Genomic DNA, 113,764 nt, shown 5'->3' with positions numbered 1-113,764 from the left:
GCATCATCGGGGTCACGGGTGACCCGCTCACCGAGCTGCGCGCCCGGGCCAGCGCCGGCATCGACGGCCTGTACTCCCACTCCGCGCTGGGCGAGGCGGCACATGCCCGCCTGGCGCATGAGCTGAAGACCGTCGAGCAGCTCGGATTCGCCGGGTATTTCCTCACCGTCGCCCGGGTGGCGGACATCATCCGAGGCATGGGCATCCGCATCCAGGCACGAGGGTCCGGGGTGGGTTCGGTCCTCAATTACGCCCTGCGCACCTCCTCCGTCGAGCCCATCTCCAACGGCCTGCTCTGGGAACGTTTCCTCTCCCCCGAACGGCAAACCCTGCCCGACATCGATATCGACGTGGAATCGGCACGCCGCCACGACATCTACCGAACGCTCTTCGACACCTTCGGCAGCGACCGGGTGTCGCTGATGTCCATGACGAATGCCTACCGCGGCCGGGGCGCGGTGCGGGATGCGGGCCTTGCCCTCGGCATGAACCACGAAGAGGTCGCCGCCGTCGCCAAGCAGATCTGGCGGTTCAACGCCCGGGACTTCCGGCGGGCCCTGGCCGAGAAACCCGAACTGGCCGACTTCGCCGCCGAGGTGCGGGCGTCCTCGCAGCTCGAGCTGCTCGTCGACCTCACCGCCAAACTCGACCGGTTGCCCCGGCACATTTCGGTGCATCCGTGCGGGGTCATCCTCTCCGACGCGTCACTGCTCGACCGCACGCCCGTGCAGGCGTCCGGCATGGGGCTGCCCATGTCCCAGTTCGACAAGCACGACATGGACCCGATGGGCCTGATCAAACTCGACATCCTCGGCGTGCGCATGCAGTCGGCCATGGCCCACGCCGTCGAGGAGCACCATCGTCTCTCCGGCGAGAGCATCGACCTCGACCGGATTCCCCTCGACGACCCGGCCACCTTCGAGCTGATCCGCTCCACCCGCACCCTGGGCATCTTCCAGATCGAGTCGCCAGGCCAGATGGAGCTGGTCGGCAAACTGCAGCCGCGGGTCTTCAACGACCTGACCGTCGAGATCTCCCTGTTCCGGCCCGGCCCGATGAAGAACAACATGCCTCTGAAATACCTTCAGGCCCGGCACGGCGAGGTTGCCCCCGACTACATCCACCCTCGGTTCGAGCCGTTCCTGCGGGAGACCGAGGGCGTGGTGATCTTCCACGAGCAGGTGATGCACCTGTTCAACGAGCTCACCGGGTGCGGGCTCGGCCGGGCGGACGTCTTCCGCCGTCACCTGGGCAAGCCCGAGCAGCTTCCCCGCATCGAGGAGTTCGTGCGCGAGCGTGCCGCCGAGCGCGGCTTCGCGCCCGACGTGATCGACCGGGTCTGGACGGTGCTCGCCGGGTTCGGCAGCTTCGGTTTCGCCAAGGCGCACGGCGCCGCGTTCGCCCTTCCCACCTATCAGTCCGCCTGGTTGAAGACGCATCATCCGGCGGTGTTCCTCGCCGGCCTGCTCACGCACGCCCCCGGCATGTGGCCGAAGGACCTGATCGTGGCCGAGGCGCGCAACCTCGGCGTGCCCGTGCTCGGTCTCGACGTGCAGAGCAGTGCACTGGACTACCGGGTGGAGCAGATCGACGGCGGCGGGCAACGCGGCATCCGCCTGGCCCTGCCCGAACTGGCCGGCTGCACGGCGGCCGAACGCGCCCGCATCGTTCGCCACCAGCCGTTCACCTCGTTGCAGGACTTTCGCGATCGGGTTCGCCCCCGGCGCAGCACCTTCGAGGCTCTGGCCCGGGTGGGGGCGCTCGACTCATTCATCGGCTACGACCGCGCCCGGCGCCACGAGCTGCTGGCGCATATCCAGTCGCTGCGCGGCACCGCGGTCACCATCCACGACGACCAGCTCGCCTTCGATGTGCCCCTGCCCGTGCTCGAATACGAGGGCTCCCGGTTCACCGCGGTGACCTCTCTGGAGCTGCGCGGGCGCACCCAGTCCGACCTCGAGCTGCAGAGCCTCGGCCTCGCGGTGGCCGGGCATCAGATGGCCCGCTACTACCCGCTCTTCACCGAACTGGGCGTCACACCCGCTGCCGAGCTGGTCAATCTGCCCGGCGGAACCGAGGTGCTCCTGGCCGGGGTTCGCCGAGCCACGAACACACCGCCGATGCGGGGCGGGCGCCGGGTGGTCTTCGTCAGCCTCGACGACGGCTCCGGACCGGTGTCCAATGTCGTCTTCTTCCACGACGCTCAGGAGCGCATCGGCGGCCCGGTGTTCCACACCCACCAGATGCTGGTGCGCGGCCGCACCCGCCGGTCGGGCGCGAAGGGCGTCTCGGTCACGGGCGAGAACCTCTGGGACCTCACGGATGTCTCCCGCCGGGTCGCGACGCGTCACGCCGCCGAAGCGGCCGCCCGACATGCCGACCGTGCGCACGATCTGGCCGACGAGTTGGCCGCGGAACTGGCCGCCATGGCCACCACGAATGTTCACCACCTCTGGCCCCGGCGCACCGCCTGATGCGCGCCTAAACTGATGTGCATGACCGAGAACCAGCGCTACGACGTGCTGCGTCAGTACGCCGATTTCGAACTGCGCCACTACCCCCGCACCGTGCTCGTACAGGTTGAGGTTGCCGGGGATTTCTCCGGGGCCGGCAATCGTGGCTTCGCACCGCTCTTCCAGTACATCAGCGGCAACAATGACACCTCCACGCGCATCGCGATGACCGCGCCGGTGATCCAGGAGACCACGACCCCGCGAAGCCACACGATCAGCTTCGTCCTCCCCGCGGGGATGCCCGCCGCGGAGGTTCCCGTGCCCCGCAACGCGCAGGTCAGCACGAAGGAGGTGGCCGAGCGCACCGTCGCCGCCCGTCGCTTCAGCGGCGGCTGGAGTGACGAGCGATTCACGCAGAACGGCGCCCTCCTCATCGAGGCCGTGCGCCGTGAGGGTCTCCTCCCGGCCGGCCAGCCCTACTTCGCCCGCTTCGACCCACCCTGGAAGCCGGGTTTCCTCAAGCACAACGAAGCACTCGTCGTCATCGCCGAGTCCTAGTCGTCGGCATCATCCGTCGAGTCATCGGTATCCCCGGCATCCGAGACCGGCACGACGACCGGGGGCGGACCGATCTCCTCCATTTCATCCCCGCCGTACTTGGCGTTGGCGACCGACATCACGAAGGGCCACATCCGGTGCCGCGCCGTGGCCGCCGGGCCGCTTGCGAAGCTGATCGACCGCTGACGAGCCTCCCCCGTGACGCTGACCACGGCCGCCACGGTCGCCACCTTGGAGCTGGCGCCGACCATCCAGGTGTCCTTGCCGCCATCCGTTGTCCCGGTCTTCCCGATCAGCGGCACCCGGGGTTCCGTGGCACCCCAGGACTGCTGCGCCGTGCCGTCGGTCATCACCCGGCGCATCGCGAAGACCATGCCGGCGGCCACCGACGGGGCCACCGACGGGGAGCATGCCGACTCCGGCGGCGGCACCTCGTCGCCGTCCGCGCCCACGATGCGGTCGATCGCGACCGGCGAGCAGGTCACCCCGCGGTTGGCGATACCCGCGAAGGCAACGGCCATGCTCAGAGGCGCCACCTCGTTCGTTCCGATCACGGACGCCGCCGACTGCGCCAGCGGGTCACCGTCGGCGCGATGCACACCGAATGATTCGGCCGTCTGACGGATGCCGCACAGGTCGAGCACCTTGGCCATCCCGATGAACCCCGTATTGATGGAGCCGAGCGTCGACTCGAGCGCGCTGTAGTTTCCGCCACTCTCCCCGGCGTCATTTCGTGGATTCCAGTTCTGGGCGTCATAGTTCTGCGGTCCCCGGCAACTGTCGTTGAACGTTCCCCAGTTGGCTTTGCGGGCCGAGTCGACGCGCTCGTCGAGCCGGTGCCCGGTCTTCAGCCATTCGGCGAGCGTGAATACCTTGTAGGTCGAGCCGGGCTGGAACCCCCGCGAACCGCCCTCGGCGTAGTCGGTGTTGTAATTGACGCCGGTGTAGGCGGCACTGGTGGCCGTGACGACCGGATCCTGGCTGTACAGCTTGTTCTGCGCCATCGCCAGCACGCGCCCCGTTCCCACCTGCACGCTCGTGACCACGCTGCCCACATCCCAGCCGGGGTACTCCATCGGGACATTCGCCGCGATGGTCTCCTCCGCCGCTCGCTGAAGGTCCAGGTCGAGGGTGGTGTAGATGTCGTAGCCGCCCCGCCGGAAGTTGAGCAGGCGGGTTTCCTCGTCGGCGCCGAACGCCGGGTCGTTCCGGAGCAGGTTTGTCACGTAATCGCAGAAGTAGGCGGCGCCACGGGCGGTCTGGCAGCCCGTGCTCGGCTCCTGGATGACCGGCTCGACCGGCGTGGTGCGGGCGGCCCGGAATTCTTCGGCCGTGATCTTCTGGTAACGGAGCATCTCACGCAGGATGTAATCCCGGCGGGCCTTATTGACCGCGTAGCCGTTGGCCGCTCCGTTGGTTTCGCTTGCAGGGTTGTCCAGGCGGAACTTGGCCGGGTTGTTCACGATCGCCACGAGACTGGCGGCCTGCGGCAGAGTGAGAGCGGCCGCGGTCGTGCTGTAGTAGTAGTTCGCGGCGGCCTCGATCCCATACACGGTTCCGCCGAAGCCGGTGATGTTGAGGTACTGGCGCAGAATGTCGTTCTTGGGGAACTTTTTCTCGACTCCGATCGCGAGACGCATCTCCTTGATCTTGCGGTCGGGGCTCGTCTCGGTCACGGCGTTGTAGCAGCGCTTCTGCAGCAGGATGTCCGTTTCGAGTTCGCATTTCTGCACCCGCACATTCTTGACGTACTGCTGGGTGATCGACGATCCCCCCTGCGTCACTCCGCCGACCGCGGTCGTCAGCGCCGCCCGGAGCGTTCCCTGGGCGTCCACGCCGCCGTGCTCATAGAAGCGCGGGTCCTCACTGGCGATGACGGCGTCCCTGGCGTAACTGCTGATCTCGTCCCAGCCCACCTCGATCCGGTTCTGATCGTAGAACGACGCCAGCAGCAGAGGCGTGCCGTCGTTCTGGGTGGCGTAGATGTTGCTCTTCTGCGACAGCTTGTCGATGGCCAGGTAGCCGGGCAGGTTCTCGAAGACCGTGATCGCGTTGGTCGCGCCGAGGCCGGTCAGCGCAACGACCGGGGTCACGCCGGCGGTGACGAGGAGCCCGGCGACCACACTCATCACCGTGATGCCCAGGAGGGCTGTGAGCACCCCGCCGACGGATCTGCGTTTGGTGAATCCCGACGTGCCCATTGCATCACCCCTACCCTCATCGGATCCCGAAGGGGACCCCTGAACCAGGGGCCCAGAAAATGGGTCCCATGGCATGCAAACCTGAGGTTCCCTCAAGGGCTAGGGGCTTGCTTAAACGAAAAAAGGGCCCGGCAGCCAAACGCCGCCGGGCCGCAGTAGCCGTGACTAGACGGTGGTGCCGACTGCCGGCTTGGTCGTCTTCGCCGACGGAGCGAGCGTGAGGAGGGCCCAGCCGAACAGGCCGACCAGAATGCCGACGCCCATCGCGAAGGCGGAGACGCCGAAGGCCAGAATCGACGTGAACAGAGACGCACGCAGGAGCGAGGCTGTCATGACGGTGGGGCGGGTCGGGTCGTCCTGCTCGAGCTGTGCATAGGTCTTGCCGCCGCTGGCCTTCATGGCGTGGTGGTTGATGATGTCGGCCTGAGCGTAAGCGGAGAAGGGGCCGACGACGGGGGCGCCGCCCAGGAACGAGGCGTCCTCAGCGACCGTAATGTTCTCTTCACCCAGCTGGCTGCTGACGGTGGCCCAGCCCACGCCGCCGACGAGCAGAAAGGCAAGGCCGCCAATGAGGCCGAGAAGCCCGATCAGGCGAACCACTCCGGCTTTCCTGGTGCTGATGGTGTCGGGGGAGGTTACCGTGACGGTGGTCATTGTGCTGCCTTTCGTTGAGACACGATTCATGTCTTTGTATGTATCTCAGCTTAGGGGATTCGAAGGTTTTTCCCAGCTTGGCTGGAGGCATCCTCTGGTTTAATGCGCAGAAAAGGCGTGGCATCTGGGGAGATGCCACGCCTCGTCTGATTCGCGGTGATGTGCCCGGTGAGAGGACGGGTTAGAAGACCGTCAGCCCGCGAGCTGCGAACTGGCCTCGCACCCGTTCCAGCAGTGCCTCATCCGGAGGATTCGACCCGTGCAGCGGATAGGGGATGTTCAACCGGTCCCATTTGTCTTCACCCATCTGGTGGAAGGGCAGGACCTCGACGCGCTCGACGTTCGGCCAGCGCGACACGATCTCAGCGACGGCGTCGACGTTGTCGACGGCGTCGGTGAGACCCGGGACGAGAACGAAACGCGCCCAGACGGGAATGTTCCGTTCGCTGAGGCGGTCTCCGAACGCGATCGTAGGTGCGAGTTCGCGGCCGGTCACTTCCTTGTACGTCTCGGGGAGGCCCGACTTGACGTCGAGCAGCACGAGGTCGAGATTGTCCAGCAGCTTGTCCGGCGCGCTCTTGCCCAGGAACCCGGAGGTGTCCAGGGTGGTGTGCACGCCGAGCTTGTGGCATTCCTCGAAGAGGCGTGTCACAAAGGCGGGCTGCATGAGCGGCTCCCCACCCGAGATGGTCAACCCGCCGCCGGTCGAGTCGAAGACGCCTTTATAGCGCTTGACCCGGGCGACAAGGTCGTCCAGCGTGGTGAGAAGCCCGTCCTTCATCTTCCAGGTGTCAGGGTTGTGGCAGTACTGGCACCGCAGGAGACACCCGGAAAGGAAGAGTGTCAGCCGCGTGCCGGGACCGTCAACGGCCGTGACCAGTTCCCACGAGTGGACGCTGGCAACTGTTCCGTTGTGGATGGCTTCCATCTCGAGATGGTGGAGTTTGGCCAGATCGGCCTGCTCACTGCTCACGGATGAGCCGTCCATCAGGGAGGTAGCGACGCCGGCGCTGGGTAGGCCGAGGTTTACTGCTGGCATTGTCTCGTCCTACTCAGCGTCGCCGCGTTGATATCAGTGGAAATTAGTGCGAGTGGAACGTGCGGCTGATGACATCCATCTGCTGCTCGCGGGTCAGGCGGACGAAGTTCACCGCGTAGCCGGAGACGCGAATCGTCAGCTGCGGGTAGTTCTCCGGGTGCGCCATGGCGTCCTCGAGCGTCTCGCGGTTGAGCACATTCACGTTGATGTGGTAACCGGTCGCCGACGTGAACGCATCGATGAGGCCGACCAGGCTCGTGATCTGCTCGTCCTTGGTGTGGCCGAGACCACTGGGAACGACCGTGTTGGTCAGCGAGATGCCGTCCTGCGCTTCACTGTAGGGAAGCTTGGCGACGCTGAGCGCCGACGCGAGCATTCCGTGGGTGTCGCGGCCGTTCATCGGGTTGGCACCCGGTGCGAACGACTCGCCGGCACGACGGCCGTCCGGCGTGTTGCCGGTGGCCTTGCCGTAGACCACGTTGGACGTGATCGTCAGGATCGACTGGGTGTGGATGGCGCCGCGGTAGGTCGGGTGCTTGCGGATCATCTGCATGAACCGCTCCATCACGTCGACGGCGATGGTGTCGACACGGTCGTCGTCGTTACCGAACTGGGGGAATTCGCCCTCGATCGTGTAGTCGACAACCAGGCCGGTCTCGTCGCGCACCGGGCGGACCGTGGCGTACTTGATGGCTGACAGGGAGTCGGCAACCACGCTCAGGCCGGCGATGCCGCAAGCCAGCGTGCGGATGATCTCCTTGTCGTGCAGCGCCATTTCGAGACGCTCGTAGGCGTACTTGTCGTGCATGTAGTGGATGCAGTTCAAGGCCGTGACGTAGGTCTCGGCGAGCCATTCGAGCGTTTCCAGGTAGGCCGGGAAGACGGTGTCGTAGGAGAGCACCTCGTCGGCGTTCGGCACGGTTTCCGGAGCGATCTGCTTGCCCGACACCTCGTCCCGGCCACCGTTGATCGAGTACAGCAGTGCCTTGACGGCGTTGACGCGTGCACCGAAGAACTGCATCTGCTTGCCGACGCGCATGGGCGAGACGCAGCAGGCGATCGCGGCGTCGTCACCCATCTCGGCGCGGATGATCTCGTCCGACTCGAACTGGATGGCGGACGTGTCGATGGAGACCTGCGCACAGAAGCGCTTGAATCCCTCGGGCAGAGCGTCGCTCCAGAGAACGGTGAGGTTCGGCTCGGGTGCTGCGCCGATGTTGTACAGCGTCTGCAGGAACCGGAACGTGGTCTTGGTGACGAGCGGACGGCCGTCTTCACCGATGCCGGCGAGCGACTCGGTGACCCAGGTCGGGTCGCCGGCGAAGATCTCGTCGTATTCCGGGGTGCGCAGGAAGCGCACGATCCGCAGCTTGATGACGAGGTCGTCGATGAGCTCCTGGGCACCCTCTTCGTTCAGGATGCCGGCGGCCATGTCGCGCTCGATGTAGGCGTCGAGGAAGGCCGCGTTGCGACCGAACGACATCGCCGCACCGTTCTGCTCCTTGACCGCACCGAGGTAGGCGAAGTAGAGCCACTGCACTGCTTCGCGGGCCGTGGTGGCCGGCTTCGAGATGTCGGAGCCGTAGGTCGCCGCCATCTGGACGAGTTCCTTGAGGGCCCGGATCTGCTCCGAGTTCTCCTCGCGGGCGCGGATGACGTCCTCGGTCGAGGGCTCCATGTCGATTTCGGCGCGGTCGTTCTTCTTGGCGGCGATCAAGGCGTCGACACCGTAGAGGGCAACGCGGCGGTAGTCGCCGATGATACGGCCACGGCCGTAGGCGTCGGGCAGTCCCGTGATCAGGTGGCTGCTGCGCGCACGGCGGACCGCGGGAGTGTAGACGTCGAAGACGGCGGTGTTGTGGGTCTTGCGGTAATCGGTGAAAATCGTTTCGAGCTCGGGCGACACGGGGTAGCCATAGGTCTCGAGGGAGGTGGCGACCATGCGCCAGCCACCGAACGGCATGATGGCGCGCTTGAGCGGCGCATCCGTCTGCAGTCCGACGATTACCTCGTTGGCCTTGTCGATGTAGCCCGGGGCGTGGGCAGTAATGGACGACGGCGTGGTCGCGTCGACGTCGTAGACGCCTTTACGACGTTCCTCGGGGAACATCGCGGACAGCTTGTCCCAAATGCCCGTCGTGCGTGCGGTCGCGCCGGCGAGGAAGCTTGAGTCGCCCAGGTAGGGCGTGTAATTGCGCTGGATGAAATCGCGCAGATCAATCGAATCCTGCCAGGGGCCGGAAACGAAGTCAGTCCGGCCGGCATCATCCGTTCCGCTGCGAACACCTTCAGTTATGGTCATGTAGATTGCTCTCCTCGTGGATCGAGACACCCTCCGCGAGAGTGTCTCTCCCACAGTCGGGCCGAGAGAGCAGGACCACGAGGCTCCGGCTAATGCGACGATGCACCGTGACTTGCCCTCTTTTTCAACACTACTCCGGTCTTGCAGGGCCAAACGCGAATTGGCCCTGTTCTGGCTCTGCGGAGTTTTTCCGCGTGTCACGCACGCGCGGTTAAAAGGATGCGATCCTCTCAGAGTTTCTTTCCGGGGTTCAGGATCGAGTCCGGATCAAAGGCTTTTTTGACGCGGCGCTGCAAGTCCAGCAGCACCGGACCGAGCTCGTCATCGAGGTGATCCTTCTTGAGCAGGCCGATGCCGTGCTCGCCGGATGCGGAGCCCCCGAGCGTGATGGCCAGGGCGATCACCCGGGCGAACGCCCGGTGGGCCGCATCGACCTGCGCCGGCACCGCGGCGTCGAAACCGATCACGGGGTGCAGGTTTCCGTCGCCGAGGTGTCCGCCGGTGCCGATCGGCACCGCCAGTTCGCGGGAAATCTCGGTGAGCCCGGCGAGCAGTGCCGGCAGTTGGGACCGAGGCACGGTCACGTCTTCGTTGAGGCTGGACCCGCGGGCGGCCTGCAGTGCGGGCTGGAGCAGCCGGCGGGCGCTCATCAGCTCGTCGAGGTGCTCGGGGTCGTGCGCGACGGAGACCGTGGACGCTCCCCCGGCCTTCAGGATCTGGGCATACTCCTCGACGTCCGCGTGCGCCTGACCGGCCTGGTCCGACTGGATGAGCAGCAGCGCGGCGGCATCGGCCGGCAGCCGGGACTCAGGGTCGAAGTCATTGATCGCGGCGATGCAGGGTCCGTCCAGGTATTCGAGCACGCTCGGGCGGCGGTTGGAGGCGACGATGACAGCCGCGGCAGCCAGGGCCGCCTCCGTCGTGGCGAACGTGGCCGACACTCCGGAGGCGTCGGCCGGAGCCGGCAGCAGCCCGACCGTGATCTCCGTGATGATGCCGAGCGTTCCCTCCGAGCCGACCAGGAGCGCCGTGAGGTCATACCCGGAGACGCCCTTGATGGTGCGCTGGCCGGTGTGAACGATGGAGCCGTCGGCGAGCACCACGGTCAGTCGGCGAACGAAGTTGCCGGTCACCCCGTATTTGACGCAGCGCATCCCGCCTGCGTTGGTCGCGACGTTGCCGCCGAGGGTCGAGCCCTTCCAGGACCCAGGGTCCGGCGGGTAGAACAATCCGACGGCCGCGGCAGCGCGGGCCAGGGCGTAGGTGCGCACGCCGGCCTGCACCGTGGCGGTCTGGTCGACCGTGTCGACGGTCACGATGGTGTTCATTTTGGTGAGGTTCACCACGATGCCGGCCTCGATCGCGTTGGCGCCGCCGGCCAGCCCGGTACGGGCACCCTGGGGCACGATCGGGATGCGATGGGCCGCGGCGACCCGCACGACGGCCGCAACCTGCTCGGTGCTGGCCGGGAACACGACCGCCAGCGGCGTGCCGGCAGGGGTGCTGTCCGACTGGTCACGCAGATAAGCGTCGGCACGGGGGCCGGTCAGGAGCTGGGCGGCCGGGAGGGCGAGGGCCAGTTGGGCGAGGGCGGTGGTCGGTTGCGGTGCTGTCATGGTCACCGCTGAATTCTATTGCGGGCGGATCGGGGCGAACCGGGGAGAATCGGGCGGCGCTCTCAATTGCATCTATTGATGCATCTATGGCTAGGATGAGTTCATGAGTTTTCTCCGGGATCCCCGCGGCACGACGTCCGCCGCGGCACCCTCGGCGGTGGACCGGGTGTACGCGAACGTCGCCGAGGCCATCATCACCGGCACCCTGGCCGCCAGCTCCCTGATCACCGAGGGCGAGGTTGCCGAAGCCCTCTCCATCAGCCGCACTCCCGTGCGGGAGGCGTTCCTGGCCCTGGAGGCCCATGGGCTACTGACGCTCTTCCCCAAGAAGGGTGCGGTCGTGACCGCACTGGGTGACACCGAGACGGCCGAGCTGCTGCAGGTGCGCGTGATGCTCGAGAACGCGGCGGTGACCCTTCTCAGCGCGCGGCCCGCCGACGGACCGCGCGTCGATGCCGCCCTCCAGGACCTGATCCGGATCCAGGAGGACGCCGCACAGGCCGGTGACCTGCTCACGTTCGCCCGCGCCGACCACGCCTTCCATGCCCGGATCGTCGACGAGACCCACAACCGGGTGATCGACGGGATCTACGCGCGGCTGGGCCCACGACTCGAACGCCTCGTGCACCGGGTGGCCCTGCGCGATCCGGAGAGCCTCACCCGCCTGGTTCAGGAACATCGCATCCTTGCCCACCACCTGCGCGGCGGGGACACTCTCTCCTATGAGGTGGCCCTGCGTCAGCACGTGGAAGACGGCCACCACGCCTTCCTGACGCCCTGACCCTCCTCCCCGACTCCCCCCACATCTCCTCGCGCCTCCAGCTCCTGTTCAGAAAAGACCCATGATTTTCCGTCGCACCGTTCCCGCCTGGCAACTCGCCGCACCTGCCATGTTCGTCATGGCCTGGGGCGGGAACCACTTCACCCCGCTCCTGCACATGTATGAATCCCTCGGTCACTATTCCGCGGTCATGGCCGATCTCTTCCTCGGCTTCTACGTGGTGGGCCTGGTGCCGGGACTGCTGCTGGCCGGGGCCCTCTCGGACCGTTATGGCCGCAAGCCGCTGGTCGTGGCGGGCGTGCTCCTGGGCATTCTCGCCAGCATCCTGCTCGGCGCGGGATTTTCCAGTGCGGTCATGCTCGGAACCGGGCGTCTCCTCGCCGGCCTGAGCGTGGGTGTGGCGATGTCGGTAGGGACGGCCTGGCTCAAGGAACTGTCGAGCCCGCCGTTCGACCGCCAGGCCGGGCCGACGGCCGGTGCCCGGCGGCCGGCCCTGACCCTCACCATCGGTTTCGGACTCGGGGCCGGTGTGGCCGGTGCGCTCGCGCAGTGGGGGCCCATGCCCACCCTGTCGCCCTATCTCGTGCACATCGTCATCAGCCTGCTGGTGCTCCCCCGACTGGTGAAGGCTCCGGAGACTGTTCCGCGCTACCGGGCCCACCGCCCGTTCTGGCGGGACCTGGCGGTTCCGCTGGCCGGGCACCGCCGCTTCGTTCGCGTGATCGCCCCGTCCGCCCCCTGGGTATTCGGCGCCGCCGGCATCGCCTACGCGATCATGCCCAAGCTGGTCGAAGACCAGCTCGGCAGCCTGAACCTCGCCTACGCGACCCTGCTCACGGTCGTGACGCTCGGCACCGGAGCGTTCGTGCAGCCGCAGGTGGCCCGGATCAACCGCCTCACCGGAGGCCGGGCGCTCACCGTCGGGATGAGCGTGATGCTGGTCGGGGTGGCGCTCAGCGCCGCGACGGCCATCGTGCTGTCCCCGGTGCTCGCGCTCATCAGCGCCATCGTTCTCGGCGCCGCGTACGGCGTCTGCATCGTCGCCGGGCTCGTCGAGATCCAGAAGATCTCGACGCCCGCCGACCTCGCCGGGATCACCGGCGTCTACTACAGCCTGACCTATCTCGGCTTCCTGCTGCCGGTTCTTTTCGCGTCGCTCAACGCCCTGGCCAGCTATACGGCGCTGCTGAGCGGACTGTTCGTGGTCTGCGCCGTCTGCCTCGCCCTGGTCGCCGTCGGGCTCCGCGGGAGCAGCCCCGCGAAATAGGGTGCGCCGGGTGGTTTATCGTCATCCCATGCCTTATTCGCTCCGACGCCTTCGCCCCACCGACACCGACACCGTTCTCCGGCTCAACAACGCGGCTGTACCGGCCGTCAATCCGCACGACGCGACCAGCCTGACCGCCCTGCTCGCGGTCAGCAGTCAGGCCCTCTGCGTGGTGCACGACGCCGCTCCGGACGAGGTGCTCGGCTTCGCCGTGCTTTTCGGCGCCGGCGCCGACTATGCGAGCGAGAACTACCGGTGGTTCTCGGCCCGGTCCGACGCCTTCCTCTACGTCGACCGCATTGTGGTGTCCGACACGGCCCGGAACCAGGGTCTGGGCCGGCTGCTCTACACCGCGATCTTCGCCGCGGCCGGCGAGTCCGAGGTCGGCGAGGTCTTCTGCGAGGTGAACGTCAAACCGGCGAACCCCGGGTCCCTGGCGTTCCACTCCCGACTGGGCTTCGTGCCGATCGGCGAGCAGTCCACGAAGGGCGACACGGTTGTGGTCTCCCTTCTGGCGGCTCCCGTGGCCGGCCCGGGCGTACTCTGACGCTATGACTGACGACGGTCGCGTAATCGCACTCCCGGACCACCTCAACCACTGGGTCGCGACGCAGCGATGGTTCGCCGGGCGGGGTGAGGTCCCCCGCCTCGTCAGCATCGGCCGCTGGGCGCTGCCGGCAACGGAGCCGGGCGTGAGCATCCGCACGGAGTTGATCTTCGATGCTGCCGCCCCGACACGCACGCTCTATCAGCTGCCGCTCACCGAGCGCCGGGCACCGCTGCCCGGCGGCGACGCCGCCCTGATCAGCGACAGCGGCGGCAGCTACCTGTACGACGGTCCCGGTGACCCGGCCTACGGCCGGGCCCTGCTCACCTTCATCCTGAACGAGGATTCCACCGTTCCCGGGCCCGCCGGCGCCCGCGCACGCGGCGAGCTCCTGGTCGACGCCGTTCCGGGTGAACGGCCGGCCGTGGTGGTCTCCAGCCGGGTGCTGAGCGGTGAGCAGTCGAACACCTCGATCATCCTCGACGGCGTCGACGCCGCCGGACGTGTCGTGCGTCCCGTGATCTGCAAGGTGTTCCGGATGCTGCACGCCGGCGAGAACCCGGACGTTTCCGTGCAATCGGCGCTGGCCCGGGCCGGCTCACGGTTCGTGCCCGAGCCGGTGGGCTGCGTTGTCGGCGAGTGGGTCGATCCGGAGCTGCCGGGTGTGCGCCTGACCGGACACCTCGCATTCGCCCAGGAGTTCCTGCCGGGCGCCCCGGATGCCTGGCGTGCAGCGCTGGCCTCGGCACGAGCCGGCGAGGACTTCAGTGAACAGGCGCGTGCGCTCGGTGAGGCGATCGCCGCGGTGCATGCCGATCTGGCCGCCGTGATGCCGACCCGGGAGGCAACTCCGGCAGTCATCGCCGCCGAAGTGGAACGCATGCGCGAGCGTTTCCATGGCGCCGTCCGCGACGTTCCGGCGCTGGCCGGTTACGGTTCGGCCGTCGAAGCGGTCTTCCTGCGGGCGGAGACGGCGTACTGGCCCGGCCTGCAGCGCATCCACGGCGACCTCCACCTCGGCCAGGCGCTCGAGGTTCCCGGGCGCGGCTGGGTTCTGGTGGACTTCGAGGGTGAGCCCCTGCGTCCCCTGGCCGACCGGACCGGGCCCGACGTCCCGCTCAAGGACGTGGCGGGGATGCTGCGCTCGTTCTCCTACGTGGCCGGAACGGTGGAGCGGTCCGCGCCCGGGAACCACCCGCCCGGCCGCCACCAGGGTGCCGCAGCGTGGGGCGCCGCCTGCCGTCAGGGATTCCTCGACGGCTATGCCGAGCGGTCCGGCCAGAGCCTGGCCGGACAGGAAGCACTGCTGGACGCGTTCGAACTCGACAAGGCCGTCTACGAGGCCGTGTACGAGACCCTCAACCGGCCGTCGTGGCTGCCGATTCCGCTCGCCGCCGTCCGGAGCCTGGTCGCGGCCGTCAGCGTTTGAGCTCGGGGAACTGGTCGTCTCGCCATTCATCGGGCAGGGTGTGCTTCCCGGCGGCCGCGGCATCCTCACGCTGGCGCAGTTCGACCCGGCGGATCTTGCCGGAACTGGTCTTGGGCAGCTCGAAGAACTCGACCCGCCGCACACGCATGTAGGGAGGCAGGCCGGTGCGGGCGTGGCGCAGCACCGACAGGGCGGTCGCGGCGTCGGATTCCCAGCCGGCGGCCAGGGCGATGTAGGCCTTGGCGATGTTCAGCCGGGTGTCGTCGGGCGCGGGCACGACGGCCGCCTCGGCGACGGCGGGGTGCTCCAGCAGCACGCTCTCCACCTCGAACGGGGAGACCTTGTAGTCGGAGGACTTGAAGATGTCGTCGGTGCGGCCGATGAAGGTGATGTACCCGTCGGCGTCGCGGCTGGCGACGTCGCCGGTGTGGAAGTAGCCGCCGCGGACCGCCTCCCGGGTGCGCTCGGGATCGCCGTGGTACCCGGACATCAGGTTGACCGCGGTGCGGGACAGGTCGAGGCAGATTTCACCCTCATCGCATTCCTCCCCGGTGATGGGGTCGAGCAGCGTGATCGCAACGCCTGGCAGGGGCAGTCCCATCGAACCGGCCTTGAGCGTGGACCCCGGGGCGTTGCCCACGATCGCCGTCGTCTCGGTCTGCCCGTAGCCATCCCGGATCGTCAGACCCCAGGACCGCTGGATCCGGTGGATGACCTCCGGGTTGAGAGGCTCCCCGGCCGAGAGGATCTCGCGCAGCCCCCCGGGCTTCTCCCCCACGTCGGACTGGATCAGCATGCGCCACACCGTCGGCGGGGCGCAGAACGTGGTGACCTTCGCGCGGTGCAGCTGGTCGGCGAGGGCGTGGGGATCGAACCGGGCGTAGTTGTAGACGAAGACCGTGGCCTCGGCGATCCACGGCGCGAAAAAACTGCTCCAGGCGTGTTTGCCCCAGCCGGGCGAGCTGATCGCCAGGTGCACGTCGTCCGGGCGGAGCCCGATCCAGTACATGGTGGTCAGGTGTCCCACGGGATAGGAGGTCTGCGTGTGCACCACCATCTTGGGCTTGCTGGTGGTGCCCGAGGTGAAGTAGATCAGCGAGGCGTCATCGGAGGAGACGACCACGCCGGGCTTCGCGGCCGGTGCGAGGGCGGCATCCGCGTAGTCGGCCCAGCCGTCCGTGGCGGCGCCGACACAGATGCGGGAGAAGTCGCCCGGGACCTCGTCGAATTTCGCGGCGTCGCCGACGTTGGCGATCACATGGCGCACCCCACCGCGCAGAACACGGTCGGCCAGATCGCCGGTCGCGAGCACCGTGGAGGTAGGCAGGATGACCGCGCCCACCTTCATGATGGCCAGCATCAGTTCCCAGAGTTCGACCTGGTTGCCCAGCATCAGCATGACGTGGTCGCCCTGCCCCACGCCCTGCGCGATCAGCCAGGTGGCCACCTGGTCGGAACGCGCCGACATCTCGGCGAAGGTGACCTTCAGCTCCCGGCCGTCTTCCTCGACGATCCACAGTGCGGTCTTGTCGTTGCCCTCGGCCATGACGTCGAACCAGTCGACGGCCCAGTTGAAGTTCGCACCGACATCCGGCCATTCGAATTCGGCCGCGGCACGCGCATGACCGTCGCGAAGCTGCAAGAGGCGATCGCGCGCGCCTCGGAAGAGTGTGGTGCTCGATGGGGTGGTCATCCGATCCATTTTCCTCGGAACGGATGCCCGAAACGGCATACGTCAGCGGTCAGCTGCGGTGGGGGTCCCAGCGGAAGAAGCGCACGGCCAGCGTGCCCGCGCCGGCGAACCAGGCGGCCAGCACCGCCAGGTTGCCCCAGGCCACGGTGGGCCCGGACGGGTCCCAGGCTGCGGTGAGCGCGTTCTGCAGGTTCTTGAGGGGAAAGACGGAGCCGACGACGCCGGTCCAGTCCGGGCCGATGCCGACCAGGAAGACGTCGGAGAAGAATGCCAGAACGAACAGGATCATCAGGCCCACAGCCCCGACGGCCCGCGAATTGGGCACCAGGGCGGCCAGAAGGAATCCGCAGGCGGCGAAGGACAGTGTGCCCACCACGATCACCCCGAATCCGAGGGCCAGGCCGGCCACCGGGATGCGCAGGCCGAAATAGAGTGCGCCGACCGACAGGACCAGCACTGCGACGAGGAAGGTCAATCCCAGGCCGGCGACCGTGCTGCCGGCAAGGTAGTTGCCGGCAGTGAGCGGCGTGCCGCGCAGACGCTTGAGCAGGCCGCGGTCGCGCGCCCGGGCGAGGGCTTCGGGCAGGTTCATGAACACGGCAGTGCCGGCTCCCCAGGTGATCATGCCGGCGGCGTAGAAGGTCGCGAACGGTATCCCGCTCGGCAACACCACGTTGCCCTGCACCGCCAGCAGCAGCGCGTAGAGACCGACCGGCACGACCACGAACAAGGAGGATCCCGGATCGCGCCAGGTGGCCCGGTTCGCAGCGCGTGCCTGGCCGAGGACCAGCCGGGCCGTGGAGGGACGCCGGAGAATCGAAACGGTCGTCATGCTCGTCGCGGTTGTCGCTGTCGTTCGTGTCGGCGCAGTCGTGCGTGTCGGCGATGCGTCGCGCGGACCGCGACGAGACAGGTGTGCCCGCGCCTCCCAGCGGAAGGCCCGGGTGGCCACGAACACGCCGGCCAGTGCCCACGCCGCCAGGATCAGGAGTGCCCGGACGTCCCAGCCGGAGCCGGTCGCAGCCGGGTCGAACTGGTCCTTCAGGGCGTCCGCGTAGGGCTTCAGCGGAAACACGGAGGCCACCCGGGTCAGCCAGGCCGGCAGGTCGCCGCCCACGAAGAACAGGCCGGAGATGAAGGCCAGCACGATGGCGCTTCCGATCGACAGGGCCTGGGCGAGTGCAGCGGTCGACGACACCGCCGCGATCGCCAGGCCCAGCGCGGCGAAGGTGGCGATGCCCAGGATCAGGGTCCCGGCCAGGGCCGGCAGGACCTCGCCCCGGAGCCGCACCTCGTAGAACGTGACGGCGACCGCGAGCGTGACGACGAGTGAGACGGCGGCGAAGATCATGGCGGCGCCGATCTGCCCGGCGAGGTAGGCCGCCGCCGGCAGCGGAGTTCCCCGAAGTCGTTTCAGGATGCCGGCGTCACGGGCCTCCGACAGGGCCGTGCCCAGGGTGGGGAACGTGGCGAAGAAGGTGCCCATGGCGATGGCGACGGGGGTGGCGTACTGCATCACCCGCACGCCGGCCACCGGATCGACGGCCTCGTTGCCCGCGACGATGCCGATCACGACCAGCCACACCAGCGACATCGCGAAGGTGAAGATCAGCACCGTCGGGGACCGCCAGAGCGCCACGAGCGCGTACCAGAGCTGGTGCCGGATCAACCGGGCGGCGGAGGGGCCAGACACCGCGCTCACGGCCGCGTCCCGGCGGGCGCGGCCTGCTCGATCAGGGCGAGGTAGGCATCCTCGAGGGACGGCCGGCGCACGCTCAGGGCGGGGAGCTCGCTGCCGCGCCCCAGCGCCCACCCGGTCAGGGTGTGCACCATCGCGGCGGGATGGTCGGTAGCCACCTCCCAGTCGGCTCCGTGGGCGATCGGACGGGGGCCGAGGACCGGCAGGTCTCCGATGGTCGCGTCGGGCGGAAGCCGGAAGGACACGACGGCGCTCTGCTGCGCGGCGGCGAGGTCGGCCGGCGTACCGAGCGCGACGAGGCGCCCGCGCACGATCACGGCGACCCGGTCGGCCAGATGCTCGGCCTCGTCGAGGTAGTGCGTGGTCAGCAGCACGGTCTTGCCCAGCTGGCGGAGGCCCTGCACCAGGTCCCAGGCTCGCAGCCGCGCTGACGGGTCGAACCCGGTCGTCGGCTCGTCGAGGAAGAGCAGCTCCGGATCTCCGACCAGGCCCAGGGCGAGATCGAGGCGGCGGCGCTGCCCGCCGGACAGGGTCTTGACGCGGGCCTTCGCCTTGTCGGCCAGCCCCACCTGCTCGATCACGGCGTCGGCGGCCAGCCGGCGCGGGTACAGGCCCCGGTAGAGGCGCACGAGTTCCGCGACGGTGAAGTCCTCGTCGAAGCCGGCCTCCTGCAGCACGATGCCGATCCGCTCCCGGAACGGGCGCCCACCGGTCTCGGGATCGAACCCGAGCACATCCACCGTTCCCCCGTCACGGCGACGGTGCCCCTCCAGGATCTCCACCGCCGTGGTCTTGCCGGCGCCGTTCGGGCCGAGCAGGGCGAAGATCTCCCCCTGCTCGATGCTGAAGGAGAGGTCGTCGACCACGCTCACCCCTCCGTACTGCTTGCGCAGACCGCTGACCTCTACCGCACTCATGGGTCCCCCTGTCGGTTGCGTGCCCGGCTGGGCTGCACGCGCGGCGGCTCCCCCGGCATCTTCGGATAGTCGGGCGGGAAGGGCAGTTCGCCCAGGCCGGCGGCCAGATCCCGCTGCCACCAGTCGAGCAGGGTGCGGATGCTGCCGGGGTGCCGGGACAGGTCGGCCCACGGATCGCCGCCGAGCGCCAGTCTCCCGGGGACCGTGCCGATCGTGAGGCTCCGGGGGTCGACGCGCTCCAGCTCGGACCACTCCAGCGGGCAGGAGACCGGGGCGTGCGCGAGCGGCCGCGGGCTGTACGCCCCCGCCAGGGTGCGATCCCGATTCGCCTGGTTGTAGTCGACGAAGACGCGGGCGCCCCGCTCCTCCTTCCACCACGCTGTCGTCACCGAGCCGGGCAGGCGGCGCTCGAGTTCACGGGCAGCCGCGATCACCGCGTGGCGCACCGCAAGGAACTCGTGCGTTGCCTCGATCGGCGCCACCACGTGCAGGCCGCGGTGACCGCTCGTCTTGACGAACGCCGTCAGGCCGGCCTCGGCCAGCACACGGCGGAGTTCAAGCGCAACCGGGACGGCATCATCGAAGTCGGTGCCGGGCTGCGGATCGAGGTCGATCCGCAGCTGGTCGGGATCGTCGGGGTTTCCGGCCCGCGACGGCCACGGGTGGAAGACGACGGTGTTCATCTGAACGGCCCAGACGGCCGCAGCAGGCTCGTCGATGACGAGCTGCGGATGCGAGCGCCCACTGGGATAGACGACGCTCACCGAGCGCACGAAGTCCGGAGCCCCTTTCGGCGGGTTCTTCGAGAAGAAGGATTCCCCCGCGATGTCTCCGGGGAACCGCTGGAGCGAGATCGGCCGGTCCCCGTTGGCAGCGACGAAGGGGGCGCCAACCTCCACGATGTACCGGGCGAGGTCGAGTTTCGTCAGGCCCGGCAGGGGCCAGAGGATGCGGTCCGGACTCGAGATCCGGATCTCGCGGATACCCTCTGGCCCCGGCACGGGGAGGAGGACTGCTGCGCCGACCATGGCGCCAACCTACTCCGCCGGAGCGACTCAGGGTGCGGTACGGATCGCCTTCACGAGAGCGGCGAGGCGCGGGTTGGCGGCCAGGTCGTCGATCAGGACGCTCGCGCCGTCGGGGCCGGCCAGCGGGACGCGCCAGTTGGGGTACTCGTTCGTGGTGCCGGGCTGGTTCTGCGTGCGGCGCTCGCCGACCGCGTCCACCAGCGCCACGCCGAGGAGCGACGACGGTGTCAGCGCGGTGTAGGCGTACAGCGCCTCGACCGTCTCCTGCACGGTCGGCGCCGGCTCGGTGCCGACCGGCGACAGCAGTCCGCGTTCGCGCAGCGCGGCCAGCATGGCGGACTGTTCGGCGTGGTCGGCGGCGCGCTCCTCGGCCACTGGCCGCCCGAGCAGCCCGAGCGACTCGCGCAGGGCCACGTGGTCACCGGCGAGGTAGCCGGCCGTCGGGGGCAGGTCGTGCGTGTTCACACTGGTCAGGCACGCCTGCCGGTAGCGGTCGGGGGCCAGCGGCACGTCGTTCTCGCGCTCGAACCACAGGATCGAGGTACCGAAGATGCCGCGCTCGGCGAGGTAGTCCCGCACCCACGGCTCGAACACGCCGAGGTCTTCGCCGATCACGATTGCTCCGGCCCGCTGGGCCTCGAGGGCGAGGATGCCGATCAGGGCCTCGTGATCGTAGTGAACATAGGTGCCCTCCCCCGGGCCGGCCCCGACCGGGATCCACCAGAGTCGGAACAGTCCCAGGATGTGGTCCACCCGGATCCCGCCGGCGTGGTGCAGGATGCTGCGGAGCATGTCCCGGTAGGCGGCGTAACCGGACTCGGCAAGCCGGCCCGGGTGCCACGGCGGCTGGGACCAGTTCTGGCCCTGCTGGTTGAACATGTCCGGCGGCGCGCCCACGGTCATGCCCGGCGCGAGCACGTCACGCAGGGTCCAGGCGTCGGATCCGGTGAACTGCACCCCGACCGCAAGGTCGTGCACGATGCCGATGGTCATCCCGGCATCCGTCGCCGCACGCTGCGCGGTCTCGAGCTGCTGGTCGCAGAGCCACTGCAGCCAGCAGTGGAATTCGACGCGGTCCGCCAGCTGCTCCCGATGCTCGGCGGCGAACGGGCCGCGGGGGCCTCGAGGCTCGATCGACCATTCCGGGGCATCCGCCGGGAACAGCTCGGACAGGGCGCACCAGAGTGCGAAGTCGGCGAGGCCCTGGCCCTGCTCGGCACGGAACGTCTCGAACCGGTGTTCGCGCGCGGCACTGCGCCGCACCTGGTGCACGGCTTCCAGCGCGGTCAGCTTGGCGGAGTAGGCGGAGTCGCGGTCGAGGTGGTCGGGCTCCAGGTTGGCCGGATGCTGCCGGGTCGCCAGCGACTCGACGACGGCCCGCGCCTCCGGGGTCAGGTAGGCGTACTCGGGCACGTCCTCCACACGGAGGTACAGCGGGTGGAAGAAACGCCGGCTCGACGGCAGGTAGGGGGACGGCTCGACCGGCGGGGCCGGCTCGGACGCGTGCAGCGGGTTGACCAGCACGAAGCCGGCACCGTACTGGGCACCGGAGATGGTGGCGAGGTCGGCGAGGTCGGCGAAATCTCCGATCCCCCAGGACCGCGAGGAGCGCACCGAGTACAGCTGCGCCATCAGACCCCAATCGCGGCGCCCGGCCAGGGCACGGGTGGTTTCCAGCATCGGCGGGGTCACGACGAGGGCGCAGTCCGCCTCCCGGCCGTCGGCCGCGGCGTGCAGCCTGTGCCAGCCGAGGGGCAACCGGGCGGGAACCGAGAAGGTCGCCTCGCTGATCGGGACGCCGTCGACCGTGTGCGGCGTGGTCCGGGTGCCCTGCTGCGCCACGTCGTGCCGGGTGCCGTCCTCGGCGATGACCCAGACCCGTGCCGTCGAGCCCGGGTGGGTGTGCACGGGGACGTCGGCCGCGTTGCCCGCACGCACGACGACGACGGGCGGCAGAAGGCGGCGCCGCGGAGCCTGGGACTGTTCCGTCAGCGAGGCGTCGATCTCGGCGGGTGTGCCGGCGGCCACTCCGAGGGCAGCCAGAACGGCGCGCAGGGTTCCGGCCTCGACGGGCCTCGAGGCGCCGTCCCAGCCGGTGACGGAGGTGTCGACGCCGAGGGATCGTGCCAGTTCCAGCAGTGCCGCCGCAGAACGGTCGGTTGGTTCAAGTTCCATGGAACCACTCTAGGTGCGGGACCTGCCCCGGACCGGCTGTCGCCTCACCGACCGAAGCGCTCGACGAAGGCCTTCATCAGGTTGGCCGGTTCGGTGACGATGGACGCGTCGATGGCGGCGATGACGTCTTCCATGGCGTCGGGATCGAAGTAGCCGTATTCCCGGTAGATCCGGATGCGGGTCAGGATTCCCGCATTGGTCAGCTCGGGGTGGAACTGCGTCGCGTACACGTTCCGGCCGACCCGGAAGGCCTGCACCGGACAGTTCTGCCCGGTGGCCAGCAGCACGGCACCCTTGGGGAGCGCCGAGCACGCCTCCTTGTGTCCGACGAAGGCCTCGAAGCTCGGCGCGAGCCGGGCGAAAAGCTGATCGGATGCCCCCGCGTCGGTGAGCGAGATCCAGGCCGGGCCGGCCTCCTCCGACCAGGTGCCGTCGAGCGTGCCGCGCAGGTGGCTCGTGATCAGCCCCACCCCGTAGCAGGCGCCGAGGAACGGGAAGTCCCGGTCGAGGACCCGGTCGAGGAGTTCGGCCAGCTCGCTCTCGACGCGGCGTTGCACGGGCGACTTGACCGCGGGAGCATCGCTCGCGTTGAACGGGCTGCCACCCACGATGATGCCCGAGTACGCGTCCAGGTCGATCGACGGCATCGGACCGGCCTCGAGTCGCACCCGGTGCAGTTGCTCGGGCAGCAGTGCCCCGGCCTCGAGGAAACCGGCGTACTCGTCGTCGGCGGCCTCGTCCTCGGAACGGGTGGCCAGCAGCAGGAAGGGCTTCACAGCCTCATCGTAGCGTCGGCCTGCACGTCAGTAGTCGACGGTGTACGCGGGAACCAGCACGAGCCTCACCTGCTTCGGGTCGAGTCCGCCGGCGCGCAGTTCCTGCTCCAGCACGGTGGTGTCCGGCAGCGGGAGGGAACCCTCCACGCTGACGACCACCGTATTGTCGGGGTCGGTCGTCACGCTGTCCAGCCGCCAGCCGGCATCCGTCGCCCAGCGCTGGGACACCGACAGCACGGATGCTTCGAACAGGTTCGAGCGGGCCACGCTCACGCTCGAGACGCTCAGGGGCACGAGCACGATCACGCCCATGGCGACGGCGACCAGGATGCCGTTGCGCCGGTGCGTGCGTCGCGCCCGCGGGGTGGCCGGGGCCTCACCCAAACGGTTGACTCCGTAGAGCGCCATCACGACGATGCCGGTGCCGAGGATCGCCGCAACGTTCGTCATGAAGAGGAGCAGTGCACCGAGCGATTGCAGCAGTGCACCGGCTTCGAAGGTGAAGCCCACCACCGAGAGGGGCGGCACGAGCGAGATCGCGATGGCCACGCCCGGCAGTGCGTCGGAGATGTCCCGGCGGACCAGGGCGATGGAACCGACCACCCCGGTGCCGAGAGCAGCGAGCAGGTCGATCAGGCGCGGATGAACCCGGGCGGCGACCTGCGAGTTGTTCTCCGCCAGGACGTCCACGGGCAGCAGCAGCCCGACCAGCACGGCGATGCCGATGGCGGCGGCGGCCCCCGCCAGCATCAGGCCGATCGACCGGCTGAGGTTCTTCGGGTCGCCGAGGACCGTGGCCAGCATGGTGCCCTGGATCGGGATCATCAGCGGGGCGATGATCATCGCCCCGATCACGGTCGCGGTGGAATCGGAGGCGACACCGGCAGCGGCGATGACCGATGCCAGCACGAGCAGGATCCAGAACCGGCTGACCCGCTCGCGAAAACGCGGCCCCTCGTAGAACACGGTCTCCCGCATGTAGGCCACATCGTTCATCGCGAGGCGGGGCAGCTTGATCTCCATCCGCCGCGGATCTACGCGGGTGCGGCGATGTTGACCATCCAGGTCACGCCGAATTCATCGACGCAGATCCCGAAGCTGTCATCCCACGGCGACGGCGACAGCGGCATGACGGTCGTGCCGCCGGCCGAAAGCTTGTCCCAATAGCCGCGCAGCACCGGTTCGTCGTCGCCGCTGAGCGACACGGAATAGTTGGTCCCCGGCCGATATTCCATCCGGTTCGGCGTATCGGAGCCCATCAGCACCAGGCCGTCGTCGGTGCTGAGCATGGCGTGCATGATCTTGTCCTGCTCGGTCGGATCATCACTGGCCTGGAACTCGCCGAAGGTGCTCAGGGTCAACACCCCGCCGAAGACCCTCTGGTAGAACTCCATCGCTTCCCTGGCGTTGTCGCGGAATCCCAGGTAGGGATTGAGCCGTGTCGTCATGGTGAACCTCCTGGCATCGGTGAGTGGATGCTCCGATTATGAGCCGGACCCCGCGCCAGCACGAGGCACGCCCGGAAGTCTTCTACGCTGGGGACATGGACGTCTCCCGGGCCGCTACTGTGCGGCCGATTCTCACCCTCACCGTCAACCCCGCACTCGACGTGAGCACGTCGACCGAGCAGGTGGTCAGCGAGCACAAGATGCGCTGCGGCCGGTCCCGCCTCGACCCGGGCGGCGGCGGCGTGAACGTGGCCCGGGTGGTGCAACGGCTCGGCGGGCAGGCCCTCGCCGTCTACACCGCCGGCGGCCCGACCGGGGAGGCCTTCCGCCGGTTGATCGAAGCCGAGCGCATCCCGACCCTGGCGGTGCCGATCCAGGGAAGCACCCGCGAAAGCTTCACCGTCGATGAGACGGGAACGGGCAAGCAGTTCCGCTTCGTGCTGGAGGGTCCCGAGCTCAGTGAAGCCGAGTGGCGGGCCTGTCTCTCCGTCGTCGAAGAGGCGATACCGGTGGGCGGCTATGTGGTCGCCAGCGGCAGCCTGCCGCCGGGAGTGCCGGACGACTTCTATGCCCGGGTGACCCGGCTCGCGAACGAGCGCGGCGCCCACTGCGTCGTGGACACGTCCGGCCCGGCGCTCGCTGCGGCGCTCGCGGAGGGTGTCTACCTGGTCAAACCCAGCGGACGCGAGCTGGGTGAGCTCGTCGGTGCAACCCTCGACACCGAGCAGAGCAAGATCGACGCGGCCGCCGAGCTCGTCGCCCGCGGATCGGCGCAGATCGTCGCCCTGACGCTCGGCGGAGCGGGTGCCGTGCTCGCCACGACCAGCGGGATCATCCGTCTCGGGGTGCCGCAGGTCGAGGTGAAGAGCACCGTCGGGGCCGGCGACAGCTTTCTCGGCGCCTTCGTCCTGCGGATCGCGCAGGGGCACCCGGTGGACCGGGCCTTCCGGGCTGCCGTCGCCGCCGGCAGCGCCACCGCCATGACCCCGGCCACGGAGCTCTGCCACCGTGCCGACGTCGAGCGGCTGGAAGCCGAGCTGGTGGCGCTCGCATGAGACTCACCGCGATTGATCCGCCCAGCCGCAGCTTTTCCCGCTGGCTCACCGACGAGGAGGTCGGGCAGGTGCTCGCCGCCAGCCGCGGGTGGCGGCTCGCCGCCGACGGCAGGGTGATGGCCGGCACGTTGCGCAAGACTCGCATCGCCCCGTCCCTGGCTGCGCTCGGCGCCACCGCCGCAGCCGAGCGCTGGGTCAGCCGCCCCGCGGCGCCCGGTAGCGACGGCAGCGGCCCGACACACATGATGTGGGGCGTCTTCAACGCCCGGACCGACGCCGAAATCGCCGCGAAGGTCGCCGCATGACCGCTGGCGGAGCACCTGGAACCGGTCGTACCGTGACCTCGATCGCCCGGTTGATCGCCCGGTTGGCCCTGGGATTGTTCCTGCTCTTCGCCGGGATCAGCCACCTGGCCTGGAACAGGCAGGCGTTCCTCGCCCAGGTGCCCACCTGGCTACCGCTCGAGGGCGATTTCGTCGTGCTCGCGTCCGGAGTGGTGGAGATCACCCTGGGCCTGGCGCTGCTGTTGCTGGCCCGGCGCCAGGTTCAGGTGGGCTGGGTCGTGGCCGTGTTCTTCCTGGCGATCTTCCCGGGCAATATCTCCCAGTTCGTGACGCAGACGGATTCGTTCGGCCTGGACACGGACGTCGCCCGCGGCATCCGCCTGCTGTTCCAGCCGGTGCTCGTGCTGTGGGCACTGTGGTCGACCGGAGCGTGGCGTGCCTGGCGTGCGAGCCGGAAGGACTCCTGACGCGCGGCTGATTCGCGACTGATTCGCGACTGATTCAGCCACGTATTCAGGATCCATGCGGCGAATCCGATACCCCATGGGGTATGTTGAGCAGACGAGTTCAACGAAAGGGATCAACAGATGTGCCGTCAAGTTACGTGTAAGAAGTGCGGAAAAACGACCTGGGCCGGGTGCGGTCAGCACGTCGACCAGGTGATGCGAGGCGTTCCGGGAGCACAGCGGTGCCGCGGCCACGAGAACGATGCACCCACCCCCGGTTTCTTCGCCCGGCTTTTCTCCCGCAGCTGAGCTCCGTCCGGCCGTCGGCGCCGGCGGCCGCGTCAGTAGTCGCTGGCGTCGGCGCCGATCGCCGCATCGTGCTTCAGCTTGAGCAGGGCCAGGTCGATGTGCAGGAACACTTCGGTGCGTGCCGCCCGGCGTTCCTCGTAGTCGGGATCCCGCCAGTCGATGTTCAACTTGATCAGGCGTGAGGACACCGCGTCGCTGACCTCGTCGCTCGCGGCGCGCTGGGCCCGGCGCACGAGACGCGCGACCCGATCGTCGTCCGCGGCCACTTCCTCCAGAGCCACCGCCAGCTTCTCGTGCACGCGCCGGCGGAGCTTGAGCTGGCTGATGTCGTGGATCTGGTCTTCCGAAAGGTCGGCGGTCCACCGTGATTTGATCAGCGCCCTGCGCATTTGCTTCACTCGCAGGGCGTATTCCTCGTTTTGACGAGTGAGCAGGTGCAACTCGTGCCGCGCCATCGCCGCATAGTGCTCGGGGTCGTAGTCGGAATGCTCGCCGAGCGCACCCACGATGATGTCGTTCTTGACCGCCATGCGAACGGCGGAGAGCGCGATTGTGAGCCCCTCATCGACGATCAGCTTGATAGCGGTCACGCTACAAAATCTTAGCGGGCAGACGCGCTGGAACCAGGGCCCTCCTCCTCGACGAAGGCCCTGATCCGGTGCGTGTCACTCGGTGTCGCTGGTGTAGGTGCTCTGCTTCTGCGCGGTGGTTGTCATCGCCGGTGTCGCACGCCTCTCCGCCGCCAGGGCGACTCCGAGCAGTGCCACTCCGGTCACGAGGTTCAGGACGTGATCGGCCGTGTTCAGCGCGAGATAGTTGAACTCGGTGCCGACGATGAAGAAGCCGATGATACCCATCAGCAGCAGGATGCCACCGACGGTTCCGTTGACGATCTTCGCCGCCCGGACACTGGCCACCCCGCCGATCAGCAGGGCCGCTCCGAGGAGCATGTAGACCACGTTGAGCATCGGGTTGACCTCGAAGGTGCCAAGGAGCAAGCCACCCTCCGTCGCAACGAAGCCGACGTTGCCTGTCGCAGTGAAGCCGAGCAGGCCGAGGAGGAGGAACAGTGCTCCGAGGACGATTCCGAACATCCGGTTGAGGGAACTAGTCATTGCGGGCCTCCTTAGGACCACATTTGTTGGTACACAAGGTGTTGGTGGAACATTCCCAGTTTTCGCCCGGTGCGGACAACGCGCAAGGCCCTACCGTGTGGGTTGCGGAACCGGCTGCGGCGAGGACAGCGGGGTGATGTACGAGAACCCCGTCGTGTTGTTCTTGGTCATCGAGAGCACCAGTTCCATGTGCGGCTCGAGCGCCGTGACCTTGTCAAGCGGGGAACCGATGATGAGCTGGAAGCCCAGCCCCTTCCAGGCGGCCACAGCCCGGCCGGCGAATTCGGAGTCCGATTTCACGAATCCCTCGTCGAGGAAGACCGGGGCGAAGCGCGGGCGGGTGCGGCTCTCGTCGCCGAGCTGGAACCGCAGGGCGGCTCCGACGACGAAGGCCACCAGCTCCTGGGACTCGCCACCGCTCTTGCCGCCGAGAGAGGAGTAGGTGCTGACCTCCACACCGTCGGGGGTGGTACGCACGGCGGTGATCTCCACGTGCCGGCGCACATCGAGCAGCAGGTCGCGCTGCGTGTCCTGCCGGGACCCGTCGGCGGGACGGCGGATCAGCCCCATGAACGCCTGCAGCCGGGTGAACCGGCTCTCGGTCTGCTCGTCGGTGAGGGCGACGGTGGATCCCCCGGACAGGGCCTTGAGCTCCTTGCGGAACGCGGTGGCATCGTCGCGGTGCAGGCGGCGCAGACTGATCTGGAGCCGGTCGCGCCCGGCGCCGAACGGCAGGGTGGTGAGGATCTCGTTGATCGGACGAAGCCGATCCTCGATCTCCTCGATGGAGGTGGTGAAGGCCCCGACCAGCGGAACCAGGTCCTGACCGCTCCAGAGCGCCAGGCGCCGTTTCCATTCCTGGCGTCGCTCATGAAGTCCGAGCGTGTAGACGGCGTCGAGGATGTCCCGGTAGCTCGGGTAGGAATCGAGCGAGACGCCGATATTGGGGTCAGGCCAGCGGCTCTGGAAGGTCTCGAAGATGCCGATCAGGGTGTTGCGGGCGCCGGCGGCGCTGTCCCGGTCCTGGCTGGACTGCTCGGTCAGGCGCTCACGCAGGCGTTTGATGGCCCCGTCGAACGCGTCGAGATCGTGCTGGTCGGCGACGGCCGCGAACTGCGCGTCGAGGTGGGTGGCATGCTCCTCGGACAGCTGCAGAGCGGCTTCCGGGTCACCGTCGATGCGATCGAGCCGGCTGGTGACGGCATCCTGCCGGTCCACGATCCGGCCCTGCTCGGTCACGAGGGCCTGCAGCGCTCCCTCGGTGGCGTGCTTCTGCTTCTGCGCGGCCTCCAGCTCGGCCGCCAGCCGCTCTTCCTCGTCTTTCAGCGCGCGAAGCACGTCACTGTCGGCGAGGACCCTCTCCCGTTCGGCCTGCTTGTCGGTGATGCGGGCGTCCGCGGCGGCCACGTCGATGACCGAAAAGACGGCGTCGGCGACGACCCGGTGCGCCGCGTTGCGGGCTCGCAGGTCGGCCAGGCGCGAACCGAGACCGGATGCCTCCCGTGCCAGGGTGTCGGCCGTGAGCCGCAGGCGGGCCAGCTCCCCGTCGATGTCCTGCAGGCGGGTGCGGCTGGAGAAGCCGATGATCGACTTCTGGTCGCTGTTCCAGCCGTGGGCGCCGCGGGAGCCGTTGCGGGTCTGCCCGCTCGGCGTGACCCGAGGGCCGTTCCCGCCCAGGTCGGCCGCCGTGGCGACGCACTCCGCGTCGAGGTTCGCGGCCTGCACCCGATCCTGCACCCAGCCGCTGAAGGGCGAGTCCGTGAAGACGAGTTTGCCCGACACGAAGCGGGGGTCGCCGTCGATCTCCTGATGGCCCCGCAGGGGAACCCCCTCGAAGTGGATGCGCACCGGGATGCGCAAAGGGTCGATGGCCAGGCTGAGTGCACGCAGGCGGGTCTCGTCGACAAGCATGACGCGCGAGACGGAGGCGAGGGTGACCTCGGCCGCCTGCCGCCAGGACTCTTCGCCGGGGGCCAGATCGATCAGCTCGGCCAGGAACGGCAGTTCCTCGGCGGGGATACCCGACGCCTCGGCGATCAGCAGCCGCGCGCTGTGCAGGTGCTGTGGGACCAGGCTGGCCCGGCCCGAGAGGAACGTGTGCTCCTGTTTCAGGACGCGGAGGTTCTCCTCGATCGGGTAGGCGGTGCGCTGCACCGCGGTGCGCTCATCCTCCAGGTCGGTCTCCGCGGAGGGAAAGCCGGCCAGGAACGCGTCGGCGTCGGCGCGGGCCCGGTCGAAGTCGTCGGCGGAGTCGATGGAGAGCCCGAGCGGCTGGATCCGCTCGTCGAACTTCGCCCGTTCGGCGGCCACGTCGTCACGTTTGTCTCTCAGCTGTCCGAGCTCGTTCTGCAGGCTGACGAGAACGTCTCCGCCGTTCTCGCGCTGCTGACGCTGGAGGTCGGCGACCCGAACCTTCAACTCGGTTTCGGCATCCCGCGCCGCCGTTTGCCGCACCTGGGTTTCACGGCGCTGCAGCCGGTTGGCGTCGGCGGCTCCCTCGAGCAGGGTGTGCTCGGTGCGCAGCTGCCAGAGCACGAAGGGGGTGTCGCCCGAGCGGTGCACGCCGAACGTGTCGATCAGGTCGGCCTTGTCGGTGGCCGTCTCATAGGCGTTGTGCAGATCGGGCAGGCGTTCGAGCACCTTGGCCTTCTGCGCCTCGGCGACCATGGCCCCGTAGGAGCGTTCCAGGTCTTCGAAGTGGGCGACGGCCTTGTCGGCGGCGGCATAGGTGGCCGGTTCCTCCAGCACCATCGACTTGTAGAGCCCGTCGACCGTCTTGACCTGCTGGCCGGCCTGGATGCGGGCGAGCAGCCGCAGGGCCTTGCCGCCCTCGCCGTTGGCGCCGATGCCGAGGCGGGTGTAGAGGGTCTGGGCGAACGCCGCGTAGGTGTCGAAGACATCCAGTTCGGGGAACCGGGATTTCAGGGCGCGCTTGTCGAACCGGGACTCGGTCACTTCGGCCAGGTCGCGCAGGTCGAGGTAGCCGTCGATCGTGGCCATCTTCATGGTGATATCGGCGAACCGGGTGCCGCCGCGAGGCACGAAATAGGCCCGCAATACGGTGAACCGGCGCTGGTTGTCGTCGATGAAGGTCATGGCAACCGCACCCCAGGTGGACTCGTTGGCACCGCGGAGCACCTGGTCCTGCAACTCCCCCGTGCCGGCCTCCCGGTTGGCGTCGGTCTTACCCTTGAGATAGGTCATCAGGCTGCGCTGGTCGGCGCTGCGCGCACGCCCCGAGCCGGCGTCGTTGGACGCGCCGTTGAACGGGGTGTCCGAGGGCATCATCAGGGCGAGGTAGGCGTCGAGCAGGCTGCTCTTGCCGGTTCCGGAGGCCCCGGAGACCAGGGTGGCCGTCGGCGCGAAGGCGATCTCGTGGTGGCCCTGGAATCCGCCCCAGTTGACCATCTGGAACGATTCGGCGCGCCACTGCGTGGTGCCCTCGGTCAGACCGTCGACGAAGAACAGCGGGGAGTCGGTCATGCGAGGGCCTCCGGCAGAGCGGTGAGATCGGCGAGGTCGAGGTCGGCGTGCTCCGGTAATTGCGCCGAAGAGCCGGGATCGGCGTTGTGGCTGACCAGCCATTCGAGCAGTTCACTCAGGCGTTCGACCGGCAGCAGCACCTCGATCACGGCGGAGACACGGAACCGGTCGGGGTCGCTCGTCTTCAGCAGCACCCGTGCCTTGGCGAGTGCGTCCACCGCTGCCGCGGCCCGGCGTGCGTCGCCCCAGCGGTCGGTGGCGTGCTCGGGCCGGAAATGCCCGACGTTCTCGACCAGGTTGACGCGGTCCACGATGACGATGTCCTGGCCGTTCGCCCGTTCGCTGCGGAAGCGCTGGCGCAGCAGCACCAGCAGAATGGTCTCTTCGCGCGTGTAGGACACGTCGTGCAGCAGGGTGGGGAACCGGTCACCGCCCTCGGCCACCGCCTGCCGTTTGAACGCCACCTCGTAGTGCCGGTCGATGTGCAGGTCGAGGAACATGTCGTTCAGGCGCGACGTGAGCAGGCTCTCGGAGCGCAGCAGGGTCTGCCACTCGGCCGGCTGCAGCGCAGCGGAGATGTAGCGGTGCTTCAGCAGCAGCACCAGGGTGCGGCGCTGCTCCACCGTGAGCCCGCCCTCATCGCCCTCGAACAGGGAAAAGCTGGGTGAGTCGAAATCGGTGGGCTCGTCAGTGTGCTCGTCAGTCATCGTCAGATCCGTAGTTCAGGGCGGACAGCGCCGCGGTTTCGTCGTCGTTGAGCATGATTCGGGGCACCGCGAAGCTGCGGGTGGAGCCGTCCGGCCGGACGGTTTCGAAGCGCTCGAGGGTTTGAGCCCGGCTGACCGCGTCGATCTGGGTGGCGATCTGCAGCATCCCCAGGATTTCGACCGGCCTGCGCAGGGCAGGGTCGAGCTCGTTGAACGCGTCGCCGACGGATGCCGCCTCGCCGTGACTGAAGGCCGTCACGATCGCGTCGCGCAGCTCCCCCAGCAGCGGGCCGCCCTGCTGGCGCATCTCGTCGAGACTCGGCGGCAGCGGGGCGTCGTCGGAGACATCCTGCAGCGCAGGCGGGGCCCGGTGGGCACCCGGATCGTAGAACCGCTCCCGGAGGTGCTCCACGTCGAGGGTTCCCGGCATGAGTTCGGCGGTGACCGTGGAGCGGGGCCCGGCGGTCTCCATCCAGAGGGCGAGTTCCTTGTTGATCTCGCGCAGCAGCCGTTCGAGCTCACGGTCCTTGACCACGTCGTGGTTGACGATGTGCTCGCGCAACGTGGTGGTGAGCCCGTTGCGCTGGGTGAGCACAGCGTCGATGCCCTTCCGGATCAGGCGCACGGTGCCCATGAAGCCGCGACGCTCGATGGAGCTGAGCTCGAGGGCGAAGGGGTGCAGCAGGATCGTCTCGAGGTCGTCGCCCAGTTCCTGCAGGAGGTCGTCGTTGCGGAGCAGAGCGAAGGCTCCCTCGAAGGCCCGGCCCTCCGGGGTCGACGTCATCAGAGCATCCGTTTTGGAGAGGTACTCGTCGAGGACCTCACTGATCGGGCGTTCCTCACCGCGGAAGTCGTTGACGATCTGCCGGTGCATGGCGGCAACGGACTCTTCGACGCGCTTGAAGTCGCTGGGCAGCTGATTGATCAGGTCGATCAGGTTGACATAGCCCTCGTGCATCTGCTCGTTCGAGGCAGCGGCGATCTCGCCGCCGGCCGCGAGGCGGTCACGCTCGGCCGTTTTCTCGGCGATCTCCTGGTCGAGGCGACGGATGCGCTCCTCCCGGTCAGGGTTGGCCTGCGTGGCGCGGTGGCGCACCGTGTCGACGATCGTGGTGAGACGGGATTCGCTGATCAACGCCCGATCGCGGGACAGGCTCTCGACCAGCAACAGCGCCTCGAGGGCGTGCGACGTGAGCGAGTAGTGCTCCTCATCGCCCTCCCCCGTTTCGCGGTAGAGCCACTGATCGTTCATCCACTGCACGCAGAGGGCGCGGCCGGTCTTTCCCGGGACGTCACTGCCGACCGACCGCAGGTCGGCGAGGTACGCGTCGACCTGGGCGTGCAGCAGGTCGGCCTGCACGCTGCGCCGGTCGCGGCTGAAGGAGGACTTGAACACGAAGAGCACGAACGGCGCCCACTTGCGGTCCAGCAGGCGCAGGGTGGGCTTGTCGAACGCTTCGCGCACCCGCGCCAGTTCGCCCGCAAGCTCGCTCATATAGAAGTTCCTTTCCGGGCCTCCTCAAGGGTAGCCGCCCCCGCGCACGGGCAGGGACGCAGTCTGACCGGCCCTGACGTGTGAGACTGTCACGACAAGCTGAAGGAGCGACAAGTGGACGACCCGCGCGCGAACATGGAGGGCAACAATCTGCTGGGTCTCGGGGCACCCCACCTGGACTGGTCGAAGACGCCGGGACGGGTGCCGGGTTTCTGGGTGTCGGTCGTCAGCGTCGTCCTCGCGGTCCTGTTGCCGCTCCCTGCCCTGTTCGTGGCTCTGATCGGGCTGTCCCTCTCCCTCCGGGCCTACGGTGTCATCCCGGCCGGCGCCCGCGGTCGCGGGCTGGTGCTGGCGTCGCTTGCACTGTCGGGCGTCGCGATTGCAGCTGTCGCGGTGCGTCTGGTTCTGATCTTTCTCTAGCCGGTTCGGCCTGGCCGGGAGGGTCAGGAGCGCAGGAGCTCCTCGAGCCCGGCGATCGGGTCGTACCAGCCGAGATCGAGGATGAACGACTGCAGCGTCTTGTCGAGCCCGAACAGAACGGCCATCCCGACCAGGATGAAGGCCACGCCGACGGTCCGGCGGAACCATCCTGCGGGATCGGCCAGCCAGCCCAGCCGCTTGGCGAAGGACCGGCCGAGGTACGCCACGAGCATCAGCGTGCCTGCCAGACCGGCCGCATAGACGACGATGTAGAGCAGACCCTCGCCGAAGGAGACCGGCAGCACGGTCGCGACGATGAGCGCGTAGGTCGGGCTGCAGCTGCTGAAGACCGGCCCGAGCGCCGCCCCTGTGAGAATGTCTCCGCCCAGGCTCTGGCGTCCGATCGACGCGTCCAGGGCGCGGTTGCTGCGGTTCTGCAGGCCGAGGGCCGAGGACACCCGCTCCCAGAGCGTGGGGACCAGCAGGTTCACGCCCAGCAGCACCACGATGCCGCCGGCGATCACCTGCCACACCTGCGGCGGAATACCCAGCAGAGCCGTGGTCGCCTTGAGCAGCAGGGTGAATGCGACCACGCTGACGGCGAGGGAGGCCGCGATGACCAGCGGGCGGAGGCGCGCCCGACGCGGATCGGCCTCCTCGCTCACGATCGATCCCCCCACGATCACGGGCAGAAGCGGCAGCACGCAGGGTGCCGCGACGGTCAGGATGCCCGCGGCCAGGCTGACCAGGAGCAGACCGTCCACTACGGGGCAGCCGCGACGAGTGCGTCGACGCTGGGGTCTTCGGCGAGGATCGTCTTGCCGAGTTCGGAACCGTCGTCATCGACGTAGACCACGGTCGTCTGCAGGGTGACGCCGTACTGCTGACGCAGGTCGACGGCATTGTCGAAGTCGACCTTGATGATGGTGAGCCCGGCCGGGAGCGGGCCCGCGTTGATGTCTTTCTCCAGCGCCCGGCAATTCGGGCACCAGGAGGCGTGGAAGAAGAGCACCTTGGTGCCCTCGGTCTTCGCGATGATTCCGTCGGAATAGTCGATGTAGGCGCCTGCTGCCGTCGCCGGGGTGGGGGCCTCGCCGGCCGCCGGTGTGGCCGGACTGGCAGACGTGCCTGCCGGGTTGTCGGCCTGGCTTTCAACCTGCGTGCCGGCGGTGCTGCTTGCGCAGCCGCTCACGCCGACGACCACCGCAACGGTCAGTGCCAGTGCGGCAGCGCTCCTGTGCATGTTCATGGGGTTCCTTTGGCCACGGCTCTCACCGATAGGGGCTTGTGTCTAGTGCTTCCATCGTTGCCGATCCAGTGTCCGTCAGGTCTTACGGATTGCTTACGGCGTCACGACTTCAGCCGGCCGACACCAGGCAGGAAACGCCCGACGCGGGCGCCGTAGTCGGCGTAATCGGGGTGCTCGGACACGAGCATCCGTTCTTCCCAGCGCGCTTTGCCGGCCAGGAGCAGCACCAGGGCGAGCCAGGTGAGAATGTGCAGGGCCGAGGCGCCGATCAACGCCAGGCCGAGGCCGCCGGTCATCAGTCCGGTGTAGATGGGGCTGCGCACGAGGCCGTAGACGCCGCCGGTGACGAGGGGCGCGTGTTCCCGCGGGATCGGGCTCGCCGTGAGGGCCGGGCCGAGGCCGAGCACTCCGAGAACGGCGATGACCGCACCGGCGAGGGCGAGCAGGATCGTGACGACGACGACGCCCGGACTCACCGGCCACAACGTGCTGTGAGGCAGGAAGGCCAGCGCCAGCAGAAGCACGAACTGGGCCGACACCAGGGCAACCGCGAGCGCACGTTTCATGGCTCGAGGTTACGCCCCGGCGCCGGTCACCGGTGTCAGGCGGCAGCGCCGTCGCGGTCGCGGTCGCCGACTAGTTCGGGTTGTGCTGCATTATCGACAGCGCCCCATGGCCAGGCGCGATGACACATTTCGCGGCGTAGAGCGGCACTCCGCCCAGACCCGCCGTCTGGGTGAGAATGAGGACCGCCACAGACGGGTCGATGTTCAGCAGTTTCGCTCGCGTAGGGCCGGCGTTGGTTGCGACGACCTGACACATTCCATTCGTGAAAACGTGGCCGTCGGCCTGCATGGATGCGAGGAGCGTGCGGGGTGCCGCGGCCATCTCCGGGAGTTCGGATGCGATGCGCGCGCTCACATCGCTGAGGTAGCGCCCAGCGGGGAGATGTTCCTGAACGAGGGCCAGGGGAACACCGTCCTGCAGCAGGACACTCTCGCGGATCCAGGCGTTGGCAGCCGGGTCGAGCGCGAGCCGGCTGGACACGAAGTCGGTGAAGCCCTCCAACTCGAAGCGCACCGGCTGCACGGTCATCGTCGTATTCGGTTCGGCCAAGGCGATCTCAAATGGCCGCATCTGTTCCAGACCGCCGTGCGGGATCGAGTCCGTGACGAATCGCCCGACTCCACGACGGGTGACCAGCAACCCGTCTTCTTCGAGGAGCATCAGCGCCTCGCGCACAGGTGTGCGGCTGACGCCGAGCAGTGCGGAGAGCTCGGTTTCCCTGGGCAGCATCTCGCCGAGCCGGAACACGCCAGTGCGGATCCCCTCGGCGAGCCGCGTGTAGACAGCGACTCGAATCGGCTGCCCGGCGGCGAGCTGGAGCTGCTGTCCCAAGAACGTGTGGGGATCCAAACGGGTCGTCACGAGACCTCCTTGTCACTCTGACGTTATCACGTTTCACATAGTACTTGAGAGGTGTAACTTCATACTGCAGTCCAGACGAAGGAGTCACCATGACCACGACCAGCACACCGCACATTGATCCGAAGGGAGTGGAGATCGCCGAGACCATCCTCCTTCCCGGCGATCCCCTACGAGCGAAGTTCATCGCTGAGACGTACTTCGATGACGTCCGCTGCTTCAACGAGGTTCGCAACATGCTGGGCTTCACGGGCACCTACCAGGGACGCCCTGTGTCCGTCATGGGCACAGGGATGGGCATTCCCTCCATCTCGCTCTACAGCTATGAGTTGATCCACCACTTCGGGGTGAAGAACCTGATTCGCGTCGGTACCTGCGGCGCCCTGCAGGAGAACATGGACCTCTACGATGTGGTCATCGCCCAGGGCGCATCGACCGACTCCAACTATCTGGACCAGTTCAACCTGCCCGGCCACTGGGCGGCACTCTCGTCGTTCCGGCTGCTGGAGCAGGCCAAGCGAGTCGCCGACGAGCGCGGTCACCGCACCCACGTCGGCAACGTCCTCTCATCCGACGTGTTCTACAGCGCCGATCCCGACGCCCTGAGCAAGTGGATGAAGATGGGCATCCTGGCCGTCGAGATGGAGTCGGCCGGGCTGTTCGCCAACGCCGCGGCCGCGGGCGTCGATGCGCTCGCCATCTTCACTGTCAGCGACCAGATCGTCACCAACGCCAAGACCACCCCGGCAGAACGGCAAACCGCCTTCACCGCCATGATCGAGATCGCGCTGGAATTGGCCTGATGAGTACCGCAACCCAAACCACAGCCCCGGCCCGGGTCTTCACGCCGAGCCGTGCCGTCCCCGTCCTGTTGTTCCTCTTCGTCTTCTCGCTGGTGCTGGACAACGGCTTCAAGTTCATGTCCCCGGCTTTGGCAGAGAGCCTCGATCTCCCGGTCAACACCGTCAGCCTGCAAGCCACCCTGGCCGGAATCCTGATCGGTATCGGGGCCGTGGTCTACGCCGCGCTGGCCGACTCGATCAGTATCCGGAGACTCATCATCTTCGCGATCATCGTGATGACGATCGGGTCACTGATCGGCTTCGTCTTCCAGGGCGACTTCTGGCTGATCCTGGTCGGCCGGCTGATTCAGAGCGCCGGCCTGGCGGCCGCCGAGACCCTCTACGTGATCTACGTCACCAAGCACTTCACGGGCGACGAGCAGAAGAAGTACCTGGGCTTCAGCACCGCTGCCTTCCAGCTGTCCCTGTTGATCGGCACAGTAGGCAGCGGGTTCATCGCCACCTACATCGGCTGGGCTGCGTTCTTCCTGGTCGCGTTATTGTCCCTGCTGGCCATCCCGGTCGTGTTGCGGACGGTCTCCACGGAGACGACGGGCGGCGGACGCGTCGATGTGTTCGGCCTCTTCCTGATCGCGGTGTTCTCCACCGGGCTCATCCTGTTCATGCAGAACTTCAACGCGTTGTACCTGCTGCCCGTCGGCGCGGGGCTGATTCTCTTCATCTGGCACATCCGGACCCATGACAACGCCGTGATCACGAGCGCGTTCTTCGCCAACGCCCAATACTCGCTCATGATCATCGTGGTGTTCGTCACCTACTCGGTGCAGCTGGGTTACACCTTCCTGTTCTCGTTCCTGATTTCCGACGTGTACGACTACAACCTCGGCGAGGTCTCCCTGCTGCTGATCCCCGGATACATCGCCGCGGTGATCGTCGGCACCGCAACCGGCAAGATCGCCCGGTTCCTCACCTCCAAGCAGGCCATCACCATCGCCCTGATCGTGATCGTCATCGCGATGCTGATTCCGGCTCTGTTGGTGGGCCAGTGGATCGGGATCTTCGTGATCTCGATGATCCTGTTCGGGATGGGGTTTGCGTTGATGTACGGCCCGCTCGTGTCGACCGCCGTCATGCGGGTACCGGTCGAGAACACCGGTATCGCCATCGGCTTCTACAACCTGACCATCAACATCGCCGTGCCGGTCGGGATCGCCTACACGGCAGCACTGATGAAACTGCAGCCCAACCTCCTGGGCGGTATCACCGGCACCGACCAGGCATCCTCCTACGGGTCGATTCTGTTGATCCTGACCGGGGTCGCTGCCCTCGGACTCGTGCTCTACCGCGTCTTCGTCGGGGTTCTGGAGCGCACGGACACCGAGGTGACCACACCAGGCGGCCGTGACGATCGATGAGGGAATTTCACGAGACATTGTGACCCCAACCAACCGCTCCGGTGCAGAACGGCCTAAAAGGGCGGCGGATCGGCCACGTCGCCCGGAGGCTCGAACGGGATCGCGGGTTCCGATCGGTAGTGCAGGCCGCTGGGCGCCGTCCAGTGCAGCTCGCCGCCTGGCGACTGGGTCACCGCCCAGTTGGTTTCTGTCTTCAACCGATGGTCGGGCGCGCAGAGGCTGGCGAGGTTGTCGTAGCGGGTGATCCCGTCGGCCTGCCACTCGTGGGTGTGGTCCATCTCGGCTCGGGCCGCCGGCCGGTTACAGCCGGCGAATCGACAGGTTTCGTCTCGGATCACCAGGAGCCGCCGGAGGTCTTTCGGCACGCGGTACTGATTTCGGCCGACCGACAGCATCACCCCGGTCTCGGGATGAACGAGGATGCGGGTGAAGCTCGGGGCTCCTGCAGCCAGCTCGCGGGCCGTCTCGGGGTCGATCGGACCGCATCCCTCGAGGTGACCCGGCTCGTCGCTGCGGCCCAGCAGGGTGAGCACGGGCACCGTCACATTGACGGTGGCGCGGATGCCCCGGCCGAGCCCCGCGGGAGTGACGCCGTCGATCAGGAGGGCCGCGAAGGCATCCGCCCGGAGCTGGGCCAGGGTGCGGGGTTCGTCGGGGCCTTGCAGGCTGGCCGCCATGTCGTTGACGCGGTGGAAAATCGCCTGGGCGACCGGCAGCTGCTGGTAGCTGTGCAGCCAGCCCATGCCGTCGGAGGCGGGCTCGAACACGAGGGTGCGGTCGGACTGGCACTTCGCCCGGCGGGCGGTGATCGACTCCGGGTGGGTTTTCTCACGCACCCGGCGGGCCGTGCGGTCGAACTGGGCCACGGTGAGCCGCTTCGCTTCGGGCAGCATCCTGGCCTCGAATTCGGGCCGGGCTGCCTCGGGCAGGGACGCTGCATGTTCCATCAGCAGCCGCACGTGCGCGTAGCTGATCTGGCCGGTGGCGAGGGCATTGCGAGCGGCCGTGAACGTGCCGGTGAGGGCCTCGCTCTGCGATATGAGGTTGGAGGCCGAGGCCTGCGAGATGTGCAGCGCACAGGCAAGCTCGGAAACCGCGGTGCGGTAGGCGATTTCGAGGGCGTCCCACCGGGTGCCGGCCACGCCCGCCGACACGGCCTCGCTGTCGGCGGCGCTCTCTGCCGTGCTGTCGACCGTGCTGTCGAGCGTGCTGTCGAGCGTGCTGTCGAGATCGGCCGCGAGCCCCCGCTCGGCGGCCTGGGCCAGCGTGGCCCGGCGGGCCCGATCACGTTCGGCGGCGAGTTCGTTGGCGAGGCACCAGGCCCGCACCTGGTCGACCGCCTCGGCCCGCGCCGCCGCCACCGACGCGAGCAGTCGATCGGCGGCAGCGGCCGCGGAAACCAGCTCCGCCAGCACGCGCATCCTCCGATCGAGGGAGGCAGCGTCGCCGGACGATTCGGCCGTGACGATGCCGAACGCGCCGCCGTCGTCGAGCTCCTCGATATCAATGCTCTCGACATCGACACGCCCACTATCAAAGGCCTCGATGTCGCTGAGATCGGCCAGGTTGTCCATATCAGAAGTTTAGCACTGTTAGAATGCATATTCTAGAGTAGAAGACACTAAGTTCTAATTTCATCGAAGTTACTTCATCTCAGGCCTGCGCATCCGAACGGGGCAACCGGATCCAGGAAAACCACCTGACTCTTGACGATAGTGTGCGGTGCACAGTATTGTGAGCTGCATGAAGGATAGTGACGACTTCGACCCGCAACTCCTTGAATTGCGGCGCGGCACGATCGTGCTCGCGTGCCTGCACCTTCTCCGCCATGCCGGCTACGGGTACGGGCTGCTCGAGGATCTGGCCCGGCACGGCTTCGCCGCCGACGCCAACACGCTCTATCCCCTGCTTCGCCGTCTGGAGAAGCAGGGCTATCTGACGAGCGAATGGAACACCGAGGAATCACGTCCTCGCAAGTTCTACCTCACCTCGGCCGCCGGCCTCCGACTGGCCGACACTCTCACAACCGAATGGGCCGCGCTGACCGAAGCGATCGCGTCCCTCACCCATGGGAGAACTGAATGACTGCCACTCTGACTGACCGTTATATCTCCGCGACCGTGCGCACTCTTCGACAGGACGCACAGGCGGATGTTCGCGCCGAGCTCTCGGCCGCCATCGCCGACGACATCGAAGCACGCCTTGAGCAGGGCGAAGTGCGGCAGGACGCCGAGCGCGCCGTGCTCACGGCCCTCGGCGATCCGGATGTGCTGGCCGCCAGCTACGCCGACCGCCCCCTGCAGCTCATCGGCCCCAGGTACTACCTCACCTAGTGGAGGCTGCTGAAACTGCTCTGGACCATCGTGCCCGTCACGGCTGTCGTGGGCGTGCTGATTGCGCAGCTCATCGCCGATGCGCCCATCGCGGAGACCATCGGCACCCTGTTCTCCGTCGCGATCGGAACGATCGTGCACGTCGGCTTCTGGACGACCCTGGTCTTCATCATCCTGGAGCGCACCGGGGCCGACACCGGCGAACGATGGACGCTCGATGCGCTTCCCGAGCCGCAGGAGACCGGTGCCGGGCGTGGCGACCTCATCGCCTCGCTGGCGTTCCTCGGCCTCGCCGCGGGCGCTCTGCTCTGGGACCGATCCATCGGATTCGTCCTCGTCGCCGAGAACGGCGTGGACATCGGCGTCGGCCTCGGATCGCAGACCACTGCGATGCCGGTGCTCAATTCCGAACTGTGGCCGTGGTGGCCGGGCGGAATGCTCATCCTCATCGCATTCGAAGCAGCCCTGGCGATCGCGGTCTACGCGCGCCACGGCTGGACCACCGGCTTCGCGTGGCTGAACACGGTGCTCGCCGTCGTCTTCTCGACGGTGATCCTGTACCTGCTGATCACCAGTCAGCTGTTCAACCCGGAATTCGTGGATTACACCCTCGGCCGAGGGAATGTACCGTCGGAAGTGGGCCGCATCCTGGCCATTCTGCTCGGAGCGGGAGTGGTCGGAGTGTCCCTCTGGAACGCTATCGACGGATGGTTGAAGTCCCGTCGGTCAGTGGCGCACTGACCGGTCAGTGCGCCACTGACCGGTCGGCGCGAGCGCGACCCGACCTCAGTACCAACCAGAGGCCACCGACTTGTTCCAGGCCCCGCAGGGGTTGCCATAGCGGTCCGCGATGTAGCCCAGACCCCAGGAGATCTGGGTTGCCGGGTTGGTGGCCCAGTCGGCTCCGGCCGAGGCCATCTTGCTGCCGGGAAGCGCCTGCGGGATGCCGGTGGCGCCGCTGGACGCGTTGTAGGCATTCACGTTCCAGCCGGACTCCTTATTCCAGAGGCTCACCAGGCAGCCGAGCTGGTCGGCCCCCCAACCGTACTTGGCCGCCATCATGTCCCGGGCGATGGCCTGGGCCCCACTGGGGTTGGTGGGGGCGGCAGGGCGGGCAGGAGCCGGAGCGGCGGGCTTCGGGGCCGGAGCAGAAGGCGGCGGTGTGGCAGCCCTGGCCCGGGCGGCAGCCGCAGCCTGCGCCTGGGCGGCGGCCGCGGCATCCGCCGCAGCCTTTGCGGCGGCCGCGGCCGCCTGCTCCGCGGCAACACGGTCGGCCTCCGCGGTCGAGGCCTTCACGACCTCGGCTTCGGCGTTGACCTGCTCCACCAGATCGAAGACCCGCTCGGGGGCCAGAAGCGTGTACTCGCTGAGTGAGGCGACGGTGCTCGAGAGAGCCGTCGCATCCGTCTTGCCCTGGGCGGCCGCGATCACGCCGCCGGCACCGGCCAGGGTGGTGCGCGCGCTTGCGGACGCATGGGCCGGGACGACGCCAGCGAGACTCCCGGCCTGCTCGGGGTGAGGCCCGGTGGCCTTCGCCAGCACGGCGGTCACGGCGAGGCGCTCTTTTTCTTCGGCTGCGGCGGCCTGCGCGGCGGATTGGGCGGAGAATCCGCTGACAACGACAGCACCGACGGCGAGGACCGAGCCGGCCATCAGAAGGCGGCTGCGTAAGCGCCGCCGGTGCGTTTCGCGGTGGCGAGTGAACCCGATATCGGTACCCAGAATGGCGATCGACTCGGTGGCAGGTGCGTCAGAATCTCCCATTGAACTGGGAAAAAGGTCGGAGAGTGGGTCAGTGTGGCGAGAAGACGAATCAGAGTTTGGCATAACTTTCACAGGGCGAATCGCTCGTGCGGCTGCGCTCACGGTTCTTGTTCGACGTTCCACGGTCGGGGTCCCGGCCGGGCGAAGTTGCAATACTTCACGCGGTTACTGGATAAATCCTCATTTAAAGCTGGCAAAGTACTGAGAGGGCGGGGTGGTGGGATTGCCCTTTTACCGATTCGGTGGGCGCCTGGGGTGGGCGTGCAGTGCGTGACTTCGTGGTCCAATGGTCGGTGATGTCAATCCGCACCGCACCATCGCACCGCTTCGTTTATTCGACCGATGGGGTCAACCTGGCCACCTACGAGTTCGGCGATCCGACCGCCCCCACCGTGCTCGCCGTGCACGGCTTCGCCTCCAGCGGGATCACCAATTGGCACGTGACCGGCTGGACGCGGGCTACTCGCTCGGCGCCCGGGTGGGCTGGCAGGCCGCCCGCGAGTTGGAGGGCCGCATCACGCGGGCCGTGCTCGGCGGCATCCCCGACGATGACCCTCTCAAACGTTTCAAAGTCACGGATGCCCGCGCTCACATCGAGCACGGCACCGAGGTCGACGACCGTCTCACCGGCGCCTACCTGACCATGGCCCGCGCACTGCCCGGAAACGACCTCACGGCCCTCGTGGCCCTGGTCGAGGGCATGCGTGGCGGCCCCCAGCCGGGTGCCGCCAACGCCCCCGCACAGCCGGTGCTGTTCGCCACCGGGAGCAAGGACAGCATCCTCGAGGCTTCACGGGCGCTGGCCGCGGCCACACCGAACGGCCAGTTCTTCGAGGTTCCCGGACGCAACCACGTCAACGCCCCGACGTCACGCGCGTTCCGGGAGGCGGCGATCGGGTTCTTCCGCGGCGGGAGCAGCGGCAGTGGCAGCACCGGCACGGTAACGCTCGACTGATATCCTTTGCTCATGGGGGCAAAGACTTTTGAACGCGGCGTCGGCCTGGTCATCGCGCTGGTCGCCGGTGGTGCGGCCACCCTGTTGTGGTTCGTCGTGGCGTCTGGTTCGCCGATCGCGGGCGAGGCGCCCTCCGATGTGCTGTTCCTCGACCGGTGGCGGGTCTTCTACGACTTCGCCGCTCCGACGCCGCGGGTCATTCTCGCCGCCATCGCCCTTGCCGTCCTGTTCGCCGCGGGGATCGCCGCACTGGAACGAACCGCCCTGAGCAAGGCTCGCCGCTCCTTCAACCGTCGAACCACTCCCCTTTCGGCCGGAATCGTGATGGAGCGAACGCGGGGGGTCTTCGCCGGCCCGGTGACAGTGACCGTGCTGGTTCCCGCCCACAACGAGGAGGCATCGATCTTCGCGACGCTGTCCTCGTTGCTGGCCCAGTCACACCGCCCCGAACGGGTCGTGGTCGTGGCCGACAATTGCACCGATGGGACCATCGCCATCGCTCGTTCGCTGGGGGTCGAGATCTTCGAATCCCGCGAGAACACCTACAAGAAGGCCGGCGCGCTCAATCAGGCCCTGAAAACCGTGCTTCCCGGCCAGGGCGACAACGACCTCATCATGGTGCTGGATGCCGACACGACCCTCGACGACGGCTTCCTCGCCGCCGCCGTTGCTCGGTTCACCAGCGATCGGGCGCTCATGGCGGTCGGCGGGCTGTTCTACGGCGAAGACGGGTCCGGACTGCTGGGCCAGTGCCAGCGCAATGAGTACATCCGGTATTCCCGCGAGATCAGCCGACGCCGCGGCCAGGTCTTCGTGCTGACCGGCACCGCCTCGCTGTTTCGTTCCGGCGCCCTGCGCACGGTGGCGGAAAGCCGTGGCGTCAGCATTCCCGGGCTCAACGGGGACGTCTACGACACGGCTGCGCTCACAGAAGACAACGAGCTCACCATCGCCCTCAAGTCGCTCGGCGCGCTCATCATCTCCCCCTCGGAATGCACGGTCGTCACCGAAGTGATGCCGACCCTGCGCACCCTGTGGATGCAGCGCCTGCGGTGGCAGCGTGGCGCGCTGGAGAACATCGGCGCCTATGGGATATCGCCACCCACGTTCCGGTACTGGGCCCAGCAGTTGGGCCTGGGCTACAGCGTCATCGCCCTCGGCTCGTTCCTGCTCCTGCTGCTGGTGACCATCCTGGCCATTGACTCCTGGGTTTGGTTCCCGTTCTGGCTCGGCCTCGGTAGTGTCTTCCTCGCCGAACGGGTCGTCACGGTCTGGGCGGGCGGTCCGCGTGCCCGGCTGCTGGCGCTGACCCTGCTGCCCGAGCTTCTCTTCGACGTGTTCCTCGACTTCGTCTACCTCAAAAGCATTTTCGACATCACCTTCGGCCGACAGGCGGAGTGGGTCCACGTCGCCCGCGACGCTCCCACCGAACAACTGCAGCGGACGGCCTGATCCCGATGATGAACGCACTCTCCCACCTGGTTCCGACCGGATTGATTCTTCCCTCGTCGGTGCTGCAGTCGGAGGAGTTCGCCATCCTCACGGCATTCGTCGCGATCAACACCGTGATGTACGCGGCACTCGCGGCCGCGAAAATCCTGCCCAAGCTGCACCCCTTGGAATGGCTTCCGGGCCGGAACCGGCGGCGTGAGACCCGGAGCATTCATCCGGACGAACTCGTCTAGAGCCTTCGCCCGGAGTCCCCCGATCCGGCTCAGGCCGCGGCGGCCGGGCTGAGGAGCACCGAGCGCCGATCGAGGTGGATGCCCGCGACCATGCACCGCACGGATCCTCCCGCGAGCTCGATGGTGGGCACGGAGAGCGGAAGGATCGCGCAGCTCTGCTCGATGGTGCGCCGCTGCGTGACCGTGAGGCTGGCCAGCGCCCGCTCGGACAGTGCCAGCATCCGGCCATTTCTGCCGTGCAGTTCGATGGCGTTGCCCGCGAAGTTGCGGATCTGTTCAGGCCCGAGGTCGATCACCACGCGGCCCTCCGCAGACAGGCGTTCGACCACCTGGCTGCGCCGGGTGGCCGACTCGATCAGGCCCAGACCCACCAGTGCGAAATCCGTGGCGATGCACATCATGACGTTGGTGTGGTAGATCGCGGTGCCCGCGCTGTCGAGGGCGTCGAAGGCCATCGGCTCGTAGCCGAAGTTCGTGCAGAAGCGTTCGAGCGCGATCGGGTCGGCCCGTCGTGAACGGGCCACGTAGGCGATGCGCGCCGCATGATCGAGCACCATCGCACCGGTTCCCTCGAGGAAGACGTCGTCGAGTTCGAGCCCGGAGTAGTCGACGACGTCCTGCACGCGGTAGCGCTGTTTGAGCATCTCGACGATGTCGCCCCGGCGCTCCGTGCGCCGACTCGGCGCGTGCATCGGGTAGAGCGCCACGTGTCCCCCGGCGTGGGTGGAGATCCAGTTGTTGGGAAACACGCTGTCCGGGCGGCCCGGGCCGTCGTCGTCGAACAGGTGCACGGCGATGCCGTGGGCTTCCAGCTTCTCGGCCACCGCGGTCACCTCGGCGTAGGCTGCCTCGGCCACCAGCGCGGCGTCGTGCCCGGCATCCCGGGATTGGAAGGCGTTATCGTGCGCCGTCTCCGGATTCGGCGTGAAGAAGTGAGGCCTGATCAGGAGAACGGCTGACGGAGCCTGAACGGACACCAGGGTCAGACGAGAACGGGCGCGCCGGCGGTGACCAGTCCGAAGAGGTCCTTCGGGTCATCGGGGTCGGCGACCAGGTCGATGTCCGTGTAGAACGGGGTCTGATCGACGGCATCCTGCAGGAAACGGAGCGCCGAGAAGTCCTCGATGGCGAAACCGACGGAGTCGAAGACCGTGATCTGCTCGGCCGAGGTGCGGCCGGCGGCCTCGCCGAGGAGGACCTGCCAGATCTCGGTGACCGGGAAATCGGGGTGCATCTGCTGGATCTCACCCTCGATCCGGGTCTGCGCGGTGAATTCCACGAAGACGTCGGCGCGGTGCAGGATGCCCGCGTCCAGTTCGGTCTTGCCCGGGCAATCGCCGCCGATGGCGTTGATGTGCACGCCGGGGCCGACCATGGCGTCGGTGAGCACGGTGGCGTTCGCTTTGTCCGCGGTGCAGGTGGTGATCACGTCGGCGCCGGTGACGGCATCCGTCGCCCCCGTGGCCACGACGATCTCGAAACCGAGCGGAGCCAGGTTGCGCACGAATTTGGCGATGGCCTCGGGATCGGTGTCCCAGACGCGCAAACGGTTGATGCCGAGCAGCCCGCGGAAGGCGAGGGCCTGGAACTCCGACTGCGTGCCCGTGCCGATCATGGCCATGGTGTGGGCGTCCGGGCGGGCCAGGGCCCGGGCGACCATGGCCGAGGTCGCGGCGGTGCGGAAGGCCGTGAGAACGGTCATCTCGGACCAGAAGGTGGGGTAGCCGCTCTGCACGTCGGCGAGCACACCGAACGCGGTCACGGTCTGCAGGCCCCGCGACGGGTTCGACGGATGTCCGTTGACGTACTTGAAGCCGTAGGTGACGCCGTCGCTCGTGGGCATCAGCTCGATCACGCCGAGCGGAGAATGACTGGCCACGCGCGGCGCCTTGTCGAAGATCGGCCAGCGCCGGAAGTCCCGCTCCAGGTACTCGACCATGTCGGTGAGGATGCGCTCGACCCCCGTCTCGGCGGCCCAGCGGTTGATGTTTCCTACGTCTACAAAGCGCACCACGTGCGACTCCCCTCGATCAGGCTTCCAACCCTAGACATGGGCGATGTGTAGCCGCCATTCGTTTTCTGCCGCAATCTGCGTAGAGGATCTCACATTATGCTCAGCGTCTATATACACTGTGAGCAATGTATGTCCTCGACGACCTCGACCGCCGCCTGCTGTCCGCCCTCCGGGTGAACGGCCGCGAGCCCGTGGCCGGCCTCGCCCGCGACCTCGGCGTCACGCGGTCGACCATCAACAGCAGACTGAAACGCCTGACCGATTCGGGCACCGTGGTGGGATTCGGCGTGCGGATCCGGGAGGATCGCGACCCGAACTCCATCCGGGCCATCGCCCTGATCGAGGTGGAGGGGCGCGCGATCACCAAGGTGATTCACTCCCTGCGCGGCTTTCCCGAGGTGAAGGCCCTGCACTCGACCAACGGCGGCTGGGACCTCGTCGCCGAGTTGCGCACCGACACCCTCGCCGACTTCGACCGCCTGCTCGGGCAGGTGCGCTCCATCGAGGGTGTGCTCAACAGCGAGACCAGCCTGCTGCTCAGCTCGGTGTCGACCGACGAGCTCCCGGGAACCCGAGGGTTCTCGCAGTCCTGACACCGTCCGCGCCGCCCTGCCTCACCCGCGCTACATTCATGCCAGCGTCTTCGACCACGGCACGGGGAGTGTGCAGACCATGAACCCACAAGAGACCACCATCCTGGTCGGATCAAGCCTGCTCCTGGTCGACCTGGTCATCCGTATCGCAGCGCTGATCATCATTCCCCGCGACCGCAAGCCGACCGCGGCGATGGCCTGGCTGCTGGCGATCTTCTTCATCCCCTTCGTGGGGATCTTCTTCTTCCTGCTCCTGGGCAGCCCCAAGCTGCCCCGGAAACGCCGGGAGAAGCAGACGGAGATCAACCGGATGATCGCCGAGGGCTCTCCGACCACGGACCTCGTCGACGACCGGGACTCCTGGCCGCCGTGGTTCGCCTCGGTCGTGGAGCTCAACCGCCATCTGGGCGCCGTGCCCATGGTCGGAGGTAACCACGCGACACTGATCGGGGACTACAACACCTCCATCGAGGCGATGGCCGCCGATATCCACACCGCGCGGGACTTCGTGCACGTGGAGTTCTACATCGTCTCGTTCGACGACACCACGAAGCACTTCTTCGCGGCCATGGAAGCCGCCGTCAAACGCGGAGTCCGGGTGCGGGTGCTGCTCGACCACGTGGCATCCATTCGCACCGTCGGCCACCGGGAGGCCTTTGCCGAACTCGACCGGATCGGCGTGGCGTGGAACTTCCTGCTGCCCGTGCAGCCGTTCAAGGGCAAGTATCAGCGCCCGGACCTGCGCAACCACCGCAAGATCGTCGTCGTCGACGGCCGGGTGGCCTACATGGGCTCGCAGAACCTGATCGACCGCAGCTATCTCGCGGAGAAGAACCTCAAGCGCGGGCTGCAATGGCAGGAACTGGTGACCCGGGTGACCGGGCCCGTGGTCGGCGGGATCAATGCGATCTTCCTCTCGGACTGGTACAGCGAAACCGACGAGCTCCTGCACGAGCTCGTTCCCGCCGACACCGTCTGGCGGGACACGTCACTGCACGCCCTGGACTGCCAGGTCGTGCCCAGCGGCCCCGGTTTCGAGGGTGAGAACAACCTGCGCCTCTTCCTCGCGCTGCTGTACTCCGCGCAGGAGCGCATCATCATCACGAGCCCGTATTTCGTGCCGGACGAGGCGATGATGTACGCGATCACGTCGGCGCGCCAGCGGGGACTGGACGTGCAGCTCTTCGTCTCCGAGATCGGCGACCAGGCGTCGGTGTACCACGCCCAGCGCTCCTATTACGGGGCGCTTCTGAACGCGGGCGTGCGGATCTGGCTGTACCCGGCGCCGTTTATTCTGCACGCCAAGCACTTCTCGATCGATGACGATGTGGCCGTGATCGGGTCGAGCAATATGGACATCCGCTCGTTCATCCTCAACTTCGAAACCTGTCTGATGGTGCGCGGAAGAACCTTCGTCGACCGGATGCGGGAGGTCGAGGCAGGCTACCGGGAGGTCAGCCGGGAGCTGACCCTGGCGGAGTGGAACCGGGAGCCGCGCAGCGCGACCGTGTTCGACGGCCTCGCCCGGCTGACCTCGGCCCTGCAGTAGCCTGCCTGCGCTGGTGCCTAGTCGCGGGTGATCTTCCAGATGCCGTCGGCGAGGTCCTTGTCGGGGTGCTGCACCGTGGCGAACAGTTCCTTCGGGTTCTTGCCGAAGTAGATCCCGGTGGTCTCCGCGCCGGCGTCGGTCAGCGAGGCGAAGAGTTCGACGCTGTCGGACGCTCCGTCGTGGTTCCGGTCCTTGTCGGCCCGGTAGATGTCACTGAAGGTGTTGTCTTCCGCGATCCACAGGGCGCCGTCGGGTCCCTCGGCGAGGTTGTCCGGGTTGTTGAGCCCGCTGATCCCGGCGGCTTTGTCCTCCACCGGCACGTTCACGCCGGCTTCGACGAAGCTGCTGACGGTGCGCTTCTTCAGGTCGATCGCGATCACGCGCTCCTCGGAGGTGTTGGCCACGTACAGGGTCTGGCCGATGATCTCGACGTCCTCCGGACGACCGAACTCGGTGGCGCCCACGGCATTGGCCGCAGCGTCTGCGTCGACACGCACCTGTTCCTGGTCGAGGGCTACCCATTCGAAGGCGCCCACCTTCTCGGTGAAGGTGGCCGGGTTCCAGGTCTGTGCGGCATCCGTCAACCCGGTGATCTTGAGAGCGTGCAGCTGGCCCGAGGAAAGATCGCCGCGGACGGTCGGCACGAACCTGAAGATCGAGCCGCCGTCGAGTTCGTCGATGACGATGACGGAGCCGTCGGCCGCGACGTCGATACCCTCGTGACGGAGCGCGCCGAGTTCGGTGCGCTCCTCGATACGCTCAACCGTGGTCGGGTCCTTCTTCGCGAAGAACAGCTCGAAGACCTTGCCGCCGGCGGTCTCCTCCGTGATGAGCAGGCTGCCCCACGGGGTCCAGCGGATGCCGTCGAGGTGTTCCCAGTCCGCGCGCTGCGCGATGACGCTGACCGCGCCGGTCTTCAGGTCGGTCACGGAGACGGCGCCGTTCGAGCCGACCTCGTGGGTGTTGTACAGGTAACGGCCGGCCTGGTGACCGGTCTCGTTCTGGGTGTTCATATCGTGCAGGTCGTCGGTACCGGGGTAGACGTCGAGCACGGTCTCGTCCTGCACAAGGGTCTGGGTGAAGCCCTCCGGAACCGAATAGGGCACCGTCCAGTCGGTGCTGCCGAGGTTGTAGGCGGAACCGGCGAGCGGCACGAAATCGAAGGCGCCGTTCGCGGCGAGCGCGGCGGGGGCGATGCCGACGACTGCCGTGGCAGTGGCGGTGGCGGTGAGGGCGAAAACAGCAATCTTCTTACGCAAGGCGAAACTCCTTCGTGAGGTGTGGGTGAATCGCCATCGACCGTAATCGGGCCGTCTGGCGGGCGATGGTCGAACGGCGTCCAGCGGGTGTCCACCCGGTGAATTCCGGGTGCCCCGTCGCGGCGCGTAACAGTGCCGGGCCGGTGCCGGGCGCTCGCTATTGTTGAGCGCATGAAGCTGACTGCACTCGCCACCCTGACTCTCGTGGGGGCGCTGGCATTGAGCGGATGCGCCAGCACTGTTCCCGAGACCGGCACCACCCCCACCGCCTCCGCCACGGCCGCACCGGGCGACGGCTCCTGTACCGGCGTGAGCGTCGTCGTCGATTTCGGCGCGCTCGACGCCCCCGAGATCACGGACTGCGTCGACACCGGCGCAGCTGAGACCATCGCGGCGAGCACGGTGATGGAGACCGCCGGTGTGACGACCGAGGGCACCGTGGAGTGGGGCGACCAGGTGGTCTGCCGCGTGAACGACCGCCCGTCCGCCGACGAGACCATCGAGGTGGCGGGCGAGACCCCGTTCACCGAATCCTGCGAGTCCATGCCCGCCGCGGCCGCCTACTGGGCTCTCTGGGTGAAACCGGCCGCCGACGCGGAGTGGGAGTACGCCCAGGAGGGCATCGGCACCCTGGCGCTCGAGCCGGGCCAGTCCGTCGGACTCGTGTTCACGACCGGCACCGAGACGCCCACTCCCGGAAACTAGTGCTGCGTTTCCGGATCGCTCCCCTGCGCGCGGCGGCGTTGCTCGCAGGGGCGTTCGTGGGCATCCGGGTCATGTACCGCGTGGCCTTCGGCGGGGCGTCCGGCGGCGGGCAGCTGCTGGTCGACCTGCCGCGCCTGCCGCTCGGCGGGCCGTTCAGCCACGTGGCGTTGTTCGGGCCCGTCACCACCGGCGGCCTCGGCAACGCAGCATTGAGTGCGCTGCCCTTCGCCCTGGTGATTCTCACGTTCGGCCTGCTCAACGCGCTGATCGACGTGCGGCGCCTCTTCGCCCGCGGCGCCGACCGGGGCCCGCTGCGCGCCCTGTCCCGGTCGCTCGTGATCGCCTGGGCGACGTTTCCCGCACTGATCGAATCCGTGCGCCGCGTGCGCACGGCCGGAGCCCTGCGCGGCGAACGCTCGGCTCCGGCCCTGCTGGTGCCCGTCTTCGAGCAGACCGTGGAACGGGCCCTCTGCCTGGCCGCATCGATGGAGGTACGGGGGTTCGCCGCAAACCGCACTGCCCCCGCCGAGTGCGAGAAGCCCGTGGTGATGACGGATGCCTTCCTCGGCTTCGAGGGCCCCGGCGAGAACGAGCACGGCTGGCAGCTGACGGGTCTCACCCTCGATCTCGCCCCGGGCACGCTGACTGTGATCGTCGGTTCGACCGGGTCGGGTAAGACCAGCCTGCTGCACAGTCTGAGCGGGCTCTTCCAGCATTTCGACGACGGCACCCAGCACGGCTGGGTCGTGGTGGGCGGCGTCGACCGCGCCGCCACTCCCCCGCGCGAGACGGCCGGCTTCGTCGGGCTCGTCAGCCAGAACGTGCGGCTCTCGTTCGTGGCCGAAACCGTGCGGGATGAAATCGGCTTCGCCCTCGCGGTGCGCGGAGTCGCCGCCGTGATCGTGGAACAGCGGGTGCGCGAGGTGGCCGAGCGGCTGCAGATCGAGCACCTGCTCGCCCGGGGTATCGACGCGCTCTCGGCCGGCGAGGCCAGTCTGGTGGCCATCGGCGCCGCCCTGATCAACCGGCCGATCCTGCTGCTCGTGGACGAGCCGCTGGCCGATCTGGACACCCCGGCCCGGGAGCGCGTGGTGCAGGTGCTCGAACGCCTGGCCCACGAGGCCCGGGTCTGCGTCGTGGTCGCCGAGCACAACACCCGAGAGTGGGAGAGCGCGGCGGATGCCTGGCTCGAGGTGCGCGGCGCGCGCGTGCACGCGCTCGGTCCCGGGGAACGGCCGAGTGCGCTGGTCGCAGCAGAGACCGCACAGGCGTCGGCAGCGACGGCGCAGTCGACGGAGGTATCGAGGACGCGGTCGAGGGCGACAGCCACCGGGCCTGCGGAACGGCTCGCCGGCATCCGTCACCTCACGGTGCTGCACGGGAGCGAGCGGGCGGTCGACGACGTCTCGCTGGAGCTCTGGGCCGGCGACCTGGTGGCGCTCGAAGGGCGGAACGGCGCCGGCAAGAGCAGCCTGCTGCGGGCGATCGCTCTGCCGTCGAACCCCGGGAGCGTGATAGTCGCCGGGCGGGACGTGGCCGCGATGCGCCGGCGGGATCGGCGAACCGCCGTGGCCCTGGTTCCGGAGAATTTCGACGATCTGCTCTTCGCCGTCACGGTGGCCGAAGAATGCCGCCGGGCCGACCGCCGGCTGCGGCCCGCGGCCGGTGCCGGGACCGCGGCCCGGTTCGCGAACCTGCTTGGGCTGGGCTCCGTCACGGAGGCGGCGCAACTGATGCGGCGGCACCCGCGGGACCTGTCGGCCGGAGAACGCCTCTGCCTGGTCATGGCCATCCAGCTGGCGGCCGAGCCGCGGTTGCTGCTGGTGGACGAACCCACACGCGGACTCGATCCGGAGGCCCGGGTGCTCGTGGCCGCCGCGCTGCTCCGCGCCTCCAGCGAAACCAGCGCGGTACTGTTCGCCACCCACGACCGGGACTTCGCCCGGTGCCTGGCAACCCGGACGGTCGTCATGGCCGCCGGGCTGCTCGCCGAACCGGAACCGGTGCGACCGTGAGGCACCCCCGCGAGACAGGCTGGACGGGCTGGGTGCTCGGCGGCGGCAGCCTCCTCGCCGCCGCGGGCTTCGCCTGGCCGCTCTTCGCCGCGGCCCTGCCGGAGCACGCCCAGGCCGCGGCCCCGATCGTGGCCTTCGCACTCGTTCCGGCCCTGCTCGTCGCCCTCGCCCTCACCCTCGACCGGGAGATGTACACGGCCAAGACCGTTGCCCTGCTCGGCGTGCTCTCCGCGGTGGGTGCGGCGGTACGGATCGCGGGCATGGGTGTGGGCGGCGTCGAGGCCGTGTTCATCCTGCTGATCCTGGCCGGGCGCGCCTACGGCGCCCGCTTCGGGTTCCTGCTCGGCCTGCTCACCATCGCGGTGTCCTCGGTGCTGTGGGGCGGGTTCGGCCCGTGGACGCCGTTCCAGATGTTCGCCTGCGGCTGGGTGGGGGCCGGGGCGGCGCTGCTGCCGCGCATCCGTCGTCCGCGTCTGGAGATCGCGGCGCTGGTGGCCTACGGTGTGGCGGCGTCCTACCTGTTCGGCCTGGTGATGAACCTCTGGTTCTGGCCGTTCGCCGTGGGCACGGGCACCGACGTGTCCTATGCGGCGGATGCCCCGCTCGGCGAGAACGTCGCATCCTTCGCCCTGTACACCCTGGTGACCTCGACCCTCACCTGGGACACCGTGCGCGCCGTGACCACCACGGTCGGGATCCTGCTGGTGGGCCCGGCCGCCCTCGCCGCGCTGCGCCGGGCGAAGCTGGGCAGGCCGGGCAGGCCCGCCCGAGCGGCTACACCGAGAAGTACTTCGCTTCCGGGTGGTGGAACACGAACGCATCCGTCGACTGTTCCGGGTGCAGCTGCAGCTCCTCCGACAGGATCACGCCCATCCGCTCGGGCCTGAGCAGTTCGACCACCTTGCGGCGGTCCTCCATCTCGGGGCAGGCCGGGTAGCCCAGGGAGAAGCGGGCACCGCGGTATTCGAGCTTGAACATGCCGGCCAGTTCGGCCGGGTCCTCCGCACCCAGGCCGAGCTCGCCGCGCACCCGGGAGTGCCAGTATTCGGCGAGGGCCTCGGTCAGCTGCATGGTCAGGCCGTTGAGCTCCATGTAGTCGCGGTACTTGTTCTCGGCGAAGAGCTTCGCGGTGACGGTGTCGACATTCGCGCCGGCCGTGACCAGCTGGAGGGCGACGACATCCGTCTGGCCGGAGTCTCGTGGCCGCACGAAGTCGGCCAGGCACAGGTGCCGGTCCCGGCGCTGCCGGGGGAAGGAGAAGCGCAGGCGCTCGCTGCCCACGGTTGCGCCCGACCCGCCGTCGGGGGCGAGCAGGCCGGGCACACCCAGCACGCCGGACGGGTCGTCGCCATGGTGCAGCACGACCAGGTCGTCTCCCTCGCTGTACGCGGGGAAGTAGCCGTAGGCGACGGAGGCGTCGAGGATGCCCTCGGCCAGGATGCGGTCGAGCCAGTAGCGCAGCCGGGGGCGACCCTCGGTATCGACCAGGTGCTGGTAGCTCGCGCCGTCCTCCCCCCGGCTGGGCTTCAGACCCCACTGCCCCATGAAGGTGGCCCGCTCGTCGAGGAAAGCGGAATACTCGGCCAGCGCGATCCCCTTGACGATGCGGGTGCCCCAGAACGGCGAAACGGGCACGGGGTTGTCGGCGGCGACATCGGAGCGGGCCGGCATGGCCTCCGGCTCGGTGACGGTGAGCAGGCTGCGCTTGTGGATGCGTTTCTTGAGCGGCGGCAGACCCACGGATGCCGGGTCGGCGCCGCGTGCGACGGCGACCAGCGGCTCCATCAGGGCCAGCCCCTCGAAGGCGTCCCGCGCGTAGCGCACGGTGCCCCCGAACAGCTCGGCGAGGTCCTCCTCGACGTAGGCCCGGGTGAGGGCGGCCCCGCCGAGGATCACCGGCCACTTTTCGGCCAGCCCGCGGGTGTTCAGTTCGAGCAGGTTCTCCTTCATCACCACGGTGGACTTGACGAGCAGCCCGCTCATGCCGATCACGTCGGCATTGTGCTCCTCGGCCGCCTGGATGATCTCGGTGATCGTCTTCTTGATGCCGATGTTGATCACGTCGTAGCCGTTGTTGGTGAGGATGATGTCGACCAGGTTCTTGCCGATGTCATGCACGTCGCCGCGCACCGTGGCCAGCACCATGGTGCCCTTGCCGGCCGCCGCGGACTTCTCCATGTGGGGTTCGAGCAGCGCGACCGCGGTCTTCATCACCTCGGCCGACTGCAGCACGAACGGCAGCTGCATCTCGCCGCTGCCGAAGCGCGCGCCCACCACCTGCATGCCGGCGAGGAGGTGCACGTTGACGATGTCGAGGGCGCTCTGCCCGCCGGCCCGCGCGAGGTCGAGGTCGCCCTCGAGCCCTTTGGCCTCACCGTCGATGATGCGGCGTTCGAGGCGCTCGCCCACCGGCAGGGCCGCGAGCTCGGCGGCGCGCTCGTCTTTCAGCGCGGCCGAGTCGACCCCGGCGAACAGGTCGAGCAGGGCCGCCAGGGGGTCGTAGCTCAGGTTGCCCTCGGCGTCGTATTCGCGCTTGTCCCAGACCAGGTCGAGAGCCACCTTGCGCCGGTCGTCCGGCACCGACGCCAGCGGCACGATCTTGGCCGAGTTGACGATGGCGGAGTCGAGCCCGGCCTCGGTGGCCTCGTGCAGGAACACCGAGTTGAGCACCGACCGGGCAGCGGGATTCAGGCCGAAGGACACATTCGAGACACCGAGGGTGGTGTGGATGCCCGGGTAGAGGGCCTTGATCCGGCGGATCGCCTCGATGGTCTCGATCCCGTCCCGGCGAGTCTCCTCCTGACCGGTGGCGATCGGGAAGGTGAGGGCGTCGACGATGATGTCCTCGACCCGCATACCCCACTCGTTCACCAGGGTCTCGACCAGCCGGGTGGCGATGCGCACCTTGTGCTCCGCGGTGCGGGCCTGGCCCTCCTCGTCGATGGTCAGCGCGATCACGGCCGCGCCGTGCTCCGTGACCAGCGGCATGATCCGGCCGAAGCGGGAGCCCGGGCCCTCGCCGTCCTCGAAGTTGACGGAGTTGACGACCGGGCGGCCGCCGATGAGCTCCATGCCGGCCTGCAGCACCGCGGGCTCGGTCGAGTCGACCACGAGCGGCAGGGTGGAGGCGCTGGCGAGCCGGGACACCACCTGGCGGATGTCGGCGACGCCGTCCCGCCCGACGTAGTCGATGCAGACGTCGAGCAGGTGGGCGCCGTCGCGCACCTGGGCGCGGGCGATGTCGACGCAGTCGTCCCAGCGTTCCTCGAGCATGGCGTCGCGGAAGGCCCGGGACCCGTTGGCGTTGGTGCGTTCCCCGATCGCCAGGAACGCAGCGTCCTGGTCGAAGCTGACGTGCTGGTAGAGGCTGGCGACGCCGGGATCCTCCTCGATGCGGCGGGCGCGCACGGGCGTGCCCCGCAGCCGGTCGACGACCGCCTGCATGTGCGCGGGGGTGGTGCCGCAGCATCCGCCGACCAGACCCAGGCCGAACTCCTTGACGAACTGTTCGTGCGCCGTGGCCAGCTGGTCGGGGGTGAGCGGGTAGCTCGCCCCGGTGGCGGTCAACTGCGGCAGGCCGGCATTGGGCATGCACATGACGGGCACGTGCGAGTACGTGGAGAGATGGCGGAGGTGCTCACTCATCTCGGTCGGTCCGGTCGCGCAGTTGAGGCCGATCGCGTCGATGCCGAGCGGCTCGAGGGCCGTGAGCGCCGCGCCGATCTCGCTGCCCATCAGCATGGTGCCGGTGGTTTCGACCGTGACCAGGGTGAAGATCGGCAGACGGATGCCCGTCTCCGCGATCGCCTGCTTGCACCCGTTCACCGCGGACTTGGTCTGCAGCAGGTCCTGGGAGGTCTCGATCAGGAAGGCGTCGGCGCCGCCGCGGATGAGTCCGCGTGCCTGCTCGGCGAACGTCGCCTTGAGGTGGGCGTAGGTGGTGTGGCCGAGGCTGGGCAGTTTCGTGCCCGGCCCCATCGAGCCGAGTACCCAGCGCATCCGGCCGTCGCGGGCCTCGAAGGCCTCCACGCTCCGGCGGGCGATCTCCGCCCCCAGGCGGGCGAGCTCTTCGATGCGGTCTTCGATGTCGTAGTCGGAGAGGTTCGACCAGTTCGCACCGAACGTGTTGCTCTCCACCGCGTCGATACCGGTGTCGAGGTAGGCGTCGTGGATGGCCTCGATCATGTCGGGCCGGGTGACGTTCAGGATCTCGTTGCAGCCCTCGAGCTGCTGATAGTCGTCGAGGCTGGGGTTGTGCTCCTGCAGCATGGTGCCCATGGCGCCGTCGGCGATGACGACCCGCTCGGCGAGCGCGTCGAGCAGGGCCTGGGCCCGGACCGGTCGCTCGGCGTTCACGAAGCCCGGTGCGGCGGCGTCGGGGAGCAGGGCGTCGTGGGCACGGGGTTGCGTCATCCGGCCAGTTTAGAGGCGTGGCGCGCGGGCCTGTCCCGTGTTACGCCGGGCTTCTTCCGCCTCAGGGCCTCGGGCACACTCCCCCCGGACGATCGCGGAAATCCATCTGTTTTCCGGCTACCCCGGCGAGTAGCGTGGTTGGCAGAAAGGAGAGTATTCCAGATGACCACTACAGAGGACGTCAGCAACACCGAGGGCGGGCCCCAGCCTGTCCGACCGGATTTCGTTTCCGGCCCCTGGCAGGATTCGATCGATCTGCGCGATTTCATCCAGCGCAATTACACACCGTATCTGGGCGACGCGAGCTTCCTCGCCGGACCCACCGACCGCACGACGGGGATCTGGGACAGGCTATCCGCGATGTTCCCCGAGGAACGCCGCAAGGGCGTCTACGACGTCGATGCGACCACGCCGGCCTCCATCACCGCTCACGCCCCCGGTTACATCGACCGGCCCAACGAGGTCATCGTCGGCCTGCAGACGGATGCCCCGCTCAAGCGGGCGATCATGCCCTTCGGTGGCTGGCGCATGGTCGCCACCTCGCTCGAAACCTACGGCTACCCCGTCTCGCCCGAGTTGGAGAAGATCTTCACGGACTACCGCAAGACGCACAACACCGCCGTCTTCGACGTCTACCCGCCGGCGGTGCGCCGTGCGCGCAACAGCCACCTGATCACGGGTCTGCCGGATGCGTACGGCCGTGGCCGGATCATCGGCGACTACCGCCGGGTGCCGTTGTACGGCGTTGACGCCCTGATCGCGGCCAAGAAGAACGACCGGGCCGAGTTCGACATGGAGCCCTCGACCGAGGACGTCATCCGCGCCCGCGAGGAGAACTCCGAGCAGATCCGGGCTCTGAAGGAACTCGTCCAGATGGCTGCAAGCTATGGTTTCGACATTTCGAAGCCGGCCGTCACGGCGAAGGAGGCCGTGCAGTGGCTGTATTTCGCCTACCTCGGTGCGGTCAAGGAGCAGAACGGCGCAGCCATGTCGTTCGGCCGGAACGCGGCGTTCCTCGACGCGTACATGGAGCGCGACCTGGCCGCCGGAGTACTGACCGAGGAAACCGCCCAGGAGCTCATCGACGACCTCGTGATCAAACTGCGGATCGTGCGCTTCCTGCGCACCCCGGAATACGACGAGATCTTCGCCGGTGACCCGACCTGGGTGACCGAGTCGCTGGGCGGGGTCGGAAACGACGGCCGTCCGCTCGTCACCAAGACCACGTTCCGGTTCCTGCAGACGCTGTACAACATCGGCGCGGCCCCCGAGCCGAACCTGACCGTGCTGTGGAGCCAGTCATTGCCGGACGGCTTCAAGCGTTTCTGCGCCCAGGTCTCCATCGATACCTCGGCGATCCAGTTCGAGTCGGACGAGATCCTCCGGGCCGCGATGGGTGACGACGTCGCGATCGCCTGCTGTGTCTCGCCGATGCGCGTGGGCAAGCAGATGCAGTTCTTCGGCGCCCGCGTCAACGCCGTCAAGGCACTGCTGTACTCGATCAACGGCGGCAGGGACGAGATGTCGGGCAAGCAGGTCGCCCCGGAGACCGTGCCGAACGCCGACGAGGTGCTCTCCTACGACACCGTCTTCCCGGCCTACCTGGAGACGCTCGAATGGCTCGCCGAGACCTATATCAACGCGCTGAACTGCATCCACTACATGCACGACAAGTACGCCTACGAGCGTCTCGAAATGGCGCTGCACGACAAGGACATCATCCGCACCATGGCGTGCGGCATCGCCGGCCTCAGCGTGGTCGCCGACTCCCTGTCGGCCATCAAGTACGCCACGGTCCGCCCGGTGCGCGACGAGAGGGGCCTGGTCGTGGACTACGACGTCGAGGGCGAGTTCCCCCTCTTCGGCAACGATGACGACCGGGTCGACTCCATCGCGGTGGACATCGTCGAGCGGTTCATGAACATGATCCGCAGCCACCCGACCTACCGCGACGCCATCCCCACCCAGTCGATCCTGACGATCACGTCCAACGTGGTCTACGGCAAAGCCACCGGCAACACACCCGATGGTCGCCGCGCCGGCGAGCCGTTCGCCCCCGGCGCCAACCCGATGAACGCTCGTGACACGCACGGGATCCTCGCCTCCGCGCTCAGCGTCTCCAAGCTCCCGTTCAGCGACGCGCAGGACGGCATCTCGCTGACCAGCACGGTCGTGCCCAGTGGTCTCGGCCACACCCGGGACGAGCAGATCACGAGTCTGGTCGGGCTGATCGACGCGTACACGTCGGCCACCGGGTACCACATCAACGTGAACGTGCTCAATCGGGACACCCTCGAGGACGCCATGGAGCACCCGGAGAACTACCCGCAGCTGACGATCCGCGTGTCCGGCTACGCGGTGAACTTCGTACGACTCACCCGCGAGCAGCAGATGGATGTGATCAGCCGCACGTTCCACCAGCAGTGACCGGCCAGCAATGACCGGCCAGCCATGACCAGCAATGACCGGCAGACACCACGCCTCCGACCCGGCGCATCCCGCTCAACGCGCCGTGGCCGGGGGCGTCGTGGGCGTGCCGGTCAGGCCTGCGAACCGCCTGCGATCTCATAGGACCACAGCTCGCTGCTGATACCCACGGGTCGAGCGGGGGCGTCGCCCTCCGTGGGGGCGTCGCCGCGGTGGCCCTGGGCGAAGGACGGCGAGGTCAGCCAGGCCTGGAAGGACTCCTCGTCGGCCCAGCGGGTGACGACCAGCCAGGTGCTGCGGTCGTCGGTGGGCTTGAGCAGCTCGAAGCCCTCGAAGCCCGGCCGGTCGTCGACCGCGCCGGCGCGGGCGGCGAAGCGGCGGGCCAGCTCGTCGCCGTTGTCGCCGGGCACGGTGATGGCGTTGATTTTGATGATCGTCATGGGGTTTGTCCCTCTCCTGGATGCGTTGACTTCTGTTCCATGCTGTCACTGCCGGCTGCGAGCCCGGTCCACTGCCCGGCAGGTGTAGTTTCCGTGTCGAGGTGATCGCATATGGCGCAGCTGGGAGGGTTGACCGCCGAGGAAGCCGCGGCCCGACTCGCCCAGGACGGACCGAATTCTCTCCCCCGGCTGGCGAGAGCCTCGCCCCTGCGGGCCCTCGCCCGCCAGTTCACGCATCTGCTCGCGGTGCTGCTCTGGGCGGCGAGCGGGCTGGCCCTGCTGGCCGGGACACCGGCCCTGGCCATTGCCATCGTCGTCGTGATCGTGTTCAACGCGGTCTTCGCGTTCGCCCAGGACTACCGGGCCGACCGTTCCTCCGAACGGCTCCGCACCCTGCTGCCGAGTGACACCCGCGTCTGGCGGGGCGGCAGCGTACGCACGGTCGACGCCCGCGACCTTGTGCGCGGGGACCTGGTGCTGCTGCGCTCCGGTGACCGGATCGCCGCCGACATGGAGGTGCTCGACGCGGAGGCGCTGGCCGCGGACGAGTCGATGCTGACCGGGGAGAGCGAGCCGGTGCGACGCGGTGAGGGAGACCGGCTACGCGCTGGCACGTTCGTGGTGCAGGGTGAGGCGCAGGCCCGGGTGGTCGAGACCGGTTCCGCGACGACTCTGGCCGCGATCGCCGAGCTGGCCCGCTCGGCGAAGCGACCGCCCAGCCCGCTGACCCGGGAACTGCGCAAGGTGGTCAGGACGGTGGCCGTGATCGCGGTGTCGACGGGCATCGGGCTGGGTGTGGCCGGGGTGCTGATCGGGCTGCGCCCCGTGGACGCGTTCCTGTTCGCGGTCGGAGTGGCCGTGGCTCTGGTGCCCGAAGGGCTCCTGCCGACCGTGACGCTGTCGCTGGCGCGCGGCGCCCAGTCGATGGCGAAGCAGCATGCGCTGGTGCGCCGCCTGGACGCCGTGGAGACGCTGGGCGCGACCACCTTCATCTGCACCGACAAGACCGGGACTCTGACCCAGAACCGGATGTCCGTGGTCGAGGTGTGGACGCCCGGCGGAACGGTGAGGGTGCAGGGTTCCGGCTACGAGCCCGCGGCGGTGTTCGAGGGATCGGCCGCGGCGCAGCGACTCGTTCCCCGGGTGGCGGCATCCGCCGTGCGCTGCGTCACCGGCCGGGCCGTGCTGCACGACGGGCGGTGGCAGGCCGAGGGTGCACCCCTGGACGCCGCCATCGCCTGCCTCGCCACGCGCAGCGGCTGGACCGACGACCCGGGCGAGGTCGCCACCCGCCTGCCCTACACGGCCGAACGGATGATGAGCTCGGCCATCGAGGACGGCCGCGTCACGGCCCTCGGCGCCCCCGAGAGCGTTTTCCAGCGCTGCCTGGCGGTGTCCGACGAGGCGCACGAGGAACTGAAACGGATGACGGCCCTCGGCCGTCGGGTGCTGGCGGTCGCCGGCCGGGACTGGGCGGAGGGGCCAGGTGACGCGAGCACTCGAACGGGGCTGGTCGAAACGGGGCTGGAGCTGCTCGGACTGCTCGGGCTGGAGGACCCACCCCGCCCCGACGTGCACCAGGCGCTGCAGGATTGCTTCGACGCGGACATCCGGGTGGTCATGGTCACCGGCGACCACCCGAACACGGCCGAGGCCATCGCCCGCGAGGTCGGCCTGCTGCGCCCGGGAGGCGTGGTGCTGGGGGCCGGTCTCCCGGCCTCCGACGACGAGCTCGGTGAGCTGCTGGACCACCCGGCCGGCGCCGTCGTCGCCCGGGTGACGCCCGCCGACAAGCTACGGATCACCCGGGTGCTGCGGGCGCGCGGGCATGTGGTGGCGATGACCGGCGACGGCGTCAACGATGCTCCGGCCCTGCGGGAGGCGGATGTCGGGATCGCGATGGGCCTGAGCGGCAGCGATGTGGCGCGGGAGGCCGCCGACCTGGTGCTGCTCGACGACCATTTCGGCACCATTGTGACGGCGGTGCGCCTGGGCCGGGCGACCTTCGCGAACGCGCGCCGGTTTCTCACCTATCACCTCACCGACAATGTGGCCGAGCTGGCGCCGTTCGCGGCCTGGGCGCTGACCGGCGGCCAGTTCCCGCTGGCGATCGGGGTGCTGCAGGTGCTGGCGCTGGACATCGGCACGGACATGCTGCCTGCCCTGGCGCTCGGCGTGGAGCCGCCGAGCAAGCGGGTGATGCAGGGTCGGGCGAAAACGCGCGCGCTGATCGACCGACTGCTGCTCTGGCGGGCCTTCGGCGTTCTCGGTCCGGTCGAGGCGGTGGTCACGCTGGCCGGGTTCGCCGCGGTCCTGCTCGCGGGCGGCTGGGGCTGGGGTGAACCGGTTGCCCCCGACCTGCTGGCCGGTGCGTCCGGCACCGCCTTCGCGACCATCACCGTGGCCCAGATGGCGAACGCCTTCGCGTGCCGCAGCCAGTCCGTGCCGGCCTGGCGGCTGCCGCTGATGGGCAATCGGGCGCTCGTCGTATCCGTTGCCGCGCAGCTGGCGTTGCTGGCCGTCTTCCTGGGCGTCCCCTTCGTGAGCGGCCTGCTCGGCGGCGCGTGGCCGCCCGCGCTGGCCTGGATCTTCCCGCTTCTCGCGGCCGTGCTGCTGATTCTGGCCGACGCGGCCTTCAAATGGCGGATGCGCCGGTCGCGCTGAGTCTCCCACCCAGCCCCGATGCCTATGCTGAGTGAACCATGCGACTCTTTCTGATCCGCCACGGGCAGACGCCCGCCAACGTTCTCGGCCAGCTCGACACCGCGCACCCGGGCCCCGGTCTGACCGCGCTCGGATCACGGCAGGCCTCGGTCATCCCGGAGGCGTTGCGCACCGAGCCCATCGACGCCATCTTCGCGTCGACGCTCGTGCGCACCCAGCTGACCGCCCGGCCTCTGGCGGCGGACCGGCGGCTCGACGTGCAGGTGGGCACCGGGCTGCACGAGATCGAAGCGGGCGACCTCGAAGGCAGGAGCGACCGGGCATCCATTCATAGCTATTTCGAGACCGTGCTGGCCTGGGTGACCGGGGACCTCGACACCCGGATGCCCGGCGGCCTGGACGGCAACAGCTTCTTCACCCGGTTCGACGCCGATATCGCGTCTGCGGCCGCCGGCGCCGACACGGCGGCGGTGTTCAGCCACGGTGCTGCGATCCGGGTGTGGACCGCCGCCCGCGCCAACAATGTGTCCCCCATGTTCGCGGGCACGACCGACCTCGAGAACACGGGAGTCGTCGAACTGTCCGGCTCCCCCGCCGGGGGCTGGACCCTCGTGTCGTGGGCGGGACTCAGCGTGGGCTCACCGGGCGGGCCGCAGCTTCTGGCCGGTTAGGACTCGGGGGCCCGCGGCACCTTGGGGCGCACCAGGGCATGGCTGTCCCGCAGCAGCTGCCTCACCAGGTCGTCGTCGACCGGCCCGCCCGGCACGATCGTGATCCAGTGCTTCTTGTTGAGGTGGTAGCCCGGAGTGATCTGCTCCGGGAGCTCCTCGCGCAGGGCCCTGCCCTCCTCGGGGTCGCATTTGAGCGAGACCGCGAGGGGCTCTGCGGCGAGGGCGCTGAGGGCGAAGATCTTGCCGTTTCCGCTGGTCTTGAACACGCTCGTCTCCTCACCGAAGGGGAACGTTTCGATCGCCTGCGGAAGGCTCAGACAGAAGTCGACGAGGTCATCGGGGGTCATGGTTACGACACTACGTCGACGGAGCCGAAAACCCAGGTCGCTGCCTAACGTGAGGTCTTCTCCGGACGATAGTCGTGACTGGAGTTCAGCTCCCGCTGATGTGTGACGGCCCCGGCCACTCCACCGCATTCACGACAAGGATACGAGGACACAGAGTGACAGTTTCCACCTCCCGGCGGCTGCGACCGCTGGCGATCGCGATCAGCACATCCGCTCTGCTCATACTCGGTCTGGGGGCCACCGCGCTTCCCGCGGCGGCGGCCGTGTCCGGGGTCGAGGTGAACTGGAAGAACACGAACGTGTGGACGACCGGGTTCCAATCGGAGGTGGGGGTGAAGAACGCGTCGACGACGGCGCTCCAGCCGTGGCAGATCTCCTTCACCTACGGAAACAAGGTGAACACGCTGTGGAACGGGACGCTGCAGGCGTCGAGCGGCGGATTCGCCGTGAAGGCGCCGACCTGGGCATCGAAGCTCGCCCCCGGCGCCGCCACCTCGTTCGGCCTCACGTCGTACAAGGTGGGCACCGCTCCGCTGTACCCCACCGCCTGCGCCGTGATCGGCCTTCCGGCCGGTGCCGCGTCGATCCCGTGTTCCGTGAACGGGGCCGGGTCGACTGTTCCGACGCCGACGCCGACGCCGACACCGGTGCCGACACCGACGACCACCCCGGTGCCGTCTCCGTCACCCTCGCCGACGGTCACACCGACGCCGACACCCACTCCGACGTCAACACCGACGCCGACACCCACACCCACACCCACGCCGACGTCAACACCGACACCCACTCCCACCACGACTCCCACGCCGACACCGGCGGGCAGCCTGCTCGTCGCCCCCTATGTGGACATGGGCCTGTGGCCGAGCGCTGACCTCTCCGCCTTCGCCACGGCCACCGGAGTCAAGGCCGTCACGGGGGCGTTCATCGTCGCCGACCGCACCAGCAACTGCAGCCCGACCTGGGCCGGCTACACCGCCTACACCGTGGGCGGCACCCAGGACTTCGTGGGATCGATTTCGACGTTCCAGAACGGCGGCGGCACGTTCGTCGTCTCGTTCGGCGGGATGGCGAACAACGAGCTCGCCCGGGTCTGCACCGACCCGGCCGCTCTCCTCGCCGCGTACACGAAGGTCATCAATCGGTACAACGTCGACCGGATCGACTTCGATATCGAAGGGTCCGACGTGAGCGACCCGGCCGCCAACAAGCGTCGCGTGGTCGCGATCGTCGAGCTTCAGAAGCAGCGGGCAGCAGCAGGTCGCCCTCTGCAGGTGTCCCTGACCCTTCCGGTGATGCCCTACGGCCTGGTCGCGAGCGGTCAACGCACGATCAAGGAGTTCGCCGAGGCCGGGGTGAAGCTCTCCGCCGTCAACGTCATGGCCATGGACTACGGCGACGGCACGGTGGACATGGGCACGGCGGCGATCAGCGCGGCCAACTCCACCGCGAAGCAGCTGGGCGAGCTCCCGGCGTACGCCGGCCTGAGCAACGTCCAGCGCCTGTCCATGATCGGCATCACGCCGATGATCGGGCTGAACGACACCGGTGAGATCTTCACGCTCGCCGACACGAACAAGGTCAGCGCCTTCGCCAAGGCGAACGCGCTGAACTACGTCGGCTGGTGGGAAATGACCCGGGACCAGCCCTGCACCGGAGGCATCCCCGCCTACATGTGCTCCGGGGTGAGCAGCCCGAAGTGGTCGTACTCCCGGGCGTTCGTGGCCGCGACCTCGTAGCCCGGTCACTCCGGAACGCAAACAACGGATGCACCTGCCCGGCTGGGCGGGTGCATCCGTTGTTTCGTTCGCTGAGCTGTTTCCTGCGCTGAGCTGTTTCCTGCGCTGAGCTGTTTCCTACGCTGAGCGCCGGGTCAGCGCCGGGTCACTCCGCCGAGGCGAAGATGTCGGTCAGCTTGCCCTCGTCGCTCAGGCGGGCAGCGTTGTCGACGGCGATCGCGGTGGCGTCGAAGAGGGTCTCGAGCGGGCTGACGAACCATCCGTCGCCCTCGCGCACGGCGATGACGCGCATGTCCGCGACACCGAGCTCGTCGAGGCCGGGGATCTCGTCGAGGCAACCGGTCTGGCTGGACGAGGAGGCGGCGCTGATCGTGCCGCAGACGCCGGCGATCTCGATCGAATCGGGGAGGTAGCTGCCGTCGCCCTCGAAGATGGCCTCGTCGATCATCATCCGGGCCCGGTCTCCGTCGGTCTTGCTGGTGACCGAGAACTCGGCCAGGGTGAGCGAGCCGTAGCCGTCGTACTCGAACAGGTCTCCGTAGAGGCTCATCAGACGGCGTTCGGGGAGGGGCAGGGCTGCGGCGAGCCCGCTGGCCTCACCGTCGCCCACGTAGGCGGCGATGGCCTCGGCGAAGCCCTCGGCGGCCTCTTCCGGCGTGGCGAAGGAGTCGGCGTCGCTCGGGGCGATCAGGCTGCCGCGGGTGACCGACGAGTCGGACTCGCTCTGGGTCTGGTAGAGGGTTTCGCCGAGGGTCAGCAGGGGACTCACGAACCAGTCGCCGTCTTCCTCAACGGCCACGATGCTCGGGTCCCGGCCCAGATCGTCGGCCATTTCGCCGGCCGTGAGGGAGTAGGGCAGGAAGTCCGTCAGCTCGTCCTCGGCGCTGTCCCTGGCGTCGGCCAGTTCCTGCTTGATCTCGGACTTGGAGTAGCCGTAGTCGGTCAGCTGGGCCGTCAGCTGGGGGCGAACCAGGTCGACGTAGAGTCCGGCGATGGTCTCGGGGTCGCCGTCCATCTTCAGCTCGCCGCTCTCGACGCTGACCGCGGCCACGCCGTCGGCGATCTCCTCGACGCTGAATTCCAGGTCCGTGACAGAGATGGTGATCTCCGCGATCAGCTCTTCGGTCAGGGCCTTGTAGTCGGTGTCGTCATCGGCATCCGCATCGAGCTTCACGTTGCCGAGGCGTTCCAGCGGGGCCTTGAGGGATTCGATCTCTGCGGGCGACAGGGCGCCGTAGACGGCGATGGGGTCCAGGTCGGCCGCACCGGTGAGCAGCTGCTCCACGGCGGCCTCCGGCGTCGCGGCGCCGCCCAGCTTGGAGAAGACGGCCCCGTAGGCCCAGATGCCGGCGCCGCCGACGAGGACCGCCACGAGGGCGATCGAGCCGCCGATGATCAGGCCCCGCTTGCGCCGCGCGGGGGTGGCCGCGGGAACCTGGTCGGCGGGAACCTGGTCGGCGGGAACCGAGACATCCGTGGGGGCATCCGTGAGCGTGCCGCTTGCGCGCATCCAGTCCAGCAGGCCTGGATAGCAGGCCGGGTTCGTGGCGATCACGGGATGCAGCTCGGGATGGGCCGCCGCAATCTCCGCCAGGCGCGCCTGGGGAGTCTGCGGGTCGGCCGCCTCGCGGATCGGATTGTCGATGTCGCTCACGGTGTGCGCTCTTTTCGTAGAGTCGTGGTTCTCGGTTTCAGGCAGGTCATCGTGCTGAGCGTTCGCCGATCGGGGCCGCGGGCGCGCGATCGGCACTCCGCCGGCCCACAGGCGGGCGAAACGCCGGCACCGAGTGGCCACGCAGAGGACCAGCCGGACAGGATCGGGGCGCAGAGGAATGACGACTCACCGCGTGTCCCCCGACCCGAATTGTATACATGCGTTGCACTGCCCCCGAGGCGCAGCACACGCCTCGGGGACCACTCTATCTACGCCCGGCCGTTCCAGTGCGGACCACGAAAACGCCGGTGGGTCCGAACGGGCGCAGGCCCGCTCTGCGCGGCGGCTACGCCACGTGGTCGCGCCAGCTGTGCAGGGGCGCGTAGCCCAGCATCCGTCGGGCCTTGTCGATCGAGAGCAGCGTGTCGTTCGGGCCGACCTCCCGCAGTTCCACCCCGGGGAAAACCTCGGCGGCCAGCTCGGCGTTGGGTCGGCTCATCACGGTGTCGGCGGCGGCGATGATGAACGCCTCGAAGCCGGGCTTCGCGTTCTCCAGTGCCCGCAACACGGCCTGGGCGCCGTCACGGCCGTCGATGTAGCCCCACAGATTCCATTTGCGCAGGGTGGCGTCGGCGTCGAAAGCGGGGAAGGCCGCGTAGTCCTCCGGGTCTTTGACGTTCGAGAAGCGCAGCGCCGTGATGCTGAGTTCGGGGTCCCACCGGGTGAGCTGGATCGCCATCGTCTCCTCGAGGTGCTTCACCAGGGAGTACGTGCTTTCGGGGCGGGCCGGGTACTCCTCGTCCACGGGAATGTAGGGCGGGTCGATGTCGAACGGCAGGCCGAGCACGGTCTCACTGGAGGCGTAGACCAGCTTCTTGATGCCCGCACGGCGGGCGGCCTGGAACACGTTGTAGGTGGAGAGGATGTTGTTGTGGAACGTGGCCACGTCCGGAACCAGGCCGGGGGCCGGGATCGCGCCCAGGTGCACGATGGCGTCGAAGCCGGAGTGACGGTCGTCGATACCGAGGATCGCGTCGACGACCTGGCCGTAGTCCGTGAGGTCCACGACGACCAGATCGTGGCTGCGGGCACCGTCCCGGTCGAGGTTCAGCACCTCATGACCCTCGGCGACCAGGTACTTCACCACGGTCCGGCCGAGCTTTCCGCTTCCACCAGTGACAACGATCTTCATGCGGGACTCCTCTGTGTGGGCGGTGCGTGGAACTACAGAACAAGCCTACGACTGCACCGCCGCTGGTCTGGCCCCGGCGGTCGAGCCCCGGCGGTGGTCGAGCCTGTCGAGACCCGGTGGTCGAGCCTGTCGAGACCCGTTGGTCGAGCCTGTCGGTGGTCGAGCCTGTCGAGACCCGGTGGTCGAGCCTGTCGAGACCCGGCGGTCGAGCCCCGTTGGTCGAGCCCCCCGGTGGTCGAGCTTGTCGAGACCCGGTGCGCCACTGCCTGGAGGCCGCCCCTGGGCATCCGTCGTCGCGCCAATCGCGGAGATTTTCGCAACACGCCGCACGGGCGGCCACGAATACCGGCGTTTCGCGAAAATCTCCTCCGTTAGGTGACGACGGATGCCCGCGCCCGGCGCCGCGACGGATGCCCCGCGCCTCCCCACGGTGACCACTTCTCCTCCTCCACAAACCGGGTTTGATCGGGTTATCCACAGGGCGCCGCGGGGTGTCGGCCGGGGCCTCTGAATGTCAGTGGTCGCCCGTAACGTGTCCCTCATGAAGACCTCGTACAGCGAGCAGCAGCAAACCCTCGGGCGTCACTTCGACGTCATCCGGGAGACGCAGGCGGACTCCGCACGGGTGGCCGCACGCCTGGCCGCGCAGGTCGATAAGGCGCGACGCTGCGCCGAGGCCGGCGCGGCCCAGGCCGCGCGGGCTGCGCCGGTCGCTGGGGTGCCCCTCGCCCGGTGGGACGCCGCGATGATCGCCGAACGGGAGTTCGTGACCGAGCTGGCCTGCACCCTGCGGCTGCCGGTTCGTTCGGCGGAGACTCTGATCGCCGAAAGCCGGACCCTGATGGAGGACCTGCCGGCAACGCGGGCCGCGTTGCAGGCCGGGTCGATCACGTACCGGCACGCGCAGGCGATCATGCACCAGGCGTGGTCGCTGCCCGCGGAGGCACTACCCGGGTTCGAACAGGCCCTCCTGAAGTCCGCACCCCATCTGACCGTGGCGAACCTGAAGTACAAGGCGCGCGTGCTGCGGGAACGGCTGCACCCCGAAACGATCACCGCCCGGCACCAGAAATCCGTCGCCGACCGGCGGGTGGTCTTCGAACCCGAGGCCGACGGGATGGCGTCACTGTCCTGGGTCGACTCGGCAGAAAAAGTGAAAGCAGCGTACGACCGCATCACCGTGATGGGGATCAGCTTGCTGGCCCCCGACGAGCCCCGCACCCTCACCCAGCTGCGGGCGGACACCTTCGCGGACCTGATCCTCGACGGGGTCACCGCGTCGGGTGTCGGCAAAGGTGTCCGCGGCACCGTGCATGTCACGGTCCCGGTGATGACCCTCCTCGGCCGCTCGGAGGAACCCGGCCATTTGGAGGGGTATGGGCCGATCGACCCCGACACCGCCCGGGAGATCGCGGCCCGGGCGCCGAGCTTCATCCGAATCCTGACCCACCCGGAAACCGGGGTCGTGCTGTCTGTCGGCCGCACCCGGTACAAGGTGCCGAAACACCTGAGACGGTACCTGCGAGTGCGGGACGAAACCTGCCGGTGGCCGGGCTGCCGCCGCGCGGCGGCGCATTCCGACCTCGACCACACCCTCGACTGGCAATTCGAAGGGATCACCGCGCACGACAATCTTGCGCACCTCTGCCCGGCCGACCATGCACTGAAATCGGAGACCCGGTGGAGTTACGTGCACCTGCCCGACGGGGCGTTGAAGTGGACCTCGCCGACGGGGCGCACGTTCGTCAGTGAGCCGGCCACGATCATCCGTGCACCGGAACAACCGCGACCCGCGAAGCCGCAGACGCGGCCGCCCGAGTCAGACGAACCGGCACCGTTCTAGGCTCGGGCTCGGGCTCGGGCTCGGGCACACCCGCACCCGCACCCGCACCCGCACCTGCACCCGCCTCACGCTAGAGCAGCGCACCCCACAGCACGTGCCCGGCCAGCAGGGTGGTGCCGAGCGTGACCAGGGTGATCTGGACGATCTCCTGGCGCTGCGGATGCACCCACCCGCCACGGCCTCTCCTGCCCAACCAGGCGTTGGCCCAGATGAGCGTGGCCGCAGCGAGCAGCGCGAGGGTGACGGTGCGCACGAAAAGTTCCGGAACGTCGCCGAGAACGCCGGCACCGATCTGGTAGAACGCGATGATGCCCCACGGAACGATGCCGACCATGGCCCCGAAGACGAACGGCCGGAGCGAGCCGCCGGCTGGTTCGCGCTCCTGCAGGGCCAGGAAGAGCGTTGCGCCCGCCGTGATCGCGTAGAGCGCCACCAGCGTGCCGACCTCCGTGACGCCGTTCAGCTGGGCGATCAGGAACACGGTGATCGCGGAAACCTGCGAATACTCGACCCATCGCAGGGGGTTGCGTGCCGCGTCAAGGCCGCTCCGGTACCAGCCGGCGACCGCGGGCAGGAGCCACGTGAACCGCAGGACGGCGGAGAACGCGAGCAGGATGACGACGGCCAGACCAAGGTCGACGTCGGCCAGCGCCACGGACTGCGGTTCGGCCGTGGCACCGACAGGTCCTGTGGGGAACCCGGCCGTGACAGGCAGCAGCACCGGGGTTTTTCGGGCCAGGACGACCACGGAGACCAGAACGGCCTGTGCACTGAGCACCAGGCCGGCGACGAGGTTCACGGTACGCAGGCGGGTGAATTGGGCATCCGTCACGAAATTCTGGGGGGCCGTCATCATGCGTTCAGCGTACTGGCCTCGGTGCGCCGACGGCTCGTGGAGACGCGTGGTTGAAGGGGCGAGAATGAAGGGGTGAGTGACGCCGGCAGCTTTGTGGACGCGACCCTGCAGGCCGAAGGGGACCCGTACCGGGCGGCGGCGGACAAGGCCCGCCTGGGCAGCGAGCTGCAGTTCTACGGTGCCTCGGTCGGCGCGGTGCGCGGCACGATCCGGGACGTCGCCCGCCGGCATCCCGGCCTGACGCACGACGACGTGACGGCACTGTGCTCGGAGCTGTGGGCGGTGCCGGTCTTCGAGCGTCGACTCGCGGCCGTCGTGCTCCTGCAATCGAACGTGCGCCGGCTGGACAACTCCGATCTGACCCGGATCGAGGGTTTCGTGCGCAGTGCCGGGCTGCGGGAACTGGTCGATCCGCTCGCGGTCAACGTGGTGGGTCCGCTGCTGGAGCGTCTGGATGCGCCGGGCCGGGCCCGGGCAGAGACCGTGCTCGAACGCTGGGCCGGCGACACCGACAGATGGTTGCGCCGGGCCGCCCTCCTGGCGACAGGGCGATCCGAGCCGCACCTCTGACTGCGCGAACCCGGACCGAAGAGGGAGGTCCCGGCGAACCGGGACCTCCCTCGAAGTAGTGCTCGAACTAACTACTGCAGGGCAACGAAGACCGGGTCGCCGCCGATGTAGGACACGGCCCAAAGGCCTGCCTCCGGCGCGGTCGCGGGCACCTCGATAATCAGGTTCGCGGTTGCGCTGGCATCCGTGTACAGATCAGCGACATCCGACATCTGGCCGTCCATGATGACGTATGCGTCATCGTAAGAAAGACCATCAGCGGACACGTAAGTGAAATCGAGGCTGAAGTTCGGGTTACCGGATTCCGTTCCGATGTACTTCACCGTCGCGGGAACAATCGCATAAGCGTTTCCCGCCTGCGGGTCGGGGTTGTACTCATTCGCCGCTTTGACCTGATCCAACGCGTTCAACGTGGCAGCACCGAGAGTAACCTCCCACGTCGGAGTACCGAACTCTTCAATGGTTATCGTCGACCCGAAGGGGGCCGGTGTGGCACGTGTGCCCACGTCGCCCGCCTCAGCGGGTTCCGCTGCGTCACCGGCTGCGGCGTCGGTGGATTCCGAAACGCTGGCGTCGCTCTGTATCGCATCATCGACGGCGGAGATGAAGACGGCCGCGTAAACAATGGACATGATGATCGCAGCGATGATCGCAACAAGCGAAACCGCGGTTCCGGCGATCGCGACCCCCCGCGACCTCCCCTTACGGAAAATGGCGATAACGCCGAGGACCAGGCCGACGAAGCCGATGAAGCCGGCCACCATGCTGATGGCCGGGATGAAGGCGAACACCAGCGCCACGAGGCCGACGATCAGAGCCGAGAGGCCGAGACCGTTGCGGGTCTTCACGGGGGTAGGGCTGTCGGAGATGTAGGGCGGGACTGAATTCTGCTGTGCCGGCGCTGCGGGCGGCTGTGAAATGGACATGTCTAAGACGTTTCCACAGGGAAAGGATCCATTCAGACGCAATGGCACCCCCAGTACGAGTGCCCCCCGAAAAATCGCACGTCGGCTGAGGTATGCCGGCCACCGACCAGCGCCGACTCAGAGCAGCGGCAGAACCTGCTCGCGCACCTGCTTGCGCAGGATCTTGCCCAGCATCGAGCGGGGCATCTCCTCGACCTTCACGATCCGTCGCGGGATCTTGTACGCGGCGAGCTGATCGCGGCAGTGCGCCCGCAACCCCTCCTCGTCGAGTGCCGCCCCGGGCTTGAGTTCGACCGCCGCGACGACCATCTCCCCGCCCCGTTCGAGAGTCTTGCCGATGACGGCCGCATCGACGACATCCGTGTGCAGTCGCAGCACCGCCTCCACCTCCGAGGGCGAAACGTTGAAGCCGCCGGTGATCACGAGTTCCTTGGCCCGGTCCACGATCGTGGTGAAGCCGTCGGCGTCGACGGTCACGATGTCACCGGTGCGCAGCCAGCCACCCGGCAGGAGGGTTTTCGCGGTCTCCTCCGGATTGTTCCAGTAGCCCTGGAAGACCTGCGGTCCCTTCAACAACAACTCACCGGGCTCACCCGGCGCCACCAGGGTGGTGGGGTCGTCCAGGTCGACGACCTTCATCAGGGTGGAGGGGAACGGCACTCCCACCGTTCCGGGACGGCGGGTGGGGTGGAACGGGTTGCCGAGCGCCACCGGCGAGGACTCTGTCATGCCGTAGCCCTCCACCAGGAGCCCGCCTGAAACCGATTCCCACAGTTCCACGACGTGGTCGGGCAGGTTCATGGCGCCCGAGATGCAGTATTTGCAGGAGCGCAGCGAAATCCCGCGCTCCTTAGCGACCACGGCCGTGCGCTCGTAGATCGGCGGCACCGCACAGTAGACCGTCGCGGGCGACTTCTTCATGGCGTCGAGAATCAGGTTGGGATCGAATTTGGGGAAGAGAACAAGCAGGCCCTGCTTACGGATGCCGTAGGTCAGGTACAGAGTCATGCCGAAGGCATGGAACATGGGCAGGATCGCGTAGAAGATCTCCTTGCGGTACTCGGCCCCGTGCATCCACGCCTCGCCCTGAAGGGCGTTGGAATACAGGTTGAAGTGGGTGAGCATGGCGCCCTTGGGCTGCCCGGTGGTGCCCGAGGTGTACTGCAGGGCCGCCAGGTCGTCGACCGACGGGTGCGGGTGCTCGGGGTCGATCGGGGCGTGGCTGAGCAGGTCCTTCCAGGGGATGGTGCCCGGCGCGGAACCCGAGAGCGCCTCGCGGGACTCGCGCAGCTTCTTCACCGGCAGGTGCAGGGCCAGGCGCTTGATGGCCGGGAACGCCGCCAGCAGGTTGACGGAGACGATGTGGTCGATCTCGACGTCGGCCGGAAAGGCGCGCACGGATGCCACGGACTTGTCCCAGGCGATCACGACACGGGCCTGGTGGTCTTCGAACTGGTGGCGGAGCTCGCGGGAGGTGTAGAGCGGATTGTGTTCCACCACGACACCGCCCAGGCGCAGCACCGCGTAGAAGGCGACAACGTGCTGGGGGCAGTTCGGCAGGATCAGTGCCACCCGGTCCCCCGCCCGAACGCCGAGTTGGCGCAGACCTTCCGCAGCCCGGTCGACCTGGTCGCCGAGCTCGGTGTAGGTCGTGCGGCGCCCGAAGAATTCCAGCGCCGGGTGGTCGCCGGCCTCGGCCACCGAGCGCTCGAGCATCGCAACGAGGGACTCCGTGGGCAGGTCGATTTCGGCCGGGACACCCGGTTGATAGTTCTTCACCCAGGGCTGCTGCTCAGTAGTCGACATGCTCTTATCTTCGCGCACGAACGGGGGGCGCTCTCCGATGGATTACCGTTGTAGTATGCACACCCCTGACACCACCACGCAGAGCGAGGCAGATACTGCCCGCGAGACGACAACCTTCGCCGACCTCGGGCTCAATGACGCGATGCTCAAGGCGCTCAAGGACGTGGGGTACGAAACTCCCTCCGCCATCCAGGCCGCCACCATCCCCCCGCTTCTCGCCGGGCGCGACGTCGTCGGCCTCGCCCAGACCGGAACCGGCAAGACTGCCGCGTTCGCACTTCCGATCCTCGCGCGCCTCGACATGGCGCAGAAGACCCCGCAGGCACTCGTACTCTCCCCCACCCGTGAACTCGCGCTCCAGGTCTGTGAGGCCTTCGAGAAGTACGGCGCCCACATGCGTAACGTGCACGTGCTCCCCGTCTACGGCGGACAGGGTTACGGCGTTCAGCTCTCCGCGCTGCGCCGCGGGGTGCACATCGTCGTCGGTACGCCCGGCCGCATCATGGACCACCTCGAAAAGGGCACCCTCGACCTGTCGCAGCTGAAGTATCTGGTGCTCGACGAAGCCGACGAGATGCTCAAAATGGGCTTCGCCGAAGACGTTGAGACGATCCTCGCCGACACCCCGGACGACAAGCAGGTCGCCCTGTTCTCGGCGACCATGCCGGCCCAGATCCGACGGATTTCGAAGAAGTACCTGAACGACCCCGAAGAAATCACGATCAAGAACAAGACCACGACCTCGGCGAACACCACCCAGCGCTACCTGATGGTGTCGTACCCGCAGAAGGTGGACGCCCTCACCCGCATCCTCGAGGTCGAGAACTTCGAGGGCATGATCGTCTTCACGCGCACCAAGAATGAGACCGAACTTCTCGCCGAGAAGCTGCGCGCACGCGGCTACTCCGCGGCGGCCATCAACGGCGACGTGGCCCAGGTGCAGCGTGAGCGCACCGTCAACCAGCTCAAGTCCGGCAAGCTGGACATCCTGGTCGCAACGGATGTCGCCGCGCGCGGCCTGGACGTCGACCGCATCAGCCACGTCGTCAACTACGACATCCCGATCGACACCGAGTCCTATGTGCACCGCATCGGCCGCACCGGCCGCGCCGGTCGCAGCGGTGCAGCGATCAGCTTCGTCACGCCCCGTGAACGCCACCTGCTCAATGCGATCGAGCGGGCGACCCGCCAGCCGCTGACGCAGATGCAGCTGCCGAGCTTCGAAGACGTCAACGTCACCCGCCTGGCACGCTTCGACGACGCCATCACCGAGGCCCTCGGCCAGTCCGAACGGATCAGCGCCTTCCGCGACATCATCGGCCACTACGTCTCACACCACGACGTGCCCGAAGCGGATGTCGCGGCGGCCCTCGCGGTCGTCGCCCAGGGTGAGACTCCCCTGCTCCTCACCCAGGCGGATGCCCGCGCGCAGCGCCCCGAGCGCGCCGACCGCGGCGACCGTGCCGAGCGCGCTCGCGCCGACGCCGGTCGTGGCGACCGCCGTGACGACCGCGGCGAACGTGGCGAACGCGTGGAGCGGGTGGAACGACGCCCTCGCGACAACAACCGGGCCATGGCCTCGTACCGCATTGAGGTCGGCAAGCGCCACAAGGTGGAGCCGCGCCAGATCGTCGGCGCTCTCGCCAACGAGGGTGGCCTGAGCCGTGAGGACTTCGGTCACATCCAGATCAACCCGGAGTACTCGCTCGTCGAGCTGCCGGCCGATATGCCCGGCGACGTTCTCGGACGTCTCGAGAACACCCGCATCAGCGGCAAGCTGATCGAGATCCGCGCCGACGGCGGCGGACCCGTGCGCCGCGAGGGCCGCACCGAGCGCCCGCCGCGCCAGCCGCGCAGCTACTAGTAAACGCCTACGGCGCACCGGGGAGGCATCCGCTCCCCGGTGCGCCGTAGGGCTATGCGACTCCGGTGCAGCGTGCAATCGTCGTAGGCGAACCGAATGGTTCCCGACGAAGGAGACTGCCATGTTCACCAGTTCTGACGCCTTCAGCTCTTTCTCCGTGGACGACATCGACAAGGCGAAGCGCTTCTACGACGAGACCCTGGGCCTCGATGTGCGGGACGGCATGATGGGCAACCTCGAGGTGCGACTCGGCAACGGCGCGCAGGTGTTCATTTACGCCAAGCCCGATCACGTTCCGGCGACCTTCACCGTGCTCAACTTCGTGACCGACGACGTGGAGAAGACGGTTGACGAGCTCAACGTCCGCGGCGTGACCACGAAGATCTACGGCGACGACGACCTGGCCGACATGCCGCCCAACGACGCGAAGGGCATCATGCGCGGCGACGAGAACCGGGCGGAAATCGCCTGGTTCACCGACCCGGCCGGCAACGTGCTCGCCGTTGTTGCGGCATCCGTGTAACGGGGGCTCAGGGCGGGAGATAGTCATGCACTCTGCAGTTGAGAATGCGGAGGCCACATGGGCCGAACGCTGGTCGGAGAGCTGGGACGGCTTCTACTCGAACTGGCTGGCGCCGCTGCAGTCCACCGGCCTGGCCATCCTCGGCCTGGCGCTGGCGGCACTGATCCTGGCCCGCCTCCTCGCGTTCGTGCCGCTGATGTGGAGCGGCCAGACCAGGCAGCAGACGATCGATCGGCTGAAAGGCTGGGGACTGGGACTGATCCTCGGCGGTTCGGCGCTGTTCGTGTTGTTCGCGGGAGGCCCCGGAGTGGTGTGGGTGCTGGCCTATCCTGGTGCAATCATGATCGGCGCGGGTGTGGTCGCCTTCTCCCGAGGCCTGGCCACCGACCGGAGGGTTGCTGTTGAGGTGCGCGATGCTGCGGGTCAACCGGCCGAGACGCACACCAGGAATGTCATGGTCCTGTTGACGACGCTGGCCGGGAGCAGACCCAAGGGACTGTATTTCACCATCGGGAGCGACGTCGAGTTCCTGTCCGATGCCGCACTGTCGGGCGTCGTTCCCAACAGGGTGCTGGCCGCACTGCAGGCCATCGCGACCTTCGTGATCGGAACTACGCCCTGGCGCCTGTCGGTCGACACGACGAGTTCGGACAATCTCGCCGTGAGCATGTCCCGGCACGGCCGGCAGATCGATGCGGCGACCATCAACCGCTTGGACCTGGGACTGTCCCGGTTGGACGGTGGAGACCACGTGGATCTCGACAAGTTCGTTGCGGCGTTCGCACTCATGGTCCTGTCCACGCAGTACACGGATGTCCAGGGTCTGGCCGGCACGGGATCGTGGCGTTCCCTGGGCCTCCACTTCGTGGCCTCCACCGAATTGCGCGACGACGACAGCGACGCCCGCGCCATCGCCGTTCTGAGCCACGCGGTGGATCTGGACCCCGGCAATCATCCGGCCAGTCTCATGCTGCAGTACCGCCTGCACCGCTACGGCACCGAGTTCGACGAACTCCGGCGCTATGCGGACTGGCTCAGCGCCGAGGCGGCGCACCTGGAATCGGAGCACTCCCCCACGCAGAATGCGGACTTCACCCTGCACTACCAGCGTGTGCTCCTGAACTACGTGATCACGGTCGAGAACCTCGTCTCCGTCGCCGACCATCCCGCCGACATCAGCACCAGCCCTGATGCGAACCGGGCGCGGGAGAGCGCCCTCGAACTCGTGCGCCTGATCGATGCCGGCGCAGGCGAACGGGACGCGGAGCAGGGCGAGGTCTCCCTGCTCAAGCAGAAGATGCGTCTCGTGGCCGCCACCGGCTATGTGGCGCTGGGCGGCACGCAGGACCTGCTCGAGATCGGCGGACGCATCAAGGAGGCCGGCATTTCCGCCTCGCCGTGGGTGCGCTACGACCTGGGGTGCATGTTCTACGCCCAGAGTCAGGAACAGACGAACCCGACCCGGAAGGCGGAATTGCGCGAGCTCGCCCTGGGGCATCTCGAGTACGCGATGATCGCTCCGCGGGCGCGGTCCTTCGTCTGGAAGGACCCGATGCTCACCCAGTTGCACGCCGATTCCCGTTTTCAGAAGCTGGCGGGTCAGCCCCGCACCGATTTCTGGGACCTGGAGCCGCTGCAGCCCTACCGCACCCGGTTCGCCGGAGTGGGGATCACCAGCCCGCTCCATCTGGCGACCTTCGTCGGAAGCCGGGCTGAGCTCGGCGACTACCTGGGGGCAGGGCGGCTGCAGACGCTGGCGATGCTGGGCGTCTCAGAACTGGCTAATCGCACGGAGATCCTGTCGCTTCTGCCGTGGGCCGAGGTGCTGCTCACCCAGTACAAGGTGGAGCTCGTGTCTGAGATCATCGCGGAGGGGATTCTCAGCGCGGAGGAACTCGGCAGGCTGAGCGAGCAGGAGCGCGATCTGCTCAGCGCCAAGGTCTTCCGCGCCTTGGACCGCCGGTTCCACTATGAGGGATTCGAGTTCCTGCGCGTGGCCGGCTGGGTGGATTCGCTGGTTCCCTGACTCCTCCGCGGTGCCGGGAACAGCGGCTTGCAGGTCGTGCAGACCTCGCCGTCCTCGCTGCCCGCGCTGCGGCCGGCGACGGCACGGTGCTCACTCCCCAGCCGCTCGAGCAGCGCCCAGAGGAGGAGTGCCAGCGCGGCGACGGCGACCACCGGGCGCACGCCCGAAGAGATGAGTGGCACGGATTCACGCAGTTCGGTGGTGAGGAAGAGCGCGATCAGACCGAGCACGGGCCAGCGCACGTCACACCGGGTGGCCTCCCCGCCGATCGGGGCGTCGAAATAGCTGGCGACGACCAGTCCGATCAGACCGGCCCCGACGGCCGTGACCAGGTAGGCCCACCACGCACCGGGGAACACCGGCGATGCCGCGACCACGGCCGCGGAGCCCGAGGCGACCGTGAGCCCGGCGAACACCGTCACGGCGACGCCGGCGGCGATCATCCGTCGGCGGCCCGGCCAGGTGCGCAGCTCGGTGAGCATTCCTGAAATTCTCATGGTCTGACTGATTCCTTGATTGCGATTGAGAGTTTATACCCCATGGGGTATTTTATACACATGAAGCCAGAACCGACGAAGCAGGACGATCTGCGCAAGACCGTGAACCGGTTGAAGCGTGCCCAGGGGCAACTCGCCGCGGTCATCTCCGCCGTCGAATCCGGTGCCGATTGCCGCGCGGTCGTCACCCAGCTCGCCGCCGTCTCCAGCGCCATCGACCGGGCCGGCTTCACGATCATCTCCTCCGCCATGAAGGAGTGCCTCGCCGACCAGCCGGGCACCGACCCGGACAACACCGGAGGCAAGAAGTCCCTCCGGGTGGAGGAACTCGAGAAGCTGTTCCTGGCGCTGTCCTAGACGGCGGTCCTACGCGGACAACGCGATCACGGCCTGCACGGCCACGTAGACCGCGACGATCAGCACGAGAACCGCGAATCCGCGTTTCAGCACCGTGTCCGACAGGCCGCGGGCGATCCGGCCGGCGATCAGTGACGCCGCCATGGCCGTCGCGGCGAACGCGGCGGTCACGGCCCAGTCGATCTCCACCGCGCCCAGGTGTGCGGTGAACCCGGCGATCGAGTTGATCACGATGATGACCAGCGAGGTTCCCACGGTCACACTCATCGGCAGCCCGAGCACCAGGGTGAGCGCGGGCACGATGAGGAAACCACCACCGACGCCGAGCAGACCGGTCAGGAAACCGACCACCGCGCCCGTGGCGAGGGCCCGGGGCAGGCAGCTGCGCCACTTGACGCCACCACCGGGCAGCGCACAGGGTCCCCCTCCGGCCCGGATCGGCAGGAACATCCGGATGCCGGCGATCACCATGATCACGGAAAAAACCAGCAGCAGAACGCCGGGGTCGAGCAGCCGATTGACCATCGTGCCCAGGTAGGCCGTGGCCACACCGGCGGAGCCGACGATCAGGGCCAGGCGCCAGTTGACGCCCCGACGAAGCCGCGGCAGCACGGCAACGGCGGAGGCTGCTCCGACCACGATCAGGGAGGTCGGGATCGCCTCGTCCAACGGCATCCCGACCCCGTAGACGAGGGCCGGCACAGCGATGATCGCCCCGCCGCCGCCGACCAGGCCGAGCAGCGCCCCGACGACGAGGCCCAGAACGAGGGCTGCGACGATCACGGGTGCTGGGGCAGGACAGTGGGCAGCCGCTCGGCGGTCCACTCGAGCATGCCGCCCGTCATCGTGTGCGCGTCGAATCCCGCGGCAGCCAGGTAGTCGGCTGCGCTGGCGCTGCGACGCCCGCTGTGACAGACCAGGATCACGGGCCGGTTCCGGTCCAGAGCGGCGGTGTTGTCCGGAATCGTGCTGAGCGGAATGTGCCGGGCCCCGGCGATCATGCCGCCCCGAAGCTCCGGGGTCTCCCGAACATCAACGATCTGAGCCTCGGCCAGGCGGCCGAAGACCTGCTGCGGGGTGAGTTCCATTATGGGTTCCTTTCCAGGGACAGGTTGGGGCGGAAGCGCCTCCAGAGAACCAGGAGAAGCCCGCCGAGCGCGAATACGCCGAACAGGACCACTCCCAGGTAGGTGAGGTCGACGGCGGCGAGTGAGTCGAGCGCGCCACCGCCGATTCCGAGGTCGGTGAGCATGGACATCAGGCCCATCCCGCCGACGAAGAACGCGACGAAAACGGATACGCCGGTGACGATCAGGTTGTAATAGACCTTCCGCAGCGGGTCGGTGGCGGCCCACTGGTAGACGTGGTTCATCAGGATCCCGTCCGCGCTGTCGAACAGGGTCATGCCGGCGGTGAAGACGACGGGGAGAACCAGGGCCGCATACCAGGGCAGCCCCGGGGTGAGCACCCCGGCGAAGACGAAGAGGCTGATCGAGGCAGCGGTATCGAGACCGAGACCGAAGAGCAGACCGATCGGCAGCATTTTCCACGGCCGGTCCACGAAACGGGACAGCGGCCGGAGCAGCCGGTTGATCACGCCGCGATTGTCCAGGTGCCCGTCGAGCTCACTCTGCACGAAGCGTCCGGACCGCACGTCTTTCACCACCTGCCGCAGCCCCCGCAGAGAGGACAGATTGAGCGCGCCCATCAGGATCAGGAAGACGCCGGAGACGGCGGCACCCCACACGCCCGTGATCTGCCGAAGGGCGGAGCCGTCATCCGCAAGGCTGCCGGCGAAGGCATTGATGCCGAGCACCAGCAGCACCACGGACACCACGACGACGGACGAATGCCCGAGGGCGAACCAGAACCCGACCGACACCGGGCGACGGCCGGCCGCGACCAGGCGACGGGTGGTGTTGTCGATCGCGACGATGTGGTCGGCGTCGAAGGCGTGCCGCACCCCCAGCAGGTAAGCGCTGACGGCCAGGCCGAGCATGACCGCGGTGTTGCCGCCAGCACCGGAGAGCTGCGGCAGCACCAGCAGGAACAGGGTGCCCCAGCCGACCACGTGCAGGGTCACCACGGCGGCACCCATGCCGAGAAGACTGCGCTTCTCGGCCGGGTGGACGGCCGTTCGCTTCCCCGTCATGGGGTTAGACGGTCAGTTCGGCCAGGGTGAGGCCTGCGGCCGCGGCCTGGTCGAAGTTCCCGTCGACGTGCACCACGTCGCGCCCGGCGCGCTGCAGCAGGCTGGCGGCGACGCCGGCCCGGTAGCCGGAACCGCAGTGCACCCAGATCTTCCCGGCCGGGATCTCACCCATCCGGGAGAGCAGTTCGTGCAACGGCACGTTCACCGCACCGAGCAGGTGGGACGCGGCGAATTCGTCGATGCGGCGCGTGTCCAGCAGAACGTCGGCCTCGGCCCGGCCCATCAGCAGTCCGTCCCAGCCCACGCGCGGGTAGGACGCGACCGGGGCGTCCGGCGCCAGGGCGTGCGGCTCGGTGCCGATGGCGGCATCCGGGGAGTCGATGCCGATGCGCGACAGGTCGCGGATGGCGTCCTCGACATCCGCCCGGTCGCCCACGAGCGTGAGCTGCTCATTCCAGGGCAGAACCCAGCCCAGGTAGGTGGTGAAGTTCGAGCCGTTGCCGTATTCGAAGCTCACGGCACCCTGCAGGTGGTTGCTCGAGAAGGCGACCCGGTTGCGCAGGTCGACGACCCACTCCCCCTCGGCCAGGCGGCGGGTGAGCTCGACGGCGTCGAGGGATTCCGGCACCTGCAGGTTTGCGGGGCCGGGACCCTGCGTGTTCGCGGGGGCCATGTGCGCGTAGTACGAGGGGTACGCGGTGAGATTGGCGATCAGGTCGCGCACGAAGTGCTCCTCGTCGGCGTCGGTCAGGGCATGGTTCGCCGTGATCTGCTCGCCGATGGTGGATGCGCCGGCGCCGGTTGCCGGGCCGCTGGAGCAGAAGGACCCGAACCCGTGGGTCGGGAAGAGGGCAGCGTCGTGCTCAGCCTCGTGCACGAGTCGACGCACCGAGGCGTACTGGTCGTGGGTGAGGCCGACGGTGTCGCTCGCGGCCACCAGGTCGGTGCGTCCGACCGAGCCGAACAGCAGGCTGCCGCCGGAGAAGACCGCCTCGTCGGTGCCATCGCTGACGATGTAGGACACGTGCGTGTGGGTGTGACCCGGCGTGGCCACCACGGTGACGCTCAGGTTGCCGACCTGGATGACCTGGCCGTCGGTGACGGGCTCCCGTTCGAAGGTGACAGGGTCGGCGGCGTTGACCAGGTATTTCGCGCCGTGCACCCGGGCGAGTTCGAAACCGCCGGTCACATAGTCATTGTGCAGGTGGGTCTCGGCGACGTGAGTGATGGTGACCCCGGCCGCGCGTGCCGTGTTCTCCACGCGGTCGGTGTCGCGCTGCGGGTCGATGACGAGCGCGACGGCGCCGTCATGCACCAGATAGCTGCGGTCTCCCAGCTGCGGGGTTTCGATAACGATAACGTCCATGGTTCGAAGTCCTCCAAGTCATGCGTGCGGATCGGATTGCACGTTGGACACGATACCCCCAGGGGTATCTGAGTGCAACCTGCCAACCGATCACCCGCCCTCGTCGCCGCTTGACCAAAATACCCCATGGGGTATATTCTGGTCTCATGGCAACCATTGACACCACCGAGAAAACCTTCGACCAGACCATCACCGACAACTCCATCGTGCTGGTGGACTTCTGGGCTGCCTGGTGCGGCCCCTGCCGCATGTTCGCGCCCACCTTCACCGCGGCGTCCGAGAAGCACCCCGACATCGTGTTCGCCAAGGTCGACACCGAGGCAGAGCAGAGCCTGGCCGCCGCCGCCGGCATCCGTTCGATCCCCACACTGATGGCCTTCCGCGACAAGGTGCTCGTGTTCTCGCAGCCCGGCGCCCTGAACGCCACCTCCCTGGAAGAGGTCATCACCGCCGTGCGCAGCCTCGACATGGACGAGGTGCACGCCAGCATCGCCGCCCGCGAGACCACCGCGTAGAGGTCGCCCGAGGCGTCGCCCTAGGCGTCGACCGGCAGTCGGATCGTGATCACGGTCCCCGCCCCGAGAACGGATGCCGCCTCGATCGTTCCACCGTGACTGCCCACGATTTCGCGCACAAGGGCCAGCCCGATCCCCGACCCGGCAACCTGCTCCGCGGCGCGACCCCGCCACAGCCGATCGAAGATGTACGGCAGCTCGTCGGCGGGGATGCCGGGACCGGTGTCGGCGACCCTGAGCACGGCCTGATCGCCTTCCGCGGTGACGCTCAGATTCACCGTGTCTCCCGGTCGGCAATACCGGGCCGCGTTGGCCAGCAGGTTGCCGACGGCCTGGTGCAGGCGGTCGGCATCGGCCCGCACGTGGACGGGCCGGCCCACATCGACGGTGAGGTTCACGTCCGCCGCCCGCAGCTCCGATTCGCGCACCGTCGACTCCTCCCGCACGACCTGCGTCAGGTCGACGGATGCGAGGCGCAGTGACAGCCCGGCCGTCTCGACCGCGGTCAGTTCGGCCAGGTCGGCCACCACCCGTCCCAGCCGCAGGGACTGGTCGTGCAGTCCGGCGAGGCCTTCGGGCGTGGGCTGGACCAGCCCGTCGCGCAGTTCCTCGAGTCCGGCCTGGAGCGCGGCCAGCGGCGTGCGCAGTTCGTGGGCCACGTCGGCCGTCATGTTGCGGCGATCCCGCTCGGAACGAACCACGGCGTCCGCCATGTCGTTGAGCGCGACCGACAGTTCGCCCAGCTCCCCCGGCGCCCGGCCGGAGACACGCGACTGCCGGTCCCCGGCCGTGAACGACTGGGCGGCATCGGTCATCTGGCGGATCGGGCGCACCAGGAGCCGCGTCACCAGCCAGCTCGCGGCGAGCGCCACGGTCAGGGCGACGGCGGCGGCCACCGCGATCCAGGCCCAGGCCACGTCGATCACCCGGGTGCCGGCCGTGCCCCCGAAGTTGATTCGGATCGAACCGACCTCGGCGCCGTCGACGAGGATCGGCGTGGTGACGACATTCTCGCTCTGGCCGGCCCCCTGACCGGGGCCCTGGCCCCCGCCCTGCCCCTCGGGGTTGCCGTTGCCGTTGCCGGCGCCGCTGGACGCGAGCGTCTCACCATCGGCATCCAGCACGGCCACGCGGGCGGATGCCACGCCGGCGATGGAGAGGGTCTGACTCAGATCGACCTTCTCCCATCCGCCGGTCTGACGGTACGCGTCGGCGGCCGCTGCCGCCGCTCGAGCCGCGATCTGTTCCCGGTCGTCCTGCTGCGCGACCTGCACGCCCCGATCCACCCCGACCAGGGCAGCCCCGGAGAGCACGAGCACCGACGAGACCGCCACCAGCACGAACGCCAGCAGGAGACGACGTCCAAGGGACCCGAGTCCCAAACCAGGACGGTGACCGCCCGGGACCTGACCGACGGGACTCTGATTGCCGGGACTCTGATTGCCGGGACTCTGATTGACGGGACTCTGATCGCCGGAGCTCATCGGGGATCGTCCTGCCGCAACCCGAGCCGGTAGCCCACGCCGAGCACGGTCTCCACCACGTCGGCGCCGTCGGGGCCGAGCTTGCGCCGAAGGTTCTTGATGTGGGAATCGATCGTGCGCTCGTAGCCGGCGTACTCGTAACCCCGCACCCGGTTGACCAGTTCATACCGTGAGTAGACCCGGCCGGGTGCGGCCGTCACCGCGGCCAGGAGCCCCCACTCGGTGGGCGTCAAGTCGAGCAGAACGCCGTCGAGCCAGGCCTTGTGCTCACTCTCGTCGATCCGCAGGCGCTGATGGCCGTAGGTCACCGGTCCGGGCTCGACCGGCACCCCGCTGTAGCGGTGCAGCACCGCCTGCACGCGCAGCACGACCTCGGCGGGGCTGAAGGGCTTGGTCACGTAGTCATCGGCACCCAGTTCGAGTCCGTGGATGCGATCATCGGTCGAGCTGCGCGCGGTGAGCACGATGACCGGGAGGTTCCCCAGCGCGTGGATCTCACGGAGCACATCCGTGCCGTCGATATCGGGCAGACCGAGGTCGAGGATCACGAGATCGGCCGAGGCCAGCAGGCGCAGCGCCTCGGCACCCGACCCGGTGGTGAGCACGGAGAAGCCGGCCCGCTCCAGATAGCGGCGCAGCACATCACGAATGTCACGCTCGTCCTCGACTACCAGCACGTTGGCCATACTTCACCTTAACGACGCGGACCGGGCACGGATGCCGCCGCTCCCGTTCTCCACGCAATCTCCACACGCTCCGCAGAGCGCCTTCACTCCGGGGCGGCAGCTTGTAATCAGCACGATCCACAAGCCGAATCACCAGCTCAAGGAGCACACCATGAACAAGAGAACCGTCGTCACCTCGGCGATCACCACTGCGGCCGTCGTCGCTGCCCTCATCGCCACGCCGACACTCGCCGCAGTTGCCCGTCCGTCCGACGCCCCGGAGGCCGGTCAGCCCATGCACACCAGCCAGCCGTACGCCCAGGGCGAGGGCCAGGGCCAGGGCAGCATGGGCCAGAAAATGGGCCAGAAGACGGGCGACCAGAAGATGGACGGCCAGCAGGCAGGCGGCCAGCAGATGAAAGGCCAGAAAATGGGCGGCCAGAAGATGGGTGCCGGCGATGGAACCGGCGGCGGCACCGGTCTCACGGACGTGGCCAGCGGCACCCTGACGGACGACCAGAAGACAGAGCTGGCGGCGATGGCCGAGGAAGAGAAGCTCGCGCACGACCTGTACGTCGCATTCGACGAGCAGTACGACGCGACGGTCTTCACCCGCATCGCCAAGTCGGAAACCAAGCACCTGGACGCCGTGCGCATCCTGCTCGAACGGTACGAGCTCACCGACCCGACCGTCGGACTGGCGGCCGGCGAGTTTGTGACCGACGACACCCAGGCTCTCTACGACACCCTGCTCGCCGAGGGTTCGGTCAGCCTGGACGCCGCGATGGAGGTCGGACGCACGGTCGAGGAGACCGACATCGCCGATCTGACGACGGCGAACGAGGACGTCACCGCCCCCGATGTGCTCACAGTCTACGAGCGACTGCTGGCCGCTTCGGAGAAGCACCTCGTCGCCTTCGGCGGCTAAGCGCCGTCATACGGCGAAAGGCACCCACGAACGTGGGTGCCTTTCGCCGTATACGGATGCGGATGCGGATGCCGCGGGGACTACGGGGTGGTGACGACCGGGAGGCCCGTGGTGACGGCGGCGGAGGACAGGGCGCCGGCATCCGTCACCGAGGTGAACCCGAGATCGGCCAGACGCGCCGCGGCGGCCGCCGAACGGTTGCCTGACCGGCAGTACACGACGTAGTCGCCGTCGGTCGGCAGTGTCGACACCTGGCTGTCGAAGCTGGAGGACTGCACGTCGATGTTCATCGCGCCCTCGAGGTGCCCGGCGGCGTACTCCCCCGGGGTGCGCACGTCGATCACGACGGCGTCGGCGGAGATGGCCGACTGAGCGGCGGGGGCCGCCGGGGCGGAGCAGGCGGTGAGGCCGAACAGGGCGGCACCGGCCAGGACGAGGGCTGCGACGAGGTTCTTCATGCTACCCAATATACCCCCTAGGGTATCTTGTGCACCACCCAGACGACTTAACCGGCTCCGGCACCGGGAGACCGTCTACTCTCGCAGTCATGAGGGAAACGAACGCCTGGGATCTGGTCGTCATCGGCGGCGGAACGGCCGGTCTCGTGGCCAGCCGCACCGCCGCCGACTTCGGGGCGCGGGCAGCTCTGATCGAAGACAACCGTCTCGGCGGGGATTGCCTGTGGACCGGCTGCGTCCCATCCAAGTCGCTCATCGCCGCTGCGGATGCCGCGACAACAGCGCGCGCCTCGGCGCGCCTCGGCGTCAGCGTCAGCGATGTCGTCGTGGACTTCGCCCGGGTGATGGAGCACGTGCAGGCCGCCATGCACGTCATCGCCCCGGTCGATTCCGCGGAGTCGCTCGCACGGGACGGCATCGAGGTGGTGATCGGCCGGGCACGCTTCACCGGCCCCGACACCATCGATGTGAATGGCCGCGAGTTGCGGTTCCGGCAGGCCCTGATCGCCACCGGAGCCTCACCCTCGCTGCCGGACGTTCCCGGAATCGGCGCGGTCGACCTGCTGACCAGCGGGACCTTCTGGGACCTGCGCATCCTCCCCGCGCGACTCGTCGTGCTCGGCGGCGGGGCGATCGGCTGTGAGATCGCCCAGGCGATGGCCCGCCTGGGTTCGACAGTGACGCTTGTGCACCGTGGGCCACGCATCCTGCCCAGGGAGGACGAACGGGCCGGCGCGATCATCCAGGCCGCCCTCATCGCGGACGGCGTCGATGTGCGGACGAACTCCACCGTGAGCGGTGTTTCCTCCATTGATCGCCGCTCCGGCACGATCACCCTCAGCGACGGAGGCACCGTTCCGTTCGACCGGGTGCTCGCGGCCCTGGGCCGCCGCCCGAACACGGCCGGCCTCGAACTGCAGCGCGTGGGCGTGCGACTCGACTCCCACGGTAACGTCGTCGTCAACGCTCGCCTGCGCACGTCCAACCCGCGCGTCTGGGCCGCCGGCGACGTCACCGGCCTGCCCCAGTTCACCCACATCGCCGGAGTCAACGCCAGCGTCGCCGCCACCAATGCGATCCTCGGCCTGACCCGCCGCTTCGACCGTGCGGCGATTCCCCGTGTCACGTTCACGCACCCGGAAGTGGGTGCCGTCGGCCTGCAGTCCACGGATGCTGCCGCCGGCGGCTACCGCATCGTCGCCCACGACCACGACCAGGTCGACCGGGCCGTGACGCAGGCGAAAACGGAGGGCTACACCCAGCTGGTCGTGGACAAACGCGGTCGGGTGCTGGGCGGCACCGTGGTGGGTCCGCGAGCCGGTGAAACACTCGGCGAGATCTCCCTGGCCGTGAAGAACCGGTTGACCACGAGCGATATCGCGACCACGACACACGCCTACCCGACCTACAACGACGGCCTGTGGAACGTGGCTGTGGCCGATGTACGGCACCGGCTCAAGTCCGGTTTCCTTCTGGCGGCGACCCGCACCCTGCGCCGGCTGCGGCGCGCACGCCTGCGGTGATCACCGGGAGTGGGTGGTGCGCCGCGCCCGGCGGGCGAGGAACAATCCGAGCACGGTCAGGCCGCCGAGAACGCCGACGGCGATCCAGAACGGCCAGCCCAGTTCCAGCCCGACGGCCCCGAGGGCGACGTAGGCGAGGGTACCCGGGATGATGCCGATGGCCGTGCCGAGCGCGTAGTCACCGCGCCGCACGGCGGTCAGGCCCGCGGCGTAGTTGATGGCGGTGAACGGTAGCACGGGGATGAGCCGGGCCCCGATCACCGTGGCGAGTCCGTGACGGCGAAGCAGCTCGTCGGCCCGGGCCACCCGCGCCCCCGTGAAACGTTCGACCGCGTCTCGTCCGAGCGAGCGTCCGATCACGAAAGCAAGGGTCGCGCCGAGCAGGGAGCCTGCGTAGACGAGCAGTGAGCCGCCGGCGAAGCCCCAGGTCAGTCCGGCCGCCATGCCGAGGACGTTCTTCGGCAGCGGCGTCAGCGTGAGTACCGCATAGCCCAGGAGAAAAGCGACGCCTCCCGCGGTTCCGGCACTGTCGGCGATGGCGCGGATCTGCTCGGGGCCGGGCACCGGCACCACGATCGCCACGATGATCGCGACGACGACGAAGACCGCGAGCACCACGAGTCGCGTCAGCACCCTGTGGTGCGCCCTCCTCAAAGCCGCTCCGGCGGCCGGAAGGGAATCCGGAGCAACCTCGAGGTCGTCTCTCTGGCTGCTCAACTGTTCCTCCTGGCGAAAAAGATGACTTCTTCCGCGGACAAGCCTAGTCGCGCAGTCCCCGTCTCGACCGCGGCGGCTGTGTCTGCGCCCGTCCAGCCGTCCATGACGGCTACTTCCGGGTCACAATTCGGCCCGCACGGGGATTTCTTCTCAAAAGAAGAAGAATCGCCAAAATTCTGCACCGAATCCCGGAGAAGAGCCCCTGTTCTTGCGTCAGTCTTCATGTAGCAGCCGAAAACGGGCCGCCGGAACAGCCGTCCAGCGCTCTGCACGTCAAGCCCTGCACAACACCAGCTCTGCACAATTCAACGTCGAAGGAATGCACATGACCCTCTATCAAGATGACACCAAGGCCGTCGAAGCTCTCAAGAACGCGGCCGGAAGCAGCTGGGATGCGATCAACCCGGAGTCGGTCGCCCGCATGCGTGCCCAGAACCGTTTCAAGACCGGCCTCGAGATCGCGCAGTACACCGCCGACATCATGCGCAAAGACATGGCCGAGTACGACGCTGACTCCTCCGTCTACACTCAGTCCCTCGGGGTGTGGCACGGCTTCATCGGCCAGCAGAAGATGATCTCGATCAAGAAGCACCTGAAGACGACGAACAAGCGCTACCTGTACCTGTCCGGCTGGATGGTCGCCGCCCTCCGCAGCGACTTCGGCCCGCTTCCCGACCAGTCCATGCACGAGAAGACCGCCGTTCCCGCGCTGGTCGAGGAGCTCTACACCTTCCTCCGCCAGGCCGACGCCCGCGAGCTGGACCTGCTCTTCACCGCCCTCGACAGCGCCCGCACCGCCGGGAACGACGCCAAGGCCGCCGCAATCCAGGACCAGATCGACAACTACGAGACCCACGTCGTTCCGATCATCGCGGACATCGACGCCGGTTTCGGCAACCCCGAGGCCACGTATCTCCTGGCCAAGAAGATGATCGAGGCCGGCGCCTGCGCCATCCAGATCGAGAACCAGGTCTCGGACGAGAAGCAGTGCGGTCACCAGGACGGCAAGGTCACGGTTCCCCACGAAGACTTCATCGCGAAGATCAACGCCGTGCGGTACGCGTTCCTCGAGCTCGGTATCGACAACGGCATCATCGTCTCGCGCACCGACTCGCTCGGCGCCGGCCTGACCCAGAAGCTCGCCGTGACGTACCAGCCCGGCGACCTGGGCGACCAGTACAACTCTTTCCTCGACGTCGACGAGATCACCGAGGCCGAGCTGGGCAACGGGGACGTCGTCATCAAGCGCGACGGCAAGCTGCTGCGCCCCAAGCGTCTCGCCAGCAACCTGTTCCAGTTCCGTCAGGGCACCGGCGAGGCCCGCTGCGTGCTCGACAGCATCACGTCGCTGCAGAACGGCGCCGACCTGCTCTGGATCGAGACCGAGAAGCCGCACGTCGCCCAGATCGCCGGAATGATGAACGAGGTGCGCAAGGTCATCCCGAACGCGAAGCTGGTCTACAACAACAGCCCGTCGTTCAACTGGACCCTCAACTTCCGTCAGCAGGCTTACGACAACATGCTCGCCGAGGGCAAGGACGTGTCGGCCTACGACCGCGCCAAGCTCATGAGCGTCAGCTACGACGAGACCGAGCTCGCTCAGATCGCCGACGAGAGCATCCGCACCTTCCAGCGCGACGGCTCGGCCGAGGCCGGCATCTTCCACCACCTCATCACTCTGCCGACCTACCACACGGCCGCGCTGTCCACCGACGACCTGGCCAAGGGCTACTTCGCCGACCAGGGCATGCTCGCCTACGTCAAGGGCGTGCAGCGTCGCGAGATCCGTGAGGGGATCGCAACGGTCAAGCACCAGAACATGTCCGGCTCCGACATCGGCGACAACCACAAGGAGTACTTCGCCGGCGAGGCCGCACTGAAGGCCGGCGGCACGAACAACACGATGAACCAGTTCGAGGAACCGGCTCTCAGCCACTCGTAACCGAGCCGTCACCAGAAGAAGCCCCGGTCACCTGGCCGGGGCTTTTTCTGTGTCACGACGACGGATGCCCGCGCAAACGGAGGTGTTGCGTCTCCCGCGAAATCCCAGCAAGCTCGGGGCATGGCCCTCCACCTTGATCGACAGGCAGAGATCGTCCGGATTCTCTCCCGCAACGGTTTCCACCTGCTCGTCGCGCACTCGGGACTGGCCCGGCGCATCCGGAAGCCCGGGTTCCTCGACGCGCTCATGCCGGAGGCGCTGAACATCGACGACGCCTTCAACTCCCCCGAGATCATCCGGCGCACGCTGCAGGAACTCGGCCCGACCTTCATCAAGCTCGGCCAGATCCTGTCGACCCGCCCCGACCTCGTGCACCCCGACGTCGCAGCCCAGCTGGCGTTGCTCCAGGACCAGGACCCACCGATGCCGATCGAGCAGACGCGTCGCCTGATCATCCAGGAGCTGGACGCCCCGATCGAGGAGGCCTTCGCCTCGTTCGACGACGGGGTGGTCGGCAGCGGATCACTGGCTCAGACCCACGGCGCCGTGCTGCCCGACGGAACCCGCGTGGTCGTCAAGATCCAGCGCGAGGGCATCGAACGCACGATCAACGCCGATCTTGAGATCCTCGGCAACGTCGTGCGCGAACTCGCGCGACGGTCGCCATCCGTCACCGAATTCGGCGTGCCGCGTTTCGTGGAGGAATTCAGCCGACAGCTGCGCCGCGAGCTGGACTTCCAGGCCGAGGGCCGCAACGCCGAACGCATCAGGGCGAACTTCGCCGAGAGCCCGGGGCTGCGCGTCCCCCGCATCGACTGGTCGCGCAGCACCGCTCGAATGCTCACCGAGGAGCGACTGTCCGGCGTCAAGATCACGGATGTCGATGCGCTCGACACGTTCGGAATCGACCGCTCGGCGCTGGCGGCTCGCGCAACGACCGTCATCCTCGACATGATCCTGCGCGACGGCTTCTTCCACGCCGATCCCCATCCGGGCAACATGCTGGTCGAGCAGGACGGCGTGATCGGGCTGCTCGACTACGGCATGGTGGGCTCACTCACCGACGACCTCCGCAACCAGCTGATCGACGTGGTGCTCGCCCTGTCGATGCAGCAGTCCGACCGGCTGGCCGCGATGCTGCTGCGGCTGGCCCCGCCCCGCGGCCACGTCGACCGTGCCCGGTTCACCGAGGCGCTCGGCCGCATCATCGAGCAGTACACGGGACTCACGCTGCGGGACCTGCCCGCGGGCGAGCTGGTCACCGCTGTCATGAACCTGATGCGGCGGTTCCATCTCCAGGTTCCCGCCGCGGTCGCCATGGTGTCCAAGATGCTCGTGATGAGCGAGGGCACCGGACGCGTGCTCGACCCCGAGTTCAGGATCACGAGCGCACTCCGGCCCTACGCGCTGGACCTGCTGGCACACCGGTTCATGCCGGCATCCGTCGCCCGGAGACTGCTGAGCTTCTCTCTCGACACGCTGGAGCTGGGCCTGCCGCTGCCCGAGCGGCTGTCCCGCATCCTGGATCGCTACGAGCAGGAGGGCATGGGCGTCAGCATCGACCCGGTGCAGCTCGAGCCCTATGTGCGGCGCGTCGAAGACATCAGCGAACGGCTGGTGGCCGGCATGCTGCTGGCGTCCCTGATCACCGCGATTGGCTCGCTGGGCGCCACCGACCGACACTGGCTGTCCACGGCCCGCGGCCCGCTGCTGGTGATCGGCTCGATCGCCGCAGCGGGCCTGGGCTCGTTCATCGCCATCAACGCGAGAATCGCCCAGGTGCGGCTGAACCGGATGCGCTGACGCGCCCGGTTTCGCCGGCTCCGGTTAGCCGCAGGTGTAGGTGACGCCGTCGACGAGGTGGGTGCCGGGGCCCAGGTCGCCGCACTGTGCGACGGCATAGCCGAGAACGACGACCATAACCACGACCGAGATCAGGCTGATCACAATAGTCACCGAGCTGATCACGACTCCGAGGATGCCGATCACCGGGGACCGCTTCTCCCGACGAGCCGCCCTGAGCCCGATGATCGACAGGACGAGTCCGACAATGTTCACGATCGGGAGGATCGCGAGGATGAGTCCGGCGATGGCCATTCCGTTGCCGGTCGTGGCAGGAGTGGGGTTCTGGCCCGGGAATCCGGCCGTGTTTCCCGTTTCCGTCTGAGTGGTCATTCTGTCCCCCGCTTGAGTGTGCTGTGGTTGGTCGTGCCGGATGGTCGATCAGCAATTGAACGCAACACTAGTGTGTATCCAGCCCGCCGCGTGACACCTGGATGCTCGTTAGGATCGACCGGATCTCCGGAATCATCGTGTCCGTTTCGGAGGCCGTGCAGGACGCAACGGCCTGCACGATATCCGTGAAGTCACCGTGTACGACGCAGATCAGGTACACGGCCTGGAAGATCGTTCCCGCCTCAGTCGAGTGGAAGCCGCCCTCCATCCGGAAAGCGTCGAACCCGGACACGGTCAGGAGCTCCCGCCCGACCTCCGCGAACTCGTCCAGACTCGCGAACTTGGCGATCAGGGCATCCGCCGGTTCGGCGATGCCGACAACGCCGGAAAAGCGTTCCATGGTGACGCAGACGTTCGGGCGGAAGAGTCCCGCCGGCACGATGCGGCCGATCGCGAGCAAGGCCGTACCGACATCCATCGGCTCCCACCCGTCGGGGCTTTCGAGCGCAATCGTCGGCAGAGCGGGGAATTCCGCGCTGGGAAACTGGAATGTAGTCATTCTCTTCTCACCTGGATCTTTGTTGTCGAGCATTAGAAACCGAACTTCTCGCGCACGTCATCGACCATCGCCCGCGGGTTGATGAACAGGTCCACCTGGAGCGACGCACCCTCACCCAGCGCGGCGCCGAGGTCGACGCTCGCGCCGAGCTTGTCGTAGGTAAGGCTGAGTTCCTCGTGAACATCAACACCGACACCGGCCACGGCGCCCACCTCGATGCCCATGGTCCCGTAGTCCGTGGTGAGTGACTGGCCGATGCTCGCTCCCACTCCGGCCAGAAGAGTGACGCCGGCCTTCACGCTCAGGCCGGTTGGGCCGATCTGAGAGACCATTTCGGCGCTCGCCTCAGCCTTGGCGTAGGCGGAAGCTTCGGCCGCGATGGTGACCTCGCCGACGGTCGCCTGTGCGTGGCCGGATCCTTCAAGACCCACCATGGCCTGGGCACTCAAGGCGTTTTTGACCCCGTTCTCGTCCAGACTGTACGTGGCGGCTGCGTTTGCCTTGCCACCAGCGAAACCCTCCGCCTTGGCCGCGCCCACCATTCCGAACGCGGAAGCTTCCACCGATGCTTCCCCTTCGGCACCATAGCTAGCCTCCGCACCGGCATCGAAAAACGCACCGTCCGTGCCCACGCGGTAGCGCGAATGGCTGTCGGCCTTTCCGCCGGCGAAGCCCGACGCGCTGCTATCTAATGTTGGGGTTCCCGCCGGGAACGTGCCGCCACCGCCGCGTCGGGAGACAGTGGGGCCGACGGCCGATCCTGCCGCACCGCCCGATCCACTCGCGTCGATCTGTTGGGTGACCTCGCCGGACAGGGATCGGATGAGCTCATCCGCGTGCGTCCGGGCCCTCTCCACCGCGACCAGGGCCAGCGCCACACCCGCGAAGGACCACGGCGCGAGAACCATCTGGCCGGGCAGGATGCCGTGGGCAAGGGGATTCATGGACAGGTCCCTGGCACGCCGGAGGGTCACCACCGCTTCGTCGAGAGAAGCCAGTTGGGAGCGGAGCACGGAGACCCTGCTCTGCACTTCCCCCGGGTTCATTCCAAGATGATCAGCCAACGCGTGCCCCCCAGTTGTTCGCAACCCCTGAAGACTACCGGCACCGGGCGCGTGCGGTCGATGGGGAGAACTCCCCACCGAGTCGGAGTTCACCCCGTGAACGCTGCTTCGTGGTGTCAGCTGAACTGTTCGCGGATCCCCTGAATAATGTTCTCGTAGCCGCCTGGCCGGCAACCTGGGCGGCGGCCACTAGCACCGGGGCTCCCCGACTCCCGGTGTGCACTGCAGAATGCGGCGCTTCTGGCTGAGAACGGGGCCGAACGCAAACGGATGGCGCGGCAGCCCTCTGGGGGCGCCGCGCCATCCGTTGATGTGACGTCGAGTTGACGAACTAGCGCTTGAAGACGTCCTTGACGTTCTCGCCGGCCTTCTTCGCGCTGGCGGACCGCTGCTCGGCCTGGCCCTCGGCGACCTTGGAGTCGTCGTTGGTCGCCTTGCCTACCGCCTCGGTGGCCTTGCCCTTGAGGTCTTCAGCGGCGTTCTGGATCTTGTCGGATGCACTCATTGGACTCTCGATTCGCGTCGGTGTCGTGTAGGCGGTGGCCTACACCTCTAAGACGTAACCCAGGCCGAATTCGTCACACCTGCACGCGAGGTCGCGGCCGCGCACCCGTCAGGCGCTGTCGTCTTCAGCGAGAAGCAGGTCGATCTGCCCCATGGCCAGACGCATGCCCTCTTCCATCCCCATCGCGGACATCTGCTGCATCTGTTCCAGATTCGCAAACGTCGACACCGTGGTCATCCGGGTGCGGCCCTCGGTCTCCTCCAGGGTGACCACGGCGCGCACCGACCCCATCTCGACCACCGGGTCGCCGTTCTCGTCGGCGAAGCCGTCCTCGAACTCCAACCGGGACGGCGGCTGGATCAGCGTGGTCACCCACCAGCCGGGTCCCTTCTCGCCCTCAGGCCCGGTCATCACATAGTTCGACCGCCCGCCGGGCACGAAGTCGTGCCGTTCGAAGGTCGCCGGCCAGGTCGGTGGACCCCACCAACGCTCCAGCTGGCGCGGGTCCTCCCAGAGCTGCCACACCCGCTGGGCACTCGCGTCAAACTCGGCCACGAATGTGAGGGTCAGCGCCTCGATGTCCTTGTTCGAACTGATCACGGTCATGATCTCTCTCCTTCTCGGTCTTCTCGGTCTTCGCGGTTTTCTTCTCGGTCTTCCGACAGGATGTCGCTGATGCTCTGGGCGCGAAAGCGCCACAGTTCCTCGAAATGCTCGAGCAGGCGAGCCGCCTCGCGCACGGTGCCGGGGTTCGGGTGCACGATCTGCTCCCTCCCCCGCCTCTCCTTGACGACGAGGCGTGCCCGCTCGAGCACCGCCACGTGTTTCTGCACCGCGGCGAAGCTCATCGCATAGCTCGCGGCAAGCGCCGAGACCGACTGTTCCCGCTGCGTGACGCGCACCACGATGTCTCGGCGCGTCGCGTCGGCGAGCGCCTGGAAGATGCGGTCGACCTCGTCATCCTGCAGATTAAATACAACCATTTGGTTGCACTTTACTCCCGGCTCCAGGTCCGATGCAAGCATTTTTCTTGCTAAGAAGCACCACTAGAGGGTCTCGACGAGCTCGACCACCGGGCCTACCCCGGTGGTCGAGAGCAGGTCGCCCTAGAAACCGGCCGTGCGGGATCGTTGGCCGCGCGCCGCCTCACCGTAGGGGTAGTCGGAGACCACGGGAGCGCTCACCGCGTTGAGCTGTTCGAGGTGCTCAGCGCTGAGCTGGACCTGTGCCGCTGCCAGGTTCTCCGTGAGCTGCTCGACACTACGTGCCCCGAGGATCACCGAGGTCACCGCCGGCTGCGCCTCGAGCCAGGCGAGGGACACCTGCGCACTCGTGGCGCCGATCTCCGCGGCAATCCCGGCAACGGCGTCGATGATGCGCCAGGTGCGCTCCTGACTGTTGCGGGGAGCCCAGGCTTCCATGCCGCGCGCGGGGTCCTCGCCGAGACGCGTGGCCCCGGTGGGGTCCGTGTCGCGCCGGTATTTGCCCGACAACCACCCCCCGCCGAGCGGTGACCACGGCAGGAGCCCCAGACCGGCGTCGAGCGCCGCTGGAACGATCTCCGATTCGATCTCACGCACGAGCAGACTGTACTGCGGCTGCAGGGTGACCGGCGGCGTGAAACCCAGCGCCCGCGCCACATGCACGGCCTTCGTCAGCTGCCAGCCCAGAAAGTTCGAGAACCCGTAGTAGCCGATCTTGCCGCTTCGAACGGCGTCGTCGAGGAAGCGCAGGGTTTCCTCCAGCGGCGTCACCGGGTCCCAGGCGTGCAGTTGGTACAGGTCGACGTGATCCGTGCCCAGCCGGCGCAGCGAATCGTCCAGCGCCCGGCTCAGGTGCCGGCGGCTGGTTCCCCGATCGTTGGGGCCGCTGCCCATGGGGAACCGGCCTTTGGTCGCGAGAACGATCTGCTCTCGCTCGGTCGGGTGCGACGCCAGCCAGGACCCGATCATCTCCTCCGAGACGCCGGAACTGTAGACATCCGCGGTGTCGACGAAAGTTCCTCCGGCCTCCACATAGGAGTCCAGGAGGGTGTGGGCCGTCTCCTGATCGGCCTCCGCGCCGAACGTCATGGTGCCGAGGGCGTAGGTCGATACGACCGCGCCGCTGTTGCCGAGTGTGCGATACCGCATGGTGATTCCTGTTCTGGTTCGAGGCGGGGCACCCGAGACCACGCTGGCCGCGACGGATGCCCCAGTGTGCTGCAGGCGGGTGGCGCGCCGCCGTTCTGGACGGTCGGCGCGCCACCCGGTGTCACTTGAGGATGCGGATGAGCTTCTTGTTGGCGAACTCCGCGATGCCGAAGCGTCCCAGCTCGCGGCCGAAACCGGACCGCTTCACGCCGCCGAAGGGCAGCTCGGCGCCGTCCAGGAGCGAGCCGTTGATGAAGACCATCCCGGCCTCGATCTGGTCCGCGACCCGCAGGGCCTGCTCCGGATCCGTGGTGAAGAGGTAGGAACCCAGACCGTAGGGGATGTCGTTGGCCACCTCGACGGCCTCGGCCTCGTTCTGCACGCGATAGATGGCAGCCACCGGTCCGAAGAACTCCTCCCGGTAGGCGTCGCTCTGCGGGGACACCCCGGTGAGCACGGTCGGCGAGAAGAAGGCACCGTCGCGGCGCCCACGCAGGGTGACCGTCGCCCCCTGCGTCTCGGCGCGCTGCAGCTGCTCCTCGAGGTTCTCGGCGGCGCCGACCGACGAGAGCGGTCCCAGGGTCGTCTCCGGTGACGTCGGGTCTGCCGGAACGTTGCCGGCGATCTTCGCCGTGAAGAGTTCCACGAAGGAGTCGAACAGGCCGTCGATCACGATGAAACGCTTGGCCGCGTTGCAGGACTGGCCGGAGTTGTCGATGCGAGCCGCGACGGCGGCGTCGACGGCTTCCTCGAGGTTGTCGGTGCTGAGCACGATGAACGGGTCGGATCCGCCCAGCTCGAGCACGACCTTCTTGAGGTTGCGACCGGCGACCTCGGCGACCGCCGCACCGGCGCCCTCCGAACCGGTCAGCGACACGCCGCAGACGCGCGGGTCGGGGATGATGATGTCGGCGATCTGGGCGCTGGACGCGTACAGGTTGCGGTAGGCACCGTCGGGGAAGCCGGCATCCGCGAAGATCTGCTCGATGGCGGCGGCGGACTCGGGGCACTGCGAGGCGTGCTTGAGCACGATCGTGTTGCCGAGCACCATGTTCGGGCCGGCGAAGCGGGCAACCTGGTAGTACGGGAAGTTCCACGGCATGATCCCCAGGAGCACGCCCAGGGACGCGCTGCGGATGAACGCGGAACCCTCACCGGCGAGCAGCTCGATCGGTTCGTCGGCGAGGAACGCCTCGCCGTGGCTGGCGTAGTACGCGTAGATGTCCGCCGAGAAGTCCACCTCGCCGAGGGCCTGCTCGAGGGGTTTGCCCATCTCCCGCACGATCAGGGCGGCCAGCTCTTCACGGCGCTCGGAGTGCAGATCCGCGACCCGCTGCATGAGCGCGGCCCGCTCGGCAACCGACGTTCCTCGGGCCAGCTCCTTGTGGGCCCGATCCGCAGCCCCGATGGCGTCGGTGACCTCGGCATCCGTTGCCAGGGGGAAGCTGGTTTCGCTGAGCCCGGTCGCGGGATTCGTGACTGCGTACTTGTTCATGTTCTCTCCGTAGGTGTCGAAAAACGCCGATCGAAAAAAGGAACGGGCCCTGCCGCGCAGGACGCATGCCTGCGGTACAGTCTGACGCAGTCGCGAGGGAAAAGCCTGACAGCGGCACGCAAAAAGAACCTGTTGCTTGTGGCCCGTCGGCGCGAAGCTGGTTAGATCGAACTGCCCGTCGGTGTGCGCACCGGTGGCACGCTGAACCGAGGGAGACACGATGAGCACCCCCACGAGAACGGATGCCCCGCGCGAGTCGCGCCTGGCCGACAGCCACGATCTGATCCGCGTGCAGGGCGCACGGGTGAACAACCTCCAGGACGTGAGCGTCGATCTTCCAAAGCGCCGGTTGACGGTGTTCACGGGCGTCTCCGGCTCCGGCAAGAGTTCGCTGGTGTTCGGCACCATCGCCGCGGAATCGCAGCGCATGATCAACGAGACCTACAGCGCCTTCGTGCAGGGCTTCATGCCCACGCTGGCGCGACCCGACGTCGACGTGCTTGACGGCCTCACGACGGCGATCATCGTGGACCAGGAACGGATGGGCGCCAATGCGCGCTCGACCGTGGGCACCGCCACGGATGCCAACGCGATGCTGCGCATCCTGTTCAGCCGGCTCGGGCAGCCGCATATCGGCTCGCCCCAGGCGTTCTCCTTCAATGTCGCCTCGATCAGCGGTGCCGGAGCGGTCACGCTCGAGCGCGCCGGGAAGACGGTGAAGGAGCGGCGCAGCTTCAGCATCACCGGCGGCATGTGCCCGCGCTGCGAGGGCATGGGCACGGTCAACGACGTGGACCGTTCCGCGCTGTACGACGAGTCCAAGTCGCTCAACGAGGGTGCGCTCACCATCCCCGGGTACACCATGGACGGTTGGTACGGCCGGATCTTTCGCGGCTGCGGATGGTTCGACCCGGACAAGCCGATCGGCCGGTACACGGCCAGAGAACTGGACGACCTGCTCTACAAGGAGCCGACCAAGATCAAGATCGACGGGATCAACCTGACCTATCTGGGACTGATCCCGCAGCTGCAGAAGTCGTTCCTGTCCAAGGATGTCGACGCACTGCAGCCGCATATCCGCGCCTTCGTGCAGCGCGCGGTCGCGTTCGCTCCCTGTCCCGAGTGCGGCGGCACCCGCCTGAGCGAGGCGGCTCGCTCGTCGAAGATCGCGGGGATCAGCATCGCCGACGCCTGCTCGCAGCAGATCAGCGACCTGGCCGCCTGGGTTCATGGCCTCGACGAACCATCGGTGGGTCCGCTGACGCAGGCGCTACGGCAGATCCTGGACTCGTTCGTGGAGATCGGGCTGGGTTACCTGTCTCTCGACCGGCCGGCCGGCACGCTCTCGGGCGGCGAGGCCCAGCGGACGAAGATGATCCGGCACCTGGGCTCGTCGCTCACCGACGTCACCTACGTCTTCGACGAGCCCACGATCGGCCTGCATCCCCATGACATCGAACGCATGAACACGCTGCTGCTGCAGCTGCGGGACAAGGGCAACACGGTGCTCGTCGTGGAGCACAAACCGGAGTCGATCGTGATCGCCGACCACGTCGTCGACCTCGGCCCCGGCGCCGGCTCGGCGGGCGGCACGGTCTGTTTCGAGGGCACCGTGGAGGGCTTGCGCACGAGCGGCACCCTCACCGGGCGCCACTTCGACTACCGGGCCGCGCTCAAGCCCGCTGTGCGCACCCGCACCGGCACAATGGAGATTCGCGGCGCGACGAAGAACAACCTGCGGAACGTGGATGTGGACGTGCCGCTCGGCGTGCTGGTCGTGCTGACGGGCGTCGCGGGCTCCGGCAAGAGCTCGCTCGTGCACGGTTCGATCCCCGCCGGGGCGGGCGTGGTGTCGATCGACCAGGGCGGCATCCGTGGCTCCCGGCGCAGCAATCCGGCCACCTACACGGGCATGCTCGACCCGATCCGCAAGGCGTTCGCGAAGGCAAACGGGGTGAAGCCGGCCCTGTTCAGCTCCAATTCCGAGGGTGCCTGCCCCAACTGCAACGGCGCCGGCGTTGTTTTCACCGACCTCGCGATGATGGCGGGCGTCGCCACTCCCTGCGAGGTCTGCGAGGGCAAGCGGTTCGAGGCATCCGTGCTGGACTACCATCTCGGCGGCCGCGACATCAGTGAGGTGCTCGCCCTGTCGGTCAGCGAGGCCCGGGACTTCTTCGGCGCCGGCGAGGCGCGGACGCCCGCCGCGCACACCATCCTGGGCGGGCTCGTCGACGTGGGGCTGGGCTATCTCAGCCTCGGCCAGCCGCTCACCACGCTGTCCGGCGGCGAGCGCCAGCGCCTCAAGCTGGCCACCCATCTGTCTGAGAAGGGCGGCGTCTACGTTCTGGACGAGCCGACCACCGGGCTCCACCTCGCCGACGTGGAGCAGCTGCTCGGCCTGCTCGACCGGCTGGTCGATTCCGGCAAGTCGGTGATCGTCGTGGAACACCACCAGGCGGTCATGGCCCACGCCGACTGGATCATCGACCTCGGCCCCGGAGCCGGCCACGACGGCGGCCGGATCGTGTTCGAGGGCACACCCGCCGATCTCGTCGCCGCCCGCTCCACCCTGACCGGGCAGTATCTCGCGACCTACGTCGGGCGGTGACCGGCAGGGTGTCCGGCGGGTCTTGTGCTCGCTACCAGCCGTCCCGCAGCACCTCGTCGAGGGCGTCGACGAAGAAGTCGGCGCTCTCCCGGCTCAGGCAGAGCGGCGGCTTGATCTTCAGCACGTTCTGGCGCTCCGAGGTGGGCTGCACGATGACGCCGAGTTCCAGCATCCGTTCGCAGATCGCGGCGGTCTCGCTGGTCGCCGGCTCCCGGGTGTGCCGGTCGCGCACGAGTTCGACCCCCATGTACAGACCCACGCCGTGCACCATTCCGATCAGCGGATGCCGCTGCGCGAGTTCGGCGAGCCGGCCTGCCAGGTGCCGGCCGACGGCCTCCGCGTTCTGCTGCAGGAACTCGTCCCGGATGACGTCGAGCACGGCCAGCCCCGCCACGCAGCTGACCGGGCTGCCGCCGGCCGAGGAGAAGAAGTTGCCCTCCCGGGCCAGGGATTCGGCGATGTCGCGGCGGGTGAGCACCGCTCCGAGCGGGTAGCCGTTGCCCATGGCCTTGGCCACCGTGATCACGTCGGGCACGACGCCCTGCTGCGCCACCCCCCAGAAGTGGCTGCCCAGACGCCCGTAGCCCACCTGCACCTCGTCGGCGATGCACAGCCCGCCGCGGGCCCGGACCTGGTCGTAGACCAGCGCGAGGTAGCCGGGCGGCGGCACGACGCCGCCGGCGTTGCCGAGCACGGGCTCCGAGATGAACGCGGCCAGGCTCTCCCCCGGGCCGGTCGGGTCGGCCAGCAGCCGGGCCAGGTCGGCCGCGTATTCCGCCGCGGCCCCGGCGCCCCGGTGCGTGCCGCGATAGGCGTTGGGGACATCCGTGATGTGCACCCAGTCGGGCCGGGAGGCGGCCGCGTGGGGGTTGTCGAAGGCGGAGGTCGACACCGCGTCGGAGGCCATCGTCCAGCCGTGGTATCCCTCGCGGAGGGCGACGACGTTGCGCCTCCCGGTGTGGATCCGGGCCAGGCGCAGGGCCAGGTCGACCGCCTCGCTGCCGCTGTTGACCAGCAGAACGGTGTCGAGGGACGGGTCCGGCGATTTCGCCACGATGCGTTCGCAGAGGTCGGCCAACGCCGAGTAGAGAAAGCGGGAGTTCGTGTTGAGCAGCGCCAACTGCTCGCTCACGGCCCGGGTGAACCGAGGGTGGCTGTGCCCGATCACGGCGACGTTGTTGACCATGTCCACGTAGGAGCGTCCCCGGGTGTCGATCAGCAGCTCCTGCCAACCGCGTTCGATCTGCGGCGGCCGGTCGTAGTACTTCTCCTGCGCCGCGGCCATCACGGCGCCGCGACGCGCCAGTTCGTTGGCCGGATCGGCGACGGATGCCTGCGGCACCAGCCCGAGCAACCGCGCCGGGTCCGGTGCCACGCTCGCCCACGCGGCGGCGCGGGAACCCCGGGTGAACTGCGGGGGCAGCAGCCCCGGTCGGGCCACCTCCTGCACGGTCACCCGTGCGGCGTGGATGTCGTCGTCCTGCCTCGCGGACCCCAGATGATCCCCTGCGGCGACCGACATCCCCGGCGAGAGGTTCGACGTTATCCCGCCGATGCGCAGTTCTCCGGCGGCCAGGGTCAGCACCAGGCTGAGCTCGTCGACCTCGGCGACCACGGCGTGGGTGGGCGCGACGATCGCCGATCCGGCAGCCAGGAAGACCTCGGTGAACAGGGCGAAGGTGTCCGGTTCTCTTCGGGAAAGCGGCGCGGTGCGGGTCAGGCGGAACTGGCCGTAGGGAGCGACGACGACGCTGTGACGGGCGAGGGCGGCGCTCGTCAGTCGCCGCTCGGCGTCCGGGTGCTGCCACAGACCGTCGGCGAGTGCCGGGCTGGTCACGGAGAAGTCGAGCAGCTCGACGTCGCCGCCGGCGAGCGCCGGGATCATCGGGACGAAGGGTGCGGGCGCAGCTGTGCGCGGGTCAGCTGGGCGCGGGTCGGCTCCGGCCACCGCCGGCCGGCCCAGCGCCTGCCGGATGGCCGCTTCCGCTTCCTCCCAGCCGATCGCACTCGCCGCGGCGAAGACCCGCCACTCGGCGTCCATCCGGTGCCGGGCGTAGTCGTTGTCCGCGTCGATCTGCACCTGCTGCTCGCCACTGGCCACCAGCACCGCTCCGCGCAGCACGATCAGCGGCCAGAGCGCCACAATCTCGTCATCGGTCAGGGGAACGACCGCATCGAAGGCGACGATCGCCTCGAGTGCCGCCAGCGGATTGCCGTGAACGTGGTGCAGAACGGATGCCGCGGTGACCGCCAGCTCCGCCACCAGCCATCCGGTGCCGAGGTCGCCGAAGTCGATCACACCCTCGGGCATGTGGTGCCCGTTCGGCAGCACCCGGCAGATCACGTTGTCGTCGGTCACGTCCCCGTGGATCGTCTGCAGCCGCAGTGTGGGGATCACGGTCGCGAGGCGCGCGGCGGCGCTGGCGGCAATGAAGCGGAGCTGCGCCCGGGTCTCTTCCGCCGGCACCCAGGGCAGCAGCAGGTCGATCACCGCCTTGGCGTTGCGCAGGTCCCACTGCAGGGTGCGGTCGAGGCCCTCCGCCGCGAAGTCATGCAGGTGCAGCGCCGTGGTGCCTGAGAGCCGACCGAGAGCACTGACCACCGACGGGGCCAGGTAGCCCTGCGCCTCGAGCGACGGACCCTCGAGGAAGGTGAGCAGGCGCACGGGGAGGATCGCGGCATCCGTTGCCGACCAGTGCTGGCGGCTGCTGCCGTTTCGCCCCGGCACCGGCTGCGGCACCCGCATGCCGCGCCCGGACAGGAACACCATCACGGCGTCCTGCGCGGCCAGCTCGGTGGCGGAGAAGGCAGGGTTGTCGACCTTGAGCACGTAGCGCTGGTCGCTGCCGGCGGTGCTGATCAGGAAGTTGCGGTCCTGTTGGCTGCCAAGTTCGCGGGCCGTGCCTGTGACGCCGAAGAGGGAGTCCGCCATCGATTCGGCGTCTGCCGCGGTGATATCCGGGCGCACGAGTCCTTCTCCGCTGAAGAAATCAAAACCAGGCACGTCGACGCTCCTCGCAGATGATGCAGTGAATCCTGCCAGTTTGCCATCAGGGCCGCCCGTTCTGTGTGCCCAACGCTCACTTCGTGCGCAACTCAGAGACCGGCGGGCAGGGATGACATCATCAAGAGAGACAGCGTCGTCGTCACAGCCCGAGTGCGCGAGCGAACACTCGTTATTCCCGGGAACCAACAACGACCGAAAGCCGGCGCAGTGAACCACCCCGTAGAGCCCTCCGACATCCGTCTCATCGTGTCGGATATGGATGGCACCCTTCTCGGCGATGACGGCCTCGTGCCCGACGCGTTCTGGCCTCTCCTGGAAGACCTCCATCGGGCCGGGATCCTGTTCGTGCCGGCCAGCGGACGCCAGTACCAGACCCTGCACAACATCTTCGGCGAGCACGAGGGGCTGATCTACATCGCGGAGAACGGCACCAACGTGGTGCAGAACGGCATCAGCATCGACGTCGAACCCGTCGAGTCCGCGATCATCGCCCCAATCGTGGACTGGGTGCGCGCCACCGCCGCCACGGGTGCCGACCTGGGGCTCGTCGTCTGCGGCGCACGGAGCGCCTACATCGAGCGCAGCGATGCGCACTTCGTGAGCCAGGTGCGCCAGTACTACGCGGCGGTCGAGGTCGTCGCGGATGTTCAGGCCGCCGCGCTCGACGACGTGATCTTGAAACTGGCGATCTATGACCCCTCCTTCGCTGAGACCCGAAGCGGGCCGGCGCTGCGCGAACTCGACCTTCCCTCGGAGATCGTGGTCTCGGGCGAGAACTGGGTCGATGTCATGCGGCACGGAGCCAACAAGGGCCGCGCGCTGGAGCGGCTCCAGCACCAGCTAGGAATCAGCCGGGCCCAGACGATGGCGTTCGGCGACTACCTCAACGACGCCGAGATGCTCGACGCCTCGGGGCATTCCTACGCCATGGCCAACGGCCACCCGAGCATCCTGGCGCGTGCCGTGAACATCGCACCGCCCTCCTCGGAGGCTGGCGTGGTCAGCAGCATCCGCGCCGCCCTCCCGCACCTGCAGGGTGAGCCGGTGAACGCCCGGTAAGTCCCCCTCCGGAGGATCTGGTCCTGGACGTCAGGATGATATATGATCCAACAAGCGATAATAGAACTTCGTGTTCGATTATCGAACACGCTCGCGCCAACGCAGCCCACAAAGAAGTGAGGAAGCCGTGCAGTTCCACCACCACGGATACGTGTCCACCGATCCCCGCATCCATGACGCCGCCGGCGTGGGAATCGACCGCCCCGACGAGTTGCCCGAGAACGTCGACGTGCTCATCGTCGGCACGGGACCGGCCGGCATGATCACCGCCGCCCAGCTCTCCCAGTTCCCCGGGATCACGACCCGCATCGTGGAACGCCGGGGCGAGCGCCTCGCGATCGGGCAGGCCGACGGCATCCAGGCGCGCAGCGTCGAGACCTTCCAGGCCTTCGGTTTCGCGGAGCGCATCATCGCCGAGGCCTACCGCATCACGGAGATGGCCTTCTGGACGCCGGATCCCACGGACGTGACTCGCATCATCCGTTCGGCCCGCGCCGTGGACGACCCCACCGGCATCAGCGAGTTCCCGCACCTGATCGTCAACCAGGCGCGCGTGCTCGACTACTTCGCCGAGGTCATGGCATATTCCTCCACGCGCATGGAACCGGATTTCGGCTACGACTTCCGCCGCCTGGTGAACACCGATGAGGGTGAGTACCCCGTCACGGTGACGCTCGTGCACACCACCGGGGAGCGGGCAGGCCAGGAGCGCGTCGTGCACGCCAAGTACGTGGTGGGTGCCGACGGTGCCCGCAGTGCCGTGCGCGAGTCGATCGGCTGCACGCTCGCCGGCGACCAGGCCCGGCATGCCTGGGGCGTGATGGATGTGCTCGCGGTCACGGACTTCCCGGACATCCGCCTGAAGTGCGCCATCCAGTCCGAGTCGGGCGGCAACATCCTGCTCATTCCGCGTGAGGGCGGATCACTGTTCCGCATGTATGTCGACCTGGGCGAGGTGGCCGCCGACGACAACGGCGCCGTGCGCAAGACCACGATCGACGAGATCATCGCCAAGGCGAACGGCATCATTCACCCCTACACACTCGACGTGAAGAATGTCGCCTGGAACAGCGTCTACGAGGTGGGCCACCGCCTCACCGACCGGTTCGACGACGTCCTCCCCGCAGAGATCGGCACCCGGATGCCGCGGGTCTTCATCACCGGGGACGCCTGCCACACGCACAGCGCCAAGGCCGGCCAGGGCATGAACGTGTCGATGCAGGACGGCTTCAACCTGGCCTGGAAGCTCGGCCATGTGCTCGAGGGCCGCAGCCCCGAATCCCTGCTGGGCACCTACTCGGCCGAGCGCCAGGTGATCGCGAAGAACCTGATCGACTTCGACAAGACCTGGTCGACCCTGATGGCGACGAAGTCGGAGGACCTCGAGGTTCCGCTGGAGGAGTTCTACACGCAGACCGCCGAGTTCCCGTCCGGTTTCATGACGCAGTACCCGCCGTCGATGCTGATCGGCGAGGCCACCCACCAGGGTCTGGCGACCGGGTTCCCGCTCGGCAAGCGCTTCAAGTCCGCACCGGTGGTGCGCGTCGCTGACGCCAATCCCGTGCAACTCGGGCACCACCACCGGGCCGACGGCCGGTGGCGCGTGTATGCGTTCGCGGATGCCGCGGCATCCGGTGAGGCATCGGCGCTGTCCGACTGGGCCCAGTGGATCCAGACGTCGCCGGAGTCGCCGCTGCTCGCGCACACCCCCGGCGGGACCGACATCGACAGTGTCTTCGACGTGAAGGTCGTGTACCAGCAGGAGCACACCGGCGTGGATCTTGGTCGTGTGCCCCGCGCGTTCCTGCCGATAACGGGCCCGTACGAGTTGATCGACTACGAGAAGCTCTACGCGACCGACCCGGAGAGCGACGTGTTCGAGCTGCGCGGCATCGACCGCGGGGGTGCCGTCGTGGTGGTGCGCCCGGACATGTACGTGGCGGCCGTTCTGCCTCTGACGGCGACCGCTGAGCTGGCCGCCTTCTTCCGGCAGATGCTGCTGGTGCTGCGCTAGCTGTACTGCACAGGGAGGTTAGTTAATCGGCTGCGCGGCTACTCGGCCTCGCAGCTGCGCGGCAGCGCGGCTATTCGGCGGACGGCCGCTGGCGCTGTTTCTTGGTGGCCGAGCGCTGTTGCTTTGCAGCGAGGTGCCGCCGGCCCGAACCCCGGGTGGGTTTGGTCGGGCGGCGCTGAGGCGCGTCGGGAGCCAGACCCGCAGCCACGAGATCGGCGAGTTTCGCCAGGGCGAGTTCACGGTTGCGCAGCTGGGAGCGCCGCTCGGATGCCGTCACGGTGATCACGCCGTCGACAAGACGCTTGGCGAGGCGGGCGAGCAGGCGCATCCGCTGGTCGTCGGACAGTGTCGACGACTCGGCGACGTTCCAGAAGAGTTCGACGCGGCTGTCGGAGGTGTTGACGTGCTGGCCGCCCGGTCCGGACGACCGTGAGAACCTCCAGCCGAGTTCGCGCTCGGGGATGGTGAGCGCGGGCGACACCTCCAGATCCATGTGACCAGAGTGGCACGTTCCACTGGCAGTGGCGGCCTGAGCCGCCCGGACAGGCGGTGGACCAACCCGAGGTCGAGCCTGTCGTGACCAAGGCGACCCGCCCCCAAGAACTCACGCTGACGCTGGTCGAGCCTGTCGAGACCCAGGCGACCCGACCCCAAGGACTCACGCTGACGCTGGTCGAGCCTGTCGAGACCAAGGCGACCCGACCCCAAGAACTCACGTCGACGCTGGTCGAGCCTGTCGAGACCGAGCCTGTCGAGACCCGGGACCAGACCCCGCCCGATGTGCTCCCCCGGGCCGCCAGGTTCGGGTCGGGTCGTAGCAGTACGGTGCTCTGACTTCGGGTTTGCCGCGGATCATGCGGATTTCCCAGCCCGACGTGTCGATGCTGTGGTGGTGGTACCAGCAGAGCAACACCCCGTTGCCGATGTCGGTTTCCCCGCCGCGATACCAGGGGATGACGTGGTGCACCTCGCACCAGGCTGCGGGCACGGTGCAGCCCGTGATGGCGCAGCCCCCATCGCGGGCGGCGATCGCGCGGCGCTGGGCCCGGTTGAAGAAACGCTTCTCGGTGCTCAGGGTGAGGACCTCGTTGTTCTCGCCGAACAGGACCTCCTGGAACCCGCCCGCGCAGAGGGCCTGCTTCACGGTTTTCAGCGAGACGGGAGCGTCGACGCCGTCGATCCAGCCCACACCGCGGCCCGCGGTCAGGTCGGCCTGGTTCACGTGGATCATGACCGTGGGGGCCGCACCGCCCATGGTCGGGGTTCCCGCGTCGCGGGTGGCGGCCTCGAACACTCCGCGGAGGATGTCGGCGCGCTTCTGGCCGCCGTTACGATCGTCGCTCAGGGCCGCGGCCTCCGCACCCGGGATGAGTTCCCCGGCATTCATCCGCGCCTGTTCCTCGGCCGTGGGGAACGCAGGCGCGGCATGGGCGGAGAGATACGTGTCGAAGATGCCGTTCATGATGCCGCGAAGCTCGGGGGTGACCCCGCCCCGCAAAGGGTAGAGGCCGTCACGGAACAGCCCGAACCCGACGGTGCTGCGGGCCTCGGCGACGGGCTCGTTCGGGGCGGTACCGTCAGGGTCGAGGCGGGCCTGCCACTGCGTGGCGATGCCGCGCACCAGATCGGCGGGGAACGCGAAGCCTTCGCCGGGAAGCCCGACGGTTTCCTCGGTGACGGCCCCGGTCGCCGCTCCGACCAAAGCCCGCTCGGCGGTGCCGAGGTCGTCGGGTGCGACCCGGGCGGCGATCTTGTCGAGGGCCGTGACGATGTTCTCGGCCGCGTCGACACCGAGATCACCGGCGGTGAGGGCATCCGCCACGGCCGGGTAATACGGCGGCAACACGCTGGTGCCGGCCAGGCGCGGGGTGACGTTGTCGCCCAGCCGCACCCGCCGGGTCGCCTCCCGGGCGGAGATGCGCGTCAGACGCGTGATCAGGTCAGTACCGCTGGAGGCCCCGTTCTTGTAGGCCAACGAGTCGTGGCCGAGGACGCGGCGGGACCGCACCGAAATGTCGGCGGCGGAGGCGACCCTCGCAGCATCAACCCGACGCCCCAGATCTTCGACCGTGCCGAGCACCGCCATCGCATCAGCCTCATTCAGCAAGGAGAAGGAGACCGAGTCGAGCACAGTCGCGGCCAGGTCACGCGCCTGCTGGAGCTGTTCCACGACAGATGGCTGCAGCTGCACAGCGGAGGCTGCCACCTGGGTCGAGGTGGTCGGGTGGTGCGGAGTGGGGGCTCCTGCCATGCCTCAATAGTAAACTTGTTCGAGACTAGAGTCAATACTTTTCGAATAGACATCGAAAGGAATTTGTTCTGAGCGTCGACGTGCGCGCGGCGCGCGCGGACATCCGTTCTCGCGAGCACCAGGCGTTCGGGCGGGTTTCGACAGGCTCAACCACCGGGTTTCGACAGGCTCAACCACCGGGTTTCGACAGGCTCAACCACCGGGTTTCGGCAAGCTCAACCACCGGGTTTCGACAGGCTCAACCACCGGGTTTCGACAGGCTCAACCACCGGCGCGCACCTCGGCCTGCAGCGGCAGCGTGCGCACGCTCTCGAACCGGCGCGCTCCCCCGTCGACGGGATCGGTGAAGGCCACCGCACTGGCCAGGAGTTGCAGCGGCCGGGTGAAATCGTCGATCGCGACGGGCAGAACGACGGGGTAAAGCGGGTCGTCGACGATGGGGATGCCGAGGCCCAGCATGTGCATCCGCAGCTGGTGGGTGCGTCCGGTGCGCGGCGTCAGCCGATAGACGGCCGTGCCCTGCAGAACGGTCTCCAGCTCGATCAGCGACTCGGCATTGGCCGGCTCGTCGGTCACCTCGGCCTGCCACTGACCCCGCCGGGTGACGAGGTGGTTCTGCACAGTGACCGGGAACTCCAGATCCGGCCGCAGCGGAGCCAGCGCACGATAGGTCTTGTCGATCTCACCGCGTTGGAACATCGATTGATACTCCCCGCGCCAGCGTCGCTCCGTCGCCAGGACCAGCAGTCCCGACGTCACCCGGTCCAGGCGGTGCAACGGTGAAAGCTCGGGCAGTCCCAACTCGGCGCGCAGGCGCACCACCACGCTCTGCACAACATGCCGGCCGCGCGGGATGCTGGAGAGAAAGGCGGGTTTGTCGATCACGACGAGGCGGGCATCCTGATGCACCACGTGGATGATCCCGGGCACCACTGTCTCCTCGGCGAGATCGCGGTGAAACCAGATGAAGGTGTACGGGCCGTAGGGGTCGTCGCCGACGACCGGCGTACCCGACTGATAGACGAAGCGCTCGTCGGCCAGAAACCCGGCGACGTCCACGAACCCGGCAAGACGCTCGAGCAGCCAGGCTCCCATGGTCGGCCACGGATGCGGCCGCTCGCGATCCCGCTCCGGCGTGCACACCCAGGCGGCTTCGAGCCCGTGGCGCCGGGGCAACGGGGACGGCGGTGGCATGCACTGATCGTACGTCGCCCCGCAGCCGGCCCGCCAACGGGGACGTGTTGACGGCGAGCCGCAGCGAATGACCGCCAACCACCACAGGTAGTATGTAGATCACACCCCAACCACTAGATATGGTTCCTTCGCCCGGCTCAACCCCCCGCCCGAATGTCGTGGGTGCTGACCCAAGGAGATGGCACAGAGTGTTGAAAATGGATGATCCCGGCGCAGGAACCCTCACGACGGGGAACACTCTGAGTACGCTCATGGTGGCCAAACGGGATGGCCGCCGGCTCGCCTTCGATGACGCCCGCATCTACGCGGCACTGGCCAAGAGCTTCACGGAGGTCGACGGCGAACTGACCCCGCTCACGCACCGCACCATCCGCGATCTGGTCGCTCGTGTCAATCGTGAGATAGCCTCCCGCTTCACGGTCGATATAAAGATCTACGAGGTGCAGAACATCGTGGAACACGCCCTGCTGGACAGCAAGGAATACGACGCCGCCGAGGCCTACATCAATTACCGCATCCAGCGGGACTTCGCACGCAGCAAAGCCACGGACATTAACCATTCGATCGTCAAATTAATCAGCAAAGACCAGTCGGTCGTCAACGAGAACGCCAACAAGGACAGCGATGTCTTCAACACCCAGCGCGACCTGACCGCCGGAGCCGTCGGCAAGGCCATCGGCCTGAAAATGCTGCCCCCGCACGTGGCCAACGCCCACCAGAAGGGCGACCTGCACTACCACGACCTCGACTACCACCCTTATGCGCCGATGACCAACTGCTGCCTCATCGACTTCAAGACGATGCTGAGCCAGGGTTTCCGCATCGGCAACGCCGACGTCGACCCGCCCCGGTCGGTCCAGACGGCGACGGCGCAGATCTCCCAGATCATCGCGAACGTGTCCTCAACCCAGTACGGCGGATGCTCGGGCAACCGGATCGACGAGGTCCTCGCCCCCTACGCCGAGAGAAACCTCGAGAAGCACCTGGCCGACGCCCGCAAGTGGATCGCGGACGAGACGCTGCACCAGTCCTACGCCGAGGAGAAGACCCTCAAGGACATCTACGATGCGATGCAGAGCCTCGAATACGAGATCAACACCCTGTTCACCTCGAACGGTCAGACTCCCTTCACCTCGCTCGGCTTCGGACTCGGCACCAGCTGGTTCGAGCGCGAGATCCAGAAGGCGATTCTGCAGATCCGGATCGAGGGGCTGGGCAGCGAGAAGCGCACCGCGATCTTCCCGAAGCTGATCTTCACCGTCAAGCGGGGCCTGAACCTCGACTCGACCGACCCGAACTACGACATCAAGCAGCTGGCGCTGGAATGCTCCACCAAGCGGATGTACCCGGACATCCTCAACTACGACAAGATCGTCGAACTCACCGGCAGCTTCAAGGTGCCGATGGGCTGCCGCTCCTTCCTGCAGGGCTGGACCGACGAGAACGGCAACGACGTCTCCGAGGGCCGGATGAACCTC

Annotated in this window: 98 protein-coding genes (2 of these 98 running past the window's edge); 42 read left to right on the top strand and 56 right to left on the bottom strand. The window is 67.9% G+C overall.

Annotation, left to right across the window (positions count from 1 at the left end; all coding sequences use genetic code 11):
- Both AC0J5J_RS01000 and AC0J5J_RS00995 read left to right on the top strand, forming a co-directional pair.
- Positions 1–2,474: the 3' portion of a DNA polymerase III subunit alpha gene (locus AC0J5J_RS01000; protein WP_474899036.1), read on the top strand. 889 nt of this gene lie to the left of the window's left edge; 2,474 of the gene's 3,363 nt are visible here — the last part of the coding sequence; its start codon lies off the left edge, out of view; its stop codon occupies positions 2,472–2,474.
- A 21-nt stretch (positions 2,475–2,495) separates the two neighbouring features.
- On the top strand, positions 2,496–3,011 hold the full coding sequence (locus AC0J5J_RS00995) for an SOUL family heme-binding protein (RefSeq protein WP_134422843.1): 516 nt from the start codon (positions 2,496–2,498) through the stop codon (positions 3,009–3,011).
- On the opposite strand, the gene AC0J5J_RS00990 is transcribed toward AC0J5J_RS00995, so the two are convergent.
- The 5 genes from AC0J5J_RS00990 to AC0J5J_RS00970 all read right to left on the bottom strand — a co-directional run bounded on the left by AC0J5J_RS00990 (position 3,008) and on the right by AC0J5J_RS00970 (position 10,823).
- Positions 3,008–5,212: a transglycosylase domain-containing protein gene (locus AC0J5J_RS00990; protein ID WP_474899034.1), complete on the bottom strand. Its 2,205-nt coding sequence runs from the start codon at positions 5,210–5,212 to the stop codon at positions 3,008–3,010. The two genes, AC0J5J_RS00995 and AC0J5J_RS00990, sit on opposite strands and share 4 nt — an antisense overlap.
- Positions 5,213–5,377: 165 nt before the next feature.
- Positions 5,378–5,866: an aromatic ring-opening dioxygenase LigA gene (locus AC0J5J_RS00985; protein WP_474899033.1), complete on the bottom strand. Its 489-nt coding sequence runs from the start codon at positions 5,864–5,866 to the stop codon at positions 5,378–5,380.
- 181 nt (positions 5,867–6,047) lie between these two features.
- Positions 6,048–6,905: a pyruvate formate-lyase-activating protein gene (gene pflA, locus AC0J5J_RS00980; RefSeq protein WP_134422837.1), complete on the bottom strand. Its 858-nt coding sequence runs from the start codon at positions 6,903–6,905 to the stop codon at positions 6,048–6,050.
- Between the two features lie 43 nt (positions 6,906–6,948).
- Positions 6,949–9,207 carry a formate C-acetyltransferase gene (gene pflB, locus AC0J5J_RS00975; RefSeq protein ID WP_134422835.1) on the bottom strand — a complete coding sequence of 753 codons (2,259 nt, stop codon included), beginning with the start codon at positions 9,205–9,207 and terminating at the stop codon, positions 6,949–6,951.
- A 230-nt stretch (positions 9,208–9,437) separates the two neighbouring features.
- A complete protein-coding gene (locus AC0J5J_RS00970) occupies positions 9,438–10,823 on the bottom strand; it encodes an FAD-binding oxidoreductase (RefSeq protein ID WP_134423641.1) in 1,386 nt (461 codons plus the stop codon).
- A gap of 103 nt (positions 10,824–10,926) precedes the next feature.
- Here AC0J5J_RS00970 and AC0J5J_RS00965 point away from each other — a divergent pair, with 103 nt between their 5' ends.
- The 4 genes from AC0J5J_RS00965 (at position 10,927) to AC0J5J_RS00950 (ending at position 14,847) form a co-directional block, all read left to right on the top strand.
- Entirely contained in the window at positions 10,927–11,604 is a 678-nt protein-coding gene (locus AC0J5J_RS00965; RefSeq protein WP_134422833.1) for a GntR family transcriptional regulator, read from the top strand.
- A gap of 61 nt (positions 11,605–11,665) precedes the next feature.
- Entirely contained in the window at positions 11,666–12,871 is a 1,206-nt protein-coding gene (locus AC0J5J_RS00960; protein WP_474899031.1) for an MFS transporter, read from the top strand.
- Positions 12,872–12,899: 28 nt separating this feature from the next.
- A complete protein-coding gene (locus AC0J5J_RS00955) occupies positions 12,900–13,418 on the top strand; it encodes a GNAT family N-acetyltransferase (RefSeq protein ID WP_474899029.1) in 519 nt (172 codons plus the stop codon).
- 4 nt (positions 13,419–13,422) lie between these two features.
- A complete protein-coding gene (locus AC0J5J_RS00950; RefSeq protein ID WP_474899027.1) occupies positions 13,423–14,847 on the top strand; it encodes a maltokinase N-terminal cap-like domain-containing protein in 1,425 nt (474 codons plus the stop codon).
- On the opposite strand, the gene AC0J5J_RS00945 is transcribed toward AC0J5J_RS00950, so the two are convergent.
- Genes AC0J5J_RS00945 through AC0J5J_RS00910 form a run of 8 tightly spaced genes read right to left on the bottom strand, consistent with a single transcriptional unit; the run spans position 14,837 to position 24,583 of the window.
- Positions 14,837–16,540 carry an AMP-binding protein gene (locus AC0J5J_RS00945; protein WP_474899026.1) on the bottom strand — a complete coding sequence of 568 codons (1,704 nt, stop codon included), beginning with the start codon at positions 16,538–16,540 and terminating at the stop codon, positions 14,837–14,839. The two genes, AC0J5J_RS00950 and AC0J5J_RS00945, sit on opposite strands and share 11 nt — an antisense overlap.
- Before the next feature lie 49 nt (positions 16,541–16,589).
- Positions 16,590–18,242 carry an ABC transporter permease gene (locus AC0J5J_RS00940; protein ID WP_474899024.1) on the bottom strand — a complete coding sequence of 551 codons (1,653 nt, stop codon included), beginning with the start codon at positions 18,240–18,242 and terminating at the stop codon, positions 16,590–16,592.
- A complete protein-coding gene (locus AC0J5J_RS00935; RefSeq protein ID WP_134422823.1) occupies positions 18,239–19,156 on the bottom strand; it encodes an ABC transporter ATP-binding protein in 918 nt (305 codons plus the stop codon). Before AC0J5J_RS00935 ends, AC0J5J_RS00940 begins: the two co-directional genes overlap by 4 nt.
- On the bottom strand, positions 19,153–20,184 hold the full coding sequence (gene ligD / locus AC0J5J_RS00930) for a non-homologous end-joining DNA ligase (protein WP_474899022.1): 1,032 nt from the start codon (positions 20,182–20,184) through the stop codon (positions 19,153–19,155). Before ligD ends, AC0J5J_RS00935 begins: the two co-directional genes overlap by 4 nt.
- A 27-nt stretch (positions 20,185–20,211) precedes the next feature.
- Positions 20,212–22,359 carry a 4-alpha-glucanotransferase gene (gene malQ / locus AC0J5J_RS00925; RefSeq protein ID WP_474899020.1) on the bottom strand — a complete coding sequence of 716 codons (2,148 nt, stop codon included), beginning with the start codon at positions 22,357–22,359 and terminating at the stop codon, positions 20,212–20,214.
- A gap of 44 nt (positions 22,360–22,403) precedes the next feature.
- Positions 22,404–23,135, bottom strand: a complete 732-nt coding sequence (locus AC0J5J_RS00920) for a glutamine amidotransferase (protein ID WP_474899018.1) — start codon at positions 23,133–23,135, stop codon at positions 22,404–22,406.
- 27 nt (positions 23,136–23,162) lie between these two features.
- Positions 23,163–24,158 carry a DUF389 domain-containing protein gene (locus tag AC0J5J_RS00915; RefSeq protein ID WP_474899016.1) on the bottom strand — a complete coding sequence of 332 codons (996 nt, stop codon included), beginning with the start codon at positions 24,156–24,158 and terminating at the stop codon, positions 23,163–23,165.
- A gap of 11 nt (positions 24,159–24,169) precedes the next feature.
- On the bottom strand, positions 24,170–24,583 hold the full coding sequence (locus AC0J5J_RS00910) for a VOC family protein (RefSeq protein ID WP_474899014.1): 414 nt from the start codon (positions 24,581–24,583) through the stop codon (positions 24,170–24,172).
- A gap of 38 nt (positions 24,584–24,621) precedes the next feature.
- Between AC0J5J_RS00910 and AC0J5J_RS00905 the strand changes: the two genes are divergently transcribed.
- From AC0J5J_RS00905 to AC0J5J_RS00895, 3 genes are read left to right on the top strand one after another with little or no spacing between them, the layout of a single operon-like run.
- Complete coding sequence (locus tag AC0J5J_RS00905) at positions 24,622–25,638, top strand: 1-phosphofructokinase family hexose kinase (RefSeq protein ID WP_474899013.1); 1,017 nt, start codon at positions 24,622–24,624, stop codon at positions 25,636–25,638.
- The gene (locus AC0J5J_RS00900; protein ID WP_134422811.1) at positions 25,635–25,943 is read left to right on the top strand and encodes a hypothetical protein; all 309 of its coding nucleotides are present in this window, start codon (positions 25,635–25,637) and stop codon (positions 25,941–25,943) included. Before AC0J5J_RS00905 ends, AC0J5J_RS00900 begins: the two co-directional genes overlap by 4 nt.
- Complete coding sequence (locus tag AC0J5J_RS00895; protein ID WP_474899011.1) at positions 25,940–26,389, top strand: DoxX family protein; 450 nt, start codon at positions 25,940–25,942, stop codon at positions 26,387–26,389. The genes AC0J5J_RS00900 and AC0J5J_RS00895 overlap by 4 nt, the downstream gene beginning before the upstream one ends.
- A gap of 320 nt (positions 26,390–26,709) precedes the next feature.
- Here the strand turns inward: AC0J5J_RS00895 and AC0J5J_RS00890 are convergent, their stop codons facing one another.
- The 5 genes from AC0J5J_RS00890 to AC0J5J_RS00870 form a co-directional block, all read right to left on the bottom strand.
- A complete protein-coding gene (locus tag AC0J5J_RS00890) occupies positions 26,710–27,267 on the bottom strand; it encodes a hypothetical protein (RefSeq protein ID WP_134422807.1) in 558 nt (185 codons plus the stop codon).
- Between the two features lie 75 nt (positions 27,268–27,342).
- Entirely contained in the window at positions 27,343–27,792 is a 450-nt protein-coding gene (locus AC0J5J_RS00885) for a DUF4383 domain-containing protein (protein WP_134422805.1), read from the bottom strand.
- Positions 27,793–27,882: 90 nt separating this feature from the next.
- Positions 27,883–31,275 carry an ATP-binding protein gene (locus tag AC0J5J_RS00880; protein ID WP_474899010.1) on the bottom strand — a complete coding sequence of 1,131 codons (3,393 nt, stop codon included), beginning with the start codon at positions 31,273–31,275 and terminating at the stop codon, positions 27,883–27,885.
- Positions 31,272–31,982 (bottom strand): DUF4194 domain-containing protein, encoded by a 711-nt coding sequence (locus tag AC0J5J_RS00875; RefSeq protein WP_134422801.1) that lies wholly within the window; start codon positions 31,980–31,982, stop codon positions 31,272–31,274. The genes AC0J5J_RS00880 and AC0J5J_RS00875 overlap by 4 nt, the downstream gene beginning before the upstream one ends.
- Positions 31,975–33,477 carry a DUF3375 domain-containing protein gene (locus AC0J5J_RS00870; protein WP_134422799.1) on the bottom strand — a complete coding sequence of 501 codons (1,503 nt, stop codon included), beginning with the start codon at positions 33,475–33,477 and terminating at the stop codon, positions 31,975–31,977. Before AC0J5J_RS00870 ends, AC0J5J_RS00875 begins: the two co-directional genes overlap by 8 nt.
- Before the next feature lie 114 nt (positions 33,478–33,591).
- On the opposite strand from AC0J5J_RS00870, the gene AC0J5J_RS00865 reads away from it, so the two are divergent.
- Positions 33,592–33,897 carry a hypothetical protein gene (locus AC0J5J_RS00865; protein WP_474899008.1) on the top strand — a complete coding sequence of 102 codons (306 nt, stop codon included), beginning with the start codon at positions 33,592–33,594 and terminating at the stop codon, positions 33,895–33,897.
- A gap of 23 nt (positions 33,898–33,920) precedes the next feature.
- On the opposite strand, the gene AC0J5J_RS00860 is transcribed toward AC0J5J_RS00865, so the two are convergent.
- The 4 genes from AC0J5J_RS00860 to AC0J5J_RS00845 form a co-directional block, all read right to left on the bottom strand.
- Entirely contained in the window at positions 33,921–34,661 is a 741-nt protein-coding gene (locus tag AC0J5J_RS00860) for a cytochrome c biogenesis CcdA family protein (protein WP_134422795.1), read from the bottom strand.
- On the bottom strand, positions 34,661–35,146 hold the full coding sequence (locus tag AC0J5J_RS00855; protein ID WP_134422793.1) for a thioredoxin family protein: 486 nt from the start codon (positions 35,144–35,146) through the stop codon (positions 34,661–34,663). The genes AC0J5J_RS00860 and AC0J5J_RS00855 overlap by 1 nt, the downstream gene beginning before the upstream one ends.
- A gap of 101 nt (positions 35,147–35,247) precedes the next feature.
- Positions 35,248–35,712, bottom strand: coding sequence for a methyltransferase family protein (locus tag AC0J5J_RS00850; protein ID WP_474899007.1), 465 nt, complete (start codon positions 35,710–35,712; stop codon positions 35,248–35,250).
- Between the two features lie 70 nt (positions 35,713–35,782).
- Positions 35,783–36,574, bottom strand: coding sequence for a GntR family transcriptional regulator (locus AC0J5J_RS00845; protein ID WP_134422789.1), 792 nt, complete (start codon positions 36,572–36,574; stop codon positions 35,783–35,785).
- Between the two features lie 89 nt (positions 36,575–36,663).
- Between AC0J5J_RS00845 and deoD the strand changes: the two genes are divergently transcribed.
- Together deoD and AC0J5J_RS00835 are read left to right on the top strand one after the other, a co-directional pair.
- Complete coding sequence (deoD, locus tag AC0J5J_RS00840; protein WP_474899006.1) at positions 36,664–37,374, top strand: purine-nucleoside phosphorylase; 711 nt, start codon at positions 36,664–36,666, stop codon at positions 37,372–37,374.
- Positions 37,374–38,789 carry an MFS transporter gene (locus AC0J5J_RS00835; RefSeq protein ID WP_134422785.1) on the top strand — a complete coding sequence of 472 codons (1,416 nt, stop codon included), beginning with the start codon at positions 37,374–37,376 and terminating at the stop codon, positions 38,787–38,789. Before deoD ends, AC0J5J_RS00835 begins: the two co-directional genes overlap by 1 nt.
- 53 nt (positions 38,790–38,842) lie before the next feature.
- Here AC0J5J_RS00835 and AC0J5J_RS00830 read toward each other — a convergent pair whose 3' ends face one another.
- A complete protein-coding gene (locus tag AC0J5J_RS00830) occupies positions 38,843–40,363 on the bottom strand; it encodes an HNH endonuclease (protein ID WP_474899004.1) in 1,521 nt (506 codons plus the stop codon).
- A 169-nt stretch (positions 40,364–40,532) separates the two neighbouring features.
- Between AC0J5J_RS00830 and AC0J5J_RS00825 the strand changes: the two genes are divergently transcribed.
- From AC0J5J_RS00825 to AC0J5J_RS00815, 3 genes are read left to right on the top strand one after another with little or no spacing between them, the layout of a single operon-like run.
- Positions 40,533–40,874, top strand: coding sequence for a PadR family transcriptional regulator (locus AC0J5J_RS00825; protein WP_134422781.1), 342 nt, complete (start codon positions 40,533–40,535; stop codon positions 40,872–40,874).
- Entirely contained in the window at positions 40,871–41,122 is a 252-nt protein-coding gene (locus AC0J5J_RS00820) for a permease prefix domain 1-containing protein (RefSeq protein ID WP_474899002.1), read from the top strand. Before AC0J5J_RS00825 ends, AC0J5J_RS00820 begins: the two co-directional genes overlap by 4 nt.
- A gap of 30 nt (positions 41,123–41,152) precedes the next feature.
- Positions 41,153–41,863, top strand: a complete 711-nt coding sequence (locus AC0J5J_RS00815; protein WP_474899001.1) for a hypothetical protein — start codon at positions 41,153–41,155, stop codon at positions 41,861–41,863.
- A gap of 45 nt (positions 41,864–41,908) precedes the next feature.
- On the opposite strand, the gene AC0J5J_RS00810 is transcribed toward AC0J5J_RS00815, so the two are convergent.
- On the bottom strand, positions 41,909–42,886 hold the full coding sequence (locus AC0J5J_RS00810; RefSeq protein ID WP_474899000.1) for an aggregation-promoting factor C-terminal-like domain-containing protein: 978 nt from the start codon (positions 42,884–42,886) through the stop codon (positions 41,909–41,911).
- Between the two features lie 433 nt (positions 42,887–43,319).
- Between AC0J5J_RS00810 and AC0J5J_RS00805 the strand changes: the two genes are divergently transcribed.
- The 3 genes from AC0J5J_RS00805 to AC0J5J_RS00795 are packed head-to-tail and all read left to right on the top strand — an operon-like array spanning position 43,320 to position 45,526.
- Entirely contained in the window at positions 43,320–43,841 is a 522-nt protein-coding gene (locus AC0J5J_RS00805) for an alpha/beta fold hydrolase (protein ID WP_474898998.1), read from the top strand.
- Positions 43,842–43,853: 12 nt separating this feature from the next.
- Complete coding sequence (locus AC0J5J_RS00800; RefSeq protein WP_474898997.1) at positions 43,854–45,293, top strand: glycosyltransferase family 2 protein; 1,440 nt, start codon at positions 43,854–43,856, stop codon at positions 45,291–45,293.
- Positions 45,294–45,298: 5 nt separating this feature from the next.
- Complete coding sequence (locus AC0J5J_RS00795; RefSeq protein ID WP_474898996.1) at positions 45,299–45,526, top strand: hypothetical protein; 228 nt, start codon at positions 45,299–45,301, stop codon at positions 45,524–45,526.
- Between the two features lie 29 nt (positions 45,527–45,555).
- On the opposite strand, the gene ctlX is transcribed toward AC0J5J_RS00795, so the two are convergent.
- Positions 45,556–46,503, bottom strand: a complete 948-nt coding sequence (ctlX, locus tag AC0J5J_RS00790) for a citrulline utilization hydrolase CtlX (RefSeq protein WP_474898994.1) — start codon at positions 46,501–46,503, stop codon at positions 45,556–45,558.
- Positions 46,504–46,508: 5 nt separating this feature from the next.
- Positions 46,509–47,540 (bottom strand): ornithine cyclodeaminase, encoded by a 1,032-nt coding sequence (locus AC0J5J_RS00785; RefSeq protein WP_134422536.1) that lies wholly within the window; start codon positions 47,538–47,540, stop codon positions 46,509–46,511.
- 125 nt (positions 47,541–47,665) lie between these two features.
- Between AC0J5J_RS00785 and AC0J5J_RS00780 the strand changes: the two genes are divergently transcribed.
- The gene (locus AC0J5J_RS00780) at positions 47,666–48,133 is read left to right on the top strand and encodes an Lrp/AsnC family transcriptional regulator (RefSeq protein ID WP_134422534.1); all 468 of its coding nucleotides are present in this window, start codon (positions 47,666–47,668) and stop codon (positions 48,131–48,133) included.
- A 79-nt stretch (positions 48,134–48,212) separates the two neighbouring features.
- Positions 48,213–49,682, top strand: coding sequence for a cardiolipin synthase (gene cls / locus AC0J5J_RS00775; protein ID WP_474898992.1), 1,470 nt, complete (start codon positions 48,213–48,215; stop codon positions 49,680–49,682).
- Between the two features lie 17 nt (positions 49,683–49,699).
- Here the strand turns inward: cls and AC0J5J_RS00770 are convergent, their stop codons facing one another.
- Positions 49,700–50,941 (bottom strand): alkaline phosphatase PhoX, encoded by a 1,242-nt coding sequence (locus tag AC0J5J_RS00770; protein WP_474898990.1) that lies wholly within the window; start codon positions 50,939–50,941, stop codon positions 49,700–49,702.
- A 171-nt stretch (positions 50,942–51,112) separates the two neighbouring features.
- On the opposite strand from AC0J5J_RS00770, the gene AC0J5J_RS00765 reads away from it, so the two are divergent.
- From AC0J5J_RS00765 to AC0J5J_RS00755, 3 genes are read left to right on the top strand one after another with little or no spacing between them, the layout of a single operon-like run.
- Positions 51,113–51,646 carry a hypothetical protein gene (locus AC0J5J_RS00765; protein ID WP_474898988.1) on the top strand — a complete coding sequence of 178 codons (534 nt, stop codon included), beginning with the start codon at positions 51,113–51,115 and terminating at the stop codon, positions 51,644–51,646.
- A complete protein-coding gene (locus AC0J5J_RS00760; protein ID WP_474898987.1) occupies positions 51,646–53,661 on the top strand; it encodes an ATP-binding cassette domain-containing protein in 2,016 nt (671 codons plus the stop codon). Before AC0J5J_RS00765 ends, AC0J5J_RS00760 begins: the two co-directional genes overlap by 1 nt.
- Entirely contained in the window at positions 53,658–54,548 is an 891-nt protein-coding gene (locus AC0J5J_RS00755; protein WP_474898985.1) for an ECF transporter S component, read from the top strand. Before AC0J5J_RS00760 ends, AC0J5J_RS00755 begins: the two co-directional genes overlap by 4 nt.
- Here AC0J5J_RS00755 and metH read toward each other — a convergent pair.
- On the bottom strand, positions 54,436–58,074 hold the full coding sequence (metH, locus tag AC0J5J_RS00750; RefSeq protein ID WP_474898984.1) for a methionine synthase: 3,639 nt from the start codon (positions 58,072–58,074) through the stop codon (positions 54,436–54,438). The genes AC0J5J_RS00755 and metH overlap by 113 nt on opposite strands.
- 162 nt (positions 58,075–58,236) lie before the next feature.
- Here metH and pflB (AC0J5J_RS00745) point away from each other — a divergent pair, with 162 nt between their 5' ends.
- Positions 58,237–60,501, top strand: coding sequence for a formate C-acetyltransferase (gene pflB / locus AC0J5J_RS00745; protein ID WP_474898982.1), 2,265 nt, complete (start codon positions 58,237–58,239; stop codon positions 60,499–60,501).
- A 113-nt stretch (positions 60,502–60,614) separates the two neighbouring features.
- Here the strand turns inward: pflB (AC0J5J_RS00745) and AC0J5J_RS00740 are convergent, their stop codons facing one another.
- Positions 60,615–60,941: an antibiotic biosynthesis monooxygenase family protein gene (locus AC0J5J_RS00740; RefSeq protein ID WP_134422518.1), complete on the bottom strand. Its 327-nt coding sequence runs from the start codon at positions 60,939–60,941 to the stop codon at positions 60,615–60,617.
- A 111-nt stretch (positions 60,942–61,052) separates the two neighbouring features.
- On the opposite strand from AC0J5J_RS00740, the gene AC0J5J_RS00735 reads away from it, so the two are divergent.
- Positions 61,053–63,605 carry a cation-translocating P-type ATPase gene (locus AC0J5J_RS00735; RefSeq protein ID WP_474898981.1) on the top strand — a complete coding sequence of 851 codons (2,553 nt, stop codon included), beginning with the start codon at positions 61,053–61,055 and terminating at the stop codon, positions 63,603–63,605.
- A gap of 38 nt (positions 63,606–63,643) precedes the next feature.
- Complete coding sequence (locus AC0J5J_RS00730; protein ID WP_134422514.1) at positions 63,644–64,276, top strand: histidine phosphatase family protein; 633 nt, start codon at positions 63,644–63,646, stop codon at positions 64,274–64,276.
- Here AC0J5J_RS00730 and AC0J5J_RS00725 read toward each other — a convergent pair.
- Positions 64,273–64,623 (bottom strand): MmcQ/YjbR family DNA-binding protein, encoded by a 351-nt coding sequence (locus tag AC0J5J_RS00725; RefSeq protein ID WP_134422512.1) that lies wholly within the window; start codon positions 64,621–64,623, stop codon positions 64,273–64,275. The genes AC0J5J_RS00730 and AC0J5J_RS00725 overlap by 4 nt on opposite strands.
- A 155-nt stretch (positions 64,624–64,778) precedes the next feature.
- Between AC0J5J_RS00725 and AC0J5J_RS00720 the strand changes: the two genes are divergently transcribed.
- Entirely contained in the window at positions 64,779–66,359 is a 1,581-nt protein-coding gene (locus AC0J5J_RS00720; RefSeq protein WP_474898979.1) for a cellulose binding domain-containing protein, read from the top strand.
- A 145-nt stretch (positions 66,360–66,504) separates the two neighbouring features.
- On the opposite strand, the gene AC0J5J_RS00715 is transcribed toward AC0J5J_RS00720, so the two are convergent.
- Together AC0J5J_RS00715 and AC0J5J_RS00710 are read right to left on the bottom strand one after the other, a co-directional pair.
- The gene (locus tag AC0J5J_RS00715; RefSeq protein WP_474898977.1) at positions 66,505–68,013 is read right to left on the bottom strand and encodes a variant leucine-rich repeat-containing protein; all 1,509 of its coding nucleotides are present in this window, start codon (positions 68,011–68,013) and stop codon (positions 66,505–66,507) included.
- A gap of 346 nt (positions 68,014–68,359) precedes the next feature.
- On the bottom strand, positions 68,360–69,205 hold the full coding sequence (locus AC0J5J_RS00710) for an NAD-dependent epimerase/dehydratase family protein (RefSeq protein ID WP_134422509.1): 846 nt from the start codon (positions 69,203–69,205) through the stop codon (positions 68,360–68,362).
- 541 nt (positions 69,206–69,746) lie between these two features.
- Between AC0J5J_RS00710 and AC0J5J_RS00705 the strand changes: the two genes are divergently transcribed.
- Positions 69,747–71,048 (top strand): HNH endonuclease signature motif containing protein, encoded by a 1,302-nt coding sequence (locus tag AC0J5J_RS00705; protein ID WP_474898976.1) that lies wholly within the window; start codon positions 69,747–69,749, stop codon positions 71,046–71,048.
- A gap of 70 nt (positions 71,049–71,118) precedes the next feature.
- Here AC0J5J_RS00705 and heR read toward each other — a convergent pair whose 3' ends face one another.
- The gene (gene heR / locus AC0J5J_RS00700; RefSeq protein ID WP_474898975.1) at positions 71,119–71,904 is read right to left on the bottom strand and encodes a heliorhodopsin HeR; all 786 of its coding nucleotides are present in this window, start codon (positions 71,902–71,904) and stop codon (positions 71,119–71,121) included.
- A 72-nt stretch (positions 71,905–71,976) separates the two neighbouring features.
- Here heR and AC0J5J_RS00695 point away from each other — a divergent pair, with 72 nt between their 5' ends.
- On the top strand, positions 71,977–72,474 hold the full coding sequence (locus AC0J5J_RS00695) for a DNA alkylation repair protein (RefSeq protein ID WP_474898973.1): 498 nt from the start codon (positions 71,977–71,979) through the stop codon (positions 72,472–72,474).
- Between the two features lie 71 nt (positions 72,475–72,545).
- Here the strand turns inward: AC0J5J_RS00695 and AC0J5J_RS00690 are convergent, their stop codons facing one another.
- On the bottom strand, positions 72,546–73,400 hold the full coding sequence (locus AC0J5J_RS00690; RefSeq protein ID WP_474898971.1) for a hypothetical protein: 855 nt from the start codon (positions 73,398–73,400) through the stop codon (positions 72,546–72,548).
- 117 nt (positions 73,401–73,517) lie between these two features.
- Positions 73,518–75,206: a long-chain-fatty-acid--CoA ligase gene (locus tag AC0J5J_RS00685; RefSeq protein ID WP_134422497.1), complete on the bottom strand. Its 1,689-nt coding sequence runs from the start codon at positions 75,204–75,206 to the stop codon at positions 73,518–73,520.
- A gap of 55 nt (positions 75,207–75,261) precedes the next feature.
- Here AC0J5J_RS00685 and AC0J5J_RS00680 point away from each other — a divergent pair, with 55 nt between their 5' ends.
- From AC0J5J_RS00680 to AC0J5J_RS00670, 3 genes are all read left to right on the top strand, one after another.
- Entirely contained in the window at positions 75,262–77,070 is a 1,809-nt protein-coding gene (locus AC0J5J_RS00680; RefSeq protein WP_134422495.1) for a DEAD/DEAH box helicase, read from the top strand.
- A gap of 121 nt (positions 77,071–77,191) precedes the next feature.
- Positions 77,192–77,593, top strand: coding sequence for a VOC family protein (locus tag AC0J5J_RS00675; RefSeq protein ID WP_474898969.1), 402 nt, complete (start codon positions 77,192–77,194; stop codon positions 77,591–77,593).
- A 25-nt stretch (positions 77,594–77,618) separates the two neighbouring features.
- Positions 77,619–79,619, top strand: coding sequence for a hypothetical protein (locus AC0J5J_RS00670; RefSeq protein ID WP_474898967.1), 2,001 nt, complete (start codon positions 77,619–77,621; stop codon positions 79,617–79,619).
- Here the strand turns inward: AC0J5J_RS00670 and AC0J5J_RS00665 are convergent.
- Positions 79,562–80,116, bottom strand: coding sequence for a hypothetical protein (locus AC0J5J_RS00665; protein ID WP_474898965.1), 555 nt, complete (start codon positions 80,114–80,116; stop codon positions 79,562–79,564). The genes AC0J5J_RS00670 and AC0J5J_RS00665 overlap by 58 nt on opposite strands.
- 60 nt (positions 80,117–80,176) lie before the next feature.
- Between AC0J5J_RS00665 and AC0J5J_RS00660 the strand changes: the two genes are divergently transcribed.
- Entirely contained in the window at positions 80,177–80,473 is a 297-nt protein-coding gene (locus AC0J5J_RS00660; RefSeq protein ID WP_134422487.1) for a metal-sensitive transcriptional regulator, read from the top strand.
- Between the two features lie 9 nt (positions 80,474–80,482).
- On the opposite strand, the gene AC0J5J_RS00655 is transcribed toward AC0J5J_RS00660, so the two are convergent.
- Genes AC0J5J_RS00655 through AC0J5J_RS00640 form a run of 4 tightly spaced genes read right to left on the bottom strand, consistent with a single transcriptional unit; the run spans position 80,483 to position 83,991 of the window.
- A complete protein-coding gene (locus AC0J5J_RS00655; protein ID WP_134422485.1) occupies positions 80,483–81,256 on the bottom strand; it encodes a sulfite exporter TauE/SafE family protein in 774 nt (257 codons plus the stop codon).
- Entirely contained in the window at positions 81,253–81,561 is a 309-nt protein-coding gene (locus AC0J5J_RS00650) for a rhodanese-like domain-containing protein (RefSeq protein WP_474898963.1), read from the bottom strand. The genes AC0J5J_RS00655 and AC0J5J_RS00650 overlap by 4 nt, the downstream gene beginning before the upstream one ends.
- Complete coding sequence (locus tag AC0J5J_RS00645) at positions 81,561–82,625, bottom strand: HoxN/HupN/NixA family nickel/cobalt transporter (protein WP_474898962.1); 1,065 nt, start codon at positions 82,623–82,625, stop codon at positions 81,561–81,563. Before AC0J5J_RS00645 ends, AC0J5J_RS00650 begins: the two co-directional genes overlap by 1 nt.
- A 4-nt stretch (positions 82,626–82,629) precedes the next feature.
- Entirely contained in the window at positions 82,630–83,991 is a 1,362-nt protein-coding gene (locus AC0J5J_RS00640; protein WP_134422479.1) for an MBL fold metallo-hydrolase, read from the bottom strand.
- Positions 83,992–84,137: 146 nt separating this feature from the next.
- On the opposite strand from AC0J5J_RS00640, the gene trxA reads away from it, so the two are divergent.
- Positions 84,138–84,506, top strand: a complete 369-nt coding sequence (gene trxA, locus AC0J5J_RS00635; RefSeq protein WP_134422477.1) for a thioredoxin — start codon at positions 84,138–84,140, stop codon at positions 84,504–84,506.
- A gap of 20 nt (positions 84,507–84,526) precedes the next feature.
- On the opposite strand, the gene AC0J5J_RS00630 is transcribed toward trxA, so the two are convergent.
- Positions 84,527–85,888, bottom strand: a complete 1,362-nt coding sequence (locus tag AC0J5J_RS00630; RefSeq protein ID WP_474898960.1) for a sensor histidine kinase — start codon at positions 85,886–85,888, stop codon at positions 84,527–84,529.
- 98 nt (positions 85,889–85,986) lie between these two features.
- Positions 85,987–86,676, bottom strand: a complete 690-nt coding sequence (locus tag AC0J5J_RS00625; RefSeq protein ID WP_134422473.1) for a response regulator transcription factor — start codon at positions 86,674–86,676, stop codon at positions 85,987–85,989.
- 151 nt (positions 86,677–86,827) lie between these two features.
- On the opposite strand from AC0J5J_RS00625, the gene AC0J5J_RS00620 reads away from it, so the two are divergent.
- Positions 86,828–87,583 carry a DUF2202 domain-containing protein gene (locus AC0J5J_RS00620; protein WP_474898958.1) on the top strand — a complete coding sequence of 252 codons (756 nt, stop codon included), beginning with the start codon at positions 86,828–86,830 and terminating at the stop codon, positions 87,581–87,583.
- Between the two features lie 80 nt (positions 87,584–87,663).
- On the opposite strand, the gene AC0J5J_RS00615 is transcribed toward AC0J5J_RS00620, so the two are convergent.
- Entirely contained in the window at positions 87,664–88,041 is a 378-nt protein-coding gene (locus tag AC0J5J_RS00615) for a rhodanese-like domain-containing protein (protein WP_134422471.1), read from the bottom strand.
- A gap of 89 nt (positions 88,042–88,130) precedes the next feature.
- Between AC0J5J_RS00615 and AC0J5J_RS00610 the strand changes: the two genes are divergently transcribed.
- Positions 88,131–89,564: a dihydrolipoyl dehydrogenase family protein gene (locus AC0J5J_RS00610; protein WP_474898956.1), complete on the top strand. Its 1,434-nt coding sequence runs from the start codon at positions 88,131–88,133 to the stop codon at positions 89,562–89,564.
- Here AC0J5J_RS00610 and AC0J5J_RS00605 read toward each other — a convergent pair whose 3' ends face one another.
- The gene (locus AC0J5J_RS00605) at positions 89,565–90,281 is read right to left on the bottom strand and encodes a TVP38/TMEM64 family protein (protein ID WP_474898954.1); all 717 of its coding nucleotides are present in this window, start codon (positions 90,279–90,281) and stop codon (positions 89,565–89,567) included.
- Between the two features lie 325 nt (positions 90,282–90,606).
- Between AC0J5J_RS00605 and AC0J5J_RS00600 the strand changes: the two genes are divergently transcribed.
- Positions 90,607–92,223 carry an isocitrate lyase gene (locus AC0J5J_RS00600; protein WP_134422467.1) on the top strand — a complete coding sequence of 539 codons (1,617 nt, stop codon included), beginning with the start codon at positions 90,607–90,609 and terminating at the stop codon, positions 92,221–92,223.
- Between the two features lie 120 nt (positions 92,224–92,343).
- Complete coding sequence (locus AC0J5J_RS00595) at positions 92,344–94,026, top strand: ABC1 kinase family protein (RefSeq protein WP_474898952.1); 1,683 nt, start codon at positions 92,344–92,346, stop codon at positions 94,024–94,026.
- Positions 94,027–94,050: 24 nt separating this feature from the next.
- On the opposite strand, the gene AC0J5J_RS00590 is transcribed toward AC0J5J_RS00595, so the two are convergent.
- From AC0J5J_RS00590 to AC0J5J_RS00555, 8 genes are all read right to left on the bottom strand, one after another.
- Positions 94,051–94,398 carry a hypothetical protein gene (locus AC0J5J_RS00590; protein WP_474898950.1) on the bottom strand — a complete coding sequence of 116 codons (348 nt, stop codon included), beginning with the start codon at positions 94,396–94,398 and terminating at the stop codon, positions 94,051–94,053.
- 67 nt (positions 94,399–94,465) lie between these two features.
- Positions 94,466–94,957: an LpqN/LpqT family lipoprotein gene (locus AC0J5J_RS00585; RefSeq protein WP_474898948.1), complete on the bottom strand. Its 492-nt coding sequence runs from the start codon at positions 94,955–94,957 to the stop codon at positions 94,466–94,468.
- A gap of 32 nt (positions 94,958–94,989) precedes the next feature.
- Entirely contained in the window at positions 94,990–96,003 is a 1,014-nt protein-coding gene (locus tag AC0J5J_RS00580; RefSeq protein WP_474898946.1) for a hypothetical protein, read from the bottom strand.
- A gap of 349 nt (positions 96,004–96,352) precedes the next feature.
- Positions 96,353–96,526: a CsbD family protein gene (locus tag AC0J5J_RS00575; RefSeq protein ID WP_134422451.1), complete on the bottom strand. Its 174-nt coding sequence runs from the start codon at positions 96,524–96,526 to the stop codon at positions 96,353–96,355.
- A gap of 108 nt (positions 96,527–96,634) precedes the next feature.
- Positions 96,635–97,132: an SRPBCC family protein gene (locus AC0J5J_RS00570; RefSeq protein ID WP_474898944.1), complete on the bottom strand. Its 498-nt coding sequence runs from the start codon at positions 97,130–97,132 to the stop codon at positions 96,635–96,637.
- A complete protein-coding gene (locus tag AC0J5J_RS00565) occupies positions 97,129–97,509 on the bottom strand; it encodes an ArsR/SmtB family transcription factor (protein ID WP_474898942.1) in 381 nt (126 codons plus the stop codon). The genes AC0J5J_RS00570 and AC0J5J_RS00565 overlap by 4 nt, the downstream gene beginning before the upstream one ends.
- A 123-nt stretch (positions 97,510–97,632) precedes the next feature.
- Entirely contained in the window at positions 97,633–98,658 is a 1,026-nt protein-coding gene (locus tag AC0J5J_RS00560; RefSeq protein ID WP_474898941.1) for an aldo/keto reductase, read from the bottom strand.
- Positions 98,659–98,779: 121 nt separating this feature from the next.
- Positions 98,780–100,153: an NAD-dependent succinate-semialdehyde dehydrogenase gene (locus tag AC0J5J_RS00555; protein WP_134422443.1), complete on the bottom strand. Its 1,374-nt coding sequence runs from the start codon at positions 100,151–100,153 to the stop codon at positions 98,780–98,782.
- Positions 100,154–100,373: 220 nt separating this feature from the next.
- Between AC0J5J_RS00555 and AC0J5J_RS00550 the strand changes: the two genes are divergently transcribed.
- Positions 100,374–102,761 (top strand): ATP-binding cassette domain-containing protein, encoded by a 2,388-nt coding sequence (locus AC0J5J_RS00550; protein WP_474898939.1) that lies wholly within the window; start codon positions 100,374–100,376, stop codon positions 102,759–102,761.
- A 31-nt stretch (positions 102,762–102,792) separates the two neighbouring features.
- Here AC0J5J_RS00550 and AC0J5J_RS00545 read toward each other — a convergent pair whose 3' ends face one another.
- Positions 102,793–105,765: an aminotransferase gene (locus AC0J5J_RS00545; protein ID WP_474898938.1), complete on the bottom strand. Its 2,973-nt coding sequence runs from the start codon at positions 105,763–105,765 to the stop codon at positions 102,793–102,795.
- Positions 105,766–105,975: 210 nt separating this feature from the next.
- Here AC0J5J_RS00545 and AC0J5J_RS00540 point away from each other — a divergent pair, with 210 nt between their 5' ends.
- Positions 105,976–106,827 carry a Cof-type HAD-IIB family hydrolase gene (locus AC0J5J_RS00540; RefSeq protein WP_474898937.1) on the top strand — a complete coding sequence of 284 codons (852 nt, stop codon included), beginning with the start codon at positions 105,976–105,978 and terminating at the stop codon, positions 106,825–106,827.
- Positions 106,828–106,954: 127 nt separating this feature from the next.
- Entirely contained in the window at positions 106,955–108,841 is a 1,887-nt protein-coding gene (locus AC0J5J_RS00535; protein WP_474898935.1) for an FAD-binding monooxygenase, read from the top strand.
- A 70-nt stretch (positions 108,842–108,911) separates the two neighbouring features.
- Here AC0J5J_RS00535 and arfB read toward each other — a convergent pair whose 3' ends face one another.
- From arfB to AC0J5J_RS00520, 3 genes are all read right to left on the bottom strand, one after another.
- Positions 108,912–109,334 carry an alternative ribosome rescue aminoacyl-tRNA hydrolase ArfB gene (gene arfB / locus AC0J5J_RS00530; protein ID WP_134422433.1) on the bottom strand — a complete coding sequence of 141 codons (423 nt, stop codon included), beginning with the start codon at positions 109,332–109,334 and terminating at the stop codon, positions 108,912–108,914.
- A gap of 219 nt (positions 109,335–109,553) precedes the next feature.
- A complete protein-coding gene (locus AC0J5J_RS00525; protein WP_474898933.1) occupies positions 109,554–111,092 on the bottom strand; it encodes an HNH endonuclease signature motif containing protein in 1,539 nt (512 codons plus the stop codon).
- A 261-nt stretch (positions 111,093–111,353) separates the two neighbouring features.
- Positions 111,354–112,286 (bottom strand): pseudouridine synthase, encoded by a 933-nt coding sequence (locus AC0J5J_RS00520; RefSeq protein WP_474898931.1) that lies wholly within the window; start codon positions 112,284–112,286, stop codon positions 111,354–111,356.
- Between the two features lie 197 nt (positions 112,287–112,483).
- Between AC0J5J_RS00520 and nrdD the strand changes: the two genes are divergently transcribed.
- A protein-coding gene (gene nrdD / locus AC0J5J_RS00515) for an anaerobic ribonucleoside-triphosphate reductase (RefSeq protein WP_134422427.1) crosses the window boundary here: on the top strand, positions 112,484–113,764 show its 5' portion. 957 nt of this gene lie beyond the right edge of the window; only the first 1,281 of its 2,238 coding nucleotides appear in the window; it begins with the start codon at positions 112,484–112,486; the stop codon falls past the right edge of the window.

Source organism: Cryobacterium sp. TS_SC_7, assembly GCF_056156285.1.
The sequence above is the reverse complement of the archived record's forward strand: the minus strand, read 5'-3'. Positions and strand labels throughout refer to the sequence as shown.

What these genes read in the sequence shown, in the direction of transcription:
- AC0J5J_RS00995 (WP_134422843.1), top strand. Translation starts at nt 2,496, where the DNA reads ATGACCGAGAACCAGCGCTACGACGTGCTGCGTCAGTACGCCGATTTC.
- AC0J5J_RS00990 (WP_474899034.1), bottom strand. Translation starts at nt 5,212, where the DNA reads ATGGGCACGTCGGGATTCACCAAACGCAGATCCGTCGGCGGGGTGCTC.
- AC0J5J_RS00985 (WP_474899033.1), bottom strand. Translation starts at nt 5,866, where the DNA reads ATGACCACCGTCACGGTAACCTCCCCCGACACCATCAGCACCAGGAAA.
- pflA (WP_134422837.1), bottom strand. Translation starts at nt 6,905, where the DNA reads ATGCCAGCAGTAAACCTCGGCCTACCCAGCGCCGGCGTCGCTACCTCC.
- pflB (WP_134422835.1), bottom strand. Translation starts at nt 9,207, where the DNA reads ATGACCATAACTGAAGGTGTTCGCAGCGGAACGGATGATGCCGGCCGG.
- AC0J5J_RS00970 (WP_134423641.1), bottom strand. Translation starts at nt 10,823, where the DNA reads ATGACAGCACCGCAACCGACCACCGCCCTCGCCCAACTGGCCCTCGCC.
- AC0J5J_RS00965 (WP_134422833.1), top strand. Translation starts at nt 10,927, where the DNA reads ATGAGTTTTCTCCGGGATCCCCGCGGCACGACGTCCGCCGCGGCACCC.
- AC0J5J_RS00960 (WP_474899031.1), top strand. Translation starts at nt 11,666, where the DNA reads ATGATTTTCCGTCGCACCGTTCCCGCCTGGCAACTCGCCGCACCTGCC.
- AC0J5J_RS00955 (WP_474899029.1), top strand. Translation starts at nt 12,900, where the DNA reads ATGCCTTATTCGCTCCGACGCCTTCGCCCCACCGACACCGACACCGTT.
- AC0J5J_RS00950 (WP_474899027.1), top strand. Translation starts at nt 13,423, where the DNA reads ATGACTGACGACGGTCGCGTAATCGCACTCCCGGACCACCTCAACCAC.
- AC0J5J_RS00945 (WP_474899026.1), bottom strand. Translation starts at nt 16,540, where the DNA reads ATGACCACCCCATCGAGCACCACACTCTTCCGAGGCGCGCGCGATCGC.
- AC0J5J_RS00935 (WP_134422823.1), bottom strand. Translation starts at nt 19,156, where the DNA reads ATGAGTGCGGTAGAGGTCAGCGGTCTGCGCAAGCAGTACGGAGGGGTG.
- ligD (WP_474899022.1), bottom strand. Translation starts at nt 20,184, where the DNA reads ATGGTCGGCGCAGCAGTCCTCCTCCCCGTGCCGGGGCCAGAGGGTATC.
- malQ (WP_474899020.1), bottom strand. Translation starts at nt 22,359, where the DNA reads ATGGAACTTGAACCAACCGACCGTTCTGCGGCGGCACTGCTGGAACTG.
- AC0J5J_RS00915 (WP_474899016.1), bottom strand. Translation starts at nt 24,158, where the DNA reads ATGGAGATCAAGCTGCCCCGCCTCGCGATGAACGATGTGGCCTACATG.
- AC0J5J_RS00910 (WP_474899014.1), bottom strand. Translation starts at nt 24,583, where the DNA reads ATGACGACACGGCTCAATCCCTACCTGGGATTCCGCGACAACGCCAGG.
- AC0J5J_RS00905 (WP_474899013.1), top strand. Translation starts at nt 24,622, where the DNA reads ATGAGCCGGACCCCGCGCCAGCACGAGGCACGCCCGGAAGTCTTCTAC.
- AC0J5J_RS00900 (WP_134422811.1), top strand. Translation starts at nt 25,635, where the DNA reads ATGAGACTCACCGCGATTGATCCGCCCAGCCGCAGCTTTTCCCGCTGG.
- AC0J5J_RS00895 (WP_474899011.1), top strand. Translation starts at nt 25,940, where the DNA reads ATGACCGCTGGCGGAGCACCTGGAACCGGTCGTACCGTGACCTCGATC.
- AC0J5J_RS00885 (WP_134422805.1), bottom strand. Translation starts at nt 27,792, where the DNA reads ATGACTAGTTCCCTCAACCGGATGTTCGGAATCGTCCTCGGAGCACTG.
- AC0J5J_RS00880 (WP_474899010.1), bottom strand. Translation starts at nt 31,275, where the DNA reads ATGACCGACTCCCCGCTGTTCTTCGTCGACGGTCTGACCGAGGGCACC.
- AC0J5J_RS00875 (WP_134422801.1), bottom strand. Translation starts at nt 31,982, where the DNA reads ATGACTGACGAGCACACTGACGAGCCCACCGATTTCGACTCACCCAGC.
- AC0J5J_RS00870 (WP_134422799.1), bottom strand. Translation starts at nt 33,477, where the DNA reads ATGAGCGAGCTTGCGGGCGAACTGGCGCGGGTGCGCGAAGCGTTCGAC.
- AC0J5J_RS00855 (WP_134422793.1), bottom strand. Translation starts at nt 35,146, where the DNA reads ATGAACATGCACAGGAGCGCTGCCGCACTGGCACTGACCGTTGCGGTG.
- AC0J5J_RS00850 (WP_474899007.1), bottom strand. Translation starts at nt 35,712, where the DNA reads ATGAAACGTGCGCTCGCGGTTGCCCTGGTGTCGGCCCAGTTCGTGCTT.
- deoD (WP_474899006.1), top strand. Translation starts at nt 36,664, where the DNA reads ATGACCACGACCAGCACACCGCACATTGATCCGAAGGGAGTGGAGATC.
- AC0J5J_RS00835 (WP_134422785.1), top strand. Translation starts at nt 37,374, where the DNA reads ATGAGTACCGCAACCCAAACCACAGCCCCGGCCCGGGTCTTCACGCCG.
- AC0J5J_RS00830 (WP_474899004.1), bottom strand. Translation starts at nt 40,363, where the DNA reads ATGGACAACCTGGCCGATCTCAGCGACATCGAGGCCTTTGATAGTGGG.
- AC0J5J_RS00825 (WP_134422781.1), top strand. Translation starts at nt 40,533, where the DNA reads ATGAAGGATAGTGACGACTTCGACCCGCAACTCCTTGAATTGCGGCGC.
- AC0J5J_RS00820 (WP_474899002.1), top strand. Translation starts at nt 40,871, where the DNA reads ATGACTGCCACTCTGACTGACCGTTATATCTCCGCGACCGTGCGCACT.
- AC0J5J_RS00810 (WP_474899000.1), bottom strand. Translation starts at nt 42,886, where the DNA reads ATGGGAGATTCTGACGCACCTGCCACCGAGTCGATCGCCATTCTGGGT.
- AC0J5J_RS00800 (WP_474898997.1), top strand. Translation starts at nt 43,854, where the DNA reads ATGGGGGCAAAGACTTTTGAACGCGGCGTCGGCCTGGTCATCGCGCTG.
- AC0J5J_RS00795 (WP_474898996.1), top strand. Translation starts at nt 45,299, where the DNA reads ATGATGAACGCACTCTCCCACCTGGTTCCGACCGGATTGATTCTTCCC.
- AC0J5J_RS00780 (WP_134422534.1), top strand. Translation starts at nt 47,666, where the DNA reads ATGTATGTCCTCGACGACCTCGACCGCCGCCTGCTGTCCGCCCTCCGG.
- cls (WP_474898992.1), top strand. Translation starts at nt 48,213, where the DNA reads ATGAACCCACAAGAGACCACCATCCTGGTCGGATCAAGCCTGCTCCTG.
- AC0J5J_RS00765 (WP_474898988.1), top strand. Translation starts at nt 51,113, where the DNA reads ATGAAGCTGACTGCACTCGCCACCCTGACTCTCGTGGGGGCGCTGGCA.
- metH (WP_474898984.1), bottom strand. Translation starts at nt 58,074, where the DNA reads ATGACGCAACCCCGTGCCCACGACGCCCTGCTCCCCGACGCCGCCGCA.
- pflB (WP_474898982.1), top strand. Translation starts at nt 58,237, where the DNA reads ATGACCACTACAGAGGACGTCAGCAACACCGAGGGCGGGCCCCAGCCT.
- AC0J5J_RS00740 (WP_134422518.1), bottom strand. Translation starts at nt 60,941, where the DNA reads ATGACGATCATCAAAATCAACGCCATCACCGTGCCCGGCGACAACGGC.
- AC0J5J_RS00735 (WP_474898981.1), top strand. Translation starts at nt 61,053, where the DNA reads ATGGCGCAGCTGGGAGGGTTGACCGCCGAGGAAGCCGCGGCCCGACTC.
- AC0J5J_RS00730 (WP_134422514.1), top strand. Translation starts at nt 63,644, where the DNA reads ATGCGACTCTTTCTGATCCGCCACGGGCAGACGCCCGCCAACGTTCTC.
- AC0J5J_RS00725 (WP_134422512.1), bottom strand. Translation starts at nt 64,623, where the DNA reads ATGACCCCCGATGACCTCGTCGACTTCTGTCTGAGCCTTCCGCAGGCG.
- AC0J5J_RS00710 (WP_134422509.1), bottom strand. Translation starts at nt 69,205, where the DNA reads ATGAAGATCGTTGTCACTGGTGGAAGCGGAAAGCTCGGCCGGACCGTG.
- AC0J5J_RS00705 (WP_474898976.1), top strand. Translation starts at nt 69,747, where the DNA reads ATGAAGACCTCGTACAGCGAGCAGCAGCAAACCCTCGGGCGTCACTTC.
- heR (WP_474898975.1), bottom strand. Translation starts at nt 71,904, where the DNA reads ATGATGACGGCCCCCCAGAATTTCGTGACGGATGCCCAATTCACCCGC.
- AC0J5J_RS00690 (WP_474898971.1), bottom strand. Translation starts at nt 73,400, where the DNA reads ATGTCCATTTCACAGCCGCCCGCAGCGCCGGCACAGCAGAATTCAGTC.
- AC0J5J_RS00685 (WP_134422497.1), bottom strand. Translation starts at nt 75,206, where the DNA reads ATGTCGACTACTGAGCAGCAGCCCTGGGTGAAGAACTATCAACCGGGT.
- AC0J5J_RS00680 (WP_134422495.1), top strand. Translation starts at nt 75,262, where the DNA reads ATGCACACCCCTGACACCACCACGCAGAGCGAGGCAGATACTGCCCGC.
- AC0J5J_RS00675 (WP_474898969.1), top strand. Translation starts at nt 77,192, where the DNA reads ATGTTCACCAGTTCTGACGCCTTCAGCTCTTTCTCCGTGGACGACATC.
- AC0J5J_RS00670 (WP_474898967.1), top strand. Translation starts at nt 77,619, where the DNA reads ATGCACTCTGCAGTTGAGAATGCGGAGGCCACATGGGCCGAACGCTGG.
- AC0J5J_RS00665 (WP_474898965.1), bottom strand. Translation starts at nt 80,116, where the DNA reads ATGAGAATTTCAGGAATGCTCACCGAGCTGCGCACCTGGCCGGGCCGC.
- AC0J5J_RS00660 (WP_134422487.1), top strand. Translation starts at nt 80,177, where the DNA reads ATGAAGCCAGAACCGACGAAGCAGGACGATCTGCGCAAGACCGTGAAC.
- AC0J5J_RS00650 (WP_474898963.1), bottom strand. Translation starts at nt 81,561, where the DNA reads ATGGAACTCACCCCGCAGCAGGTCTTCGGCCGCCTGGCCGAGGCTCAG.
- AC0J5J_RS00645 (WP_474898962.1), bottom strand. Translation starts at nt 82,625, where the DNA reads ATGACGGGGAAGCGAACGGCCGTCCACCCGGCCGAGAAGCGCAGTCTT.
- AC0J5J_RS00640 (WP_134422479.1), bottom strand. Translation starts at nt 83,991, where the DNA reads ATGGACGTTATCGTTATCGAAACCCCGCAGCTGGGAGACCGCAGCTAT.
- trxA (WP_134422477.1), top strand. Translation starts at nt 84,138, where the DNA reads ATGGCAACCATTGACACCACCGAGAAAACCTTCGACCAGACCATCACC.
- AC0J5J_RS00625 (WP_134422473.1), bottom strand. Translation starts at nt 86,676, where the DNA reads ATGGCCAACGTGCTGGTAGTCGAGGACGAGCGTGACATTCGTGATGTG.
- AC0J5J_RS00620 (WP_474898958.1), top strand. Translation starts at nt 86,828, where the DNA reads ATGAACAAGAGAACCGTCGTCACCTCGGCGATCACCACTGCGGCCGTC.
- AC0J5J_RS00615 (WP_134422471.1), bottom strand. Translation starts at nt 88,041, where the DNA reads ATGAAGAACCTCGTCGCAGCCCTCGTCCTGGCCGGTGCCGCCCTGTTC.
- AC0J5J_RS00610 (WP_474898956.1), top strand. Translation starts at nt 88,131, where the DNA reads ATGAGGGAAACGAACGCCTGGGATCTGGTCGTCATCGGCGGCGGAACG.
- AC0J5J_RS00600 (WP_134422467.1), top strand. Translation starts at nt 90,607, where the DNA reads ATGACCCTCTATCAAGATGACACCAAGGCCGTCGAAGCTCTCAAGAAC.
- AC0J5J_RS00595 (WP_474898952.1), top strand. Translation starts at nt 92,344, where the DNA reads ATGGCCCTCCACCTTGATCGACAGGCAGAGATCGTCCGGATTCTCTCC.
- AC0J5J_RS00590 (WP_474898950.1), bottom strand. Translation starts at nt 94,398, where the DNA reads ATGACCACTCAGACGGAAACGGGAAACACGGCCGGATTCCCGGGCCAG.
- AC0J5J_RS00585 (WP_474898948.1), bottom strand. Translation starts at nt 94,957, where the DNA reads ATGACTACATTCCAGTTTCCCAGCGCGGAATTCCCCGCTCTGCCGACG.
- AC0J5J_RS00580 (WP_474898946.1), bottom strand. Translation starts at nt 96,003, where the DNA reads ATGAACCCGGGGGAAGTGCAGAGCAGGGTCTCCGTGCTCCGCTCCCAA.
- AC0J5J_RS00575 (WP_134422451.1), bottom strand. Translation starts at nt 96,526, where the DNA reads ATGAGTGCATCCGACAAGATCCAGAACGCCGCTGAAGACCTCAAGGGC.
- AC0J5J_RS00570 (WP_474898944.1), bottom strand. Translation starts at nt 97,132, where the DNA reads ATGACCGTGATCAGTTCGAACAAGGACATCGAGGCGCTGACCCTCACA.
- AC0J5J_RS00565 (WP_474898942.1), bottom strand. Translation starts at nt 97,509, where the DNA reads ATGGTTGTATTTAATCTGCAGGATGACGAGGTCGACCGCATCTTCCAG.
- AC0J5J_RS00560 (WP_474898941.1), bottom strand. Translation starts at nt 98,658, where the DNA reads ATGCGGTATCGCACACTCGGCAACAGCGGCGCGGTCGTATCGACCTAC.
- AC0J5J_RS00555 (WP_134422443.1), bottom strand. Translation starts at nt 100,153, where the DNA reads ATGAACAAGTACGCAGTCACGAATCCCGCGACCGGGCTCAGCGAAACC.
- AC0J5J_RS00550 (WP_474898939.1), top strand. Translation starts at nt 100,374, where the DNA reads ATGAGCACCCCCACGAGAACGGATGCCCCGCGCGAGTCGCGCCTGGCC.
- arfB (WP_134422433.1), bottom strand. Translation starts at nt 109,334, where the DNA reads ATGGATCTGGAGGTGTCGCCCGCGCTCACCATCCCCGAGCGCGAACTC.
- AC0J5J_RS00525 (WP_474898933.1), bottom strand. Translation starts at nt 111,092, where the DNA reads ATGGCAGGAGCCCCCACTCCGCACCACCCGACCACCTCGACCCAGGTG.
- AC0J5J_RS00520 (WP_474898931.1), bottom strand. Translation starts at nt 112,286, where the DNA reads ATGCCACCGCCGTCCCCGTTGCCCCGGCGCCACGGGCTCGAAGCCGCC.